The following is an 85,443-nucleotide window of genomic DNA, read 5'->3' on the forward strand; positions in this document are numbered from 1 at the left end:
GAGGACGCCGACGTGGGCTGCGTGGCCATGGACGAGTTCCACTACTTTGCCGACCCCGACCGCGGCTGGGCCTGGCAGGTGCCGCTGCTCACCCTGCCCCATACGCAGTTTATGCTCATGAGTGCCACGCTCGGCGATGTCACTGCCATCGCCACCTCACTCGAGGAACACACCGGCGCTACCTGCGACTTGGTCGTCGATGCCCCACGCCCCGTGCCGCTGAGCTACGACTACGTGACGACCTCGCTTGAGGGCACCGTCGAGCTCGCCATGCGCCGTGGCGAGGCCCCGCTCTACATCGTGCACTTTAGCCAGGACGCCGCACTTGCGACGGCGCAATCCCTCGCCAATTTTGGCATCGCCAGCAAGGAGCAGCGCGAGGCTATTAAGGAAGCCGCCAAAGGCACGAGCTTCTCGACGGCCTTCGGCAAGATCCTCAAGCGTTTGCTCGGCTGCGGCGTCGGCGTGCACCATGCTGGCATGTTGCCGCGCTATCGCCTGCTGGTCGAGCGCTTGGCGCAGCAGGGCCTGCTGCCCGTCATCTGCGGTACCGATACGCTCGGCGTCGGCATCAACGTACCCATCCATACCGTGGTGCTCACCGCGCTCACCAAGTTCGACGGCTACAAGATGCGTCGCCTGCGCGCCCGTGAGTTTCATCAGATCGCTGGTCGCGCCGGTCGCTCGGGCTTCGATACCGAGGGCATGGTGATCGCCGAGGCACCCGAGCACGAGATCGAGAATGCCAAGCTTATGGCCAAGGCGGGCGACGATCCCAAAAAGCTCCGCAAGATTAAAAAGAAGAAGGCCCCCGAGGGCTTTGTCACCTGGAACAAGCAGACCTTTGAGCGCCTGATCGAGACGCAGCCCGAGACGCTCAAGCCGCGCCTTCGCATCACACACTCCATGGTGATTAGCGTGGTCGAGCAGGGCGGTGACGCTCGCGCCCGCGTGCACGACCTCATCGAGACAAGCCTGCAGACCCCCGAAGAAAAGGCCAAGCTCGAGGTTCGCGCCGACGAAATCTTCGCCACGCTCATCGACTCCGGCGTCGTCGTGCGCACCGAGGTACCGCCCGCACCCGACGCTCCGGCTGATGCCGCGCCGGACATCGACTACGCGCTGACGGTCGACCTGCCCGAGGACTTTGCGCTCGACCAGCCGCTCTCGCCGTTTTTGCTTGCCGCGCTGGAGCTGCTCGACCCCGAGAGTGAGACCTATACCATGGATCTGATCTCGATGGTCGAGTCAACGCTCGAGGATCCCAAGCAGATATTGCGCGCACAGGAGCGCGCCGCGCGCGACCGCGCGATGGCAGAAATGAAGGCTGACGGCGTCGAATATGAGGAACGCCTGGAGCGCATCCAGGACGTCACCTACGAAAAGCCGCTCGAGGACTTGCTCGACGCCGCTTTTGACAAGTACTGCCAGGAAGTACCCTGGGCAAACGACTACCAGCTCTCTCCCAAGAGCGTCCTGCGCGATATGCTGGAAAGCGCGAGCGATTTTAAGGGCTACATTCAAAAGCTCGGCATCGCCCGCTCCGAGGGCATTTTGCTGCGCTACCTGGCAGAGGCTTACCGTTCTCTCGACCGCACCGTACCCATCGAGAAGCGCGACGAGCGCCTGCGTGACATCATTTCGTGGCTCGGCTTTGTGGTGCGCTCGGTCGACTCGAGCCTGGTGGACGAGTGGGAGAACGCCGGCAACCCCGCTGCACTCGATGCTGCGCCGCCGCAGGGCATCGACGAGGTCGTGGCGGACCGTCGCGGCTGCACGCTGTTGGTGCGCAACGCGCTCTTCCGTCGCGTGACCCTTGCCGCCCGCGAGCACGTTCGCGACCTGGGCGAGCTCGACGACGACTGGGGCATGAGCGAGATCCGCTGGCAAAAAGCACTCGACGCTTACCACGAGCAGCACGAGGAAATCCTCACCGACGGAGATGCCCGCAGCGCCGCGATGTTTTCCATCGACGAGTCCGACGAGAAGACCGCGCACGTATGGCACGTGCACCAGATTTTTGCCGACGAGGATGGCGACCACGACTTTGGCATTATGGGCGATGTCGATCTAGACGCCACGCAAGACGGTGGCGAGGTCATTTTCAAAAACTACCGTGTCGGCTTTATCGAGGACCTGCTCGAGGACTAGCCGAACATACCGAAACGAAACGGGGCCGTTGGCAATTTCGCCAGCGGCCCCGCTTTTGCACTATCCGCTATACCTTACTCGGCATCCTCGATCTCATACGAATCCGCCTCGGCTGGCTCATCGTTTGTCTCTGACGCAGCCCCGCGCGCCTCGTCAAACGCCGCCTTCATGGTCTTGTTGCCCCACGTGAGCTTGCGAATGGTAAGATCGTCGGCTTTCTTGTTGGCTAGGCGCAGGTTGTTCTCGGAGGACAGCAACGCCTCCTTGGTTTTCTGCAGATGGCTAATCGTCTTGTCGATCTCATCGATTGCTGTTTGGAACTTGCGACTCGCAATCTCGTAGTTGCGGCCGAAATCATTCTTGAACTTTTCCATCTTGGCTTCGAAGTTCGTAACGTCGATATTCTGCTGTTTGTACTCCGCTAGCTCCTGCTTATAGCGCAGCGAACCCATGGCGGCGTTGCGAAGAAGCGTAATCATGGGAATGAAAAACTGTGGGCGAATCACGTACATCTTCTCGTAGCGATAGCTCACGTCGACTATCCCTGCGTTATAGAGCTCGCTCTCGGGCTCGAGTAGCGTGCAGAGCACCGCGTACTCACAGCCTTTTTGGCGGCGATCGTGGTCGAGTTTCTTAAAGAAGTCCTCGTTTTTATGCTTGGTCGTGGTCTCGTCGTTCTCGTTTTTCATCTCGAACATAATCGAAATGACCTCGTTACCGCTCGCGTCGCACTCGCGGAAGATAAAGTCGCCCTTGGTACCCTCGGACGCATCGTTATCTTTCTCGAAGTACGCGTTGGGAAACGCCGTCATGCGCAGACGGTTGAACTCGGTCTCGCAGTGCTGCTCGAGCGACTCGCCCACCATCTTGGTGGACAGGCGGACCTTCATGTCCTTAAGGCGCTCAATCTCTTCATCCTTGTAGCGAATCAGGTCATCGCTCGCGCGCTTGGCCTGCGCAAGCTCGAGCTCGTGTGCCGCCTTGGCTTGCTCCTCACGAGAATCGCGCACCGCCAACTCGCTCGTCAGCTTGGCACGTGCCTCATCGCGCTCTCGCTCCGCCGCGGCGACCGCCTCTGACAGGTTCATTTTTGCCATCAGTTCCTGCTCGCGCAACTGGGCACGCAGACCCTCGGCCTCTTGCTCGGACTGTGCCTTTGCGGCAGAAAACTTCTCTTGCACCTTCACGCGATAGTCAGCAAGCGCGCGCTCGGCCTCGCTGCGAGCGGCATCGAGCTCACGCTGCGACTCGGCCGCAGCGGCGGCAAGCGCCATCTCCTGGGCCTTGTCCGCCGCGGCAAGTCTGGCCTGCAGCTCAGCAATCTGAGCATCACGTGCAGCTAAATCGTTTTGAGCGGCATTGCGCGTCGCCGACTCGACGAGCTTGGCTTCGTCATCTTTGCGCTCCAGCTGCGCACGCAAATTGTCGATCTCGCGCTGAAGCTCGGCATTCTCCTTTTGAGCATCGGCGCGGGCCTCAACCGCCGCGCGCTGACTTGCACTCTCGCGCTCTGCGGCAGCGCCTTCGAGCTTGGCGCGCAGCTCGGCAAGCTCAGCGTCGCGCTTGGCAACCTCTTGTGCCAGCTTCTGCTCCGCAGTGTTCTTCTGCTCGGCAAGCTGAGCGTTGCGCTGAGACTCTGCCTCTTGCAAGGCAGCCGTCGAACGCGAGCGCTCAAGCTCCAGCGCCTGCTCGCCCTCGCGCTGGACTGTCCTCACACGCTCATCCAGATCGCGCGAAAACTCGGCATTGCGCACTTGTTTGACGATATCCGCATAGCCGGACGCATCGACCTTAAAAACTTCGCCGCAATGCGGGCACTTAATCTCGTTCATAGCAGCTCCTCGATGGACGCAAACTTCAACCGCCTTCACTCTACCGCGCCGCGCGGACAAATAAGTCGCCGCTACCAGAATGAGTACGGCGCCAGAACCACCACAAAGGTGCCTGTCCCCTTCGTGGCGGTTTGCGAGCTACAGTCCAAAGAAATTCAGGATCTGGTCTCGGCTTACGGGCTTGTAGTTGTTGGCGTCGAGGCCCACATCGTAGCGGTAAATGGGGCGCTCGCGATCGCGGTTGCGAGCGTTGGTGCGGTCTCCTCTGCTGTGGATATGCCCGTGTAGCATGATGGCGCCACGCGCCTTACCATTCCAGCTGAGCATGGGGTAGTGGCTCATAACCAGACGATGCCCCTTGGCATAGCCGGGAGCAATCTCCAGGTAATCGCGCACGTCTTCCCAAATCTGCGGTACGTCGGGATCTTCCCAGTCGCCGTCATGGTTACCACGGATGAGCGTCACATTCTTGCATTCGATACGCTCGCGCAGGCGCACCGCCTCTGCCAGGGGCAAACGGTAGGTAAAGTCTCCCAAGATATAGAGGCGGTCGTCCACAGCCACGCACTCATTGATGGCATCGATGACCTTGCGGTTCATCTCCTCGACCGAATCAAACGGCCGATCCATGTCGTGCAAGATATTCGTATCGCCCAGGTGCAGGTCGGCGGTAAACCACATCATCGTCTATGCCCTCATTTCGCAACGCGTTCAACTCGTGCTAAGTATACAGACGTAGCGATGCGGCGGTTATCCAAAGAGCCCGCCGAACAGTCCGCGGCGGCGCTTGTCCTTTTTATTCGAATCTTTTCCCGGGGTGTTCTTATCCTTTTGCTTTTTGCGGTCCTGCTCCAACTCATCGTCATCAAGTAGCATATCCCACTCAAACGGGTCATCCGTCAGATCGAACAGATCATCGTCAACAAACATGGCAGCCTCCATTGCCGACTAGCGAGCATCCACCACATAGAGGCCAACGCGCATCTGATGCCACGGGCTGCGCTCGGGGGCAACCTGTTGTACGCGGGCCTCAAACACATCCTCGTGGCCGTAATACATCATCAAGGACAGCGGGCCGACCTCGTTTCCCGGAACATAGCCAAGCTTGGTGTTGCCGTAATAGATCGCAACCGCCTCGGGATCATGGGGATTATCGTGCTCGGCACACAGCGTCAGTTTATCGCCCGCTTTAAGATCGCCTAGGACCAAAGCACCGTCGGCATATTGAAATCCTGCGATATGAAACGACAGAAGAACACGTGAAGGCTCGTACATGGCAACTCCTCTAACGGCCGGATAAACCAGCGTTTGACCTTATCGAGAAGTCTACGGGCCCGTGCGGACATAAATTCATCCTTATCTGATTCTAATGCACAAACATGCGCACGAACTTGTGCTTCCAGCTTGCGTAAGGAGCATAGCGGAATGGCACGTCCAACCACGTTGCCTTGTTCACGATGCTCTTCTTGTGGCTAAACGTATCGAAGCTCTCGCGTCCATGGTACTGCCCCATACCGCTCGCGCCCATGCCGCCAAAGCCCATATGGCTCGTAGCCAGATGCATGATCGTGTCGTTGACGCAGCCGCCGCCAAAGGGCACATGGCGCACAAAGCGCTCCTGAACTGCGCGGTCCTGGCTAAAGATATATAAGGCCAGCGGTGTCGGACGATCCGTAATAAACGTCTCGGCCTCGTCTAAGCTCTCAAACGTCAGCACCGGCAAGATGGGACCGAAGATTTCTTCCTGCATCACGGCGTCATCGGGGGACACGCCGTCTAGGATCGTCGGCTCAATCTTGAGCGACGACTCGCGCGCCGTGCCTCCCAGCACAACCTTGTCGGGATCGATCAGCCCGCGCACGCGCGCAAAATGCTTGGCGTTGACGATGTGGCCGTAATCCTCGTTGTCGAGCGGATGCTCGCCAAACATGCGGCGGACCTCCTCCTTGATGAGGCCCAACAACTCATCGTGCACGTGCACGTCGACCAGCAGATAATCGGGCGCTACACAGGTCTGGCCCACGTTGAGCCATTTACCAAAGGCGATGCGCCGTGCCGCGACCTTCAAGTTTGCCGTCGCATCCACAATGCCGGGACTCTTTCCGCCCAGCTCAAGCGTCACGGGCGTCAGGTTTTTACTTGCCCGCTCCATGACGAGTTTGCCGACCGGAACGCTGCCGGTAAAGAAGATCTTGTCCCAGCACTCATCGAGCAGCGCTTCGTTCTCGGCGCGCCCGCCCTCGATAACCGTCACCAGGCGCGGATCAAACGTCTCTTCGCAGATTTGCTTGAGCACCGCGCTCGAAGCCGGCGCATAGGCACTCGGCTTGATGACCACGGTGTTACCCGCAGCGAGCGCGCCGGCGAGCGGCTCGAGCGTCAACAAAAACGGATAGTTCCATGGAGCCATGACGAGCGTGACGCCATAGGGCACGGCTTGCGTCTTGCACACGCTAATAGCATTGGCGAGGTCGCAGGAGCGCAGGCGCGGACGGCTCCATCGAGCCACATGCGCAATCTGATGACGAATCTCGGAAAGCGAGGTGCCGATCTCACACATATAGGCCTCGTCATGCGACTTTCCCAAATCGGTCTTGAGCGCATGGGCAATATCGGTCTCGTGTGCTCGCACCGCCTCGCGCAGGCGCACGAGGGCGCGACGTCGAGCATCGACATCAAACGTGGCGCGCGTCTTAAAGTAGGCGCGCTGTTCGCCGACAATGCGCGCGATTTCCTCGGTGTTCATGGGCCCTCCTAGTTCTCATCCTCAAACATACCACCCGCGACGACCTCGTACATACGCTCGAGCTCCAAACGGTCCATCAAAAGTGGAACGGGGTATAGCGGATTGGCCTCGGCATCGGCATGGGCCGCCATTTGCGGAATATCGGAGCGGCGAATGCCCGTCACATATTTGGGAATGCCCAAGGCGGCATTCATGCGGTCGACCCAATCGATAAAGGCCTCGGCCGCAAGACTGTCCTGCGCGTTAGCCGGCGCGATACCGGCCATGCGAGCAAGATCGGCAAGCGTGGGGGCGGCGGCGTCACCATAAGCGCGAAGCATGTGCGGCAGGATGATGGCGTTGGCCAAGCCGTGCGGAATTCCGTATCGGCCGCCCAGACTATGCGCGATGGCATGCACATATCCGACATAGGAGCGGGTAAATGCAACACCCGCTTTATACGCCGCCGAAAGCATATTGCGACGAGCGCGCATGTCGTCGCCATGCTCATAGGCCTCGAGCAAATTGTCGCGGATGAGCTGCACCGCCTGACGCGCCATCTTGCGCGTGTAGGGCGTGGTGCTGCGCCCGATAAAGGCCTCGACGGCATGCGTCAGAGCATCCATGCCCGTCTGCCCCGTAATGGAGGCGGGCAGGCCACGTGTAAACTCGGGGTCGTGTACCGCAAAGCGCGGGATCAGCACAAAGTCGTTAATGGGGTACTTGTAGTGCGTCTCGTCATCGGTAATGACCGCTGCGAGCGTGACCTCGCTACCCGTACCTGCCGTGGTGGGAACGGCGATGAGCAGCGGCAGGAGACGGTGGACGCGCAACAGGCCGCGCATCTTGTTGATGGGCTTGTTTGGCTGTGCGATGCGTGCGCCCACGCCCTTGGCACAGTCCATGGCCGAGCCGCCGCCAAAGCCGATAATGGCCTGACAGGCGCTCTCGCGATACAGGGACGCCGCTTCCTCCACGTTTGAGACCGTGGGGTTCGCACGCGTTTCGGCATAGACCGTAACGCCAATTCCCTTGGACGCGAGCGCCGTCTCGAGCGGCGCCGTGAGCCCCAGACGGGCAATACCGGGATCCGTCACGATAAGAACCCGCTGTATCGAGCGCTTTTGAAGCACCGCGGGCACGTCCTCGGCATGCTCCAAAATGCGCGGCTCGGTATAGGGCAGGATCGGCAATGCGATGCGAAAAACCGTCTGATATGTTCGGCACCAGGCACGACGGGCTAGATGCATAAAGGAAACTCCTTCATTTGTTGATAGGTCAACATTTGCTCGACCGATTGTACTCAGCGGAGGTCTCGAGCGGCCTGGCAATCGTTAATCAATCAACATCTTCACATGCCCAAAATTATTTTATTAAAAATCATTCCTAATAGGCTTCACATTCGGTCGCATTTATGGATAATAGAACTCGTCAAGACGCACGTCCGGAGAGGGCCCTTACGGGACCGGACGAGCGCACAATCGCCATCGATCGAAAGGATCGAATCATGAAGTTTGTTTGCCCCGTTTGCGGTTATGTGGAAGAGTTCGACGGCGACCAGCTGCCCGAGGACTTCAAGTGCCCCCAGTGCGGCGTTCCCGGTTCTCGTTTCCTGAAGCAGGAGGAGGGCCAGCTCGAGTGGGCTGCCGAGCACGTCGTGGGCGTCGCCAAGATGGAGGGCGTCTCCGAGGACATCGTTGCCGACCTGCGCGCCAACTTTGAGGGCGAGTGCTCCGAGGTCGGTATGTACTTGGCCATGGCTCGCGTCGCTCATCGCGAGGGCTATCCCGAGATCGGCCTGTACTGGGAGAAGGCTGCCCACGAGGAGGCCGAGCACGCCGCCAAGTTCGCTGAGCTTCTGGGCGAGGTCGTGACCGACTCCACCAAGAAGAACCTCGAGATGCGCGTTGAGGCCGAGAACGGCGCCACCGCTGGCAAGACCGATCTCGCTAAGCGCGCCAAGGCCGCCGGCCTCGATGCCATCCATGACACCGTGCACGAGATGGCTCGCGACGAGGCCCGCCACGGCAAGGCTTTCGCCGGCCTGCTGAAGCGCTACTTTGGCTAAGCCAACCGCTTGAGACATAACCTCTAGCTCGATGAGGCCCGGACCGTATTGGTTCGGGCCTTTTTGTGTCTCGAGGACTCGTTAACGCCCTGAAATAGAGCTATCTTCGGCATCGGTCTCTCGTCAAAAACTAAGTGAGTAGACTTTTCGAAACTTGCCGAGCAGACCATCCGTATTGCTTTATGAAGTCGCAGGTAAATGACTTGTTTCAAAACGGCCTGGTCGCCAAAGTGTCAAAAGCCTACTCACTTAGAACCGCAGCCGTCCACGATCGAGCTGTTTTGCGTCTAACGGGCATCTTTCCGTCGATTACTCCCAATTTTGTCCAGTCAACGAATAGTTCAGACCGGAGTAATGTCTCAGCCCTTTGCTCATCTGAGCTTTTATCACGATATTCAGCATCGAGCATCCTGCATACGGCCTTAACGATCGCGCGGAATCTATCCCCATCGGATATCTGTCTGTGTGTCAGGAGAAGCACATCGTAGCCCATGGCCTGAAGGGCCGTCATGCGGTCAGCGTCACGCAAGCCATCTCCTGCGCGTCCGTGTGAGGCCTTTCCCTGACATTCAATGGCCACCTGTCGCCTGCCGTCCGGCGAAGACAAAAGTAGGTCGATATATACACGGGACTTTCCCACAATCGCTCGAGCACTTGTGCTTAGCATCACTTCAACATTAAGCTCTATGCCGCAAAAACCTTCGCCTCCCAGGGATCGCGGCAGTGCAAGTAGCAAATACGCCTCGACCTCAAAAGGCGACGCGGCGCCCAATGGAACGAGTTGCGATACCGCTATAAATCTATTGCCGTAACGCATCCCGCAAACATCTGAAAAAAAACGGTCAAGGTCTCCGCCCAAAACCAAAGCGTCTCGACGCCATAAATTTGAAGCGGCGCCGTCCTCGGACGGGCAGCGCACCCAACCGAACGTTGTCGAAATCGCGCCCGAATCAATTGCACGCGAAAGCTCCGCCTCAAGTGCCGCCGGCAGGGCACACACCGCAAACAAGCCACACATCTCCGCCAATACCAAAAGAAGCTGAAGATCCGTCAGATGCCGCAACATGATGAATGCCGTCAGTAGAGGAGACGTAATCAAAACCCCATGCTCCGTTTCCAGCACGGATTCCCCGGGAAGCTCACCAAGAAACAGCCGCTGCCTAATGCTGGCAGGACAAGTCCGTTTGTTTCTCGACCGAACCAATGTATACAACGGAAAACCGAGCGCGACCGCAGCCGTCGGGTTGCGGGCGAGATCATATCGCTGCCGGTCTTCTTCCGGTCGTGGAAGCGGCGGACACAAAGCGCGGACTTGAGGAGGCAAACGCCAGTACCTAAAAGCTGATATGTCACAAAGTAGATCCTTCATAGGCACAGGAAAACACGAATTTCAACCCAGTCAGTCACGCATTGGCGCGAACGCACCAAAAATGGCGCCGAACGGACTGCCGAGTTTTCAACAGCCCTCCCCAACTGGCCAAAAGCTTGCCAAGAGCTGGACGAAGCCCTGTTGAAAACCCCATTTTTTCTCATGCAGGAGCTTTGCGCGGCAAGTGAGTAGACTTTTTTGAACATCCCGATCAGGCCGGTCATCCTGCTTTTCAAAACCGCAGGTAGATAGCTTGTTACAAAACTGCCTGGTCGCCAAAGTGCTACAAGTCTACTCACTTAGGTTGCAGAGCGCCCCCCATTAGCTGCAATTCCAAGGTAGTTAGTACTTTTGGACTCAGATCGTCATACTGAACAAGAATTTGAGTTGAGTTTTCAGGGACAGATGCGCCATCGGCACACCAAAAACAGTCACCGATATCGATAAAAGGGATGCTCGAGCGCGTGAGGGCCCGTGCAAAAGTGCTTCCGCCCATTCCACGCTCCGCAACCACGATACAGTAAAGGCCCGCGTCTGCATGCTCGATCGAGACTTCCCCTGCCGGAAACGTTTTCCGTACAAGCGTCGCCAGGCCATCACGCGCCTCGCGAGCACGAACGCGTACGCGGTTCACATGTCGCTCGTAATCACCCGATTCCAGCAAACGAGCCAAAGCGACCTGGTCAACAGAGCTCACCGACGAGGCGTAAAAACCAAGGTTGTGCCTAAACCGCTCCATTAGCTCATCGGGCAACACCATGTACGCTAGACGCAACGCCGATGACAGGCTCTTCGAAAACGTGTTGGTGTAGATAACCGACTGGGCGGCATCGATCGACGCGAGCGCGGGAATCGGCTTGCCGGCAAGGCGAAACTCACAATCAAAGTCATCTTCGATGAGATACCGACCTGGTCGCTCGGCGGCCCAGCTCAGCAGCGCATAGCGACGCGCAATGCTCGTCACAAGGCCGGTCGGATACTGATGGGACGGCATCAGGTGAAGGACATCGGCCCCGGCTTTCTGCAGAACGCTCAAGTCCACGCCCTCATCATCCAACGGGATATGTCGAACTTCGCAGCCCATAGCCTGATAGATGCGCGTCAGGCGCAAATAGCCCGGATCTTCAACGGCATACACCTTGTCGGCTCCAAGCAACTGAACCAACATGGTATCGAGCAGCTGGGCGCCCGCACCGATGACGATGTTGTCGGGATTAACATTCATGCCCCGTGTCCCGCGCAGATGGCGAGCGATTGCGCGTCGTAGCCGAGCGGTGCCCTGTGCCGGCGCAGTCGAAAAGATTTCGCGTTCATCTTCAGATGCCAGCGTCGCCCGCAGCGCGCTTTGCCAAAGCCGCGCCGCCTCCAAAGCGGAAGGAGAAAGCGCATCGAATCGCTCGACCTGTCCGTTGACATCACGCGCACTGGGGCCCGCAGAGACGGCATCTCGGTCGATGCCCTCCGCAGCCGAAGCCAAAACCGGTGCATCGGGAAGCTCGCACGCGTAGTAACCACGGCGCGGCTTTGAGCAAATATAGCCCTCGGCAAGCAACTGGCTATATGCATTTTCGATGGTAATGACACTAATTCCCAGATGACTGGCAAAGGCTCGCTTAGACGGCAGATGTTCCCCCGCCGCAATGCGTCCAGCTACGATATCATCTCGAATTTGCTGGTAAACATACTCATAGAGCGATGCTTCGCCGCGTTTTTCCAAATTGTAGTCAAGCACGAGCCTATCACCTGACCTTATCGAATCATTCAATCTGGTATTAGTCTGGTCTTGTTATTATCTCGAAAACTGAGTATTTCGCCATACCCAGCTCCCCGATAGGATGTTCCGTCAAGCAATGCACATGCCAACCAAGGGAGCAACAATGGCAGAACAGACCAGCAAGGCCGATCGCGTCAAACTCAATCGCGAGCTCGCGCAGATGCTCAAGGGCGGCGTCATCATGGACGTCACCACGCCCGAGCAGGCACGTATCGCCGAGGAGGCAGGCGCCTGCGCCGTCATGGCTCTCGAGCGCATCCCGGCCGACATCCGCGCCGCCGGCGGCGTGTCGCGCATGAGTGACCCCAAGATGATCAAGGGCATTCAAGAGGCCGTCTCCATCCCCGTCATGGCCAAGTGCCGCATCGGTCACATCGTCGAGGCGCAGGTCCTTCAGGCCATCGAGATCGACTACATCGATGAGTCCGAGGTTCTCTCCCCCGCCGACGATGTCTACCACATCGATAAGACCCAGTTTGACGTCCCGTTTGTCTGCGGTGCCCGCGATCTGGGCGAAGCGTTGCGCCGTGTTGCCGAGGGCGCCACAATGATTCGCACCAAGGGCGAGCCGGGCACGGGCGACGTCGTCCAAGCCGTGCGCCACATGCGCAAGATTCAAAAGCAAATCCGCGACGTTGCTGCTCTGCGCGATGACGAGCTCTTTGAGGCAGCTAAGCAACTGCAAGTTCCAGTCGAGCTTGTGCGCGAGGTCCATGCCACGGGCAAGCATCCCGTGGTGAACTTTGCCGCCGGCGGTGTAGCAACCCCCGCGGACGCCGCGCTGATGATGCAGCTGGGTGCCGAGGGCGTCTTTGTCGGCTCGGGCATCTTTAAGAGCGGCAACCCCGCCAAACGCGCCGCCGCCATCGTTAAGGCTGTGGCAAACTTCACCGACGCCAAGCTCATTGCCGAGCTTTCTGAGGACCTGGGCGAGGCCATGGTCGGTATCAACGCTGACGAGATCGAGATCATCATGGAGGAGCGCGGACGCTAGTCCAGCAGAAAGGATCGCACATGAGCGATTATGCAGGCCAGACGGTCGCCGTGCTGGCCGTCCAAGGCGCTTTTGCCGAGCACGAGACAAGACTATCCGAGCTGGGCGCACGTTGTATTGAGCTGAGGCAGGCGGCTGATTTGATGCAGGACTTTGACCGTCTGGTACTTCCCGGCGGCGAGTCCACCGTTCAAGGGAAGCTGCTTGATGAGCTGGGCATGCTCGAGGAGCTTCGCGCCCGTATCGCTGAAGGCATGCCCGTCCTGGGCACCTGCGCCGGCTTGATTCTACTGGCTCACGACCTTGCCGCCCATGACGATAAAGGCACGCCGCGTTTGGCAACCATGGATGTACTTGTCGAGCGCAATGCCTACGGCAGGCAGCTCGGCAGCTTTCGAACCAAGGGGCAAGTAGCCGGCATCGACGGCGAAGCGCCGCTGACGTTTATCCGTGCGCCCCGCATCGTCGAAGTGCACGGCAATGCCCAGACTTTGGCTAACGTCGATGGCCGCATCGTCGCCGCCCGCCAGGGCAACCAGCTCGGCGTCACCTTCCACCCCGAGCTCGACGAAGACACCCACCTCCACGAACTGTTCCTGCAAATGTAGGCAGAATTTAAACGAGCGTGGATTTTCGGACATACAACAAATGAGAGTGGATAATCTCCCACTTTGAGCTTGAATGCAGGCTCAAACCGGGAGATTATCCACTCTCATCCTATGTAGTCGTTGGGGACGTTCTTAAACGACTAGTCAAACAAGAACGTCCCCAATGACTACCTGACAAGGAGTGTCCCAAACTACCGGCAGAAAAGGAACGTCCCCAACTGCCACCCCCGGAGCAAGACAACGCCGCAGGTTGAGCATAAGTCAGCGAAAACGCCCCTAAGCGAGCAAGGTGACGTGAAATGAAAGGGCGCTGACCTTCTGGTCGCGCCCTTGAAATTGAACGTCAGATTGCCGCTTAGGGGCGTTTGCAGCGTCAACTGGTTACGCGGTTCGTAGAACCGCGTAACTAATTAGAAACGGTTGCCGCGGAAGCCGCCACCGTTGCGGCCGCCGCGATCGCCGCCGCGACCGCCGCGGTCGTTACCACGGTTGCCGCCGAAGCCGCCACGGTTGCCACCGCGGTCGCCATAGCCACCACGGTTGCCGCCAAAGCCGCCGCGACCGCCACGGTCGCCGCCACGGTCACCAAAGCCGCCACGGCCGCCACGATCGCCACCGCGACCGCCACGGTCACCGCCGCGGCCACCGCGATCGCCAAAGCCACCGCGGCCACCACGGTCGCCGCCACGGCCACCGCGATCGTCACGGCCACCGCGAGGACCGCGGTCCTCGTCCAGGCCCATGGCGACGAGCGGAGCGATAACCTTATCGAGAGCGGCCATCAACTCGGTGGCCTCCTCGTAAGAAAGCTCGGGCAGGAGCTTCTCCTTCTTGTTGGCAAGCTCGACCAGGCCCTCGGCGGCATCCTCGGCAGCGAAGACGACGATCTTGCGCATATCGCCCTCGGCGTCGTCGATGCGGCCGACCAGATCGGCAGCCTCGGCCTCGGCCATCAGGCCATCGAGCTCACGAAGGCGCATGCCCAGCAGGTCGGACATCTCCTTCTGCTCCATCTTGGGCTTGAGGTCAAGCAGCTTGATGGCGCGCTCGATGTTCGCCATACGCTCGGCCTTGGCCTCCTCCTCCTTGGAAATAGCAAAGCGACGGCTACGCAGCAGGCGGGCGGCCTTCTGCATCTTGTCCATCAGCTCTTCGTCATCGTAATCAACGGCGGCCTCGACAACCTCGGCCTCCTCCTCGGCGGAAACCTCGTCAGCAGCCTCAACCTCGGCAACTTCGGTCTCCACGGTCTCGACTGCCTCAACCTCGGCAGCCATGGTCTCGTTCTCGGTCTCGTTCATGATCTCTTCGTTCTCGGACATGAGACTCCTTCTTGGCCCTCTCGGGCATCATCGCCCCATTCGCGGGGCCCGTCGCACACTCTTTGCGCTTTAAACATTCATGCCTCTCGGCAAAACGTCAATTAGTTTATGGTGTCGCCATCCAATCTAGCTGCAGAATCTATGTGCACACATTAATGCGACATGTACGACTCGCGGCGAGCGTACACAACCGACACCGCGAACCCGACAACGGCAATCACAGCCGCCACGCGCACGGCAGCCGCAAATCCAATCGCCTGGGCAACGTCCGTCGCGACGCCGGCGGCACCGGCAGCCGCTGCAGAACTCGAAAGCAGGTCGATAAACAGCGACGGGCCAAACGACGCGGCAATCATGTTCCACGTGTTGAGCAATGCCGTTCCGTGAGGATGCTCGGCAGCGGGTAGCGTCTCCAATCCGGCCGTTTGCGAGGGGCTCAGCACCAAACCGACGCCGGCATACACTACAACGGTCAGTGCCGCGACAACGCCGATGTTCATGGTCGCCGCGGTCATCGAGATCGCAGTCTGTCCCACGGCAATCAGGGCAAAACCGACCGGCAGCAGCGGCCATGCGCCACGGGCATCCATCACGCGCCCGCCTACAATCGAGGTCACGGCATTGCAGGCAATCGTCGGCAAAATGAGCAAGCTCGCAACAAGTGCGGTCATGCCGTATGCGCCCTCAAAATAGAGCGGCAACAAAACACTCATCGAGAACGTTGTCATCATCGACACCACCACAAGCAGGCACGCAGGCCAAAAACGAACGCTCGCCATGGGACGCACGTTAAGCACCGGATGCTCGAGCTTGAGCTGACGGGCCGCAAACAAGCTGAGCAGCACAAGGGCGGCGAAAAGCGTCCCGATGCCGGAAATCAGATTGGTCGAGAACTCGCCTACGGAATACACAAATGCCGTAATGCCGGCAGCGAGCAAAACAACCGACAGAATATCAAGCGTGGTGTTCGAGCGCTCTCCGACATTCTGAACAAGCTTTACGCCCGCCGCAGCGACCGCAATGCCGCCCACCAACGGCACTACGAACACCGCTCTCCAGCCAAACAACGTGCACATAAGACCGCTGATCACGGGTCCAAACGCCGGCCCTAGCGTAATGCAGGCACCGCCCAGACTCAGGTACAGACCGAGCTTCTCACGCGGGGCGCAAGACAGCACCACGTTCATCATGAGCGGAAACAAGATGCCCGATCCCGCAGCCTGCAAAATGCGACTTGGCAGCAAGACGGTAAACGTTGGGGCGACCAAGCACAGGACTTCTCCGGCGACCAGGCATCCACATGCGAAAAACAGCAGCTTACGCGTCGAAAAACAACCAGACAGAAAGGCCATGATGGCCGTAAAGATCGACGTCACGATCATGTAGCCCGAAACAAGCCACTGCGCCGTGGTGGCACTCACCGAAAAGGCCGCCATAATGCCGTGCAGCGCCACGTTAATGATGTTCTCGTTAAACGCGGCAACAAAGGCTGCGATATACATAACGATGAGAAACGCCGAAGTGCCCGATGGCGTTGCCCTAACTTGTTGCTGAGATTTGCTCCCCTTGCATTTCCTTCCTCTTGGAACGACAGTCGTATCGCCCCAGAGGAACAGTCCAGGGCGAGGATGAGCCCTAGACTTACGCCAGACGCCGCACGCGACGAGTTTGGCAACATGGTCCAACGTCGAAAGATTGTAACGCAGACGCACAGCTTTCCTTCCGCGCTATTATCAAAAGTCCACGAAAGCATGAGACATGAGGAGCCCGCCATGATTAAGCCCATCATGAAATCCGAGTTCTTTTTGCGCCTGCCCTCCGAAGACGCAGGGCCCGATGATGCCGCGACCGGGCAGGACCTCCTGGATACGCTCCTCGAGCATGAGCACGAGTGCGTTGGCCTCGCCGCCAACATGATCGGCGTGCGCAAACGCATCATCTGCGTAAAGGACGGCAACAGGGCGCTGCTGATGTACAACCCTCAAATTCTTGAGCAGGTCAATGCCTATCAGACGAGCGAAGGATGCCTCTCGTTGATCGGCGAGCGCCCCTGTACCCGCTACCGTCGCATTAAGGTGGAGTATTTGGACGAGAACTTCGTCCACCGCATCAAGAACTTCTCGGGCTACACCGCCGAGATCATCCAACACGAAATCGACCACTGTTGCGGAATCGTTGTATAGTTCCGCCGTTCTACCGAACGGCGGACCGCTTGACGCTGCGCGAGCCGCATTCACACCAATCTGACGTTCAGCTTCAAGGGCGCGACCAAAAGGTCAGCGCCCTTTCGCTTCACGTCACCTTGGCGCAAATGCGGCTCGCTCGCTGTCGTTTGCCTATCCTGCGACGCTTCAGTTCTCGCGGCGGCACATATCTAATCCCCTACGACTGGCGATAGTGATCGAAGAAGTCAGCCAAGTCTTCGAGGGACTCCTTGAGCACTTCCATGCGCGGCAGGTACACGATGCGGAAGTGGTCGGGCTCGGCCCAGTTAAAGCCGCCGCCGCGGGTGATCAGGATCTTCTTCTCGTGTAGCAGGTCAAGGGCAAACTGCTCGTCATCGGTGATGTTGAATTTCTTGACATCCATCTTGGGGAAGATATAGAACGCCGCACGCGGCTTGACCACCGAGATGCCGTCAATCTTGTTGAGCGCCTCATACACAAAGTTGCGCTGCTCGTAGACACGGCCGCCGGGACGGATGTAGTCGTTGACGGACTGGTGTCCACCGAGTGCCGTCTGGACGATTGACTGAGCCGGCACGTTGGAGCACAGGCGCATGTTCGAGAGCATGTTGATGCCCATAATAAAGTCGCTCATGCAGCGCTGGTTGCCCGAAAGCACCATCCAGCCAATACGATAGCCCGCAATCATGTGCGACTTGGAAAGGCCGCTAAAGGTGACGCAGGGCAGGTCGGGAGCGAGCGAGGCAATCGAGACGTGCTCGTAGCCGTCCATGCACAGGCGGTCGTAGATCTCATCAGCAAAGATCATCAGCTGATGCCTGCGTGCAACCTCGACGATACCCTCGAGCACCTCGCGCGGATAGACGGAACCCGTGGGGTTGTTGGGGTTGATAATGACGAGGGCCTTGGTCGCGCTCGTGATCTTGGACTCCATATCCTCCAGATCGGGATACCAATCCGCTTGCTCATCACACAGATAGTGAACGGGATGACCGCCGGCAAGGGTTGCGCACGCCGTCCAGAGCGGATAGTCGGGGCTGGGGATCAGAATCTCGTCGCCATTGTCGAGCAGTGCGTTCATCGAAAGCTGAATGAGTTCGGACACGCCGTTGCCCGTGTAGATGTGCTCCATCTGAACATTGGGCAGGCCCTTGATCTGCGAGTACTGCATGATCGCCTTGCGCGCGGAGAACAGTCCGCGCGAGTTGGAATAGCCTTCGCAGTCGGGCAGCTGCTGGCGCATATCCTTAATGACCTCATCGGGCGTGCGAAAACCAAAGGGCGCAGGGTTGCCGATGTTGAGCTTGAGGATGCGCTCGCCTTCGTCCTCCATACGGGCGGCTTCATCGACGACGGGGCCGCGGACGTCGTAGAGGACGTTGTCGAGTTTGGTGGATTTAGAAAAAGTACGCATGGGGACGCTCCTTGCAATTTGGGCTGAGGGATTGAGTTCGGGCTTGGAAACGTTGCGGGGCGATGATGTCTCGCCTTGATCGGCGTCACCGGCGAGCAGCCAGGTAACATCGACCTCCAAAATACGGGCGAGCAGCTCTGCCACATCACGCCGCGGGATCGTCTTGCCGCTCACATATTGGCTCATCTGACTCTTGCCGAGTTTTTTGCCGAGCATCTCCGATGCGCGGATCACGTCCGACTGGCGAACGTCGCGATCGGACATAGCCTGTCGCAGGCGATCGCTAAACGTCTCTTGGGCCACAGGAACCTCCTTGCTGGCAAAGTTCAATTTATAGAACACGAATTGAACCAAGGTTCAATTTAGCAAGCAGTATAGCGCCGTGCTCTTTCGAAAAGTTCAATTTCAATAATAAAGCGAACCACACCTCGAGATTTATCCCAAAGCGACAACGGTATGCGCTCGCCTAGAGATATTCGAGAAAACGAGCGGCGGCAAGCGAAACGTCGGCCGTTCGATATATGGCGTTAATCTGCCGATGGGGACGTCCCTCGAGCGGACGAATGGCGACATTGAACTGGCAGCGCCGCAAGATGAGCGCCGGAAGGATGCTCACGCCCAAGCCGTCCTCGACCATGGCCATAATCGCATAGTCATCCCAGGTCGACAGTTTTGAGCGCACCGTCAGCCCCGCCCGACGGAACAGCGGCGTAATCTCGTCATCGGTGCCGCGTTCCAGCAGAATAAACTGCTCGTTGGCCAAGTCGGCAAGCGAGACGGCCCCCTCACTAACAAGCAGAGAGTCTGTCGGCACCACCGCCATCAACTCGTCGCGCACCAAAGATCGCGATGTCATGCCATTTTCTCGGGACTCATGCGGGATAAAGCCCAGATCGCAGCGGCCCTGCGCCACCCATTGTTCAATCTCTGAATAGTCGCCCATCAGTAACTCGTAATCGACGTCTGGATAATCGGCGCGAAAACGCGCGATCACCGGCGGCAGCACGTGGGTCGCCACGCTCGAAAACGTACCGATGCAGATTTTGCCACGCATGAGCCCACGCATCTCATCCACACGCCGCTGCAAGCGAATGAATTCCTCGCAGAGCGCCTCGACAGCCGGCATGACCTGCCGCCCGTCGGCAGAAAGCGTCACGCCCTCGCGGCTGCGGTCGAGCACCTTAAAGCCCCAGTCGGCCTCGAGGTCGGCCACCATGCGGCTCACGCCCGATTGCGAATAGCTCAGGCGCTCTGCAGCACGCGTAAAGCTGCCGGCACGCACCGTCTCGAGCAGCACTTGCATCTTTTGGATATTGGTCTCCACGGTACACCCCCACCCTTGCATGAGTTTTTGTCATGTTTTCCATGCATTATATTCGCTTTTCTTCTAAAGCCAGTTCACCCATAGTGAACATGTTCGGATATATAGGGGATGTCAGCGCATGAACAACGGACTGTTTACGTACTTAGCAGCATTGCTATTGTTTGGCTCCAATGGCATCATCGCCGCTGCCATCGCGCTGCCGAGCTCCGATATCGTGCTCCTGCGCACGTTTTTGGGCGCTCTCACCCTTGCCGCCATCCTCTTCATAACCAAGCGCCATAACCTGCAGGCTCCATCCCGCCCTCGCGAAGCTGTGGCCTTGATCCTCTCGGGAGCTGCGTTGGGCGCCAGCTGGATTTTTCTGTTCCGCGCCTATCAGACGATCGGCGTCGGCGTATCCTCGCTGCTGTACTACTGCGGCCCCATCATCGTCATGGCCCTCTCGCCGTTTATCTTTGGCGAAAAACTGACCGGGGGCAAAATCGCCGGCTTTATCGCCGTCGCCTGCGGCGCTTTTCTCGTTGCAGCGCAGGATCTCGGCGGCAACATGCCCATTGCGGGCATCGTCTGTGGCATTGCCTCGGCCTTCTGCTACGCGTTGATGGTCATCGCCAGCAAAGGCGCGCCACACATCGAAGGCCTCGAGAACTCTGCACTCCAGGTGAGCGCCGCCTTTGTGACCGCGCTGGTCCTCACGCTCGTCACCCAAGGCGCCCCCTCGTTCTTTTCCCCCGGTATCGCCGCAAGCATCGATTGGCGTGCCGTCGCTATGCTCGGCGTCGTCAACACCGGCGTCGGCTGCCTGCTTTACTTTAGCGCCGTCGCCAGGCTGCCCGTGCAGACCGTCGCGGTTGTCGGCTACCTCGAGCCGCTTTCGGCCGTTGTGTTCTCCGCCATCCTTTTGAGCGAAGGCATAACGCCGGTCCGCCTGATGGGCGCCGCGCTCATCATCGGCGGCGCGGTCTTTTGCGAACTCGCCGGCAAACGCGCAAGCACCAAGGCTGGTATCGCCCAGGCAGCGCGCGCTTAAGGGACATTTTCTCGGGGCGCATGCGGGATAAAGCCCAGGTCGCAGTGGCCCTGCACCTCACGGGAGATGCAGGGCCATTTTGCATTGCAGTAAAGCTATGGGCTACGAACGACGCGGCTCGGGAACCACGAGCCTATCGGGGCTCGCGCCCTCGGCATCCATCAGGCTCACGTAGCGAATCGATGGGTCATCGTAGGTCGCGTAGTAATAATTGCCCGTACGCGCGCTAAAGCATCCGGTGTAGATGGTCTTCTCGAACTTGCCGTCGCCCATCTTGGACGCTCCCTCGATCATCGCCACGCCCTCGAGCGAGCGGAACATGCGGACGACGTTTTCGGCCTCGCTGCCCTTTTGCGGGTAATTGGCATTGAGGTAGGCCGCCTTTACAAAACGGCTCGGCGAATAGCAGTCGCCCGGAATACCGCGCATGCCGGCACCAGCGCCATAGGGCTTGAGCTCGGCGGCGCGCCATGTCGCCGTCTGCGGAAAATCGCTGGTGGCGGTGATATAGGTGCGCAGGTTTTCCATATGCCACGGGAAAGTCGGCTGGTTGGCAAGGGTATCGACCGGGTCGTCGTATACATGCAGGCCGTCGGCCATCATCTCGACCACGATACTGCGCTGGCTGTCGCCGATAATCCAATGGAGCAGCGACACGCCCAGGCCCTCGCCGGCAGATTTGGCGACAATCACCGTATCGCGCAGTGCAGCCTCGGCCTCGTCGACCGTCGAGAACGTCGCCGCCACCCACAGGGGAAACTCGTAGGCCGCGATATTGGTCTTGCCATCAACCGGCCCCTCGGCATACTCGGCATAGCCGGGAAAGTTGAGCCCCGCCACAGCCAGGCCCGCATCGTTGCCGCAATCGAAAAACATGGGATAGTTCTTGTAATCGATACACATACCGATTACCGCATGCGCCGCCGTCGCATCGTCGATAAACGAGTACGGGATGTGGAACCCGCGGGGCACCACGCGAACCTGCTCGCCGTATCCAAAGCTCCAGTCGAGGTTGCGGCCCAGATACATGTGGCCGGAATTATCGGTAAATCGAATGCTCGTGCACATAGCGCCTCCTAGCTCAATGTTCTTACTAAGGTCATTGTCACCAAACAAAGGAGCGCTAAACAAAAAAGTCCGGACATGACAACAATGTCATACCCGGACTAAAAACGACGAGGTGCGGTGCTTTGGTCCCCTTAGACCAACTTTCCAAGACAGTGATCAATCATGTGCTGGATCATTTGCGCCTCAAAGCCTGCGTAATCGCGGCGGCACTCCTTCATCTTGCCGTCGACGATCTGGTCAAAGGCAACCTTGCACTTGATATAGCGCGTGGACTTGGTGACCTCCTCGTGCGTCAGGCAGCTCTCCTCCATCTTGCTGGCACCCAGGCCAAACACCAGACGGGGGTTGTAGAGCACGTGGGGCTCGCCGGCGTCGTCCAGGTAGACGCAAACCTTCTTGGTAACGCCAATCTGGTTAGCGGCAAGGCAGCCGGCATCGTCGAGCGACTTGATGGTATCGATCAGGTCCTGAGCAACCGACTCGTCCTCGACGGTCGCAACCTCGCAACGCTGGGACAGGATAGCCTCGTCGTGGCAAAGCTCTTTAATCATACGTTCCTCCATAGGGGTCGTTGTAACCGCTTAAGTATACGGTACCTACACAATTTCATGCGAAAGATACCGCCCGTCCGTTACAAACCGCCGAACATCAACATGTGAGGAACACCAACTTCACAAAGGCGATATAGTGGGTGGGTTCGTGTCAATCGGCCTAAACTCGGGGCCGAACAAGGAAAGGGTATGCATGGACGAACTTTTTCACGTCAGTGAGCGCAAGTCCACAATCGGGACCGAACTTCGCGCTGGACTGACAACATTCCTGGCGATGGCCTACATCATCGCCGTCAACCCCGCAGTGCTCTCGGGCGCCGGCATCGATGCGGGAGCGCTCGCCTGCGCCACTTGCCTGGGCGCCGGCATCATGACCATCTGCATGGGCATCTTCGCCAACCGTCCGCTCGCATGCGCGTCGGGCTTAGGCGTCAACGCGATGATCGCTGGAATCACCACCACCGTCTGCGGCGGTGACTGGCACGTGGCCATGAGCGTCATCTTCCTTGAGGGCGTCGTCATCTTGCTGCTCGTGCTTTGTGGCCTGCGCGAGGCCATCATGGACGCCATCCCGGTTGTCCTGCGTCACGCCATCTCGGTGGGTCTGGGCCTGTTCATCGCCATGATTGGCCTGTGCGATGCCGGCATTATCACCGCTGGCGCCGGTACACTCGTCGGTCTGGGCGACATCACCTCCCCCACCTTCATCGTCGGCATCATCTCCATCCTGGTGACGGTCGCCCTCGCCTGCCGCAACGTCCCCGGCTCGCTGCTCATCGGCATCATCGTCGCCGTTATCGCCGGTATCCCCCTGGGTGTGACCCAGGCTCCGACCGGCATCATCGCCCCGCTCGACTTCTCGAGCATCGGCGGCCCCATCGCCGACGCCGGCGGCGTGCCCGCCATCGTCAAGGTCCTTACCGACCCCACGCTCCTCGTCATCTCGTTCTCGCTGCTCATGAGTGACTTCTTCGACACCATGGGCACCGCGATGGCCGTGGCCAAGCAGGGCGAGTTCCTCACCGACGACGGCAACGTCGAGAATATCAAGGAGATCCTGATCGTCGACTCCGCCGCCGCTGCTGTGGGCGGTTTCATGGGCGTCTCCTCCATCACCACCTTCGTCGAGTCCACTTCCGGCGCCGCCGACGGTGGCCGCACGGGCCTCACCTCCGTCACCACCGGCGTGCTGTTCATTCTCGCCGCGTTCTTCTCCCCCATCGTCACCATCGTTTCCAGCGCCGCCACCTGCGGTGCTCTGGTCTACGTTGGCTACCTCATGATGAGCGAGGCCTCCGAGATCGACTGGTCCGACGTGTCGCAGGGTTTCCCGGCGTTCATGATTGTCGCCGGCGTACCCTTCACCTACTCCATCTCTGCCGGCATTGGCCTGGGCTTTATCGCCTACGTGATCGTCGCGCTCTTTAAGGGCGAGGCCTCCAAGATCAAGCCGCTCATGTGGATTGCAGCCCTTGCCTTCCTCGTCTACTTCTTCGTGGCGTAACGGCGCAGTCTGCCAAAGCAGAACACAAAAGCGCGGAGTCGCATCGAGCGGCTCCGCGCTTTTCTTTTAAAGCCAGGCAACGCACGGACGCGCGATGTATTGCTTCCCAAGTTTTGGACATTTTGCCCTCCAAACGGCACTACCGCCGGCTACATCCTGCAGATATGCTGGGCGTAATCGCATAGGCCCTATGAGGATGGGAGCAACCATGGCCGCCCTGTTCACGACCCCCAAGCGCAATGACAAAACCTCTGGAGCCCATTTTATCGAGCCCGACGCACGCCGTCGCACGCTGCTCGCACACGGCAGCTGGCGCCGCGTGACACACCGCATCGTCGTGGGCGCCGTATGCGCGCTCACGGCAAGCTCGCTGCTCATGCCGAGCGTCTCACTCGCGGCCGAGTGGGTCAACGTCGGCGGCACTCAGTACAACACTGCAGCAGGCGACGAGGCCGGCACCTGGGCCTGGGACGGCGCCGACGACATGAAGCTCAACGGCTATAACGGCGGCGCGATCGAGGCAGCGGGCAAGCTCAACGTGAGCTACGAGGGCAACAACACCGTCACTAACGACGACGGCCGCGGCATCAAGGTTAAGGATGGCGCGAACGAGAACGCCGAGCTTAATATTCAGGGCGACGCGTCCAGCACGCTCAACGTGGCATCTTCTCGTGACGCCATCACTTCCGTCGGCAACATCAACATCGACGGCGCTGGCACTGTCAACGCCACGAGCACCGAGCACGATGCCATCGATGCCGGGGGCGATGTCGCCATCAAGGGCTCGGGAAACGTTAACGCCACGGGCGATTCGGATGGCATCAGGGCCGACGGCAACATCACGATCGACAACAGCGGAACCGTCACCGCCAAGGCCACCGAGGATCAGGGTATCGATGCTAACGAGAACCTCATCATAAAGGGCGGCGGCAAGGTAGAGGCAAGCTCTATCGAGGACAATGCGATTTGGGCCGACGGCAGTATCGAGATCTCGGGTGGCAGCCAGGTCAAGGCAAGCTCCGAGGAAGACGCCGCCATCGACGGTAAAAACAGCCTCACGGTCACGAACGCTTCCCTCAACGCAGGTGGCGTTGGGTATGGCATCTATGTCTACAAGGGCATCACGCTCGATGGCGCGACCGTGACGGTCCGCGCAAGCTCAGATGGCGGGGAAGTCAGCGCACTCTTCACCGATGAGGACGACATCGTCATCAAGAACGGCTCGACTGTGGATGCGCTCGCAGAAGGCAGGTTCTCGGTTGCAATCTCCACCAGTAATTTCTACTCCGGCGAAGCGGGTGGCCATATCTACATCAGCGACTCCGTTGTCAAGGCCATAGCCCGCTATGCCGAGACCGGCGGCGACGGCCCCGACCACTACAGTGGAGACCAAAACGACGAAATCATCCCTGAGTCCGAGGGCCTGAACATCGGCATCTTCGCGCAGACCAGCGAGGGCATCACGCCCGCGACCATCTCGATCGTCCGCAGCAGGGTCACGGCCGAGGGAGACACGGCGGCAATCTTCGCCCTTGCCATGAGCGCGGACGGCAAGGCGATCGGCACCATCGAAATCGAAGGAGCCACCATCCAGACGCCTGAAGGCGGCAAGGTCATTGACTATCGCAACAAGGAAGAACTCAGCGACGGCATCGTCTACGAGGCGGGTCAAACCATCGGCACGGGCGACGCCGTGATCGACTCCCCCTACAACGAAGCAGTCGCCAAGCACACGCTCATCGCGCCTCCCGAGGAGACCAAACCCGAGGAAAAGCCCGGCGAGACCAAGCCGGGTTCCAAGTCCGAGGGCGCGAAGACGATCAAGACCGTTGCAGTTGCAGCCACGGGAGCCAAGACCGCCGGCAAACTCGCGGCAACCGGCGACGCCTCGAGCGCAGCCATCATAGCGACCGCCCTTGTAGGAACGGCCGCTATCGTCACAGGCGCCCTGGCGAGTCGCAAACGCTCGTAAACACTTTTTCGCACAGGACGGGTGGATCGCGGCTCTTGCCTTCCCCGTCTACTTCTTCGTAGCGTAAGGGCAAGGCTGCAAAAGCTGAACAATAAAGCGCGGAGTCGCCATGCGGCCCCGCGCTTTTCTTTTAGCGTCGGTCCCTGCGCCGGCGTGCGGCCTATTTCTCCCCCATTTTGGCCATTTTGCCCTCCAAACGGCACTACCGCCGGCAACATCCAGCAGATACGCTGAATCTAGCCGTATAGGCCCTATGAGAACGGGAGCAACCATGGCAGCCTTGTTCACGACCCCCAAACGCAATGACACTACCGCCGGAACCCATGTTGCCGAACCCGACGTTCGCCGTCGCATAGGACTCGCGCACGGCAGCTGGCGCCGCGTGACGCGCCGCATCGTCGTAGGCGCCGTGTGCGCGCTCACGGTGAGCTCGCTGCTCATGCCGAGCGTCTCGCTCGCGGCGGAATGGGTCAAGGTCGGCGAAACCAAATACAACGCCGGCACTGCGGCGGGCGACGAGACCGGCACCTGGTCGTGGGACGGCGCCGACGACTTGAAGCTCAACAACTATAACGGCGGCGAGATCCAGGCCGCAGGCAAGCTCAACGTGAATTACTCGGGAAACAACATCGTCACTGCCGACTGGATCGAAGGCATCAAGGCTTCTCATGGCAAGAATGAGAACGCCGAGCTCAATATCCAAGGCGACGCGGGCAGCACGCTCAGCGTGACATCTACTGAGGACGCTATCCTCTCCACGGGTAATATCAACATCGACGGAGCCGGATCCGTCAACGCCACGAGCGCTGGGTTTGATGCCATCGACGCCGAGGGCGATCTCGCTATCAAAGGTTCGGGCAACGTCAACGCCACGGGCGTATCGGATGGCATCAGGGCAAACGGCAATATCACGATTGACGACAGCGGGGCCGTCACCGCCAGGGCTACCAAGGACAAGGGTATCGGAACCGACAAGAACCTCACCATCAAGGGTGGCGGCACAGTCGAGGCAAGCTCAGCCGATGGTGAGGCCATTTGGAGCGGCGGCAACATCAATATCTCGGACGGCAGCCAGGTCAAGGCGAGCTCCGAGAAAGACGCCGCCGTCGAGGCCAAGGGCAGCCTCGCAGCCACAAACGCCTCCCTCAACGCAAACGGTGTTGAATATGGCGTCTATGCCCACAAGGGCATCACACTCGATCATGCAAACGTGACAGTCCGCACAAGTAAAGGCAGATACGGTGGCGCCATTGCCCTCTTCACCTACCAAGACGATATCGTCGTCAAGAACGGCTCCACCGTGGACGCGTTTGCGGAAGGCGAGGTTTCGGCTGCATTCTCCACCAGAAACGATCGACCCAACGAGGAGGGTGGCCACATCTACATCAGCGACTCCGTTGTCAAGGCCATAGCCCGCTATGTCGAGAACGGCGACGGCCCCATCCCCTACAGCGAAAACCAAGATGGTGAGACGAGCCCCGAGCCCCAAGGCGAGAACATCGGCATCATCGCCCAGACCAGCGAGGGCGTCACACCCGCAGTCATCTCGATCATCCGCAGCAAGGTAACGGCCGAAGGAGATACAGCGGCAATCTTTGCCCGTGCCATGAGCGCTGACGGCAAGACAATCGGCACCATCAAGATTGAGGACGCCGCCATCCAGACGCCCGAAGGCGGCAAGGTCATTGACTATCGCAAGCTCCGTGACGGCATCTACGAGGCAGGCCAAGCCATCGGCACGGGCGACGCTGTGATCGACTCCCCCTATAACGAAGCTGTCGCCAAGAGCATGGTCATCGCACCTCCCGAGGTAGCCAAGCCGGAAGACCCCAAGCCCGACGAGACCAAGCCCGCAGAAAGCAAGCCCGCGGAGTCCAAGCAGAACCCCAAGCCTGAGGGCTCAAAGCCGACCAAGGCCGTTGCGGCTTCAATCACGAAAGCCAAGACTACCGGCGCGCTCGCGGCAACCGGCGACACCTCGGGTGCGGCCATCGTGGCAACCGTCCTTGCGGGAACAGCTGCTATCGCCGCAGGCACCATGGCGAGCCGCAAGCGCTCTTAGACGCCTCTGCGCACATGGCAGCTCCCGCGAAGGCCCCGAGTCCCAGCACCGTTTAACAACGCCACCGCCGAGCTCCCCTCCGGCGGTGGCGTTTTCCATATGCGTCCGCAGGGTATGCACGAGATTGTCTTTGGTCTAGCCCAATCTGCATGAGCCGGCGTGCGACAATGGGGGCCGTCGATATCACAACGCCGAGAGAAGCCCGTCATGGAAGCGTATCAAAAGCAGATAACCGTTCATGCACAGCATGCCGAAAGCGCACCAGTCATCTATCTTCCCGTGGTCATGGGCGACGGCACGGAGGTTTATGAACGCTGCCGAGAGCTCAACTGCCCGCCCTTCACGCTTGTCGGCATTGGCAGCCTCAACTGGAATCGCGAGCTGAGCCCCTGGGGATGCGACGGAACCGTGCGCGATGCCGAGCCCTTTGGCGGTCAGGCATCCGGATTTCTCGATGAGCTGTTGAACTGGATAATCCCAGAGGCCGAGTCGTCGCTTCCTCAGCCGCCCACCTGGCGCGGCATTGCCGGCTACTCGCTCGCGGGCCTCTTCGCGCTCTGGTCCCTCTGGCAAACCGACGCCTTTAGCCGCGCCGCAAGCGCATCGGGGTCGTTGTGGTTTCCCGACTTTGTCGATCGCGCCAGCACGACCCCTTTTGCCGGCAACCCGCAGGCCGTCTATCTGTCACTCGGCAAAAAGGAAACCAAGACGCCCAACCGCATGATGCGGCATGTACTCGACGACACGCGCGCCATGGAAAAACTGCTCGGCGAACGTGGTATTCCCACGACGCTGGAGCTCAACCCCGGCAACCACTTTGCCCAAACCGACTTGCGCATGGCCCGCGGCATCCACTGGATACTGACGCATTAAAAATGGCGCCCACGCGTGCATACGCATGGGCGCCATTTATTTTGTTTTAGCTGAACGCAGCCGCTACTTAGCAGCCTCCTCGAGCTCGGAGACATCAAACTCGAAGTCATTACCCGGCAGAATCGCGTTGAGCACAATACCCACCAGCGAGCCAACGGCAAGGCCCGAGAGCGAAATCGTCACGCCGCCCAGCTCCAGCACGATGGCACCGGCGGTGCTGTACGCAATGCCGAGCGAAAGCACGAGTACCAGAGCGGCCACCAGCACGTTGCGGTTGTTCTGGAAATCGACCTGGTTCTCAATGAGGTTGCGTACGCCCACGGCACTGATCATGCCATAGAGCACGAGCGACACGCCACCGATAACGCATGCCGGCATGGCGGCGATTACGGCAGCGAACTTGGGGCAGAACGAAAGCACGATGGCGCAGCACGCGGCAATGCGAATCACGCGCGGGTCGAACACGCGCGTCAGGGCGAGCACGCCGGTGTTCTCGCCATACGTGGTGTTGGCCGGAGCGCCAAAGAGCGACGCCAGAATCGTGGCGAGACCATCGCCGAGCAGCGTGCGATGCAGGCCGGGATCGGCAATGTAGTTGCGCTCACAGGTGGAGCCAATAGCGGAGATATCACCGATATGCTCGATCATGGTCGCGAAAGCCAGCGGCATGATGGTGATGATGGCCGTCGTGGCAAGACCGCTATCGAACTGCGGGCCAAAGAGCGCAAACACGGTGTTGTCCCACACGATGGGAAGACCGACCCACGGCGCGGCGGCAACGCCCGAAAAATCAACCTCACCCAACGCGGCCGCAACGGCATAGCTCACCACGACGCCCAGCAGAATCGGCACAATCTTGACCATGCCGCGGCCCCAGATGTTGCAGATGACGATCACTGCCACGGCGATAACGGCGACGAGCCAATTGGTCTGGCAGTTGGCAATGGCGGAGCTTGCCAGGATCAAGCCGATGGAAATGACGATAGGACCAGTCACCACCGGCGGGAAGAAGCGCATGACGCGCTTGGCACCAAACGCGCGGAAGAGTGCCGCGAGTACCGGATAGAGTAGACCGGCGCAGGCAACGCCCAGGCAAGCGTAGGGCAAAAGCTCGGCTTCACCGTTCGGCGCAATGGCAGCATAGCCTGCGATAAAGGCAAACGACGATCCCAGGAATGCAGGGACCTTACCGCGCGACAGGAAGTGGAACAGCAGGGTGCCCAAGCCGGCAAACAATAGTGTTGCCGATACCGAGAGGCCGGTGAGCACAGGCACCAGCACGGTGGCGCCAAACATGGCAAACAGGTGCTGCAGACCGAGCAAAAACATGCGCGGGCGGCCGAGCGACGATGCATCGTAGATGGCATCGGTGACGGCGGGCGTCGAAGACTGGGACATGGATGTCCTTTCGAATGGAAGGGCGATCGGGCATATCGGATAACCTGCCCGAACGATACGATCCGAACCATTGTACGCGATACGCCATGTCTCGCATGCGCCGTCACCTGCGAACGTTACCGCTATTTCCAAACGCGCTCGGCAACGCGCTTGACCAGCGCGATCTTTGCCCATTGCTCGTCCTCGGTCAGCTTGTTGCCAATCTCGCAGCTGGCAAAGCCACACTGCGGAGACAGATACAGGTTCTCGAGCGGCACATACTTTGCCGCCTCGTGAATACGCTCGACGATGGCATCCTCGTCCTCGAGCTCTGCCGCCTTGGTGGTCACCAGGCCCAACACGACCTTCTTGCCGGGGGCAACGTACTTGAGCGGCTCAAAGCCACCGGCACGCGGCGTATCGAACTCAAGATAGAACGCATCGACGTTCTCGTGTGCGAACAGGTACGGCGCGATGGGGTCATAGCCGCCCTCGAAGGCATAGGTAGAGTGGTAGTTACCACGGCACACGTGCGTGTTAATGACAAGGTCATCGGGCTTGCCCTCGATGGCGGCGTTGTTGAGCGCCACGCCCAGCTCACTCACCTTTTGCAGATCAACCGGGCTCATACCGGTCTTTGCCACGAAATCGGTGTCGCAGTAGATACCCCAGGTACAGTCATCAAACTGGATGTTGCGGCAGCCCGCGGCATACAGGTCGGCAATCACGGTGCGGTATGCTGCGGCAATGGCATCGGCGAGCTCTTCGTCGGTCTTGTAGACGGCGTGCAGACTCTCCTGCTGGCCATCGCAGCGGTCGAGCGTGACTTCGGAGAACGTCTGGATCGGTGCCGGAATGGTCTGGCGCGCAATCTGGCCCTCCCCCTCGAGCGCCTTGACAAATTTGAAGTGCTCGACGAACGGATGATTCTCGCCGTTAATGGGACCGGTTACCACGGCAGTGTCGGCGGTAGTCTCCTCATCGTGGAACATATAGCCTGTACGCGAGGTGCGACGCTCGACGCCGTTCAGCCCCCACATAAAATCGAGGTGCCAGTAGCTGCGGCGGAACTCGCCATCGGTAATCACCTGCAGGCCGGCAGCCTTTTGCCTGTCCACTAGGTCGCGAATGGCCTCATCCTCGACGGCCTTAAGCCCCTCGGCGTCAAGCGTGCCTGCCGCATAGGCAGCGCGGGCATCCTTTACGGCCTGCGGACGAAGAAAGCTGCCGACGATATCGGCACGAAACGGCGCGTTCGGTTGAATCGAAGTGCTCATAGATATCTCCCTTTGCATTGGTTGCTTTACTGGGACAGAGTATGAGCGCTCATATGGACATCGTAAAATATATGTTTATAACAGTTTGATATAGATGTTTCCTATATCAGTTTGGACTGCCATAAAGAGATTTGACCCGCGCAGAACGCAGCAGTCTAGATGTGCTGACGAATCGCGTCGATATAGGCCTGCCCATAGCGCGTGAGCGTCGTGTTCTTGCGCGTGATAATGCCGATCTCCATGTATTCGTCCACATCGAGCGGAATCGAGATAATACCGGGGCCATTGAGCTCGTGGCTAATCACGCCCGAACACACCGTGTAGCCGTTAAGGCCCATAGCTAGGTTGAACAGCGTCGCACGGTCGCGCACGCGGATATTCTTGCGACGCTCAAAGGTCGAGGTCAGCTCCTCAGAATAATAAAACGAGTTATAGCTGCCCTGCTCATAGGACAGGAACGGGTAGTCTTCCAGATCCTCTAGCGTCACGCTGGAGCGGTCCGCCAACGGATGGTCGGCGCAGACGAAGACATGCGGCGTGGCGCAGAAGAGCCCTTCGAACACGAGCTCGTTGGCCACCAGCATGCGCTCGATGACCTCGCGGTTGTGCTCGGACAGATATAGGATGCCCAGCTCGCTTTTCATGTGCGCGACATCCTCGATAATCTCGTGGGTCTGCTCCTCGCGCAGGGTAAAGTCGTAGCGCGCGGCATCGAACTCGCGGATTACATCGACAAACGCATTAACGGCAAAGGAATAATGCTGGCAGCTCACACTAAAGTGCGGCACCTGCTCGGACGCGCCCTTGTACTTGCCTTCGAGCAGATCCGCCTGATCGAGCACCTGGCGCGCGTAGCCCAAGAAGGTCTCGCCCTCCTCGGACACAATGACACCCTTGTTGGTGCGCTCAAAGATGTGCACACCCATCTCGTTTTCGAGATCGCGGATCGACGCGGTAATCGAAGGCTGCGACACAAAGAGCCGGCGCGAGGCCTCGGTGATGCTGCCGCATTCGGCAACTTTGACGACATACCTGAGCTGTTGAAGCTTCATGATGGCCTCCCTAGACGTCCGCGAAACCCGAACCCGCCGCATCTGCCTGACGCATAAACGACGGCATCTCCCCCGTCGCGGCGCAGGCGGCAATCTGATGCAGAGCCCCGGCAACCGCATCGTCTGCCGCAGCGCCGATATGCCAGCGCGCGGCAGCCGTGACGGCCTCGTTGGCATTGGCGACTGTAACGGAGTTGGGGACGGCACCGATCATGGGCAGGTCGTTATCGGAATCGCCAAATACGGCCACCTCGTCGGACGTCAGGTCCAAAGCGCGCGCCAGCTCCAGCGCAGCGCAACCCTTGTCCCAACCTGCTGGAAGAATGTCGAACAGGCGCACACGATTGTTGGGAAACACGAGCGAGAGTTCCGGCACCTCAGCGGCAACGCGCTCGCGTAGCTCCGCGAGCTCCTCACGCGAACGAGCACTCCAGATATTCGCCTTGAACACCGACGCGTCATCGACGACAGGACGGCACGGGGCCTCTTCGCCCTTGAGCCATGCGTTGCCGCCCGACTCCATGGCGCGGCGCACGCGCTCGGGGTCACTCGTCACACAATAGGCATCGTTGCCCCAAAAGTCATCACCCAGGCCGTAGACCTTCAGATACGTATCGTCGGTCTCTTGCTCCAAGTAGTCAGCCAAGCGCATAAGGGCGGCGTTGTCGGTCGCATGCGAGGCTACCACCTCGCCGTCCACAAACATGACCTGGCCGTTGCAGAACGCGCCGGTCGAGAAGCACTCGGCGCGATTGCGGAACATCCAGCCCATCGCGGAGGGCTGGCGACCCGAAACCGGGCCAAAGTGCAGACCCGCCGCCTGCATGGCATGAATGCCCTCGATGGCGTAGTCGCTGGCGCCGTCATGCCCGGCTGGAATCAGCGTATCGTCCATATCGGTCAGCACAAGTTTAATCATAAGGCCCCCTCGGTCATTCTTAATCCCGTCTATTGTACCGACCTGCCAAAAAGAGACAGGTTTATATTGGCAGGTTTTATCTGGGAAAACGCAAAGCCCCAGTTGTTACCTGCCAAAATAAACCTGTCCCTTTTTGGCAGGTGCGCTAGTATAGGGAACAACAGATTCGATGCGGGAGTGCCGGCGGTGCAAACCACAAGGCTGAGAGGGCATGGGGCCCAATCCTTTGAACCTGTCAGTTAATGCTGGCGTAGGGAGCATGCCGCCTTTTTAGGGGCGCTGTCTATGCACAGCGCCCCTTTTCTATGCCAAGGAGGCATGTGCAGTGATCGATTCGAAACAGCTCAAGCAAAACGTGGTCAAGGCCGTGGAGGAGATTCGTGCCAACAATCCGATGGCGGGCTCCATCACCAACACGGTGACGATTGACTTTGTCGCCAACGCGCAGCTCGCCGTGGGCGGATCGGCCGCCATGGTCTATCTGCCCGACGAGGGCGAGGCGCTCGTTGCCGGCGGCGGCGCCATCTATCTGAACATGGGCACACTCTTCCCCATCTACGAGCAGACGATTCCCCGCGCGGCCAAGGCGGCACACGACGCCGGCAAGCCCTGGGTGCTCGATCCGGTGGGCCTGGGCATCGGCAGCCTGCGCACCCAACTGGTAAACGAACTCAAGCAGTACAAACCCGCCATCGTGCGCGGCAATGCCTCCGAGATTATCGCGCTCGCCGGCCTGTGGGGCCTTGAGGGCGAAGCGGCCGATCTGAGTCGCGTGCGCGGTGTCGATACCACCGACACGGTCGACGCCGCCCGCGATGCCGCCGTGGCGCTCGCTCGCTACACCGGCGGCGCCGTTGTGGTCTCGGGCGAAGTCGACCTGATTACCGACGGCACGACCGTGGCCAAATCCCACGGCGGCAGCCCGCTCATGTCCAAGATTACCGGCTGCGGTTGCTCGCAGGGCGGCGTGCTGGCCGTGTACGCCTGCGCTGCCGATCCGTTTACGGCAGCCGTCTGCGGTACCGCCGTCTACAACGTCGCCGGCACGCGTGCCGCCGCCGTCGCCGATGCCCCGGCAAGCTTTAAGGTCGCCTTTATCGACGAGCTCTACCGCGCAACCGCCCAAGACATCGCCGATAACCAACTCGAGCTCGAGGAGGCATAAGCCATGTCCGAGCCCGCAACCAATGCCGGCATGAACACGCTCGTCGCTGTGGCCATCGCCCCGTGCGGCACCGGCGATGAACTGTCCGCCGAGGTCGCCGAGGTCGTGCGCGTCATTCGCGAGAGCGGCCTTCCCAACCGCACCACCTCGATGTTCACCGAGATCGAGGGCGACTGGGACGAGGTCATGCAGGTCGTGCGCGACGCGACCTTTGTGTTAGCGAACAAGGGCATCCGAACCGAAGTCGTGCTCAAAGCCGATATTCGACCTGGATTTACCGACACCATGACCGGCAAACTCGAGCGCATGGAAGCGCAGATCAAAAAGCAGGAGGAAGCACGATGAGCATCCGCGACAACCTTGATATCTCGGCCTATCTGGTGCTCGGCCCCGAAAACACCCTCGGACGCCCCGTGGGCGATGTGGTGGCCCAGGCGCTCGACGCCGGCTTTACCTGCATTCAGGTGCGCTCCAAGGTGGCAAGCGCCCGCGAGATCATTGCGCTGACCGGCGACGCCGCGCAGGCAATCGCACAGGCCGGCAAGACCGGTCAGGTCGCCTTGCTGATCGATGACCGCCTTGACTGCGTACTCGCCGCACGCGAGCAGGGCATTGCGGTCGACGGCGTGCACGTGGGCCAGAGCGATATTCCCGTCGAGGTCTGTCGCAAGCTGCTGGGCCCCGACGCCATCGTGGGCCTTTCGGCCCGTTGCGAGGAAATGCTCGAGTACGTCAAGACCGCCGACATGAGTCTGGTCGACTACCTGGGCATCGGCCCGCTCCACGAGACCGAGACCAAGCGCGACTGCGGACGCGCAGCCGATGGCTCCATCATCACCAAGAGCTTTGAGGACCTGGCCGCACTCCACGCGGCAAGCCCCGTGCCCATCGTGGTGGGCGGCGGCGTTAAGACGGCCGACTTGCCGCAGCTTAAGGCAACCGGCGTCGACGGCTTCTTTGTGGTGAGCGCCGTCTGCAGCGCCGACGATCCCTACGCCGCGGCCAAGGAGCTTGTCGACACCTGGCAGCAGGCATAGGCATAGGCCGAACAGCTGATTCGCAGCCTCATATCTTCAGCAATGGAAAGCGCATCCCAGTTTGGGCCTCCATTCCGGGATGCGCTTTCCGTATGCGACCCTTACCCCGCCAGATACGCTTCCAACGCCGGCAAAGTCGCCTCTGCATCGTGGCGGCCGACCTGGTAGATGCGCTCGAGCTCATCCGGTTCGCGGCACAGCGACGGCACCTTCACCGATTCGCTCGGCCGCACCACAAAGATTTCCCCGGCAGCCTCTCGACGTGCCAGGTCATCGAGCGTGGCATTGTAGACCTCATGCCGATGCTCAAGCGCTGCAACAAACTCCGGATAGTGACGGAACACGCGCCGCAGCATGGGCATCACGCTGTTGGGCTGCTTCACAAAGCCCGCCGGCTGCGTGAGTACCACGATATTGCGGTCATACCCCTGCGCAAACAGCCATGCGCTGGGAATAGAATCAGCCACGCCACCATCCAGATACTTATGCCCGTCAATAGCAACGGGACGCGTCGCCACAGGAATCGCCGACGATGCCCGGATCCACTCGATATCCCGCTCGTCGCCATAGGGCAGGTCGTGGTAGACGGCCTTGCCCGTCTCGATATCGGTGCACACGCACGTAAACCGCATGGGGCAGGCGCGATACGCCTCCAGGTCGATGGGATCGCGCTCGATGGGCACCTCGTGATAGGCAAAATCGGCATTGAACATATCGCCGGTTCGCAGCCAGCTGGTCACGCTCGCATAGCGTTTGTCGGCGCAATAGGCCTTGTTATAGCGAATGGCGCGGCCGATCTGGCGCGATTTAAAGTTGTAGCCAAATGCCGCGCCCGCCGAGACGCCCACCATATGGTCGCAGGTCAAACCGTGCTCCATCCAAACGTCGAGCACGCCCGCCGTATACATACCGCGGTAGCCGCCTCCCTCGAGCGCCAGCCCCACCGTGCGCGTCATATTTGACTGTGCCATGCGACCATCTCCGTTCCTGCGTTTTAAAACGGAACAAGTATACCCATCAACAAATATCGTCTCAGTCGCATTTTCATCGAACATCGTCGCGTTACCGTTTGGCGAATAATGGCCGCCCGCAACATGGGCACCCCTACATAATTCCATACACTTGTTTATACTACTCAGTAGTTATCAGCCGAGAGCACGAACCGACAAATAAACCCAACGACGCAGCAAGGCGGGGGCTTGGAAACACGCAAGGCGTTGAGCAGCAACGCATGTGCACAACGAGCTCGCCCGACGCAATCCGCCCCGACCTCAGAAAGCCGCTTACAGTATGGATAACGCCAGCAATAATACCGAAACGCTCGAAAAGACCATCCGTGACCTTCTGGAGCGTCAGGACGATCTGATCAGGACCGCCTTTACCGACGAGCTCACCGGACTTGGCAACCGCGGCGGCTTTACCCGTTCCTTAGAGGAACTCTGGGAGCAGGAACTGCCCGTGACCATGGCGTTTATCGACATCGATAACCTTAAGCACTGCAACGACATCTTTGGACATGACGAGTGCAACCGCTATATCTTGCAGGTGAGCCTCTATCTCAAACTGTATATGAAGGTGGACGAGGCGGCATTTCGTCTGGGGGGCGACGAGTTCGCCATCCTATCTACGATTGCGACCGAGGACGACCTTGCCGAACGTCTGGAACACTGCCGAACGGTACTGCTCGAAAACAACGCTTCCAAGATGCCTCACTCGTTTAGCTACGGAGTGGCACACGCCGACCCCGCCCTGGGCGAAGCCCCCAATCGCTTGACGAACGATGCCGATCATCGCATGTACGACTACAAGCTACGTCATGCCGTGCACCTTGATCGACGCAATATCGCACAAGCCCACACCGACGACTTCGAAATAAGCGATCGCATTTTCGACGCCCTTTCGATGCTCAACGAAGGCCGATATTTCTTTATCGAGAACTTGGACAAACATCGAACCCTTTGGTCACAAGGCGCCTTGCGCGATCTTGGTCTTCCTTCGGAGCATATAGACAACTGCCACGATTACTGGAAAACGCGTGTCCATCCCGATGACCTTGAGGCCTATACCAACGACATCGACCAAATCTATGACGGCTCCAAACATCGTCACGTCATGCAGTACCGCGTGCGCAATGCCGCCGGCGATTACATCCTCGGCCGTGCTCGCGGGTTTCGTATCGACGGCGACGGAAATGTCCCCTCGCTCTATGTCGGCGAGCTCGTCAACCACTCGCTTGCCGAGACCGTCGACGCCGCCACGGGTCTCGGAACACAGCGCACGCTGATCAACGCTATCGATGCCTGCCGTCGCGACCGTTGCGAGACGGGGCTTATAGCAGTGCGCGTTCGCGGCACGGCAAAGCTCAACGAGCTCTACGGGGCCGAGGCCGTCGACAACATGCTCGCCGAATACGCAGGCCGCATGCTGTCGATTACTCGCGGCAGGAGTCGCGTCTTCCGTTCACGCAACGCCCAGTTCGTCGTGCTTAGCAACAATTTGGATCACGAAGCATTCGAGCAACTGATCCAACATCTCAAAGAGGCCGTTTTCGCTCCCGTTCGAATCGCGGGCGACACTATTACCCCCGTCTGTCTTGTCGTTCCGGCCTTTTACGAGCACCTGACCAATCAAACGGCCGCCGTTTTAGGCGAACTCGACCGTCGCATTCGCACGGCCGGCGGGCTTGTTCCCAACGACAGCCTCCCCATACCCGAGGTGGAGCGCAAAAGCGCCATCGCCGAACGCATCGATCCGCTCACGGGTCTCTATCGACCCAGCGAGTTTATGCGCCGCGCCAACGAATTTCTCGAGACAAGGCGCAACGGCGCCTGGTGTATCGCCACCGTCGATATGGGGCACATGCGACTGTTCAACGAATGGCACGGACAGGCCGAGGGCGACCGCGTACTCGCCGATGTGGGCACGGTTCTCAAGGACATCGAGAATGCCGCCATGGGCGTCGCAGGGTACTGGGGCCAAGACGATTTTTGCGTACTCATCCCCTTTGAACACGACACCGTCCATCAGATCTATAGCCGCATTCGCCAGGCCGTGGCCAAGCATGATGACGGCGTGGGCTTCTGGCCGTCCATGGGCGTCTACCCCATCGACTCCAACGAGGAAATCACCATCGATGCGCAGGCCAAAGCCATGTTTACCAATCGGCGCGCAAAAAACGACTTTAAGGAGCGCATTGCCATTTTCCGCCCCGAGGAATACGAACACGAAATCGCGTTCCACCGCACGCTGACCGAATTCCAGTATGCGCTCTCAAACGGCCGCATTACCTACTACTTGCAGCCCCAGGTCGACATGGAAACCGGCGAGATCGTTGGCGCCGAGGCGCTCACACGCTGGATTGACAAGGATGGCTCCCTCATTTCACCTACCACCTTTATCCCCGCTCTCGAGGAAAGCGGTTTTGTGGTGACGCTCGACAAATATGTTTGGCAGGGCGTCGCCTCGTGGCTGCGTGAGTGCATCGATCGAGGGCTGCGCGTAGTTCCGATCTCGCTCAATGTGTCGCGCGTGGATATCCTTGCCTGCGACGTCGCCGAGCATATGGGGGCGCTTGCCGCCCAATACAACCTACCGCCCGAGCTCATGCGCATTGAGATCACCGAGACGGCTTATACGGGAGAGTCCGAGGCCGTGGATAAGCTGACGGCCGACCTACACACTCGCGGTTTCTCGACCTACATGGACGATTTTGGCACCGGCCAGTCTACGCTCGCGATGCTCAAGAACGTCAACGTCGACGTCATCAAGCTTGATCGCACGTTTGTGCCCACCGACCGCGATCAAAGCCGTAGCGCGCAAATCGTTTCATCAATGCTCGAGATGGCGCAATCGCTCCATCTGCCCGTTGTAATCGAAGGCGTCGAGACAAACGAGCAGGCGAACATGCTGCTCCAAATGGGTGCCCACTACGCTCAGGGCTTCCTCTACTACCGCCCCATGCAGGCAAAGGATTTTGAGGCATTGCTCGATGGCGGTAACAAAAACTGATACGCTCGCGCGCAAAACGATACCGCCGAAGGGGCGCTTGTCCCCATTGGCTAACTTATGCCCCCAATCCAAACCGAATTGGGGATATGATGCAAACCACTGTTGTGCCCAAGGAGGTTATCCATCATGAACGAGTCGTATCGCCTGGGCGAGCAATCGATCATTGCTTATCTTCAGCGACTTGCGAACGGGGTCTCGACCGCCGAGCTCGATGTTGCCGCGCTGCCCACGGAGCTGTGCGCCATCGGCGAGCAGCTACAGAAGACATTTGCCATCCTGCAGCAAGAACGCGAGCTGCTTGAGCGCGGCGCCTATATCGATTCGCTCACCAATCTTGGCAACCGTGCTGGACTCCACCGTTATGCCGAGCTGCTTTGGCACAAAGGCACCCCCTTCACCTGCGCCTATATCGATATCGATCGCCTTAAGCATTGCAACGATACGTTTGGCCACACCGAGGGCAATCGCTACATCCTGAGCATCTGCCGTGCACTCACCGAGACAATGGAACCCAATGACCTGCTGTTCCGTATCGGTGGAGACGAATTTGTACTCGTATCCCCCACGACAGATGAAGCCGAACTCGAGCAGCGCCTGGAGCGGACGCGCACCAACCTTATCGAGGCAACATCGGGCGGCAAAGCGCCCATGATCGCTAGCTTTAGCTTTGGCTGCTCGCGCGTCGACCCACTCGCTGGCGATACGCGTCGCCAGATGACCATGGACGCCGACCGCAAAATGTATCGCTACAAGCTCATGCACCGTGTGCAGCAGCCGAAGGAAAACGACGCATCCATGCGCCCAATCGCCGATCAGCCTCCCTGCAACGACCGGGTGTTCCAAGCGATCTCCATGAGCTCCGAGACGCGCTATCCGTTTATCCTTAACCTCGATACCGGCGAATCGCAATGGTCGATTAATGCCGTGCGCGATTTTGACCTGCCCTCCCAGCATCCCTATAACTCGCTCGATATGTGGCTCGCCCGCGTTCACCCCGAGGACCGCGACAACGTGCGCAGCGAGCTCGATATGGTGGTAAACGGCGCGTGGCACTTCCATTACATGCAGTATCGCGTCATGAATACCGCTGGTAAATATGCGCTGTGCGAGTGTACGGGCTACCGCTTGGATAGCACCGAAACCGAGCCCAACATGTATGTGGGCATTATCATCAACCGAAGCTTGGCGGATACGACCGATTCCGCGACCGGCCTGGGCGATATCCACGCCCTGGTCAACGCCATTGGCGAAATGCGTCGCGTGGCGCGCAAGGCAGGCCTGGTCGCCATCAAAATCGACGACATCGCCAAGGTCAATGCCCGCTTTGGCTTTGATGCGGGCGACCGCGTTTTGGCAGAAAGTGCCGCCTGCCTCATGGACTGTTCGCGCGGCAAGGGCCGTCTGTTCCGCTCGACCGGACCGATGTTCGTGGCGCTTTTCGATGACCTTGATCCCGAAGAGACCGACACGATCGCAGAAGAAATCGAGCGGTTCTTGGGGTCGCCCGTACTCTTTGGCTCATTTGAATATCAGCCGCCCATTCGTGTGGCCACACTTCATCTGGACGCCGTCGACCGACAGCCCGTTTCCATTTTGAACGAGCTCAAAGCGCTACTTGAAGAGGCACCACAAGTACCGGGCACCAAGCTGGACTAGCGTTATGGGGCGCATGATGGTTAATTTCCGATCTCAACCGAACACATTGGGCAAATAGGTCGTACCCGCAGTTAGCCGAACGTCCCCGCAGTCCCTCCCGGGGCCCGGGGGCGCCGTTTCGATACTCTTGGTTTACTTTGCCTGATGCAAATAAGTGCTCAACAAGATAGAACCTATCCCTCGCCACGGATATGCCCTCGAGTAAATCTGTTAAGCCAAGCCTATCAAATTCTATTGACAATTGGCTGCATTGGTCCATTTTGTCGTCCAGCCACTTCCGCTGGCTACCGCCTCATAAACACAAACCTAACGAGCCGCACGAACGACAAAGAGGCCAAGCTGAACAGAAGTAGAACCAAAACTTCAAAAACGCTGGTATTCCAATCGCGTACCCAGTCCTCTACCGCCCACAAGAAAAACAGCAGCCCCATCCATAACGTCACAGAAGAAATCAGCTTTGCGTAAGGGCGTATATCAATCTCGCTCTCCCTTTTTGTGACATCATATCCAGCAATTGAGCAGAGCCATCTTCCTCTTCGGTATTGGATTGAAAGGACAATCAAGGCAATCGAAGTCATCAAGCAAACAGCATCCTCTGTTTCCATAGAGTTTCCTTTGCTTTCCATCCTAGTTACGCATTCACAATCGAATCAAACCAAGTATGAATTACTCGATAGCAACCGCCTTAGTATAAACCATAGCCGCCGCAGCAGCCCGCCTTCCAAGGCCTCAAAGCTCGCCATCGAGGGCGACCCGCCCAGACCCCTTACAATCTGCTCGCACGAGGCCCCGCACTCCAACATCCTCTGGACCGTATCCCGCTCGTACCTGGTGAGCGTGCCTGCCGTGGGCCCTCGGGGCCGGCATCGTGCCCCACGCCATCTGCCCGCTCGTGCGATAATCCTCTGCAGAAGTCACCGACAGCAGAGGGAGTTTGTGATGAAGGTTCTTTTGGTCAATGGCAGCCCCAAGGCAAACGGCAACACGGCCCGCGCACTCGCCGAGGTCGCCGAGCAGCTCAACGTCGAGGGCATCGATACCGAGATGTTTCAGCTGGGCGCCAAGCCTATTCGCGATTGCATCGGTTGCGGCCAGTGTGGCAAGCTTGGCGGTCGCTGCACCTTTGACGACGACGTGGTCAACGAGCTGATCGCTGCCGCCGAACAGGCCGACGGCTTTGTCTTTGGCTCGCCTGTCTACTACGCGCACCCCAGCGGCCGCATTCTCTCGGCACTCGATCGCGCATTCTATGCCGGTAGCAAAGCTTTTGCACACAAGCCGGGCGCTGCCGTCGCCGTCGCCCGTCGCGGCGGTACGTCGACGACCTTCGACGTGCTCAATAAGTACTTCACCATCAACCAGATGCCTGTGGTAGCGTCCACGTACTGGAACAACGTGTTTGGCTGCGTGCCCGGCGACGCCGACGGAGATGCCGAGGGTCTGGCCACCATGCGCAACATCGGCAAGAACATGGCCTGGCTCCTGCATTGTATCGAGGCAGGACAGGCCGCTGGCATCGAAGCTCCCGAGGCCGATCGCGCTAGGACCAACTTCATCAGGCAGAACGGCGGAACCAAACAATGAATATTCAAATCTTTGGCACCAAAAAGTCCTTCGACACCAAGAAGGCCCAGCGCTATTTTAAGGAGCGCCGCATTAAGGTGCAATTTATCGACCTGAAGGAAAAGGAGATGAGCAAAGGCGAGCTCACGAGCGTGATGCAGGCGGTCGGCGGCATCGACAAGCTGCTCAACCCCAAGGCCAAGGACGAGGAGACGCTCGCGCTCATCCAGCACCTCACCCCTAGCCAGCGCTTCGACAAGTTGCTCGAGAACCAGCAGGTTCTAGCCGAGCCCATCGTGCGCAACGGCAAAAAGGCCACCGTCGGTTATTGCCCCGATGTATGGGGAGCCTGGGAGTAGCCTGTGTTATTTGCCGGCGCGTGGGTATAAGAGCAGGCGTTTGGCATAAGATTCAACTGTAAGCCATGTCTAACAAAGGAGGGCACATGCCCAACAAACCCGTGAAGATCATCATGCTTACCGGATACCTCGGTGCCGGCAAGACCACACTGCTCAACCACATCCTCGCTAACGACGGCGGCATCCGCGCCGCCGTGATCGTCAACGATATCGGCGAGATCAACGTCGACGCCAGCCTCATCGCCGACGGCGGCCTTTCCGAGACCGACGACCTCATCCCGCTCACCAACGGCTGCATCTGCTGCACGCTTTCGGACGACCTTGCCAACCAGCTGCAGGGCATCGCCGATTCGGGCAAGTTCGACTACATCATCATCGAGGCCTCGGGTATCTGCGAGCCTATCCCCATCGCCTACACCATCTCAAGCTTCTGCGACGAGGCCAAGGTGGGCGGCCAGCCCAAGCTTGCACTCGACAACATCGTGGCCGTGGTCGATTGCGCCCGCATGTACGACGAGTTCAACGGCGGTCGCGACCTGCTGGCCGAGGATATCGACGAGGACGACATCGAGAGCCTGCTCATCCAGCAGATCGAGTTCTGCTCCACGCTGATCCTCAACAAGACCGATACCGTGAGCCCTGAGCAGATCGCCGAGCTCAAGGCTATCGTGCGCAGCCTGCAGAAGGACGCCGTGATTGTCGAGGCCCAAAACGGCGAGGTCCCCATGGAGGAGCTGCTCGACACCGACCGCTTCGACTTTATGCGCGCCTACAACTCCGCCGCCTGGATCGAGGCCATGGAGCATCCCGAGGAGCACGACGACCCCGAGGTGCTCGAGTACGACATCGAGACCTTTGTGTACTCGCGCCGCAAGCCGTTTGACCTGCAGAAGTTCACCGATTTTGTTGAGCAGGAGTGGCCCGACGAGGTCATCCGCGTCAAGGGTCCGCTGTGGCAGACCGGCGATCCGGACATGTGCTACATGTTCGAGCAGGCCGGCCACCAAATGCGCCTGATGGAGAACGGTCTGTTCGTTGACTCCGCGCCCGAGGGCGAGAAGCAGAAGATCATCGACGAGAACCCCGAGATCATGCAGATTTGGGACGACGAGACGGGCGACCGCATGACGAGCCTGTGCATCATCGGCCGTCACATGGACAAGGATGCGCTCATCGCCTCCCTCGATGCCTGCCTGACCGACTGGCACCGCGCCTAGATTTATCCAAGCGGGCATTTTTCCGCCTACGTAACCGCCAAACCACCACGAAGGTGCCCTTCGTGGTGGTTTTTCGTTCTGAGCCAAGGAGATTCATGTTCAACATTGTGCTGTATGCGCCCGAGATTCCGGCCAATACGGGCAATATCGGCCGCACCTGCGTGGTTACCGGCGCCCGCCTGCATCTGGTGGAGCCGCTGGGGTTTTCGCTCGACGACAAGACGGTGCGTCGCGCCGGCCTGGGCTACTGGCAAAATTTGGACGTGACGACCTATGCCGGCTGGGAGGATTTCCTTGCGCGCAACGGCCTCTCCCCCGCCGACGAACGCCTGCATCTGCTGACCAAAAAGGCGCGCCGCACCTATGCGCAAAGTACCTACCGCGACGGTGACTTTTTGGTCTTTGGCAGCGAGAGCTCGGGGATTCCCGAGCCACTGCTTGCCGCGGCGCCCGAGCGCTGCGAGCGCATCCCCATGTTGCGCGATTGCGACTCGCTCGAAAACGCCGACGCCTGGGAGGCCCACGAGGAGTCGCTCGGGCATACCGAGGACAGCCACGAAGCCATCCTTCGACAGGATATCTGCGGCAACTTCGTCAATCCGGACGACTACCGCATCAGCGCACTCAACCTCTCCAACAGCGCCGCCATCGTCCTCTACGAGGCTCTGCGCCAAACAGGCTTTCTGGGAATGTGACAAAGGGACGGTCCCTTTGTCACATTCGGTTATAGGTAGCGGCCGGTGATGCTTGCGGGGCATGCCACGATGTCGCCCGGCGTGCCGACGCAGACGATTTGCCCGCCTGCGTCGCCACCACCTGGGCCCATGTCGATTGCGTAATCGGCGTTACGGATAAGGTCGAGGTCGTGCTCGATTACGACGACTGTGGCGCCCTTGGCAACGAGGCCGTCGAACACACTCAGCAGCACCTGAACATCGAGCGGGTGCAGGCCAATTGTGGGTTCGTCGAACACGAATACGGCATCATCCTGCACGCGGCCCATCTCGCTCGCGAGCTTAAGGCGCTGCGCCTCGCCGCCCGAAAGCGCCGGCGTGGGCTCGCCGAGCGTGAGATAACCCAAGCCCAGGTCGTGCAGGGTCTGTAAGCGCGCCTGAACTTTCTTGAGCCCCACCGTAGCGTCGAGGGCCTCGTCCACACTTATGTCCATGAGCTGCGGCAACGTAAGCAGGCTCCCGTCCTTGCCCTCGCGATGGATATGCGAGGCCGCGTCTGCATAGCGTGAGCCGCGACATGACGGGCAGACGATCTCGACATCGGGCAAAAATTGCACGTCGAGCGATATCGAACCCGTGCCATCGCACGTAGGGCAGCGCAAGGCGCCGGTGTTGTAGCTAAATGCGCCCGCCTTGTAGCCAGCTGCCTTGGCCTCGGGCGTACGGGCGAAGGCGCGACGCAGCTCGTCATGGATGTCGGCATAAGTCGCCACCGTCGAGCGCACGTTGGCGCCGATGGGCGTAGCGTCAATCAGGTTGGCGCGTGCGATGCCCTCGGCATCGATCCAGCGCACATGGCTTGGCAGGCGCTCGCCAGTTGCCTGAGCCTTGAGCGCCGGGATGAGCGTCTCGAGCACCAACGTCGTCTTACCCGAACCCGAAACGCCCGTCACCGCGACGAGACGACCGCGCGGTATATCGACTTCGAGCGGTTTGACGGTATGGATGGCATCGGTCGCCATGCGGATATGGCCCTGGTCGAACATTTCGTCGTCAGCCACCTGCGGCCGCAAGCGCTTGGGCTCCGAGCGCAAAAACGGGGCGATGCGGCTGTCCTGCGATTGCTCGACCTCATCCACCGTACCGGCGGCGATCACATTACCGCCGCCCGCTCCGGCAACGGGGCCCATCTCGACCAGATAATCGGCTTCCGCCAATACGCGCGTGTCGTGGTCGACAACGACCACGGTGTTGCCGTCATCCACCAGATCGCGCATTACGCCTACCAAGCCGTCAACATTGGCAGGATGCAAGCCGATCGAGGGCTCGTCGAGCACATACAGCACGCCCGTCGAGCGGTTGCGCACCACGCGGGCAAGCTGCACGCGCTGGCGCTCACCCGTGGAGAGCGTAGCACCGGCGCGGTCGAGCGAGAGGTAATCGAGCCCCAGGTCGACCAGGCGACGAGCCGCGCTCAAAAACGAATCGCAGATATCCGTCGCCATGGGCTGCATCTCGGCCGGCAAGGATGCGGGCACCCCGCGCGCCCACTCAATCGCCTCACCCAGCGTCATGGCCGCGGCCTGCGCCAGATTGATACCACGCACCTGGGGCTGGCGCGCAGCCTCGGAGAGACGCGTGCCGCCGCAGTCACGGCACGGGCCCTCGCGCAAAAAGCGAGCCACGCGCTTAAGTCCCTTATCGTCCTTAACCTTGGCGAGCGCATTCTCGACCGTATAGACGGCATTGTAATAGGTGAAGTCGAGCGGCGTGGCGCCCTCGCCTTTTTTGGGAACGTAGAGAATGTGCTTCTTAACCGCCGGACCGTGGAACACAATGTCGCGCTCGGCGGGCGTGAGCTGGTTAAACGGCACGTCGGTGCGCACGCCCATCTCGCCGGCTACCTGCTTCATCAGATCCCACATGAGCGTACCCCAGGGAAGCACCGCGCCTTCGTTGATGGTCTTTGACTCGTCGGGCACCAGGCTCGCTTCGTCCACCTCGCGCATGACACCGGTGCCGCCGCAGGTAGGGCACGCACCGCCGCTGTTAAAGGCAAGGTCCTCGGCACTCGGCGCGTAGAACTCGCGGCCGCATGCGGGGCACGTGAGCGACAGGCCCGCAGCCACGTTAAGGCTCGGCTCCACACGCGCCCCGCAATGTGGGCACACGTGATGGGCACAGCGGCTAAAGAGCAAACGCAGACTGTTGTTGAGCTCGGTCATGGTACCAAAGGTCGAGCGCACGCCTGGCACACTGGGACGCTGATGCAACGCGAGTGCCGCCGGTACGTGCAATACCTCGTCCACCTGGGCGTGCTCGGCCTGCGTCAGGCGACGTCGAGTATAGGTGCTGAGCGCCTCCAGGTAACGGCGCGAGCCCTCGGCATAAAGAACTCCCAGCGCCAGCGAGCTCTTGCCCGAGCCCGACACGCCGGCAATGCCCACGAGCCTCCCCAGCGGAATATCGATATCGATGTCCTTGAGATTGTGGACACGTGCACCGCGCACCTCGATAGCCTGCGGGCTCATCTTCTGTTCCGTCACCTTTATCACCCTACTCATGCCATAAAACGCGGTCGCGGATATACTCGCCCAGCATGGGCACGGTAAACCGCACAAGGCCGTATCCGGCGGCCTCGATGACGCGCTCGCGAATCAGGCTTGCGCGATATTTACTCGCCCAGCTCTGGGTACGGTCGCAGCGCTCAATGATATCCGCCGTGCGCGTCGGCTTGTCCTCGTCAACCGCCATAGCCTCGATAAAGAGGCGCTGAGGGCTGCGCAGACCGTAATACAGAGGTGCGTCAACCGCTTCGTAGAACTCGGAGACGGCATCCGCATGGCCATTCTCGACATCGCGCCTTTCGATGACCTGCGAGCCACGCCGGACAGCAGACCGCCACATGTAATAGCCCACCAGCTGAACCATATAGGGATGCCCCATGCTCTTGCGCGCCGCAAGGTCCGCCGTCTCCGCGTCAACGTAAAGACCAGCGTCTTTGACCGTCTGGATATACGAATCGCGCACTTTGGGCAAAGATATTGCCCCCAACGTACGCTGCTGGGCACGCCGCAAAAACGTCACGCTCGGCTCTTCGAGCAGATCGTCAACCATACTGGGCAAGCCGGCGAACGCCAGCGCAAGACCGCGCTGGTCGCTATCGGGCAAGCCCGTGGCATCCTGGTCTCCGAGCACCTGCTGATAGAGGACGGCAAGAGCCGCCAGTTCCTCGATAGACACCGATTGTGCCTCGTCAATCGCAAACAAGACGCCCTTGCCCGGACCGAGCTTCTTGAGACGCTCGTTGACCAGCCCTCGCAATGTCTCGCCTTTTGCCCGCGCCGCCTCGACCGACATCCGGCCAAACGACGGCCCAAACTCCATTGACGTCACAACGGGTTTATTCGAGCGAAGCGCGTCGGCCAAGCGGTCGCACAAACCAAGCGAAGCGGAATCGGAGACAACCGCCCATCCGCGCTCGCTGGCTAGACGTTGCAGCTCCCGCAGGAGAACCGTTTTGCCATAGCCGCGGTTTCCCGTAATGAGCATGAGCCTGCCCGGCGCTCCGGCGCCGTTGTCGAGCCCTTCCTCAAAATCTTCGATGACCGACTCGCGACCGATGAGTATCGGAGGCCGCTTACCAGCTGTGGGCTTAAAGGGATTTGGATTCATATCGGCCTCCTCGGATTGGCAAACCCTGGTAACAGTTATACCAACTTATACCGAGTTATACCAATAGCATGTGACAAAGGAACTGCCCCTTTGTCACATGTGGCCGAAAAACTCGGCGTCTGCTGCTCGCCAGGGGCGGAAGGTGGCGGGATCGACCTTTACGTGCGCCGCAGCGGGTGCGTCGTACCATTTGACCGTGTAGCCGGCGCCGTGGGCGCAAAAGACCGAGTCGGGCGTGTTGGGCAGATCGGCCTCGGGCTCGTAGGCGGCAGCCTCGATTACGCGCTCGCCATCATGGCAAGCCGCATAACCGGCGAACTCCAGGTACAGATGCCCGCGACCGCTCGTGTAGGCAGCCACCTCCAGCGCATAATCTTGCACCTCGGATGCCGGAACGCGACCCACAAGCTTCGCCCGGTCTCCCGCCATCGTCGGCGGCTCGTACTCGGCACTCATGCGCGTGGCATCCGAGAGCGCCCGGCCCACGCACTCCCCCGGCACCTCGAGCTCAAAGCGATACCACGGCTCCAACAACACCGCCGCGCCGGCCTCGCGCGCCTGCATCAAACCCTGGCGAATCGCGCGGTACGTGGCCTGGCGAAAATCGCCGCCCTCGGTGTGTTTGGCATGCGCGCGGCCGCCCGCGAGCGTAATGCGCACATCGGTGATGGGCGAGCCCGTCAGCACGCCCAGGTGGTCGCGCTCCATAGCGTTGGTGAGTGCCAAACGCTGCCAGTTAAGATCGAGCTCGTCGGCCGAGGTCACGGTGCCAAACTGCACACCCGAACCCGCCGGCAACGGCTCCAGGCGCAGATGCACCTCGGCATAGTGGCGCAGCGGCTCAAAGTGGCCCACGCCCTCGACCGGCCGCGAAATAGTCTCCTTATAGAGAATGCCGCCGGGCTCAAACTCAATCGAAAGGTCAAAGCGATCGGCCAACACCCGCTGCACGACCTCGAGTTGCACGGCGCCCATCAACTGCAAGTGAATCTGCTCAAGATGCGTATTCCAGCTTACGCCGAGCATGGGGTCTTCGTCCGTCAGCTCAGCCAGCGCTTTAAACACCGCATGGACATCATGTTCGCCCGGGAGCACCGTATAGGTGAGGACCGGCGCAATGACGGGCGCATCGCACCCGGGCTCCGCACCCAAGGCATCCCCCGGGCGAACGTGCGCAAGACCCGTCACGGCACAAATACCGCCAGCGGCAACTTCCTGGGCAAGCTCGTACTTCTCTCCGTTATAGATGCGCACCTGATCGACCTTTTGCTCCCATGCCTCGGCGCCGGAACGCCCGTCAATCATCTGTTTGGCATGCAGTGTGCCGCCGGTCACTTTAACCCAAGCCAAGCGCTCGCCACGAACACCGCGGCTGACACGATAGACACGCGCGGCGAACTCCGGCGGCCACGCCTGCTCACGCATCAGCGTGCACATACCATCCAGCAGCTCGCCCACGCCCTGATCCTTGAGCGCCGAGCCGGCAAAGCAGGGAAAGAGCCTGCGCTCGGCAACCATGCGCGAAAGCGTTGCAACGGAAAGCTCACCCGTCTCAAGAAACTCCTCGAGGGCTGCCTCGTCCAACGCGGCAGCGTCCTCCCAAGCGGCGCCGCCCGCCAGCAGTTCGTTCGCATCGAGGCAGCCCTCGGAAAGACGCTGCCCAAGTTGTGCCAGCAAAACATCGCGGCCGGGATTCTCCAAATCGATTTTGTTGATATAGATGAACGTCGGAATGTCATAGCGCGCAAGCAGGCGCCACAGGGTTTCGGTGTGCCCCTGCACGCCGTCGTTGGCACCTACCACCAAAATCGCGTAGTCGAGCGCACGCAACGTGCGCTCTGCCTCGGCCGAAAAATCCACGTGTCCGGGAGCGTCCACGAGCATGACGCGGGTATCACCGTGGTCGAACACGGCCTGCGACGAGAAAATCGTGATGCCGCGCTCGCGCTCGATGGCGTTGGTATCCAGGTGCGAGTCGCCATCGTCCACGCGGCCGCGCTTGCGAATGCGACCCGCGCAGAACAGCATGGCCTCGGCCAGTGTGGTCTTGCCGGCATCGACATGCGCCAAGATTCCAACGACCGCTTGCTTCGACATGGCTCTCCTCTTATTGCAAGCCCGTCGCACTCGGCAACGGGCATCCTCGTTCCACACTGGATGATACAATTTACGGGCCGGCGGGCGAAGCGGGCCCTATCCCCCGACCAAGCTCATCGCCCTGCGTTGCCGCGCGGCGATTTTCGTAGGTTCGCGCCTTACGAAAGCCGGCACCTCCCCTTTTGTCTGCCCGGTCTCATCTGAGGCGGTAACAATGCGAGTCCCACAACGACGCGTTTTACCAAAAATGGCCCCACGCGGGGCCATTTTCATTTCGATGAAACGCTGGTATGTGACTCGGCCCTTATGCCTCGCGCAGCCAGTCGAACGCAACGCGCGGCGTGCCGTCGGACACATACACGACGCCGGCGCGCTCGAACCCTGCCTTGAGGCTCGCACCCTGCATGGGCAGGTTGTCCGCGTGCGTATCGATACGCAGATGGTCGGCACGCTCCTTGGCAAAGGCAAACATCGCGGCCGCGATACCGTGCACGGTGCCGTCGGACGCCACGCGGTGCAGCACGGCGTACGGAGTGTCGCTGCGCCACTGACCGTCCTCGATGACGTCATAGCACTCGTCCGGGCCCGGCAAAAAGGCAAACGTCGCCACCACGCGACCGTCGACTTCGCACACATAGCTGCCACCGGCGGCGATATCGGCAGCCAGCTGCTCGGCCGAAGGCGTGCCCTCGGGCCACTGCGTGGCGTTGCCATGCGCGCGCATAAAGGCGCGGGCGGCATCATAGATAGCCATGACGGCGGGAATGTCGGTCTCGAGGGTTTTTCTGATCATCACGCGGCGACCTCACGTTTATTGGTATCACTTTGATTGAGCAATGATACCAGCGTTTGGAAAGGGCAAGGAGCGGATGGGAAGCAAAAAGCGAGCCGCCTGGTCAAAGGCCAAAAGCGAGTTTTTGGGCGCTGCCACCGGCGGCGATATGAGCGACCTGTTTGCGCGCGAGGACGAGCGCCGCGATGCCCTGGACGCCGAGCGCGATGAGGCTTGGCGCTACAAATCGTGCGAGCGCAAAAACCGCTACGACACACGCGCCGAGGCCGAGGCCGTTATGGCCGACTGCGAAAACCGTGGACGGCGTGGTTTGGCCTGCTACAAATGCGAATACTGCGGCGGGTGGCATCTGACGTCGCATCCTTGGAAATAGGCTCCGCAACGGAGCGGCGCTCACGCAGCGGCACGGCACCGACACATCGCCGGCCATCACGCGCAGGCTACGGGCGCGGCGGCACCAAAACATCGTAGCGGACGGCCTTGCCCGCAAGCTGATAGCTCGGCTTAACGCCGGCAAGCAATGGGCCCTTCACCGGCCGTTTGATAACGACCTTGCGCGGCCGCACTGCAAGCGCAGTTTTAACCAGCGTCTCCTCATCGGCACACGGCTGTTCCAGATGGTGCAAGAGCTGGAACTTCTTTTTGACCGCCGCGCTCTTGGTGCGCTCAGGAAACATGGGGTCCAGATACACCACGTCGGGAGCCGCGAGCTCATCGCGCTCGACCAGCTCAGCCGTATGGCGAAGGCCGGCAATGCTGTCCTCGCCCGCATGTAAGTGCATGCGCGCCACGGCGGCCGCAAGCGCCGAATCATCTGCCGCGCGATCCAGGGCATCCTGGAGCAGCGCCGCGATCACGCAATCCTGCTCATACAGATCGACGGTAAAGCCCGCTGCCGCCAGCAGCAGCGAATCCTCGCCAAAGCCTGCCGTGGCGTCAATCGCCCATGGTTGTTCGATGCCTTTTGTGCGCGCAGCCTTTACCAACAGCTCTTGCTGCAGACGACCCTGCTTGAGCCGTGGAAGCATGCGGCCAAAATCGGCACGCAACTCCATCGTGCCGTCGGTGAGCGTAAGGCCCTCGGACGTCCGCACGAGCTCGAGCCCAGCAGCCCGAGCAACAGAAAAGGGATCGACGACGCCCATGGACACTCCTTAGCAAACAAAACGAATACATGGGCGCCATTCATGTCGGCACCCAACCGTCCGTTATTGTCCCACATGCGACATGGTCCACAGCATCCCAATGCAAAGCACCGCCATCAATACCGTGCACACGGCAGCGATCACAGAATCACTCATGCGCCTTCCCAGCGACCGCGGCTCATCCACTTGCTTGACTCCGTACATCATGGCTCCTCCTTCGGTCCAGCTCTTACCATGGCCTCATCATCGCAGCGCCGCGCATGCGCTGCCATCGATTTGACTTACGTCCAGCTTTCCTTTTTGAAAGGTTGAACCGTGCAGGCAAGAGACGCTTTCAGGCGCATGCATCGCCGCGTTGAACTACAATGTGCTTCACCATATGTGCAGCACATAGGGTGCGCCAGGTTGGCGTACTCGTATCGAAAGGACCAGCCATGAGCTTCACTCGCAAGACACTCAAAATCCTTGCCCTGATTTATTTTGTTCTGGGCATCGCCAGTCTCGTCATAGGAATCGCCGGCATCGCGACCGGCAAGTTCGAGTCCACCTACGGATCGAACGCCATGCTCGCCGCGGCCGTGATTATCGCCAAGGGCCTCATCGATCTTGCCGCGGGCGTTGCGGGCATCAAGGGTGCCAACAAGCCTTCGCAGGTTGACGGCGCGTTTAAGCTCGGTATCGTTGCTGCAGTCGCCACGCTTGCCCAGGCGGTGCTCACGCTTCCCGCGTTTGGCGGCGACGCCATCAACTTTGGCGCCTTTGTCATCGTGGTGTACGACCTGTTCTTTGTTCAGCAGGCGCACGCCGTCAAGGCCGAGAACAAGGACCGCCTGTAAGCGCTCGCTTCTCATAGCCTCTGCAGCCAAGCAACTAAAAAGGGCCGATCGCACATCTCCGCGGTCGGCCCTTTGCATTTGCCCAGATAAAACCTGCCAAAATAAACCTGTCCCTTTTTGGTAGATTAGTGGCGGTACTCGGCGATGATGAAGTCGATATCGGTTTGAAGGGTGTCCAGGTTTGCCAGGCGCTCTTTGTCGGCGGGGCGCGTACGGTAGTAGTACGGCGTCATCTGGAACACCGCCTCGATGTCAGCCTGGGTCTGGAGCGTAATGTTCGCAGACACCCGCTGCGTTCCCACCAACTCGAGCTCGGTCGTCTTCGGCAGCTTCTCGTCGTTAAGGTACGGCGTGTCGTAGAGCACCTCCTTGAGCCCAAACAGATGACGGGCACCCGGCACCACGGTGTAGAGCGAGCCCTCGGGCGCCAGCACGCGGGCAAACTCGCGCTCGTTAAAGGGAGCGAAGAGCTCGGTCACCATATCGAAGGCGCCATCGGCCACGGGGATGTCCTTCATATTGGCCACAAAGTAGGTCGCATCGCCGCGCTTGGCGGCCAGGCGCACCATCTCCTTGCCCAGGTCGAAACCGTAAGCATCCACGTCCGGCACCGCACCCATGGCGCTAGTGTAGTAGCCCTCGCCGCAGCAAATATCGAGCAAGGTCATGGGGACGCCTGCAGACGCCGCGCGCCCAGACACCTGCTTGCGCACCAGCTCGACCATCGCATCGCGCAACGGCGCATAGTAACCGCGGTTCAGAAAGTCGCGACGACTACGCGCCTGCGACTTGGGATCGCCCATGGAGTCGCCGCTCTTGGACGAGCGCAGTAGATACAGATAGCCCTCGCGCGCACGATCAAACCGGTGTCCGCCCGCGCACACAGCACCGCGCTCATCGTCCACCAACGGCTCATGGCAAACGGGACACAACAACATGGCAACTCCTTAGCGCGAACAACACAACGCCCACCATTGTCGCACGCCTTCCCCATCTAGTCATAGAAGAGACAAGGAGTGTCCCCCAGCTGCCGGCAGAAAAGGAATGTCCCTAAGTGCCGACTAGTCGATTAGGAGTATCATCGTCTGCGCAAATAAGCGCGAATGAGCATGTTAGAGATTGAGAGCGTATGGCAGACACCGCATCTAAGCACATTGACATGACCACCGGCTCGCTGTGGCGCAATATTCCCCTGTTCGCCTTTCCCGTCGCCGCCACGAGCATCCTTGAGCAGCTGTCGAACCTCATCGCCACGGTCATCATCGGTAACTTCTCGGGCGACCAGGGAACCCTCGCCATGGCGGCGGTCGGCTCCAATGTTCCGCTTACCAGTCTTATGATCAACCTGTTTATTGGGCTGTCGCTTGGCTCCAACGTGGTCATCGCTAACGCCATCGGCCGCAACGATCAGAACATGGTCAAGCGCGCCGTCCATACCTCGATTCTGATGGCACTCGTGGGCTTTGTCGTCATCGCGCTGGGCGAGATCTTTGCCGAGCCCATGCTCGCCGCGCTCAACGTCCCTGACGAAACCATGCCGCTCGCATCGCTCTACCTGCGCGTCTTTTTGCTCAGCATGCCCTCGATCTTGCTCTACAACTTTGAGGCCGCAATCTTCCGCTCCGTCGGCATCACCCGCATGCCGCTGCAGGCGCTTGCCGTGTCCACCGTCCTCAACATTGGCCTGGACCTCATCTTTGTCCCCGTGCTCCACTGGGGCGTCGCGGGTGTCGCCATCGCCACCGCCATCGCCTATACCGTCAGCGCAGTCACGCTCTTTATCCGTCTGCTCAAGACCGATTCCGTCGTCCGCGTCACCCCACGCGACTTAGGCTTAGACCCCGTCGCCCTCAAGCGCATCGTTAAGATCGGCCTGCCCGCCGGCATCCAAAGCGCCGTCTTTGCCGTCGCTAACATCATCATCCAGTCCGCCATCAACAGCTTGGGCACCGAGGTCATGGCGGCATCCAGCGCTGCCATGAGCCTGGAGTATGTGTGTTACAACCTGCTCAACAGCTTTAGTCAGGCTTGCACTACCTTTGTGGGACAAAACCACGGCGCGCGCCAGATCGACCGCTGCACCAAGACGCTCAAGGTCTGCCTGGTCGAAGGCGGCATCGTTGCACTCACCACCATCGTCATCATCGTCGGTCTGGGGCGCGAGATCCTGGCGCTGTTCAACAGCGACCCCAACATCGTCTCGATCGGCTATATCCGTGTGTGCTCGATCTTCCCGGCATACGCCTTTAGCATGTTCTACGAGAATATGTCCGGCTACCTGCGCGGCTTTGGCATCTCGCTCATGCCCGCCCTCATCACCATGATCTGTGTCTGCGGTATTCGCTTCTATTGGGTATTCTGCGTGTTCCCGCACTTCCGCACCTTTGCGAACATCATGATGGTCTACCCCATCAGCCTGGGCACCACGGCGTTCTTTATGGTCGTGGCGGTACTACTCTGCCACCCGGCACGCACCTATCGCGCCGCCCAAGCCAAAGCGACAGCCCGCTAATCACCACACTCAACGCCACGCCAGTCATTAATTGACAATATGCGAGCTCATATAGTCGATAAAGCGCCTCGTGGCGATAGGCATGGTGTCCCAGCTGCGCCAAGCCGCCACGACGTCGCGCGAGGGAGCATGCACGATGGGGCGCACACAAATATCGGCCCGCATGCCCTCGACGGTACGGCGGTAGAGCATGCTCACACCGAGGCCCTCCTCCACCATCGCCATAATGGTGTAGTCATCGGTGACCTCACTCGTCACATGCGGCGATAGCCCGTGCGCGGCAAACGCATCGAGCACCAGACTCTGTTCGCCCTCATCCAGCAGCACAAACGGTTCGGACGCCAGGTCGGCAAGCGTCACCTTTTCCTTTGCCGCCAGTGGATGGACGGCTGGCAACAGCGCCACCAGCTCGTCGTGATAGACCACGCGTTTCTCGAGCCCCTCGGTAAATCCACGCGCTGTACAGCAAAAGTCGACCATGCCATCGTGCACCCACTGGGCATTGCGCGTGTAATCGCCCTGCTTGAGGGTAAAGCGCACGCCCGGATGCAGGGCCCCAAAGTCGCGGATCACACGCGGCAACACAGTACGACTCACGTTGGTAAACGTCGCAATGCGAATGTCGGTCGACGAAAGCCCCAGCAACTCCTGACGCTTGCCCTCAAGCTCGGCCTCGGCTGTAACGATCTGGCGCAGATACGGCAGATACTGTTTGCCGTCGCGCGTCAGTGAGACGCCCTGCTTGCCACGCTCGATAATCGTGGTGCCCAGCTCGCGCTCGAGCGCCTTGACGGCCTGGCTCACCGCACTTTGCGTATAGCCCAGCTCGTCGGCGGCACGTTTCAGGCTGCCGCAATCGACCACCATACATACAATCTGATACCGCGATGCCATCGTGCCTCCACATCGATGTAGCCGTAAAACGTTTTGCCAGGGCTTTTTCTTCCAACATTAGTATTTCTTAATCATACTGAAGATACATTCGCTTTACTACATCCATATCTGGGAGCAGAATCCTTTTTGCGAAACCGTTCTGTAACAAAAGGAGTCCCATGGATCGCAAAAAAGCAATCGCGCTCTCATTTTCCGTTCCCGTCGCATGGGGCTTTTCGTACCCCCTCATGAAGATCGGCATGGACAGCATGAACGCCACGAGCATCGTCGCGCTGCGCTGCATCATCGCCTTTGCGGCCTGCCTGCTGCTCTTCCACAAGCACGCGGTGCGCATCAACCGTGACCTGATGGTTCGCGCCGCCATCATCGGCGCCATCATGGCAACCGAGATCACCTGCATGTGCCTGGGCTCCAGCCTCACCTCCGCCTCCACCGCCGGCTTTTTGCAGAGCCTGACGGTCGTAATCGTGCCGTTTGCCAACGCGGCCCTGCTGCGTCGCGCTCCCGAGCGCAAGGTGCTCATCGGCACCGGCATCGTCACCTGCGGCATGTTGCTGCTCTCGGGCGCCGACTTTACCAGCCTGAATCCCGGCGCGATCATCATGCTGCTCTCGGCCTTTATCTATGCCGGCCACATTATCATCGCCAAGCGCTTTGTCGAAGAAGTCGATCCGCTGGCTCTGGGCGTTTGGCAGCTGGGCTTCGGCGGCTTGTTCTCGGGTATCGCCGCATTTACCTTTGGCGGCTTCACGCTTCCCAGCACGCCGAGCGAGATCGTCGTTATCGTTGCACTCGCACTCATCTGCTCTGCCTACGGCTTTATCACCCAGACGCTCGTGCAGCCCCACGTACCTGCCGAAACCACTGGCTTCGCCTTCTCGCTCGAGCCGGTCTGCTCCGCCGTCTTCTCGTTTTTCCTGGTCGGCGAGGTCCTGAGCCCTATCGCCTTCCTTGGCGCTGCCCTCATCCTCACCGGCGTCATGGTGGCAACTGTCGAGCTTCCGCGCCTTCGCGCACATGGGCATGCTTATATGGCGGCAGCGCCCGAGCACGTCTCGTAGACCCCACTCCTCATACAGCCGCGGCATAAAGGTCTCTGACGCCTTTACAATAGATGCCGACAAAGCATCTGCCCTAAAGGAGTTCCATGGACGCTGCAACTCGCGACCGCAACATAGCAACTTGGTTGGGCGATGCGCCGCAGCCGGTACGTGACACTACGAACCAGCTACTCGAGCGCATCGCCCTTCTGCGTGCCGAGCAGACCATCTACCCGGCACAAGACGACATCCTCAATGCCCTCGCCTACACGCCGGCCGACCTGGTCAAGGTAGTCATCCTGGGCCAAGACCCCTATCACGGGCCCAACCAGGCCATGGGGCTGTCGTTCTCGGTGCCTGCGACGCAAACCAAGTTGCCGCCGAGCCTGCGCAACATCTATAAGGAACTCAACGCCGATCTGGGCTGCCCCATTCCCGCCACGGGAGACCTAACCCCCTGGGCACAACAGGGCGTCCTGCTTCTCAACACGACGCTCACCGTGCGCGAACATGCCGCGAACTCGCACGCCAAGCTGGGCTGGAGCACGCTCACCGACTACGTTATCGAACGCTGCTGTCAGCTGCCCCAGCCGGTCGTCTTTTTGGCATGGGGCCGCTTTGCCCAGCAGATGGTCGAGGGCAAGCTCGCCGCGACCGGCGCGGGCAAGGCGGGCGGCAAGTTCTGCCTTGCCTCCACGCACCCCTCGCCGCTTTCGGCCAACCGTGCCACGGCAGAACTCCCCGCTTTTATGGGGTCGCGTCCCTTCTCGGCAGCCAATGAATTGCTCGAGCAAAACGGCAGCAGCCCCATCGACTGGGGCTGCCTCGCTTCATAACCTGCCTAGCCGGCGATCCAATATTGCGGATACTTATTGATATCAATGGGGTCGCCGAGCTCGCCGATATCGCTTATGGCCTCCATGCCCATCAGCGAGCGCAAGCGATTCTCGCACTCCATGATGGGCTCATTTACGGCCTTATTGAGCACATCGAACGTCGGCGACTCAAACGTATCCATGTTGACGTTGCCGAACCACTTGCTCTCAACGTAGTCGGCCTCCTCGTCGTCTGTGGCAACCCCCACCATCTGACGAGACCACGTCTTGAGCAGCGGCTCGCGATCGGCCTCGGCGATATCGAGCACTACGTTGCCGCCAAACGAGAACGGCATGCTCTCCATCCCGCCCAGCAACTCCGGCAGCGGACAGCCAGTAGGCAGCGTCACCGTCACGCCGCTGCAGCCCGCAAACGCACCGCTCTGGATGCCGACCACCTTATCGCACAGTGCAATCTCGGTGAGGTTCGAACAGTGCGAGAAGGCGTTCGAGTCGATTACGGTTGGCTCCGTCAACACACTCGCTAAATCGGCCCGTTCGATATCAGACGGCGCCGAGACCAGCGCGGCAGTACCGTCACCGTTGTCCTCTATCTCCCATTCATGGCTCTCGGCCGCATCGCCACCCGCCTGTATTACCGTAGAGGCCTCGACCAGCGGCAGCCCCATCATGGTTCGCAGGCGATTCTCGGGCTCCAATAGGTTCTGAGCCATCTGCGCCCTAACCGCATCGGCCGTCGGCTCCGGACCCTCCCCCATAAACCAATCGGAGAGCATGCCAAATTCCACAACGCCATAATACGTGTCGTAGTCGTCGTAGCCAATGAGTCCGTAGACCCATGCATTGAGATAGTCCTGCTCCATGCCGCTGGGCACCGACAGGCGAATGCGGCTGGCCTCCTCTTGGACATCGGTTGCGCCGTCCAAGAAGAAGCCCACGCCTGGCGACGGATAGCCCAGCGTCGCGATACCGGCGCCGACCGTCAAGTTCGTAAAGTTGGCATCGTTGCCAAACACCGATGATGCCAGGTAGTTTCGAGAGCCCGCACCCGTAGCTGCGTCGTAGTCGCCATTGGTATCCGCCACAAACGATGCACTCGCGAGCCTCGGGCAGCCCATGAATGCCTGATCGCTGATTTCGATCGTTGCCGCGTGCACAGACGCCGAGACAAGATTCGTACAGCCTTCGAACGCCGACACGCCGACGTAGATATCGTTATCGGGAAGATCGATGTTCAGGTCGCCGGCGATGCCGGAATTCCTGAAGGCATAGCGATCGATATATGCCAGCTTGGGAGCCGAAGCCCAATCGACACCCCACGCGCCTCCGGTCCCCTCAAAGGCACCAGGCAGGTCCTTGGCGCCAGACAAGGAATAGCCGCCAAAGATCTCAATCGTACTCGGCAGCAGCTCAATCGTACCGTTGAGCATCGAGGGCGCACCGAGCAGGATGCTTGGCTTGCCTTCCTCGTCGCCATCGTAATAGCCGTAGAGAAGGGGCGCGTCGTCGCTTTGGGCATCGCAAGCAAAATCGTAAATGCCGTCGACAGTGACAAAGCGGCTGTCGTAGCCCTGCAGCTCGCCATCGGGCGCATACCAGGTGCAGCCGGCCGGATTGGGATTCTCGGTCGTGGCAAAGACAGCCTTTTTAGCACTCGACGCCACAAAGCCCAGGCCCGTGCAGCCCTTAAAGACATCGGCACCCACCTCAATGCTATCGGGCGTGCCGATAAACACACCTTGAAGGTTTTGGCAGTTCTCAAACGCGTTACGGCCGATGGCACTCGTCTTCTCGCCCAGATTGACAAACCTGAGCTCCGCATCGCCCGAGAAAGCATACGGTGCGATGGAATCTACTTGGAGCTGCTTGCCGCCATCCGCAAGCAAGGTGCCGTCAAAGGTCGCGGACAGGTTGCCATCCTCATCGCCTGCAGCGGACAGCAAAATCGTCTTGTCGGCGTTGGCATAATACAAGTATCCGTCTTGAGACAGGCTCATCTTAATCACGCGCGCATCGGGTGCACCGGCGGCAGCCTTGCGCTGTTCGACATACGCGACCTGCTCATCGGTTGCGCACACGATGGTCCGCACGGAACCGCCCTCAAGACTGCCGTCCTCGAGCGTCACCTTATCGTCAAACCACGGCATGAGTACCAGCGTGTCCACCGAAGTGTTGCCCGCAAAGGCACCCTTCTTGATGGTGTTGGAAATCTGCACCAGGGCAATATTGGAACCCGTATCGAGCACATAGCACAGGTCGCTTTCGAGCTGCGAATTAATGTTGTACACCAGCCCCTGTGAGTACGTGAGCTGGACACTGGGGTTGGTCGCGGGCGACACGTATACGCCGTAGGCATTCTCTAGTTCGTCCGCGTGCTCGGTAATAAAATCGAGCAGCGCGGCATCGTCGACGACCAGGGTGCAGTCCTGCAGATTGCTCACGTCAATCTGGGGCAACTCGCCCTCTTTGGACGCGTGCAGAACAATACGATCGAGCTTATTGCGATCGGGAATGACGACATGGGCAATATCGGCGGGAACATCGAGCTCGCGCGTATGGTAGGGAACGCCCAGATACTCCTTGCCATCGCGAGAGGTCAAGATACCCTCATCCGTTGCGGCATAGACGGGGTTATCCGACGCGACACGGTAGGCATCGAGCACTTGAAAGCCCGCATTGACGTTGACGTAGTACACCGAGGACGGTAGCTCTAGATTGTTGATCCGCCACGTAAAGACTTCACGCTGACGACTGTCGGTATAGGCGTCGACCGCCTGCACACCCTGCGGAACGCTGAGCGTCTCGCCCCCGCCATCGACCGACACGACCGACTCATCCACATCGACAAGCGTCTGCAGGCGTGAGTTATTGAGGCTGGTAGGGTCGTCGTCAAAGCGATAGTCCTCGTCGAGAGCATAACCCTGAAAACGCACCTTGTAGGCGGGGTCGATGGACACGATGTCGCCGGGAACCACCACATGGCGACCGGGTGTCAGCGTGTAGAAATACGGGACGGCCGCCTCGTTCTCGCGCCACCCCAGCAACAAGGCATTGAGGTAGCCCCCCGAATCGACATGGCCCGCCTGCTTCATAAAGGCTTCTTGTGTGTTGACACCCAGCAGGTTCTCCTTGGAGCTCAGCGTGCTCCAAATCACGCTTCGCTGGCCCATCGAATCGGGCTGGCCGACCACAAACAGGCGCGACCGCGCCGGTTGGATGGTAACGTTACGCGTCGTCCACGCCGTATCCTGCGACAAGCGCAGCGAGACGCTTACCGTGAGCGGCTGGCTCGAGCACAGCGCCGGATTCTTCTCGCCCGCGGCATTGGTCCACGAGTCGATGCGGAGATACGGAAACGAGGCGAACTCGTCCTTGGTGCAGGCAAGATAGTAGAGGCCCTTGTCGTCACTCCAGTGGACATCCATGGCGCAGAACAGCGTCCAGGCGTCGAGCATCTGCCCATCGTAGATTGCATCCTCCATGGGTGAAATCTGCACCTCATGGGGATCGATCAATCCATTTGCACCGTTAAACTGCGTAAAGAACGTTGCGTCTCCCATGGGGGCACCCTTTTGGGGCGCGGGGTCCGCAAGAAGATACTTGTAGGAATTGGCCGTCGAGGTGGCCGAGCCGCCACTACCGCCGTTACCGCCCGAACCGTTTCCGCCCGCACCGCCGCCGGCATTGCCGCCAGATGCTCCGCCCGCATTGATAACGGGAACGTTTTGCCCGCCTCCCGAGCCGCCAGTGCCGCCCGCGCCGCTGCCCGAACCACCCGCAACTCCTACGCCCGTTCCATCGGCGCTGCCGGTAACGTTGTAGGCGGTCGTGCCGCTTTGCCCCGTCAGATTTACCTGTCCCTGCGCATTATCGAGCCGCGCCTGCTGCTCACGTGCGCTCGTGTCCCGGCTGTCGCTATCCTCGTCATGACGATTTGCCTCGGCATCCGTCGAGAGCGGACTGATCCGATACGCCTCGCCGGACTCCGCGTCACCGTGACTGTATGCAGCGATATACCCCGAAGGATCGAAGCTCAGATTACTCTGAGCCAACTCAAAGGCGACCGCGCCAAATACGCCGACCGCAGCAACCGAAACCGCCGCTGCCACAACGCGCGTTACAGCCAAAGGCTTGGCGCGATACATATTTTTAGCGGCATGCTGAACGCCCGCGGACGCATTCCGCGGGCCTTTTAATTTGGCCGACGCCGCGTTCTTGTGCGAAGCCATATGTTGAGGATATTTAGAAAACACGTAGACCTACTCCCTCTACAACGCGTGCAGCATGTAGCGGCGGAAGCGTTCAATAACAGTTTGCGGAGCCGGCATGCTCCGATGCAGGCGTTCGGTAAAACGTCGGAGCGTGCGCAACTCGTTCGGTTTAAGCTGGCGGCCACCAAACGCATAAGCTTGATGAAGTCGAATCGCTCGACGGTATTCCCACGGGTCAATCTGGGGGAACACTGCAGCAAAGGCATCCAGGCAATCGAGCGGCTTGGTCTCGTCAAAGGCGTCGAGACCGCTTTGGTTCATCACAAGGGCAAGATAGCCGTAGAGCGCCGGCACGCATATATTCTGCTCATCGCTCTCGATAGCCCGCTTGCGTCGAACGCGCAAGACAAACCTGCGAATGAACAGGGCGAGCAGGACGGCAATCACCGCGCCGATCAAACCGACCCCAACTTTGGCCACAACGGGAATGTTATGCATTGCCGGCACATCCTCGCGATGCTTATCCTCGGCCTGTCCTGCGACCGAGCCCGCATCGAGCGTCTTATCGTTGACGCCGTTGCTCCATGCCTCGCCCACATCGATAATCTTATCGGCATCGAGCGTCTGGCTATAGTATCCAGGGGTGACCTCCACGGGCGTCCATCCCTGACCGTCAAGGTAGATCTCGGTCCACGCGTGCGCATCGGCAGCCGTCAAGTTGAGCGCCACGCCTGCCCCAACAGCAGCGGCCAGCTGATCATCTGCTGCCTGATAGCCCTCGACATAGCGCGCGGAAATTCCCTGAGATCGAAACGCGAGCGTCGCCGCCGTGGCAAAGTAGGCAGAGTTGCCCTCGTGCGCCGTGCCCAAGAACCACGCGACAAACGACGTCGCCCCCGTATAGGTTGGCGGGTTATCCGTCTGCCCCGCAAGCGAAGCCAACATCGTGCGCACGCGACTGATCACGGCTGTATCCGAAACATTCGCCCCAGCATCCCAGCTGTCGCTCGAGAACAGGTATGTATTAACGGCATCCCGCTCCTCTTCGGGAAGGTCCAGGTACTTATCGCGAACGAAAGCGGCGTATACCCGCTCGCTTTTTGCATAGTCGCTCTTGGAGGACGCCAGCCAGCTCGAATCTGCAATGACGTCATCTGATGGCACGTTATCGACGGTCACACTGTATGTTTTGGACGGCAAAGGGTCCATGCTTAGCATCGTCGAGCCCGTCAACATTGCGTCGGCACCGCTCAGCGAGCGCAGTGTATAGGGAGCATAGGTGTATCTGCGGTTGGCGCCCGAGGCATTGACTGAAATCTCAACCGCCTCGACAGGCTCGCCGCCCTCACGCTCGGTCTCGGTATCAAACGCGGCGCGTTGCTCGGCTACCGTCAAACCGTTCTGACGCAGCCATTCACGCATGCCGGACCATTCGCCCTCGTAGGACATCCAGTCGCCGCGCCCCCAAGACATGCCATCAAACGTCGTGCCCACAAAACCCTTCATGAGCAGGTCGTCATCGAGCGTCTTGTCGGCAGTAAGCGACAGCGTCGTGGACGCGCCTTCGTTCATGTCCGCCGCTTGCGAAAGGTCGCCCTCGGGCAGCGAATCATCCCCAAATCGAACGCCCTGGACTGCTTTGACGGCAGACGCCGACAGGGCGGACAACGCGGGAAGAGGCTGCACAAGGGCAACGGTCAGTGCAAAGAGAACACCGCATGCGGCGCACAGGCCACCAAGACCAAAAAGAACCTGGGGCAAACCTACCGTAGAGCCCCGCAACTCGCCAGCACGGCACTGGACAAGCCAGCCCGCAACGCCCAGTGTCATAGATATCGCAGAATCACCAGCCTGCAGCGCCATGGAAGCCGAGCCGCAGATAACGATTATTAAGAGCGTGGGCCACGAAACGCTCAAGTTGGCAAAAAGCCAGGCGAGTGAGCCGGCAAACATGCCGGCGAGCACTGCCAGCGGCACAGATTCACACAGCAGGCCGGCGTCTGCCACCAATGGAATATACAGTTCACAGATCGAGTTGACGCGAGCGATAACGGTATTGACGCACGCATAGAAGCCCCAGCGTGCCGAAGGAATCAAGAGCGCGCATAAAAGCGCTACGGACGCCGCAGCCAAGGCAATCCAGAGGGGAGCCTTTTTCGAAGCCATCAAAACGCCCAAAGCGCCCAGCGCAACGGCCACGCCAACGGCAACGGCCAGCATTATCCCCATGTACGTTGCACTCAGGCACCGAGCAATTGTGCAGCAGAAGCCCGCAGACAATAAAACCGCGGGAGCCACCGACAGGAACATAGCAACAACGCGACCATTCGAAGCGATGCGCTCCGTCGAGGTAAGAGTCACAAAGTTCATCTTAGAGCTCCAGACTCTTGATACGGGCCGAATCACTCGATACCGGGCAATGCGTGATGATGTAGTTGGCTCCGTGCTCGATGCTATACGACTCGACCGAATCCGACACATGGAGTACCGATAGATCGGTCAGACGGCCTATCTCGATATAGGCCTGTTCATCGACGCCCACCGTTACCAGCACCGTTTTGCCAATGCCCTTTGCTGCCACGAGCTTGGCATAGTGCTCGTGCGATGTTGGATAGGCAGGGCCGAGCGGCGTTGCCGTCAAAGCATCAAGCATCCTATTGAACCCACGTCGGTCATCAACGGGATAGACAGCCAAAGAGCCTTCGGGGGCAGCCACGACCACATGATGGTATCCCTGACGCATAAGCGCCAGCGATATCGATGCGGTAAAACCCAGCACCGCAGAAAGAACCTCAGCGTGGCTTGCGTGCTCAAAGTCGCACGCAAACGCACCAAACAAGATGGCAATAGCGTGGTCTTGTGGGCGCGAAGCCTCGCGCACCAGCATGTCGTCAAAACGCGTCGACAGCTTCCAGTGAATCGACTTAACGGCATCACCCTCGTGATAGGGCCTTATGTCAAAGACCTCGGAGGCATCTTGGCCGCTTCGATGGGGATCGTAGCTCGTGCCCTCAAGACCGGCAGAAGCACTTTGGTTAGGAACAACCTGGATGTCGAGCACCTCGGGATAGACCGTAAACAACCCATGAAAGTCTGCATTCCCGAGAGCAAGCGACGTAAAGCCCATCTCATCGACCAGGCGCGCGGTGTCAAGGGTAATCGTGTGCGCACCGCAGACGGTCGAATCGAGCTCCAGCTCAAACAAAGCGGGCCTGCCCGTCGCGGGGGCAAGACTTACGGGATAGACTGTCCGCGCTCCCGTCAGCTGGTTATAAACCGAAAACGACAGCTCCATACGACCGCGAAACATAAGCGGGCGATCCAGTGTGATGCGCAATACAAGAGGCGCGTTTACAACACACGACCGAGGAAGCTCAAAGCTAAGCTTAAGCAAGGCAACGCTCGAACGGCACGCCGCCACCGTAATCACGGGCATGGCGATCAACGCCGCGGCAGCAGCAAGCGCAGCCGCATTGGCGGTAAACACGAACGTGGCGAGCAGGAGCGCGACGGACACGATATAGGTAATCTTGTTGGCAATCATGGGCGTAACGTAGGACGCAAAAGGTAAACGATCCGCTACGAGCGGCCGCGAACCTGACCCATAGACGGGGCGGGAACGGCAGCGAGGATGCGGTCGAGGACGTCGGCGGCGCCAATCGATTCAATACGGGCCTGGGGGCGTAAAACGAGACGGTGGGCGCAAACAGCCTTAAATACCTCGCGCACGTCCTCGGGCACCACATAGTCGCGCTCGCGAATCAAAGCGCAGGCGCGCGCCATACGCGTGAGCGCGATAATGCCGCGGGGGCTCACACCCAGCTCAACAAGACCGTCATTACGGGTCTCCTCGCACAGGCGGACGATATAATCCAGCACCGTGTCGGCAACCTGTACATTGCCCAGGTAGTTTTGGATATCGAGCAGGTCATCGCAGGCAACCATGGGCTTAATGTCGTCGAGCGGGTTGGCATAGCGACGTGCCTTGAGGATATCGATCTGGTCCTGGCGCGACGGATAGCCAACAGACAGGCGAACCATAAAGCGATCGAGCTGGCTATCGGGCAGCGGTTGCGTGCCCGCCGAGCCCACCGGGTTCTCGGTTGCGATACACACAAAGGGACGCGGGACCTGATGCGTCTGCCCGTCGATAGTCACCGCGCGTTCTTCCATAACCTCGAGCAGGGCCGACTGCGTCTTTGCGCTGGTACGGTTGATCTCGTCGCCCAGCAGCATGTTGCAGTTGACGGCGCCCCACACAAAGCGAAACGTACCGGAGTCGCGGTCGAACATCGTAAAGCCCGTAATGTCCGAGGGCAGCGTATCGGGCGTAAATTGCACACGCTTAAAGTCCAGACCCAGCGTGCGCGAAAGCGCCAGGGCCAGCGTCGTCTTGCCGGTACCGGGCACATCCTCTAACAGGATATGACCGCCAGCGTAGATAGCCATGAGGGCCTTCTCAATCACATCGTGCTTGCCCAGCAGGGCGCGGCTCACTTCGTTGATGATGCTGCTTGACTGTTCGACGATCACGGTTACTCATTTCCTCGGTAAGCTGCCTCTGCCATCGCGGCCGCCAGCTGTGCTTTCAAAACGTTCAGATCAATGGGCTTGCCCACATGTCCGTTCATGCCCGCGGCGAGCGAGCGCTCAACGTCCTCGGTGTAGTCATTGGCGGAAAGCGCAATGATGGGAATGGCGGCGGCATCCTCATGATTAAGTCCTCGTATCTGCTCGGCCGCTTCCCAGCCGTTGAGCACGGGCATCTGAATATCCATGAGGATCGTATCGTACGTACCCGCGGGCATGCTCCGGAATCGCTCAACGACCGCTTGGCCGTTCTCGGCACGCTCGACCGCCGCGCCTCGTCTTGCCAGCAGCTCAATCACGATCATGGCATTGATTTCGTTATCCTCGGCCAACAGGAATCGCTTGCCCTCAAACTGGTAGGTAAACGACGAACCAAGGGAATCGGGAGCCGTCTCGAGCGTCTGCCCTTTAATCTTGAGCTCCTCGACCTGCTCCGGCGTGGCAAGTCGCAGCGGAATGTAGGCCGAAAACGTTGAGCCGCGTCCGGGCTCGGTATCGACGACGATCTCGCCGCCCATCAGGTCGACGAGCGCGCTCGTGATGGCCATACCCAAGCCCGTTCCGCCGTAGCGGCGCGCAATGGTGCGGTCCTCCTGCTCAAACGGCTTAAAGATCTTGCTGATGTAGCGCGGGTCCATGCCCTTGCCCGTGTCGCGCACGCGCAGCATATAACTCACGCCGTCGTCTGTCCGGTACATCTCGCGCAGGGTTACGGTAACGCTGCCGCCCCGCTCGGTAAACTTGACCGCGTTGGAAATAAAGTTGATGACGACCTGCGACAGGCGCATGCGATCGCCCACGACAAAGACGTTTTCGCAGTCCTCGAGAATAACCGAGTACGTAAGCCCCTTGTCGGCTGCCTGCGAGGTAAACATGCGTTCAATCTCGTCGGCAAACAGACGCAAATCAAACGGTGCATCGTCAATGCGCACGCGCCCGCTGTTGAGGCGGCTCATGTCGAGCATGTCGTTGATAAGCGAAAGCAAATAGACAGAAAGCTGCGAGGCGCGAGACAGGTCATCCATCAGGCGCGACTCATCCGCATGATGCTCGCGGGCAAGCGAGATCATGCCCTCGATGCCATTGAGCGGCGTGCGGATCTCGTGGCTCATCTGGTTCATATAGTCGGTGCGCGCGTTGGCGGTCTCGACGGCGCGATCGCGCTCGGCCTCCGCCTTGGCGATGCGCTCGCTTTCGGTCGTCACGTCGACTGCAGAAACCAGGTACTGGGTGCCGTTCTGTATGAGCGAAATCGTAAACCTTATGCTGAGCTGCGATTTTGCTCCATGGGGCGCATGGTAGGAGCACAGAAGGTTTAGCGGAGTCGCCCGGTCCCAATCCCTCACCTGTCGCTGCATGCGAACACGGTCGCTATCGGGGATAAAGCGGTACAGCGTCTCGATGTCGTCGCTAATACGCTCGGGCGATACACCAAATATGCGCTCGAAATTTGGGGTGATATAGAGCGGAAGACAGTCGTCGACGCGCAAAACCAGCGCAACGTTGGGCCCTTGCTGTGCAAGCGCCTCTTCAAACAGTCGACGCGCTCGGTCCGCGTCGCGCTTCTCGTGTGAACCGAACAGCCCCAATATGCCCCCTTTTTTCATTCAGGCGTTCATTCTACCAGCCCAAAAGCACTTTTCAGAGATGATGCTCCACCAAAGTACCCTATTAAGATGCAAAAACGCGCCCGACGGCATCTTGCCATCGGGCGCGTTTTGTTACTCGGGCCAAATAAACTGCGTGCGGCCGGCCTCGCCACCGTCAATGAGCAGACTCTGCCCGGTCATAAACCGGTTGGTCACGCCCACAAAGTAGATCCACTCGGCGATCTCTTGGGCGGTGGCCCAGCGCTTAAGCGGCGTGAGCTCCATAATCTGACTCCACAGGTGCTCGTCCTCCATCACGCAACGGTTGAGCGGCGTGATAACGCCGCCCGGGTCCACACTGTTGGCGATGGCCTGCGGCGCCAGGCGGTTTGCAAGGTTCTTGGTGTAGGCGATAACGCCGCCCTTGCTGGCAGCATAGGCGGGAAACTCCGATCCCGTATGTCCGCTCGCCGACCCCACATTGACCACGGATTGGATAGCAGGCGCCGGCTTGGCGGCAAGCCCCTCCCCCGCAAAGGCATAGCGCTCGGTCACGTTGATGGTGCCACGCAGGTTGGCAGCGATGTCGTCGGCCGAATCTTGCGTGCCGGCAACGTTTACGATCGCCTGAGGCTCAAGGCCGTCTGGAAACGAGTCCGGCTCGCGGACATCAACGATCAGATGGCGATAGCGCTCGTGCTCGACGGCCGCCGGCAGCAGATCAAAGCCCACGACCTCGTGGCCCTCGTCCAAAAAGCGCTGCACGCACGCGGCTCCAATGCCGCCCGAAGCGCCCGTGATCAAAACCCGCATAGGTGCTCCTTAGGCAGCTGCGTGGCGCTCGAGGTACTCGGAGCCCACATTCTCGCGCTCCCAGCCGCGCACGACCTTATAGCCCACGGGGCTCAGAAAGACCTCGCACAGCAGCTCGGCGACAGCGCCGGTCAGCGAGCACATAAGGACCTGCACCCAGGTCCAACCAAAGAACGTGTGGCTCACCACAATGGCAAAGACCAAGTTGTCGATAAACTGGCCAACACCCGTGGACACATAAGAGCGGAAGGCAAAGCTCGCAAAGTTATTCTTTTTGAGCATGCGGCCGAGCGACTGGTTGAGCGTGGAGTTAACCACGGCAGAAACGAGCATTGCCAGCGAAGAGCCCAGCACCACGTACCAGGTGCCGCCGATGGTGGCGTTAAGGGCGGCGTTGACCTCGATCATACCCGTGTCGTAGTAGGCACCCCACATGCCGGGCGTGAGCGAGCATGCCCAAAAGCACAGGCTCACGGCCAGGTTGACCAGCAGCGCGAGGATAGAGATTTTGATGGATGCCTTGGCGCCAAAGCGCTTGCAGATCATGTCCTGGCACAAAAACGAAACCCAGCTCACCACAAAGCCGCAATCGAGTGCCAGATACGGCAGGCTGATAAGCTCTTTGTTGGCCAGCAGGTTCATCATGATAACGCTCACGAAAAACAGCGAAACCGTTGCCGCGGGAATGCTCCGCAACAGGACCTTGTAGTCCTCCATGACCTTCTTGATCATTATGTACTCCTTTGGTTTTAGGTTTAACGAGCAGGATATCGGACCCGAACTGCTCGGACGCCCCGGTCTTGAGACGACGGTGGGTATGATAGCCGCTCACACGGCATCAGGCAAGCAAACGGCGCGGCAGCCCCGCAAGGCCACCGCGCCGGTGCGCTAAAACGTTACGTTGCCAAACTCCGACAGGATGAGGTCGGGGTTATGGTCGGTCGCCCAATCCACGTTCCATGGGCTCGTGAACAGCAGCAGCTTGCCGCCGCGCATATCCTCGACGCGCAGCGTGTCGCGCGTGAGCGAAAGACCCGGGATGTCGATGGTGTCGGGGTCGTTCTGGATCCAGCGAATGTCCGTATAGGGCAGCGGCTGGCGACGAACCTCAACACGGTACTCGGCCTTCAGGCGGCGCTCGAGCACCTCAAACTGCAGCACGCCGACCACGCCCACAATGACGCTCTCCATGCCGGCGCCGAGCTCGCGAAAGATCTGGATGGCGCCCTCCTGGGCAAGCTCCTCCATGCCTTTCACAAACTGCTTGCGCTTGAGCGTGTCGACCTGCGTAATGCGGGCGAACATCTCGGGGGCAAACGTCGGGATCTGCGGATACTGCACGTGGCGCTTGCCGGAGCACACGGTGTCGCCGATGCTAAAGATGCCGGGGTCGAACAGACCCACGATATCGCCGGCGTACGCCTCGTCCACAATGGCGCGGTCGTCGGCCATCATCGAGGTGCCCGTGGCCAGCTTGAGCTTGCGGTTGCCCTGCATATGGAAGGCATCCATGCCGCGCTCGAACTTGCCCGAGCAAATGCGCACAAAGGCAATGCGGTCGCGGTGGTTCTTGTCCATGTTGGCCTGGATCTTAAAGACAAAGCCGCTAAAGTCGTCCTCGGCGGGCGCGACCGGCTCGCTGGTGAGCGTATCGGTATAGGCGCGCGGCGTCGGCGCCAAGCGCAGGAACTCCTTAAGGAAGGGCTCCACGCCAAAGTTGGTAAGTGCCGAGCCAAAGAACGCCGGACTCAGCTTGCCACAGGCCACGGCATCCAGGTCGAGCTCGTCACCGGCGCCATCGAGCAGCTCGATGTCGTCCATCAGGTTCTTATGGTTCTCCTCGCCAATAAGCTCATCCATGGCGGGATCGCCCAGCTCGGCCTCGACCTCGGCGACCTTCTTGGTGGCATTGGCGTGGCCGTCGCCCTCAAAGGCGATAACGCGACGGGTCTGACGGTCGAACACGCCGCGGAAGTTGCGGCCGCTGCCAATCGGCCAGTTCATGGGATACGTATTGATACCCAGGACGTTCTCGATCTCTTCCATGAGCTCAAACGGATCGCGAGCCTCGTGGTCGAGCTTGTTCACAAAGGTGAAGATGGGAATGTGGCGCAGCGTACAGACCTTAAAGAGCTTTTTGGTCTGGGCCTCGACGCCCTTGGCGCCGTCGATGACCATGACTGCGGCGTCGGCGGCCATAAGGGTACGGTAGGTATCCTCCGAGAAGTCCTGGTGGCCGGGGGTATCGAGGATGTTGACGCAGGCGCCGTTGTAGGTGAACTGCAGCACCGAGGAGGTAACGGAAATGCCGCGCTCCTTCTCGATGTCCATCCAGTCCGAGACGGCATGCTTGGCCGAGCTCTTGCCCTTGACCGAGCCGGCGGTCTGGATGCTGCCGGTATAGAGCAGCAGCTTCTCGGTAAGCGTGGTCTTACCGGCGTCCGGGTGGCTGATGATCGCGAATGTGCGGCGCGACGAGATTTCATCCGACAGGCTTGCCATGCGGATCCTTTCTTGCATTGAGTGCATTACGTCGTTGTAACCGCACTATTGTAGCCGCCAAATCCCGCCATAGGGCACCTATCAGGACAAATTCATCAGCTGAGCTCGCTCTGTAGCGGGCAGCCGCCTCAAGGATTGTCTCGATCTGTAACAGTAAGACGGGTTTTGAGCCCCTACCTGTTACAGATCGAGACAAACTGGCAGGCGGGCAGCCAATGTCTCAATCTGTAACATCTAGCCATCAAAATCAGGCCTAAGTGTTACAGATTGAGATAAACCAGCAGGAAGATCGAGGCTGTCTCGATCTGTAACATCTAGCCGCCAAAATTGACTTCAGATGTTACAGATCGAGATAAACGAACGGAGGGACAGACGAGCCCATATTTCCCTCTTGCGCAACTGTGCATAGTGTATATATACTGTGCTTACCGGTTATATACACGTGTAGCCCAACAGCTAAGGAGCCGCTGTGGACATCATCCTATCCAATTCGAGCGACAAGCCCATCTACGAGCAGATAACCTCGCAGGTCAAAGCCCAGATCCTTTCGGGCTCACTCGCTGCGGGAGCCAAGCTCCCCAGTATCCGCGCGCTGGCGAGCGACCTGGGCGTGAGCGTCATCACCACCAAGCGCGCCTATGCCGACCTGGAGCAACTCGGTTTTATCTGCACCGTGCAGGGCAAGGGCTGCTTTGTCGCCGAGGGAAACCAGGAACTCTTGCGCGAAAACCAGCTCTGCCATATCGAAGAGTTGCTTGCGCAGGCCGCTACGCAGGCCGAAACCCTGGGCGTCACGCGCGACAAATTGCACGAGATGCTCGACCTTGTAGCCCCCGAGACCATGCAGTAGCCATCTGCAAGAAAGGCTATGCCATGCAAAACTTGCTAGAACTCAAAGGCGTTTCACGCCGCGTAAGCGACCGCTTTTCGCTACGCGATGTCACACTCACCGTGGAGCCCGGCCAGATTGTCGGCTTTGTGGGCGCAAACGGCGCCGGCAAGACAACGACCATTCGCGCCGCGCTCGGGCTTATAAAGCTCGATGCCGGCGAGGTGCATCTGTTTGGACAGCACTGCGACGCCAACGCGCCCGGCGAGGCACAGCGTCACCTGCGCTCCCGCGTCGGTCTTGTCCTGGACACGTGTCCTTTCCCCTCCACGCTCAAGGTGGGCCAGATCGAGACGCTCGTAGGCCCGGCGTACCCCACATGGAGTCGCGAAACATTCGCCAGATTTATCGACCGATTTGGCCTTGATCCCAAAGCCAAGGTAAAAGACCTCTCCCGCGGCATGGGCATGAAGCTGCAGCTCGCCTGCGCGCTCAGCCACAATGCCAAGCTGCTCGTTTTGGACGAAGCCACTGCGGGCCTCGATCCCATGGCGCGCGAGGAGCTGCTCGATGAGCTGCTCGCCTTTGTCGCCGACGGCCAGCACAGTGTGCTGCTCTCGAGCCACATTACGTCCGACCTCGATCGCGCCGCCGACCGCGTCATCTGCATCGATAACGGTTCGATTGTGTTTGACCTGCCGCGCGAGGACATTACCGACCGCGCCGGCATCGCCCACTGCACCCAAGCACAGGCCGCCGAGCTTATGGCTTGCGTCGAAGGCGCTCGCGCCGCCCACCACGCCTATAGCGTGGACGTGCTCGTGCCCAACCGTCGCGAGGCGCTCGAGGCCTTTCCCGAGATTCCCTGCGACCGGGCAACCATTGATGACTATCTGCGCCTCACGCTGAAAGGGGCTTCGAAATGAAACGCGCCTTTATGTCCGAGCTCGCCATCGTTCGCTCACTTGTCCCGAGCATTGCGGGTGTCGGCTTGTTCATATTCGTCGTGCTGACCCTTGCCAACGCATCGGACGGCGATTCCGGCATGAGCGCCGGCGCCTGCGCGGTCAGCGCCATGTCACCCATCATGGTCATGAGCTCGCTGGCCGGCTTCGACAATCAAAACGGATGGGAGCGTTATCGGGCAACGCTGCCCTTCTCGCGCAAAGACATTATTTGTGCCCGCTACCTGAGCGTTATTGTCTTCTCCGCCGCCATGGCATGTGCAGCTACGCTTTTGAGTATCGTCGCCATCCCGCTCTTCAACAGCGCGGGCATTCCTTCGACGGGACAGACGGTCTTTGAGATCGCAATAGCCTCGGCAGCATCGATGCTCATCTCCCTCATGATGGTGTTTTTGGCGCAGCCGCTGTTCTTTCGCCTTGGACACATGGAGGCGCTGCGCCTATCCGTTGGCCTGTTTGCCCTGCTCGGGTGCCTTGCCATGGCCACGCTGAGCTCCTCCAACCCCATTAGCAACTGGCTTATGTCGATTGCCGGAGCAAATCCCGATCCCGCCGTCCTCGGCTGCCTGTGCGCAGGAATTGCCGTACTGGCCCTCGTGCTCTTTGCACTGAGTTGCGCCATCAGTACCAAGGTCTATCGAGCACGCGACCTGTAGGCAGGCGCGGTATCATCGGACATGCGCCACAGATCGGCGTGGCCCATTATTGGGAAGGCGCTCAACCCGTGTCGTGGATTACAGCAGCATTTTGAAAATAACGACCCGTCAAAGGGCACAAGCTCAAGTTGAACACCCTCACACCGGGCTTGAGATGTTTGTATTGACCGTGCGCCGCCGTGCTACTTGCGCAGCGGCTTGGGCAGCGGAATGCCAGCGGCGATAACGGCGGCGATGATCATGCAGACGATACCCTTGAGCGGGAAACACATGAGCAGCAAGCCCACAACCATGACCGGCTGACGCATAACGGCGCCCATCGTCGAGGCCGTGCAGACGGCGACGCAAAAGACCGGATCGGCGCCGGTAAGGATAGCGAAGCCGTAGCCCAAGCTCACGCCCGAAAAGATAACCGGGAAGAAGTGACCGCCGCGCCAGCCCAGGTTGATGAGGGCGGGCGTCAGCATGGCCTTGACCAGACCGGTCGCGATAAGCACGCCGGCGGGAATGGTCAGATAGGTCTCCATGAGCACGTCGGCTTGGGTCTCGCCGGCAAACATGGTGTAGGGCAGGACCGTGCCACAGATGGCGAGCGCCAGACCGGCTAGCATGGCCTTGACGACAGGGCGCTCCCCTATGGCATGGGACAGTGCCTCGCTTGCATGCTCAGAGACAAAGTACAGCCAGCCGCATACGGTGCCGACCAACGCCAGCGGAATGAGCCAGACAAGTTCCAGGTTGCCCACCTGAGCGGACTCGAACCTGGGCATGCCCATGCCGCCGCCCATAAGCTGGCCGAGCAGCAGGTAGGTACCCAGACCGCCGGCAATCGCAATGCCGTAGACCACGGTCTTTTGCGCCTTGGGAAGCTTGATCGTGATCTCATCGGACGCGGACTCATCGTCATTAGCGCCCTGGCCGTCGGCGCTACCGGCGAGCGGCGCCACAAAGCCAAACACGGGCGCGGTGAAGAGCGCCGTCAGGGCAGCCTGAGTACCCAGCAGTGTGAGCTGCCTAAACTCGGCGCCAAAGCGACGCATGCGGTCGCCGACCCAGCTGCACAGACCTGCGATAACGCCGGTCAGGCCGGCCTCCGGTCCAATGCTTCCGCCAAACAGCAGCGGCAGCAATGCCGCAAGCGAAAGCTTGCCCAAGTTGTCGTACGGGTAGCGGCCGTCGCGCTTTACCTTGGCCATCACTTGGTTGAGGTCATCGGTCTTGGTGCCCGTAAGCTTTTCGTACAGACCGATCAGCAGGCCGCCCAGCAGGCAGACGGAAAACGGATACGGCAAAAAACCGAACGGACCGCTCGCGAGCTCGGGCGAAGCGACGCCCAGCATATGCGGAATCTCGGTCCATAGATAGTCGATACCGTGCTCCATCGCAAAGAAAAACAGCCAGACCGCGGCGCCTGCAAACGCACCGGTCACGGCTACGCTAACTAAAAACAGCGCACGGTTTTTGGGTTTTGCAAGGTTGTCCATCGGGGCCTCCCGTGGTCAAAATCGACAAGGATACGTTTTATTGTAAGACGGGCACAGCGCGGACGTGCCGACCATCCACGCCGCGAACGGCGCCATTGGGCGCCGCACGTGCGATAGGCCTACGGCTTAGCTGCCGATAATCGATGCGATCTCGTGCAGGTCCTCGGCAAAGTAAATGCCTTGCTGGCGCCTCGGGCTCGAAAGCCCCTTATCAATCATGTGCTCGAGCAGCGCCTTGAGGTCGTTGTAGTAACCGTTCAGGTTGTACAGGATGCACGGTGCGCTCAGATGTCCCAACGACACGGCCGACATGACCTCGGCAATCTCCTCGAGCGTGCCCGTACCGCCCGGAAAGGCGACGAACGCATCGCCGAGCTCGATCATCTTGGCCTTACGCTCGGCCATGTCGCTCGTCACGATCAGGTCATCGATACCATCGTGCTGAAACTCGGCCTCGATAAAAAAGCTCGGCTCAACACCGGTCACGCACCCGCCGGCATCGAGCACGCTATCGGCGAGCGCGCCCATCAGTCCCGACTTGGACCCGCCGTATACCAGCGCGTGGCCGTTGGAGCCAATCCATGTGCCGAGCTGCCGCACCGCAGGCAGAAACGCCGGGTCGTTACCGACGCTGGCGCCCAGGTATACCGTAATATTCATATTTTTGTCCCCCTCATCGTGACGCGCGGCGCCCGCCCTAGCGTTGGCGTCGGCGATATTCGCGCACGCGGCGCGACAGGTCGGCGAGCTCATCGCGATCGAGCTCTTCCGGGTGCTCAAGATCGTCCATAAAGCGCGCCATGGTGTCCTTTTGGCGCATCTTGATGAGCGTATTGCAGTAGTTCACCGCCACGCCCGTGAGCATGGCGATGTAGAAGATGCTGATGACGCTCAAAACGACGGTGATAGCGCGGGCAACCGGCGTTTCGGCCGGGATATCGCCAAAGCCGATCGTCGATACGGTCTCAAAGCTAAACCAGAGGCCATCGCCAAACGTAAGGGTCGAAGGGTCGGACAGCCAGACGACCGTCGAGCACAGCAGGTAGAAGATAAGGAACAGGCCGGTGATGCGCGCAAAGCCAGCCTGGCGCAACACGTCGGCAAGCGTCCTCAACTTGTTCATCGCGACCCCTTTTCCCAGACGCCCCATCACGTTGCTCGGTATTGTCGCACATCCGGCACTTGGGGACGTTCCTTTTGTGTCAAACAGATTGGGAACGTCCCTAAGTGCCAACTCCGGCAAAGAGTGTCCCCAGCGACTAGTCGTTTAAGAACGTCCCCAATGACTACCCATCTGCCGGGTGTTAGGGTGGCTGAGCTGGTATCCTTATGCGGTATTATCTCGACTCGATAGGATTGCCTGTGAAACCTTCCGCCGTCCTTCGCTTAGCTCTATATCGCACCCTAGCCGTCGCGCTTGCTGCGCTCACACTACTGAGCGCCGTCATGCCCACCCCGGCCTTTGCCGCCGACTCCGACCAGCAGGTCAAGACGGTCCGCGTTGGCTGGCTCGTCAACAACAAAGGCTTCCAGGAAGGCACGCCGGGCGAGCGCCTCTCGGGATGGGGCTACGAGTACCTCCAGACCCTCTCGTATTACACAAAGGGCTGGCAATACGAATACGTTAGCGGCACCTTCTCCGAGCTTATGGACATGCTCGAGGCGGGCGAAATCGACCTCATGCCCAACATCTCGTATTCGGCAGAGCGCGAGCAGAAGCTGCTCTTTTCCTCGAACCCCGAGGGCACTGAGCGCTACTACATCTACGCCAGGCCCGATCGCGACGACCTTGCCAAAGGCGACCCCCAGGCGCTCCAAGGCCTTACCATCGGCTGCAACGCCGGCGTTATGCAAACTATCGTCGGCCAGCAGTGGCTCGCCGACGAAGGCGTTACCTGCACCTATAAAGAAATCGACACCGGCAGTGCCCTCTTTGAGGCGCTTGCAGACGGCGAGGTCGACGCCGTCATCATGAACGACACCATTTCGTCGCCCGATGCGTCACCCATGTTCTACGTAGGCTCGAGCGACTACTATTTTGCCGTTCCCAAAAGCCGCCCTGACCTGATGAACGACATCAACGCCGCCATGGCGACCATCGCCCGCGATAACCCGCGCTATAACGAGGAAGTCAAATCGAGTTACTCGACCCAAAACAGTGGCTCGTCATCGCTCACCGGCACCGAGACCACCTGGCTCAAAGAAAACGGCAATACCATCACGCTCGGCTATCTTAAAAACCAACTTCCCTACTGTACGCAAAATGACGACGGCGAAATGGAAGGGTCGCTCGCCTCGCTTGCAACGACGTTGCACGACAAGTTTGGCATTACGGTCAATACAATCGCACTCTCGAACAACAAGCAAATGATCAAAGCCCTTTCCAACGGAACCATCGATGTCGCCCTGCCGTTGTTTCGCGACTACTGGCTCGCCGAGCAGACAGGGGTCATCCAGTCAAACTCGATGGGAACGGTTTCGCTGACCGCCATTCACAGTGGCAAAAACCTGAACAGCGACCTTAAGAACATCGCTTGTACAAAGAGCACAATCGTTAACCGTTTTGAGCTCGAAAGTCTCTTTCCGAACGCAACGGTAACCGAGTATTCGAATGACGGCGAGGTGCTCAAAGCCCTCAATGAGGGGAAGGCACGTTGCATCATTGTCTCCAGCACGCGCCTGGAAACTCTCCGCGACATCTACGACATCGAGGATTTCGAAACACAGGAACTCACCAACACGGCGCAACTATCGTGTTTAATTTCGCGCGGCAAGCCCGAGCTGCTGGGAATCATCAATAAGGGCATCGTCAATGCAGGTGAATCGCTCTCTGCAAACAGCTATTTCCCCACATCGTACTCGGCGCAAGAATCGGATGCGTTCCGACTTCTCTACCGCAACCGCATCGTCATTGCGGCAGTCGTCATCTGCATTTTGCTCACCGGCATCATCATCCTTGTCTGGTCGCTTTACCGCGCACAGACAGAACGGCAGAAAGCTGATGCCGCCAACGCCGCCAAAACCGCTTTCCTCACGCGCATGAGCCACGACATCCGCACGCCGCTCAACGGCATCCTGGGTCTTATCGAAATTGAGGAATTGAGAGAAGGCGACATGCAGGTCGCCCGCGAAAGCCGCGCCAAGGCGCGCGTTGCCGCCAATCACCTGCTGTCACTGATTAACGACATCCTCGAGATGGGCAGGATCGAGGAGCGCAAAGTGACACTCGAGCACGAATCATTCAACCTTAAAGAGCTGTGCGACAATGCGCTCGTACTGTGCAAGCTCCGCGCATCGGACCGCGGCATAACCATGCTCGACACCAGCGAGCCCTACGCTGTCGACCAATATATGATCGGCAGCCCCACCCATATTCGGCAGATCATTGTCAACCTGCTCGACAACAGCATCAAGTACAACAAGCACGGAGGCACCGTCACGTTCTCATCGACCATCAAACCGGTCGACGACGAGCACGCCGCGTTTTGCTTTAGCGTCTCGGATACCGGCATTGGTATGACATCCGAGTTTTTGGCACACATTTACGAGCCGTTTGCCCAGGAAGGCGACGATGCGCGCAGCAAGTTCCAAGGAACCGGCATTGGCATGTCTATCGTCAAATCACTCATCGATATGATGGGCGGCACGATTGAGATTTCGAGTGAGGTTGGCGTGGGGAGTACGTTTAACGTCCAGATTCCGCTCGAGATCGACAAGAACCCTCAGGCAAAAGAACGTACGGACGAGCAGGCATACAGTTGCTCGCTTGCAGACATGAACGTTCTTTTGGCAGAAGATAACGAGCTCAATGCCGAGATTGCCCAGGCTCTGCTCGAAAGCGAGGGCATCGTCGTAACTCGCGCCGCCGACGGCAACGAAGCGGTCGACCTATACGTTGGCCGTCCCGCGGGTAGCTTCGATGCGATTCTTATGGACATCATGATGCCGGGCATGGACGGCTACGAGGCAACCCGCGCGATCCGCCTGAGCGAAAAGGCCGATGCGGCCGACATCCCCATCATCGCGCTCACCGCCAACGCCTTTGCCGAAGACGCCAAGGCGGCACACGATGCCGGTATGAACGCCCATCTGCCCAAACCGCTCGACTTTAGCAAGCTCAAAAACATACTCGCCTGTATCAAGAAATACGGATCCGTTTCGCTATAGTTTGTGCTCAACCACCATGCACAGCCAGAAAGGAAGCCAACGATGTTTAGGCCCTTACGTCGAAAGAAACGCGCCATCACTGACGAGGAAGCGCGCGAGTTGCTCGCCACCTGTAAGCGCGGCGTCTTTGCCGTCAACGGCGATGATGGCTACCCCTATGCCATTCCCGTCAACTACTTCTTTGACGCCGAGCACGACAAGATTTATTTCCATGGCGCCAAGGCCGGCCACAAGGTCGATTCGCTCAGGCGTGACGATAAAGTCTGCTTTACCGTTTACGGCAACGAGTGGTACAAGGACGGCGACTGGGCTCCTTACGTCATGAGCACCGTGGTCTTTGGCCGTTGCCGCCTGGTAGATGAAGCGCCTGCGTTTATCGAGGACAAAGTCCGTCAGCTCGCGCTTAAGTACTACCCTTCTGCCGAAGAAGTCGAGGAAGAAATCGCCAAAGACATCAAGGGCGTCCAACTCTACGAGATTTCGATTGAACATCTTTGCGGAAAGCAGATTCATGAAAAGTAGCGAATGCGGAAAACGCGCTCGCTACCCTCTGCACCCCATGTGCCCACGCATTTTGACGGCGTGGGCACATGGGGCAGCACTCGAATCGAGCGCCCCCTATACCCCAAAAACGTAGCGGTCCAGGCGCTCACACGCCTCCCTTACCCGCGAAAGCGGCAGTGCCAGATTCACGCGGATGTGACAGGGCCCGTGGAACGGGCGGCCGTCCTGATACCCCACGCCCACGCGCGCCCCCTCGTCGAGCAGCCACTGAATATCGCGGCCATGCTCGAGGCACCACTCGGTGCAGTCCAGAAACACCATGTACGTGCCCTGCGGACGCGAATAGCCCACGCCCTCAAAATGCTCGTCCACGTAATCGCAGAAGTAGTCAATGTTGCCCTGGATGACCTGATTGAGCTCATCGACCCACTCGTAGCCCTGCGGCTGGTAGGCGCCGATAAGCGCGTGCATCGAAAGGACGTTCATCTCGTTGTAGTGAGTCTTGTTGGACACGGCGCACACGCGGTCGCGCAGCGTCTCGTTATAGATGATGTGGTAGCTGCCGACCAGGCCCGCCAGGTTGAACGTCTTGCTGGGCGCGTAGAGGGCAACCGTGCGCATGCGGGCATCCTCGCTCACCGACTGCGTCGGGATATGCTTGTGACCCGGCAGGATGATATCGGACCAAATCTCGTCCGAGACCACCACGCAATCATGCTGGCGATAGATGTCCATGGCGCGCTCGATCTCGTCGCGCTCCCATACGCGGCCGCAGGGATTGTGCGGCGAGCAGAACACCGCGGCATGGATATGGTTTTGGGCGAGCTTGCGCTCCATGTCCTCAAAGTCCATGCGCCACACGCCCTGGTCGTCGAGTTTAAGCGGGCTGTGGACAATGCGATAGCCCGCGGCCTCGATGGACTTGGTAAAGCCGATGTAGGTGGGACTGTGGACCAGCACCGCATCGCCCGGCTGGACATATGCGCGCAGCGTCGACACGACACCGCCCAGCACACCGTTTTCGTAGCCGATGTGCTCAGGTGCCAGGCCCTCGACGCCATTACGGCGACTCTGCCATTCGATGATGCGGTCGAAGTACTCGGGGCGCGGATCGAAATAGCCAAACATGGGGTGCTGGGCGCGCTGAATGATGTACTCCTGGACCGTGGGCACCGTGGCAAAATTCATGTCCGCTACCCACATGGGGATGCGGTCGAAGCCCTCGTCGGGTGCGCTCGGAGCCATACCGGGAATCTCACCCCAGGAGTCAACGGCGATGGAGTCCATGCCATGGCGGTCGATTAGCGAGCTAAAGTCGTATTTCATGCTGAGCTCCCATGCAAAGTGATTGTTTTGGTAGGCGTTATTGTCCAACAGCGTGAGCGGTTTTGGCGCGGGGTTTGGCGCTTAATTTGACGGGTGCAGACGAATGGCAGGTTAGCCCCGCGCGTCGTTGACGGCGGCTACGGTTAGCTGGGTTTCATCAACCGTAAAAGATATGTCGAGCCCGGCGAAGGCCAGATGATAGACGCGGTTCGGCTCGTGCTTGCTGCCTGCGCGGCGTGGGTCTTGGCGCAGGACCTCGACCAGGCCGGGGAGCTTTGTGGGCGGGACCATATCCTGCAGCGTCTGCGGGAACTCGATGTCGAGCTCTTGCCACGGCGCGTCCTCAATCCAGCCGCCCGTCGCATCCGGGTGACAGTCGGCAAATGGAATGTAGGGCTTAATGTCGTAGATGGGCGTGCCGTCGCGCAGATCGGCCCCCAGCACATGAATGATGGGGCCATCGTCGGTGAGCTCGACACGGCTGAGCTTGACGCAGGTGAGCCCGATGGGATTAGGGCGAAACGGACTGCGTGTGGCAAACACGCCCACACGCTCGGCTCCACCCAGACGCGGCGGGCGCACGGTTTTCGACCATTTTGCGTTGGTGCCGGACCTGTCCTGCGTTTTGGCATCGGCGGCTATGTCCTTAGCCGTGCCGCCGGGCGTTCCGTTTTCGAAGCGCCACAGCAGCCATAGGTGAGAGAAGGAGTCCAAGCCTTCAACCGCTGCATTGGAGGCAAATTCCGGCTCAAAGACGATGCGTCCCTGCAGATGAGGCGCCAAAAAGCTGTTGCGCGGAATGCCGAACTTCTGCGGCAGGTCGGTATATATGTGTGCGATAGGTTCCATGCCGGTCATTGTACGGCATGGAGGTGTGGGGCGTTGCGCGCAATTCTTCGCCGCGGTCCCCGTCGTGCAACCAACGGTTGCTTGGAAGGACATCGGCTGCCGCGTATGCTTAAGCCAACAAGCACCAGAAAGGAGCCGTCATGGCCTTTGCAGAAAAACTCATCGCCGTCCGCCGCGCCAACAACCTTACCCAAGAGCAGCTCGCCGCCAAGCTCTACGTCACGCGCCAAGCCGTGAGCCGTTGGGAGCGCGGCGAAGTCACCCCGGGCATCGACATGATGAAGCTCATTGCCGCCGTTACCGGAGAGCCACTGTCGCACCTGCTCGAAATGCCCGAGCACTATTGTCAGAGCTGCGGCATGGTGCTCACGCCCGACGACTGCGGCACCGATGCCGCGGGCGCCACGACCGACCATTACTGCAAGTGGTGCTACGACCGCGGCAAGTACACCTACGAGACCACGATGGAGGCCATGATTGAGGATTGCGCCCCGCGCCTGGCACAAAACACCGGTATGTCGCTCGACGAAGCCGTCTCGCTCATGGGCGCCGTGCTGCCGCAACTGGAGCGCTGGCGTACCGTGCAGGAAAACGAGGAGCGCTACGGTGCCGAGGCGCGAGCGCGCTATGGCGACGAGGCCGTCGATGCAGCAAACGAGGCACTGCTGGACATGGACCCCAAGACATGGAACGACATGAAGGAACTTGAACGCGCTATTCTGGGCCAGCTCTCGATCGCCATGGGCGACGGCGAACCGGATGGAAGCGAGGCGCGCAAGCTTGTCGCAATGCACCGTCGATGGATTGGCCTTAACTGGGGACACGAACCCCAAGACGAAGCATACCTGGGCCTCGCCCGCGGCTATCTTGCCGATCAGCGCTTTATCGACTACTACGACAAGCCCTGCGGCGCCGGTGCCACGGCGTTTCTGGTTCAGGCGATCGAGTCGCCGTCGGCTCACGCATAGACCGCAGCGGCTTTGGGTATTTCAATCGAAACCTCAACCGATTGGAGACACCATGGCTACTGATCATGAACTCGCGCTCTACGTTATGACTGGCTGCCCGTATTGCATAAAGGTCAAGCGCTTTTTGGCCGATAACGACGTGACCATTCCCGAGCGCAATATCTCGACCGATTCCGATGCCGAGCAGACGCTCATCGCCGTCGGCGGAAAACGCCAGGTTCCTTGCCTGTTCATCGACGGTAAACCGCTCTACGAGTCGAGTGACATCATCGCGTGGGTGCAGAAGAACCTGCTCTAGCACGCGCACTGCGGCCAGTTCGCGCCAACCGAGCCGAACCCATACGAACCAAACATGTACGCCAGCATCCAAAGTCGACATTTTCCGACATCTTTGGATGCTGACGTACAGCTTTTCAATCTAGTCATTGGGTGTTCCTATAGTTTTGTCAACCGTCGGGGCTACTCCCGGTAGGGCACCCGGTCGCGCATCACGGCGTATATCGCCCTGAGCCGCTTCCTCGCGACGGCCTTGAGCGCCCGCCCGTGCCCCATGCCCCGCGCCCTGCAGGCCCGGTAGTACTCGCCGTAGCGCCCCGAGGACCTCACCAGGCTGTTGCACGAGAAGATCAGCAGGGACTTGAGCCTCGCGTCGCCGCGCCTGGACGCCCTGACCGACACCTCACCGACGTTCCGGAGCTCCTCACCCTCGGGGCTATGCCGCAGTACGAGGCCAGGTGGTCGTGGTCCGGGAACCTCGCGATGTCGACCGACACCGCGAGCTGCGCCGCGGTCCTCGGGCCGATGCCGGGCACGGTGAGCAGGCACGCGTAGGTCTCGTCGCCCTCGAGCAGCGCCGCCGTCTCGGCCTCGAGGGCCCCGGCCTCGTCGAGGGCCTCCGATATCCGGGCGGCCAGGAACCTGACCTGCCTGTTCTCGGCCTCGACGAGCGCCGGCGGGGGCGCGGTGGAGGCGGCCGCGGCCTCCCCGGCGGCCTCGGCCCGCGGGCCCCCGGCCCCGGAGCGGGCGATCCC

General features: G+C 59.7%; 72 protein-coding genes and 1 riboswitch (1 of these 73 cut by a window edge). Of the genes, 31 read left to right on the plus strand and 41 right to left on the minus strand.

All coding sequences use genetic code 11. The features are described 5' to 3' along the window. Positions 1 to 2,151, plus strand: the 3' portion of a protein-coding gene (locus tag DW136_RS02605; protein ID WP_117629637.1) for an RNA helicase. It extends 531 nt beyond the left edge of the window; only the last 2,151 of its 2,682 coding nucleotides appear in the window; the start codon falls outside the window, past its left edge; it ends in the stop codon at positions 2,149 to 2,151. 74 nt (positions 2,152 to 2,225) lie between these two features. Here the strand turns inward: DW136_RS02605 and DW136_RS02610 are convergent, their stop codons facing one another. The 6 genes from DW136_RS02610 to DW136_RS02635 all read right to left on the minus strand — a co-directional run bounded on the left by DW136_RS02610 (position 2,226) and on the right by DW136_RS02635 (position 7,958). Then, entirely contained in the window at positions 2,226 to 3,983 is a 1,758-nt protein-coding gene (locus DW136_RS02610; RefSeq protein WP_118288989.1) for a DUF2130 domain-containing protein, read from the minus strand. A 138-nt stretch (positions 3,984 to 4,121) separates the two neighbouring features. Continuing rightward, the gene (locus tag DW136_RS02615) at positions 4,122 to 4,667 is read right to left on the minus strand and encodes a metallophosphoesterase (protein WP_117629635.1); all 546 of its coding nucleotides are present in this window, start codon (positions 4,665 to 4,667) and stop codon (positions 4,122 to 4,124) included. A gap of 66 nt (positions 4,668 to 4,733) precedes the next feature. Continuing rightward, the gene (locus DW136_RS02620; RefSeq protein WP_117629634.1) at positions 4,734 to 4,913 is read right to left on the minus strand and encodes a hypothetical protein; all 180 of its coding nucleotides are present in this window, start codon (positions 4,911 to 4,913) and stop codon (positions 4,734 to 4,736) included. An 18-nt stretch (positions 4,914 to 4,931) separates the two neighbouring features. Beyond that, entirely contained in the window at positions 4,932 to 5,258 is a 327-nt protein-coding gene (locus tag DW136_RS02625; protein ID WP_117637839.1) for an HIRAN domain-containing protein, read from the minus strand. A gap of 91 nt (positions 5,259 to 5,349) precedes the next feature. Continuing rightward, the gene (locus DW136_RS02630; protein ID WP_117629632.1) at positions 5,350 to 6,729 is read right to left on the minus strand and encodes an aldehyde dehydrogenase; all 1,380 of its coding nucleotides are present in this window, start codon (positions 6,727 to 6,729) and stop codon (positions 5,350 to 5,352) included. An 8-nt stretch (positions 6,730 to 6,737) separates the two neighbouring features. After that, positions 6,738 to 7,958, minus strand: coding sequence for an iron-containing alcohol dehydrogenase (locus DW136_RS02635; RefSeq protein WP_117629631.1), 1,221 nt, complete (start codon positions 7,956 to 7,958; stop codon positions 6,738 to 6,740). A gap of 254 nt (positions 7,959 to 8,212) precedes the next feature. Here DW136_RS02635 and DW136_RS02640 point away from each other — a divergent pair, with 254 nt between their 5' ends. Next, complete coding sequence (locus DW136_RS02640; RefSeq protein WP_070097113.1) at positions 8,213 to 8,776, plus strand: ferritin family protein; 564 nt, start codon at positions 8,213 to 8,215, stop codon at positions 8,774 to 8,776. Between the two features lie 241 nt (positions 8,777 to 9,017). Here DW136_RS02640 and DW136_RS02645 read toward each other — a convergent pair whose 3' ends face one another. After that, positions 9,018 to 9,899 carry a hypothetical protein gene (locus DW136_RS02645; RefSeq protein ID WP_117637840.1) on the minus strand — a complete coding sequence of 294 codons (882 nt, stop codon included), beginning with the start codon at positions 9,897 to 9,899 and terminating at the stop codon, positions 9,018 to 9,020. Positions 9,900 to 10,440: 541 nt separating this feature from the next. Then, positions 10,441 to 11,877, minus strand: a complete 1,437-nt coding sequence (locus DW136_RS02650) for a PLP-dependent aminotransferase family protein (protein ID WP_158571421.1) — start codon at positions 11,875 to 11,877, stop codon at positions 10,441 to 10,443. Between the two features lie 145 nt (positions 11,878 to 12,022). On the opposite strand from DW136_RS02650, the gene pdxS reads away from it, so the two are divergent. Further along, a complete protein-coding gene (gene pdxS, locus DW136_RS02655) occupies positions 12,023 to 12,913 on the plus strand; it encodes a pyridoxal 5'-phosphate synthase lyase subunit PdxS (RefSeq protein ID WP_118288991.1) in 891 nt (296 codons plus the stop codon). A 20-nt stretch (positions 12,914 to 12,933) separates the two neighbouring features. Then, positions 12,934 to 13,521 (plus strand): pyridoxal 5'-phosphate synthase glutaminase subunit PdxT, encoded by a 588-nt coding sequence (pdxT, locus tag DW136_RS02660; protein ID WP_118288992.1) that lies wholly within the window; start codon positions 12,934 to 12,936, stop codon positions 13,519 to 13,521. Positions 13,522 to 13,931: 410 nt separating this feature from the next. Here the strand turns inward: pdxT and DW136_RS02665 are convergent, their stop codons facing one another. Together DW136_RS02665 and DW136_RS02670 are read right to left on the minus strand one after the other, a co-directional pair. Further along, positions 13,932 to 14,843, minus strand: coding sequence for a hypothetical protein (locus DW136_RS02665; RefSeq protein WP_117766881.1), 912 nt, complete (start codon positions 14,841 to 14,843; stop codon positions 13,932 to 13,934). Positions 14,844 to 14,995: 152 nt separating this feature from the next. Further along, on the minus strand, positions 14,996 to 16,345 hold the full coding sequence (locus DW136_RS02670) for an MFS transporter (RefSeq protein ID WP_233546517.1): 1,350 nt from the start codon (positions 16,343 to 16,345) through the stop codon (positions 14,996 to 14,998). Between the two features lie 270 nt (positions 16,346 to 16,615). Between DW136_RS02670 and DW136_RS02675 the strand changes: the two genes are divergently transcribed. Next, positions 16,616 to 17,026 carry a peptide deformylase gene (locus tag DW136_RS02675; RefSeq protein WP_117758252.1) on the plus strand — a complete coding sequence of 137 codons (411 nt, stop codon included), beginning with the start codon at positions 16,616 to 16,618 and terminating at the stop codon, positions 17,024 to 17,026. A 199-nt stretch (positions 17,027 to 17,225) separates the two neighbouring features. Here the strand turns inward: DW136_RS02675 and DW136_RS02680 are convergent, their stop codons facing one another. Together DW136_RS02680 and DW136_RS02685 are read right to left on the minus strand one after the other, a co-directional pair. Then, positions 17,226 to 18,707 (minus strand): aminotransferase class I/II-fold pyridoxal phosphate-dependent enzyme, encoded by a 1,482-nt coding sequence (locus tag DW136_RS02680; protein WP_117758301.1) that lies wholly within the window; start codon positions 18,705 to 18,707, stop codon positions 17,226 to 17,228. 202 nt (positions 18,708 to 18,909) lie between these two features. Beyond that, entirely contained in the window at positions 18,910 to 19,767 is an 858-nt protein-coding gene (locus tag DW136_RS02685) for a LysR family transcriptional regulator (protein WP_233546518.1), read from the minus strand. A gap of 118 nt (positions 19,768 to 19,885) precedes the next feature. Between DW136_RS02685 and DW136_RS02690 the strand changes: the two genes are divergently transcribed. Then, positions 19,886 to 20,797 (plus strand): DMT family transporter, encoded by a 912-nt coding sequence (locus tag DW136_RS02690; protein ID WP_118288994.1) that lies wholly within the window; start codon positions 19,886 to 19,888, stop codon positions 20,795 to 20,797. Positions 20,798 to 20,899: 102 nt separating this feature from the next. On the opposite strand, the gene bsh is transcribed toward DW136_RS02690, so the two are convergent. Beyond that, positions 20,900 to 21,865 (minus strand): choloylglycine hydrolase, encoded by a 966-nt coding sequence (gene bsh, locus DW136_RS02695; RefSeq protein ID WP_117636874.1) that lies wholly within the window; start codon positions 21,863 to 21,865, stop codon positions 20,900 to 20,902. Between the two features lie 131 nt (positions 21,866 to 21,996). Continuing rightward, the gene (locus tag DW136_RS02700) at positions 21,997 to 22,416 is read right to left on the minus strand and encodes a peptide deformylase (RefSeq protein WP_035137017.1); all 420 of its coding nucleotides are present in this window, start codon (positions 22,414 to 22,416) and stop codon (positions 21,997 to 21,999) included. A 193-nt stretch (positions 22,417 to 22,609) separates the two neighbouring features. On the opposite strand from DW136_RS02700, the gene DW136_RS02705 reads away from it, so the two are divergent. The 4 genes from DW136_RS02705 to DW136_RS02720 all read left to right on the plus strand — a co-directional run bounded on the left by DW136_RS02705 (position 22,610) and on the right by DW136_RS02720 (position 28,827). Further along, positions 22,610 to 23,920: an NCS2 family permease gene (locus DW136_RS02705; RefSeq protein WP_117636875.1), complete on the plus strand. Its 1,311-nt coding sequence runs from the start codon at positions 22,610 to 22,612 to the stop codon at positions 23,918 to 23,920. Positions 23,921 to 24,128: 208 nt separating this feature from the next. Next, on the plus strand, positions 24,129 to 25,892 hold the full coding sequence (locus DW136_RS02710; RefSeq protein WP_158565759.1) for a carbohydrate-binding domain-containing protein: 1,764 nt from the start codon (positions 24,129 to 24,131) through the stop codon (positions 25,890 to 25,892). A 271-nt stretch (positions 25,893 to 26,163) separates the two neighbouring features. Then, a complete protein-coding gene (locus DW136_RS02715) occupies positions 26,164 to 27,954 on the plus strand; it encodes a carbohydrate-binding domain-containing protein (protein ID WP_158571422.1) in 1,791 nt (596 codons plus the stop codon). Between the two features lie 207 nt (positions 27,955 to 28,161). Beyond that, the gene (locus tag DW136_RS02720; RefSeq protein WP_117582869.1) at positions 28,162 to 28,827 is read left to right on the plus strand and encodes an alpha/beta hydrolase; all 666 of its coding nucleotides are present in this window, start codon (positions 28,162 to 28,164) and stop codon (positions 28,825 to 28,827) included. A 63-nt stretch (positions 28,828 to 28,890) separates the two neighbouring features. Here DW136_RS02720 and DW136_RS02725 read toward each other — a convergent pair whose 3' ends face one another. The 4 genes from DW136_RS02725 to DW136_RS02740 all read right to left on the minus strand — a co-directional run bounded on the left by DW136_RS02725 (position 28,891) and on the right by DW136_RS02740 (position 33,452). After that, positions 28,891 to 30,225, minus strand: coding sequence for a uracil-xanthine permease family protein (locus DW136_RS02725; RefSeq protein ID WP_117582868.1), 1,335 nt, complete (start codon positions 30,223 to 30,225; stop codon positions 28,891 to 28,893). Between the two features lie 122 nt (positions 30,226 to 30,347). Further along, on the minus strand, positions 30,348 to 31,481 hold the full coding sequence (locus DW136_RS02730) for a 5-methyltetrahydropteroyltriglutamate--homocysteine S-methyltransferase (protein ID WP_233540260.1): 1,134 nt from the start codon (positions 31,479 to 31,481) through the stop codon (positions 30,348 to 30,350). Between the two features lie 155 nt (positions 31,482 to 31,636). Further along, positions 31,637 to 32,533 carry a LysR family transcriptional regulator gene (locus tag DW136_RS02735; protein ID WP_117636881.1) on the minus strand — a complete coding sequence of 299 codons (897 nt, stop codon included), beginning with the start codon at positions 32,531 to 32,533 and terminating at the stop codon, positions 31,637 to 31,639. Between the two features lie 10 nt (positions 32,534 to 32,543). After that, positions 32,544 to 33,452: an HAD-IIB family hydrolase gene (locus DW136_RS02740; RefSeq protein ID WP_117790766.1), complete on the minus strand. Its 909-nt coding sequence runs from the start codon at positions 33,450 to 33,452 to the stop codon at positions 32,544 to 32,546. Positions 33,453 to 33,615: 163 nt separating this feature from the next. Continuing rightward, positions 33,616 to 33,726: riboswitch (TPP riboswitch) on the plus strand. A 51-nt stretch (positions 33,727 to 33,777) separates the two neighbouring features. Here DW136_RS02740 and thiM point away from each other — a divergent pair. Genes thiM through DW136_RS02755 form a run of 3 tightly spaced genes read left to right on the plus strand, consistent with a single transcriptional unit; the run spans position 33,778 to position 35,654 of the window. Beyond that, positions 33,778 to 34,617 carry a hydroxyethylthiazole kinase gene (thiM, locus tag DW136_RS02745; RefSeq protein WP_118288996.1) on the plus strand — a complete coding sequence of 280 codons (840 nt, stop codon included), beginning with the start codon at positions 33,778 to 33,780 and terminating at the stop codon, positions 34,615 to 34,617. 3 nt (positions 34,618 to 34,620) lie between these two features. Continuing rightward, complete coding sequence (locus tag DW136_RS02750) at positions 34,621 to 34,962, plus strand: thiamine-binding protein (protein ID WP_233502661.1); 342 nt, start codon at positions 34,621 to 34,623, stop codon at positions 34,960 to 34,962. Continuing rightward, positions 34,959 to 35,654, plus strand: coding sequence for a thiamine phosphate synthase (locus DW136_RS02755; protein WP_006234517.1), 696 nt, complete (start codon positions 34,959 to 34,961; stop codon positions 35,652 to 35,654). Before DW136_RS02750 ends, DW136_RS02755 begins: the two co-directional genes overlap by 4 nt. Before the next feature lie 101 nt (positions 35,655 to 35,755). On the opposite strand, the gene DW136_RS02760 is transcribed toward DW136_RS02755, so the two are convergent. Beyond that, a complete protein-coding gene (locus tag DW136_RS02760) occupies positions 35,756 to 36,625 on the minus strand; it encodes a patatin family protein (protein WP_187365011.1) in 870 nt (289 codons plus the stop codon). Between the two features lie 319 nt (positions 36,626 to 36,944). Between DW136_RS02760 and DW136_RS02765 the strand changes: the two genes are divergently transcribed. Continuing rightward, a complete protein-coding gene (locus DW136_RS02765) occupies positions 36,945 to 39,662 on the plus strand; it encodes an EAL domain-containing protein (RefSeq protein WP_118288997.1) in 2,718 nt (905 codons plus the stop codon). 126 nt (positions 39,663 to 39,788) lie between these two features. Beyond that, positions 39,789 to 41,318 (plus strand): diguanylate cyclase domain-containing protein, encoded by a 1,530-nt coding sequence (locus DW136_RS02770; RefSeq protein WP_118288998.1) that lies wholly within the window; start codon positions 39,789 to 39,791, stop codon positions 41,316 to 41,318. A gap of 284 nt (positions 41,319 to 41,602) precedes the next feature. On the opposite strand, the gene DW136_RS02775 is transcribed toward DW136_RS02770, so the two are convergent. Beyond that, positions 41,603 to 41,923, minus strand: coding sequence for a DUF3784 domain-containing protein (locus DW136_RS02775; RefSeq protein WP_055252192.1), 321 nt, complete (start codon positions 41,921 to 41,923; stop codon positions 41,603 to 41,605). 334 nt (positions 41,924 to 42,257) lie between these two features. Here DW136_RS02775 and DW136_RS02780 point away from each other — a divergent pair, with 334 nt between their 5' ends. From DW136_RS02780 to DW136_RS02795, 4 genes are all read left to right on the plus strand, one after another. After that, on the plus strand, positions 42,258 to 42,902 hold the full coding sequence (locus DW136_RS02780; RefSeq protein ID WP_117758260.1) for a flavodoxin family protein: 645 nt from the start codon (positions 42,258 to 42,260) through the stop codon (positions 42,900 to 42,902). Then, positions 42,899 to 43,240: an arsenate reductase family protein gene (locus DW136_RS02785; RefSeq protein WP_022093957.1), complete on the plus strand. Its 342-nt coding sequence runs from the start codon at positions 42,899 to 42,901 to the stop codon at positions 43,238 to 43,240. The genes DW136_RS02780 and DW136_RS02785 overlap by 4 nt, the downstream gene beginning before the upstream one ends. Positions 43,241 to 43,326: 86 nt before the next feature. Further along, positions 43,327 to 44,457, plus strand: coding sequence for a GTP-binding protein (locus DW136_RS02790; RefSeq protein ID WP_055252195.1), 1,131 nt, complete (start codon positions 43,327 to 43,329; stop codon positions 44,455 to 44,457). A gap of 95 nt (positions 44,458 to 44,552) precedes the next feature. Then, positions 44,553 to 45,152 (plus strand): tRNA (cytidine(34)-2'-O)-methyltransferase, encoded by a 600-nt coding sequence (locus tag DW136_RS02795; protein WP_117736482.1) that lies wholly within the window; start codon positions 44,553 to 44,555, stop codon positions 45,150 to 45,152. Positions 45,153 to 45,181: 29 nt separating this feature from the next. On the opposite strand, the gene DW136_RS02800 is transcribed toward DW136_RS02795, so the two are convergent. From DW136_RS02800 to DW136_RS02815, 4 genes are all read right to left on the minus strand, one after another. After that, positions 45,182 to 47,677 (minus strand): excinuclease ABC subunit UvrA, encoded by a 2,496-nt coding sequence (locus tag DW136_RS02800; RefSeq protein ID WP_233504163.1) that lies wholly within the window; start codon positions 47,675 to 47,677, stop codon positions 45,182 to 45,184. A 10-nt stretch (positions 47,678 to 47,687) separates the two neighbouring features. Next, positions 47,688 to 48,806, minus strand: a complete 1,119-nt coding sequence (locus tag DW136_RS02805; RefSeq protein WP_117736484.1) for an AAA family ATPase — start codon at positions 48,804 to 48,806, stop codon at positions 47,688 to 47,690. Between the two features lie 93 nt (positions 48,807 to 48,899). Beyond that, the gene (locus DW136_RS02810; RefSeq protein WP_117758261.1) at positions 48,900 to 50,903 is read right to left on the minus strand and encodes a translation factor GTPase family protein; all 2,004 of its coding nucleotides are present in this window, start codon (positions 50,901 to 50,903) and stop codon (positions 48,900 to 48,902) included. Positions 50,904 to 51,207: 304 nt separating this feature from the next. Further along, positions 51,208 to 51,696 carry a GNAT family N-acetyltransferase gene (locus tag DW136_RS02815; RefSeq protein ID WP_117736485.1) on the minus strand — a complete coding sequence of 163 codons (489 nt, stop codon included), beginning with the start codon at positions 51,694 to 51,696 and terminating at the stop codon, positions 51,208 to 51,210. Positions 51,697 to 51,772: 76 nt separating this feature from the next. On the opposite strand from DW136_RS02815, the gene DW136_RS02820 reads away from it, so the two are divergent. After that, positions 51,773 to 52,069: a hypothetical protein gene (locus tag DW136_RS02820; RefSeq protein ID WP_055310006.1), complete on the plus strand. Its 297-nt coding sequence runs from the start codon at positions 51,773 to 51,775 to the stop codon at positions 52,067 to 52,069. A gap of 67 nt (positions 52,070 to 52,136) precedes the next feature. On the opposite strand, the gene DW136_RS02825 is transcribed toward DW136_RS02820, so the two are convergent. After that, positions 52,137 to 52,841: a class I SAM-dependent methyltransferase gene (locus tag DW136_RS02825; RefSeq protein WP_117758262.1), complete on the minus strand. Its 705-nt coding sequence runs from the start codon at positions 52,839 to 52,841 to the stop codon at positions 52,137 to 52,139. Between the two features lie 434 nt (positions 52,842 to 53,275). Here DW136_RS02825 and DW136_RS02830 point away from each other — a divergent pair, with 434 nt between their 5' ends. Then, positions 53,276 to 53,677: a hypothetical protein gene (locus tag DW136_RS02830; protein ID WP_117635536.1), complete on the plus strand. Its 402-nt coding sequence runs from the start codon at positions 53,276 to 53,278 to the stop codon at positions 53,675 to 53,677. Between the two features lie 125 nt (positions 53,678 to 53,802). Here the strand turns inward: DW136_RS02830 and DW136_RS02835 are convergent, their stop codons facing one another. After that, a complete protein-coding gene (locus tag DW136_RS02835; RefSeq protein ID WP_117758263.1) occupies positions 53,803 to 54,615 on the minus strand; it encodes a putative RNA methyltransferase in 813 nt (270 codons plus the stop codon). A gap of 191 nt (positions 54,616 to 54,806) precedes the next feature. Here DW136_RS02835 and DW136_RS02840 point away from each other — a divergent pair, with 191 nt between their 5' ends. Next, the gene (locus DW136_RS02840) at positions 54,807 to 56,189 is read left to right on the plus strand and encodes an MATE family efflux transporter (protein WP_118205461.1); all 1,383 of its coding nucleotides are present in this window, start codon (positions 54,807 to 54,809) and stop codon (positions 56,187 to 56,189) included. A gap of 27 nt (positions 56,190 to 56,216) precedes the next feature. Here the strand turns inward: DW136_RS02840 and DW136_RS02845 are convergent, their stop codons facing one another. After that, the gene (locus tag DW136_RS02845; protein WP_118288999.1) at positions 56,217 to 57,083 is read right to left on the minus strand and encodes a LysR family transcriptional regulator; all 867 of its coding nucleotides are present in this window, start codon (positions 57,081 to 57,083) and stop codon (positions 56,217 to 56,219) included. A 158-nt stretch (positions 57,084 to 57,241) separates the two neighbouring features. On the opposite strand from DW136_RS02845, the gene DW136_RS02850 reads away from it, so the two are divergent. Further along, positions 57,242 to 58,144 (plus strand): DMT family transporter, encoded by a 903-nt coding sequence (locus DW136_RS02850; RefSeq protein ID WP_118289000.1) that lies wholly within the window; start codon positions 57,242 to 57,244, stop codon positions 58,142 to 58,144. A gap of 86 nt (positions 58,145 to 58,230) precedes the next feature. Then, positions 58,231 to 58,959, plus strand: coding sequence for a uracil-DNA glycosylase (locus tag DW136_RS02855; protein ID WP_117757281.1), 729 nt, complete (start codon positions 58,231 to 58,233; stop codon positions 58,957 to 58,959). A gap of 5 nt (positions 58,960 to 58,964) precedes the next feature. Here the strand turns inward: DW136_RS02855 and DW136_RS02860 are convergent, their stop codons facing one another. The 8 genes from DW136_RS02860 to DW136_RS02895 form a co-directional block, all read right to left on the minus strand. Further along, positions 58,965 to 63,068: a leucine-rich repeat protein gene (locus DW136_RS02860; RefSeq protein ID WP_147351634.1), complete on the minus strand. Its 4,104-nt coding sequence runs from the start codon at positions 63,066 to 63,068 to the stop codon at positions 58,965 to 58,967. 159 nt (positions 63,069 to 63,227) lie between these two features. Beyond that, positions 63,228 to 65,390, minus strand: a complete 2,163-nt coding sequence (locus tag DW136_RS02865; protein ID WP_158571423.1) for a transglutaminase domain-containing protein — start codon at positions 65,388 to 65,390, stop codon at positions 63,228 to 63,230. 151 nt (positions 65,391 to 65,541) lie between these two features. Further along, positions 65,542 to 66,714: a DUF58 domain-containing protein gene (locus tag DW136_RS02870; RefSeq protein ID WP_118289003.1), complete on the minus strand. Its 1,173-nt coding sequence runs from the start codon at positions 66,712 to 66,714 to the stop codon at positions 65,542 to 65,544. 35 nt (positions 66,715 to 66,749) lie between these two features. Then, complete coding sequence (locus DW136_RS02875) at positions 66,750 to 67,703, minus strand: MoxR family ATPase (protein ID WP_118289004.1); 954 nt, start codon at positions 67,701 to 67,703, stop codon at positions 66,750 to 66,752. A 2-nt stretch (positions 67,704 to 67,705) separates the two neighbouring features. After that, positions 67,706 to 69,349, minus strand: a complete 1,644-nt coding sequence (locus DW136_RS02880) for an ATP-binding protein (protein ID WP_158571424.1) — start codon at positions 69,347 to 69,349, stop codon at positions 67,706 to 67,708. 132 nt (positions 69,350 to 69,481) lie between these two features. After that, entirely contained in the window at positions 69,482 to 70,162 is a 681-nt protein-coding gene (locus DW136_RS02885; protein WP_118289006.1) for an SDR family NAD(P)-dependent oxidoreductase, read from the minus strand. A gap of 9 nt (positions 70,163 to 70,171) precedes the next feature. Beyond that, positions 70,172 to 70,894: a VUT family protein gene (locus DW136_RS02890; protein WP_233503086.1), complete on the minus strand. Its 723-nt coding sequence runs from the start codon at positions 70,892 to 70,894 to the stop codon at positions 70,172 to 70,174. Positions 70,895 to 71,050: 156 nt separating this feature from the next. Beyond that, positions 71,051 to 72,664, minus strand: a complete 1,614-nt coding sequence (locus DW136_RS02895; protein ID WP_118289007.1) for a peptide chain release factor 3 — start codon at positions 72,662 to 72,664, stop codon at positions 71,051 to 71,053. A 469-nt stretch (positions 72,665 to 73,133) separates the two neighbouring features. Between DW136_RS02895 and DW136_RS02900 the strand changes: the two genes are divergently transcribed. The 3 genes from DW136_RS02900 to DW136_RS02910 are packed head-to-tail and all read left to right on the plus strand — an operon-like array spanning position 73,134 to position 75,114. Next, positions 73,134 to 73,514 (plus strand): GntR family transcriptional regulator, encoded by a 381-nt coding sequence (locus DW136_RS02900; protein WP_117582838.1) that lies wholly within the window; start codon positions 73,134 to 73,136, stop codon positions 73,512 to 73,514. A gap of 23 nt (positions 73,515 to 73,537) precedes the next feature. Next, positions 73,538 to 74,419 (plus strand): ABC transporter ATP-binding protein, encoded by an 882-nt coding sequence (locus DW136_RS02905; protein WP_117582837.1) that lies wholly within the window; start codon positions 73,538 to 73,540, stop codon positions 74,417 to 74,419. Further along, on the plus strand, positions 74,416 to 75,114 hold the full coding sequence (locus tag DW136_RS02910) for an ABC-2 transporter permease (protein ID WP_118289008.1): 699 nt from the start codon (positions 74,416 to 74,418) through the stop codon (positions 75,112 to 75,114). The genes DW136_RS02905 and DW136_RS02910 overlap by 4 nt, the downstream gene beginning before the upstream one ends. Before the next feature lie 182 nt (positions 75,115 to 75,296). Here DW136_RS02910 and DW136_RS02915 read toward each other — a convergent pair whose 3' ends face one another. The 3 genes from DW136_RS02915 to DW136_RS02925 all read right to left on the minus strand — a co-directional run bounded on the left by DW136_RS02915 (position 75,297) and on the right by DW136_RS02925 (position 77,721). Continuing rightward, a complete protein-coding gene (locus DW136_RS02915; RefSeq protein WP_117582835.1) occupies positions 75,297 to 76,598 on the minus strand; it encodes a chloride channel protein in 1,302 nt (433 codons plus the stop codon). Positions 76,599 to 76,724: 126 nt separating this feature from the next. Beyond that, positions 76,725 to 77,258, minus strand: coding sequence for a TIGR00730 family Rossman fold protein (locus tag DW136_RS02920; RefSeq protein WP_118289009.1), 534 nt, complete (start codon positions 77,256 to 77,258; stop codon positions 76,725 to 76,727). Between the two features lie 37 nt (positions 77,259 to 77,295). Next, positions 77,296 to 77,721, minus strand: coding sequence for a potassium channel family protein (locus DW136_RS02925; protein WP_158571425.1), 426 nt, complete (start codon positions 77,719 to 77,721; stop codon positions 77,296 to 77,298). Between the two features lie 239 nt (positions 77,722 to 77,960). Here DW136_RS02925 and DW136_RS02930 point away from each other — a divergent pair, with 239 nt between their 5' ends. Both DW136_RS02930 and DW136_RS02935 read left to right on the plus strand, forming a co-directional pair. Next, positions 77,961 to 80,765, plus strand: a complete 2,805-nt coding sequence (locus tag DW136_RS02930) for a transporter substrate-binding domain-containing protein (protein WP_158571426.1) — start codon at positions 77,961 to 77,963, stop codon at positions 80,763 to 80,765. Between the two features lie 42 nt (positions 80,766 to 80,807). Continuing rightward, entirely contained in the window at positions 80,808 to 81,287 is a 480-nt protein-coding gene (locus DW136_RS02935) for a pyridoxamine 5'-phosphate oxidase family protein (RefSeq protein WP_117790905.1), read from the plus strand. Positions 81,288 to 81,383: 96 nt separating this feature from the next. Here the strand turns inward: DW136_RS02935 and DW136_RS02940 are convergent, their stop codons facing one another. Further along, the gene (locus DW136_RS02940) at positions 81,384 to 82,595 is read right to left on the minus strand and encodes a MalY/PatB family protein (protein ID WP_117582831.1); all 1,212 of its coding nucleotides are present in this window, start codon (positions 82,593 to 82,595) and stop codon (positions 81,384 to 81,386) included. A gap of 111 nt (positions 82,596 to 82,706) precedes the next feature. Beyond that, positions 82,707 to 83,444 (minus strand): tRNA (N6-threonylcarbamoyladenosine(37)-N6)-methyltransferase TrmO, encoded by a 738-nt coding sequence (locus DW136_RS02945; protein WP_233503761.1) that lies wholly within the window; start codon positions 83,442 to 83,444, stop codon positions 82,707 to 82,709. A 140-nt stretch (positions 83,445 to 83,584) separates the two neighbouring features. Between DW136_RS02945 and DW136_RS09950 the strand changes: the two genes are divergently transcribed. Both DW136_RS09950 and DW136_RS02955 read left to right on the plus strand, forming a co-directional pair. Then, positions 83,585 to 84,412 (plus strand): TipAS antibiotic-recognition domain-containing protein, encoded by an 828-nt coding sequence (locus DW136_RS09950; protein ID WP_117582829.1) that lies wholly within the window; start codon positions 83,585 to 83,587, stop codon positions 84,410 to 84,412. Positions 84,413 to 84,464: 52 nt separating this feature from the next. Continuing rightward, a complete protein-coding gene (locus DW136_RS02955) occupies positions 84,465 to 84,710 on the plus strand; it encodes a glutaredoxin (RefSeq protein ID WP_117582828.1) in 246 nt (81 codons plus the stop codon). A gap of 328 nt (positions 84,711 to 85,038) precedes the next feature. On the opposite strand, the gene DW136_RS02960 is transcribed toward DW136_RS02955, so the two are convergent. Next, on the minus strand, positions 85,039 to 85,443 hold a 405-nt coding region (locus DW136_RS02960; RefSeq protein ID WP_147351635.1), incomplete at its 5' end, for a transposase.

The sequence above is a fragment of the Collinsella sp. AM12-1 genome (genome assembly GCF_003472325.1).
In the GTDB taxonomy this organism is placed as follows: Bacteria; Actinomycetota; Coriobacteriia; order Coriobacteriales; family Coriobacteriaceae; genus Collinsella.

Excerpts from the sequence above, each read along its gene's own strand:
- DW136_RS02610 (WP_118288989.1), bottom strand. The coding sequence starts at position 3,983 with ATGAACGAGATTAAGTGCCCGCATTGCGGCGAAGTTTTTAAGGTCGAT.
- DW136_RS02615 (WP_117629635.1), bottom strand. The coding sequence starts at position 4,667 with ATGATGTGGTTTACCGCCGACCTGCACCTGGGCGATACGAATATCTTG.
- DW136_RS02620 (WP_117629634.1), bottom strand. The coding sequence starts at position 4,913 with ATGTTTGTTGACGATGATCTGTTCGATCTGACGGATGACCCGTTTGAG.
- DW136_RS02625 (WP_117637839.1), bottom strand. The coding sequence starts at position 5,258 with ATGTACGAGCCTTCACGTGTTCTTCTGTCGTTTCATATCGCAGGATTT.
- DW136_RS02630 (WP_117629632.1), bottom strand. The coding sequence starts at position 6,729 with ATGAACACCGAGGAAATCGCGCGCATTGTCGGCGAACAGCGCGCCTAC.
- DW136_RS02635 (WP_117629631.1), bottom strand. The coding sequence starts at position 7,958 with ATGCATCTAGCCCGTCGTGCCTGGTGCCGAACATATCAGACGGTTTTT.
- pdxS (WP_118288991.1), top strand. The coding sequence starts at position 12,023 with ATGGCAGAACAGACCAGCAAGGCCGATCGCGTCAAACTCAATCGCGAG.
- pdxT (WP_118288992.1), top strand. The coding sequence starts at position 12,934 with ATGAGCGATTATGCAGGCCAGACGGTCGCCGTGCTGGCCGTCCAAGGC.
- DW136_RS02665 (WP_117766881.1), bottom strand. The coding sequence starts at position 14,843 with ATGTCCGAGAACGAAGAGATCATGAACGAGACCGAGAACGAGACCATG.
- DW136_RS02670 (WP_233546517.1), bottom strand. The coding sequence starts at position 16,345 with ATGTATATCGCAGCCTTTGTTGCCGCGTTTAACGAGAACATCATTAAC.
- DW136_RS02675 (WP_117758252.1), top strand. The coding sequence starts at position 16,616 with ATGATTAAGCCCATCATGAAATCCGAGTTCTTTTTGCGCCTGCCCTCC.
- DW136_RS02680 (WP_117758301.1), bottom strand. The coding sequence starts at position 18,707 with ATGTCCGATCGCGACGTTCGCCAGTCGGACGTGATCCGCGCATCGGAG.
- DW136_RS02690 (WP_118288994.1), top strand. The coding sequence starts at position 19,886 with ATGAACAACGGACTGTTTACGTACTTAGCAGCATTGCTATTGTTTGGC.
- bsh (WP_117636874.1), bottom strand. The coding sequence starts at position 21,865 with ATGTGCACGAGCATTCGATTTACCGATAATTCCGGCCACATGTATCTG.
- DW136_RS02700 (WP_035137017.1), bottom strand. The coding sequence starts at position 22,416 with ATGATTAAAGAGCTTTGCCACGACGAGGCTATCCTGTCCCAGCGTTGC.
- DW136_RS02705 (WP_117636875.1), top strand. The coding sequence starts at position 22,610 with ATGGACGAACTTTTTCACGTCAGTGAGCGCAAGTCCACAATCGGGACC.
- DW136_RS02710 (WP_158565759.1), top strand. The coding sequence starts at position 24,129 with ATGGCCGCCCTGTTCACGACCCCCAAGCGCAATGACAAAACCTCTGGA.
- DW136_RS02715 (WP_158571422.1), top strand. The coding sequence starts at position 26,164 with ATGGCAGCCTTGTTCACGACCCCCAAACGCAATGACACTACCGCCGGA.
- DW136_RS02720 (WP_117582869.1), top strand. The coding sequence starts at position 28,162 with ATGGAAGCGTATCAAAAGCAGATAACCGTTCATGCACAGCATGCCGAA.
- DW136_RS02725 (WP_117582868.1), bottom strand. The coding sequence starts at position 30,225 with ATGTCCCAGTCTTCGACGCCCGCCGTCACCGATGCCATCTACGATGCA.
- DW136_RS02730 (WP_233540260.1), bottom strand. The coding sequence starts at position 31,481 with ATGAGCACTTCGATTCAACCGAACGCGCCGTTTCGTGCCGATATCGTC.
- DW136_RS02735 (WP_117636881.1), bottom strand. The coding sequence starts at position 32,533 with ATGAAGCTTCAACAGCTCAGGTATGTCGTCAAAGTTGCCGAATGCGGC.
- DW136_RS02740 (WP_117790766.1), bottom strand. The coding sequence starts at position 33,452 with ATGATTAAACTTGTGCTGACCGATATGGACGATACGCTGATTCCAGCC.
- DW136_RS02750 (WP_233502661.1), top strand. The coding sequence starts at position 34,621 with ATGTCCGAGCCCGCAACCAATGCCGGCATGAACACGCTCGTCGCTGTG.
- DW136_RS02755 (WP_006234517.1), top strand. The coding sequence starts at position 34,959 with ATGAGCATCCGCGACAACCTTGATATCTCGGCCTATCTGGTGCTCGGC.
- DW136_RS02760 (WP_187365011.1), bottom strand. The coding sequence starts at position 36,625 with ATGGCACAGTCAAATATGACGCGCACGGTGGGGCTGGCGCTCGAGGGA.
- DW136_RS02765 (WP_118288997.1), top strand. The coding sequence starts at position 36,945 with ATGGATAACGCCAGCAATAATACCGAAACGCTCGAAAAGACCATCCGT.
- DW136_RS02770 (WP_118288998.1), top strand. The coding sequence starts at position 39,789 with ATGAACGAGTCGTATCGCCTGGGCGAGCAATCGATCATTGCTTATCTT.
- DW136_RS02775 (WP_055252192.1), bottom strand. The coding sequence starts at position 41,923 with ATGGAAACAGAGGATGCTGTTTGCTTGATGACTTCGATTGCCTTGATT.
- DW136_RS02780 (WP_117758260.1), top strand. The coding sequence starts at position 42,258 with ATGAAGGTTCTTTTGGTCAATGGCAGCCCCAAGGCAAACGGCAACACG.
- DW136_RS02785 (WP_022093957.1), top strand. The coding sequence starts at position 42,899 with ATGAATATTCAAATCTTTGGCACCAAAAAGTCCTTCGACACCAAGAAG.
- DW136_RS02790 (WP_055252195.1), top strand. The coding sequence starts at position 43,327 with ATGCCCAACAAACCCGTGAAGATCATCATGCTTACCGGATACCTCGGT.
- DW136_RS02795 (WP_117736482.1), top strand. The coding sequence starts at position 44,553 with ATGTTCAACATTGTGCTGTATGCGCCCGAGATTCCGGCCAATACGGGC.
- DW136_RS02805 (WP_117736484.1), bottom strand. The coding sequence starts at position 48,806 with ATGAATCCAAATCCCTTTAAGCCCACAGCTGGTAAGCGGCCTCCGATA.
- DW136_RS02810 (WP_117758261.1), bottom strand. The coding sequence starts at position 50,903 with ATGTCGAAGCAAGCGGTCGTTGGAATCTTGGCGCATGTCGATGCCGGC.
- DW136_RS02815 (WP_117736485.1), bottom strand. The coding sequence starts at position 51,696 with ATGATCAGAAAAACCCTCGAGACCGACATTCCCGCCGTCATGGCTATC.
- DW136_RS02820 (WP_055310006.1), top strand. The coding sequence starts at position 51,773 with ATGGGAAGCAAAAAGCGAGCCGCCTGGTCAAAGGCCAAAAGCGAGTTT.
- DW136_RS02825 (WP_117758262.1), bottom strand. The coding sequence starts at position 52,841 with ATGGGCGTCGTCGATCCCTTTTCTGTTGCTCGGGCTGCTGGGCTCGAG.
- DW136_RS02830 (WP_117635536.1), top strand. The coding sequence starts at position 53,276 with ATGAGCTTCACTCGCAAGACACTCAAAATCCTTGCCCTGATTTATTTT.
- DW136_RS02835 (WP_117758263.1), bottom strand. The coding sequence starts at position 54,615 with ATGTTGTTGTGTCCCGTTTGCCATGAGCCGTTGGTGGACGATGAGCGC.
- DW136_RS02840 (WP_118205461.1), top strand. The coding sequence starts at position 54,807 with ATGGCAGACACCGCATCTAAGCACATTGACATGACCACCGGCTCGCTG.
- DW136_RS02845 (WP_118288999.1), bottom strand. The coding sequence starts at position 57,083 with ATGGCATCGCGGTATCAGATTGTATGTATGGTGGTCGATTGCGGCAGC.
- DW136_RS02850 (WP_118289000.1), top strand. The coding sequence starts at position 57,242 with ATGGATCGCAAAAAAGCAATCGCGCTCTCATTTTCCGTTCCCGTCGCA.
- DW136_RS02855 (WP_117757281.1), top strand. The coding sequence starts at position 58,231 with ATGGACGCTGCAACTCGCGACCGCAACATAGCAACTTGGTTGGGCGAT.
- DW136_RS02865 (WP_158571423.1), bottom strand. The coding sequence starts at position 65,390 with ATGCTGGCCGTTGCCGTTGGCGTGGCCGTTGCGCTGGGCGCTTTGGGC.
- DW136_RS02870 (WP_118289003.1), bottom strand. The coding sequence starts at position 66,714 with ATGATTGCCAACAAGATTACCTATATCGTGTCCGTCGCGCTCCTGCTC.
- DW136_RS02885 (WP_118289006.1), bottom strand. The coding sequence starts at position 70,162 with ATGCGGGTTTTGATCACGGGCGCTTCGGGCGGCATTGGAGCCGCGTGC.
- DW136_RS02890 (WP_233503086.1), bottom strand. The coding sequence starts at position 70,894 with ATGATCAAGAAGGTCATGGAGGACTACAAGGTCCTGTTGCGGAGCATT.
- DW136_RS02895 (WP_118289007.1), bottom strand. The coding sequence starts at position 72,664 with ATGGCAAGCCTGTCGGATGAAATCTCGTCGCGCCGCACATTCGCGATC.
- DW136_RS02905 (WP_117582837.1), top strand. The coding sequence starts at position 73,538 with ATGCAAAACTTGCTAGAACTCAAAGGCGTTTCACGCCGCGTAAGCGAC.
- DW136_RS02910 (WP_118289008.1), top strand. The coding sequence starts at position 74,416 with ATGAAACGCGCCTTTATGTCCGAGCTCGCCATCGTTCGCTCACTTGTC.
- DW136_RS02915 (WP_117582835.1), bottom strand. The coding sequence starts at position 76,598 with ATGGACAACCTTGCAAAACCCAAAAACCGTGCGCTGTTTTTAGTTAGC.
- DW136_RS02920 (WP_118289009.1), bottom strand. The coding sequence starts at position 77,258 with ATGAATATTACGGTATACCTGGGCGCCAGCGTCGGTAACGACCCGGCG.
- DW136_RS02925 (WP_158571425.1), bottom strand. The coding sequence starts at position 77,721 with ATGAACAAGTTGAGGACGCTTGCCGACGTGTTGCGCCAGGCTGGCTTT.
- DW136_RS02935 (WP_117790905.1), top strand. The coding sequence starts at position 80,808 with ATGTTTAGGCCCTTACGTCGAAAGAAACGCGCCATCACTGACGAGGAA.
- DW136_RS02940 (WP_117582831.1), bottom strand. The coding sequence starts at position 82,595 with ATGAAATACGACTTTAGCTCGCTAATCGACCGCCATGGCATGGACTCC.
- DW136_RS02945 (WP_233503761.1), bottom strand. The coding sequence starts at position 83,444 with ATGGAACCTATCGCACACATATATACCGACCTGCCGCAGAAGTTCGGC.
- DW136_RS09950 (WP_117582829.1), top strand. The coding sequence starts at position 83,585 with ATGGCCTTTGCAGAAAAACTCATCGCCGTCCGCCGCGCCAACAACCTT.
- DW136_RS02955 (WP_117582828.1), top strand. The coding sequence starts at position 84,465 with ATGGCTACTGATCATGAACTCGCGCTCTACGTTATGACTGGCTGCCCG.